This window comes from Serratia sp. root2, from assembly GCF_031931805.1.
GTDB classification, from domain to species: Bacteria; Pseudomonadota; Gammaproteobacteria; order Enterobacterales; family Enterobacteriaceae; genus Serratia; species Serratia inhibens.
Window position 1 is genome coordinate 2,683,947 of sequence record NZ_JAUJXB010000001.1, and the last position, 115,343, is coordinate 2,799,289.

Annotated in this window: 104 protein-coding genes, 1 other RNA gene, 1 pseudogene and 1 other annotated feature (2 of these 107 cut by a window edge); of the genes and pseudogenes, 47 read left to right on the top strand and 59 right to left on the bottom strand. The window is 56.1% G+C overall.

All coding sequences use genetic code 11. The features are described from left to right. The 3 genes from copA to ybaK form a co-directional block, all read left to right on the top strand. On the top strand, positions 1–227 hold the 3' end of the coding sequence (gene copA, locus QZQ97_RS12450) for a copper-exporting P-type ATPase CopA (RefSeq protein WP_311993660.1). It extends 2,494 nt beyond the left edge of the window; the window shows 227 of its 2,721 coding nt (coding positions 2,495–2,721); the start codon falls outside the window, past its left edge; it ends in the stop codon at positions 225–227. Between the two features lie 169 nt (positions 228–396). Further along, positions 397–1,200 (top strand): TraB/GumN family protein, encoded by an 804-nt coding sequence (locus tag QZQ97_RS12455; RefSeq protein WP_311993661.1) that lies wholly within the window; start codon positions 397–399, stop codon positions 1,198–1,200. A gap of 226 nt (positions 1,201–1,426) precedes the next feature. Beyond that, positions 1,427–1,906 carry a Cys-tRNA(Pro)/Cys-tRNA(Cys) deacylase YbaK gene (ybaK, locus tag QZQ97_RS12460; RefSeq protein ID WP_126480785.1) on the top strand — a complete coding sequence of 160 codons (480 nt, stop codon included), beginning with the start codon at positions 1,427–1,429 and terminating at the stop codon, positions 1,904–1,906. A gap of 35 nt (positions 1,907–1,941) precedes the next feature. Here ybaK and ushA read toward each other — a convergent pair whose 3' ends face one another. Further along, positions 1,942–3,594: a bifunctional UDP-sugar hydrolase/5'-nucleotidase UshA gene (ushA, locus tag QZQ97_RS12465; protein ID WP_311993662.1), complete on the bottom strand. Its 1,653-nt coding sequence runs from the start codon at positions 3,592–3,594 to the stop codon at positions 1,942–1,944. A 182-nt stretch (positions 3,595–3,776) separates the two neighbouring features. Here ushA and QZQ97_RS12470 point away from each other — a divergent pair, with 182 nt between their 5' ends. Both QZQ97_RS12470 and ybaL read left to right on the top strand, forming a co-directional pair. Next, complete coding sequence (locus tag QZQ97_RS12470) at positions 3,777–4,997, top strand: MFS transporter (protein ID WP_311993663.1); 1,221 nt, start codon at positions 3,777–3,779, stop codon at positions 4,995–4,997. A 244-nt stretch (positions 4,998–5,241) separates the two neighbouring features. Then, a complete protein-coding gene (ybaL, locus tag QZQ97_RS12475; protein WP_013811796.1) occupies positions 5,242–6,933 on the top strand; it encodes a YbaL family putative K(+) efflux transporter in 1,692 nt (563 codons plus the stop codon). A gap of 51 nt (positions 6,934–6,984) precedes the next feature. Here the strand turns inward: ybaL and QZQ97_RS12480 are convergent, their stop codons facing one another. From QZQ97_RS12480 to QZQ97_RS12535, 12 genes are all read right to left on the bottom strand, one after another. Then, positions 6,985–8,289: an inosine/guanosine kinase gene (locus tag QZQ97_RS12480; RefSeq protein WP_311993664.1), complete on the bottom strand. Its 1,305-nt coding sequence runs from the start codon at positions 8,287–8,289 to the stop codon at positions 6,985–6,987. Positions 8,290–8,365: 76 nt separating this feature from the next. After that, on the bottom strand, positions 8,366–9,328 hold the full coding sequence (gene hemH, locus QZQ97_RS12485; RefSeq protein WP_311993665.1) for a ferrochelatase: 963 nt from the start codon (positions 9,326–9,328) through the stop codon (positions 8,366–8,368). Between the two features lie 134 nt (positions 9,329–9,462). After that, the gene (locus QZQ97_RS12490; protein ID WP_311993666.1) at positions 9,463–10,611 is read right to left on the bottom strand and encodes a glycerate kinase; all 1,149 of its coding nucleotides are present in this window, start codon (positions 10,609–10,611) and stop codon (positions 9,463–9,465) included. A 9-nt stretch (positions 10,612–10,620) separates the two neighbouring features. Next, positions 10,621–11,886: a GntP family permease gene (locus QZQ97_RS12495; RefSeq protein ID WP_311993667.1), complete on the bottom strand. Its 1,266-nt coding sequence runs from the start codon at positions 11,884–11,886 to the stop codon at positions 10,621–10,623. A 118-nt stretch (positions 11,887–12,004) separates the two neighbouring features. Continuing rightward, positions 12,005–13,138 carry a sugar diacid recognition domain-containing protein gene (locus tag QZQ97_RS12500; protein WP_311993668.1) on the bottom strand — a complete coding sequence of 378 codons (1,134 nt, stop codon included), beginning with the start codon at positions 13,136–13,138 and terminating at the stop codon, positions 12,005–12,007. Positions 13,139–13,304: 166 nt separating this feature from the next. Continuing rightward, complete coding sequence (adk, locus tag QZQ97_RS12505) at positions 13,305–13,949, bottom strand: adenylate kinase (RefSeq protein ID WP_311993669.1); 645 nt, start codon at positions 13,947–13,949, stop codon at positions 13,305–13,307. 201 nt (positions 13,950–14,150) lie between these two features. Further along, on the bottom strand, positions 14,151–16,016 hold the full coding sequence (gene htpG, locus QZQ97_RS12510; protein WP_311993670.1) for a molecular chaperone HtpG: 1,866 nt from the start codon (positions 16,014–16,016) through the stop codon (positions 14,151–14,153). 143 nt (positions 16,017–16,159) lie between these two features. Next, positions 16,160–16,765, bottom strand: a complete 606-nt coding sequence (recR, locus tag QZQ97_RS12515; RefSeq protein ID WP_311993671.1) for a recombination mediator RecR — start codon at positions 16,763–16,765, stop codon at positions 16,160–16,162. Beyond that, positions 16,765–17,094, bottom strand: a complete 330-nt coding sequence (locus QZQ97_RS12520) for a YbaB/EbfC family nucleoid-associated protein (RefSeq protein ID WP_004949379.1) — start codon at positions 17,092–17,094, stop codon at positions 16,765–16,767. The genes recR and QZQ97_RS12520 overlap by 1 nt, the downstream gene beginning before the upstream one ends. Positions 17,095–17,135: 41 nt before the next feature. Beyond that, a complete protein-coding gene (gene dnaX, locus QZQ97_RS12525; protein WP_311993672.1) occupies positions 17,136–19,085 on the bottom strand; it encodes a DNA polymerase III subunit gamma/tau in 1,950 nt (649 codons plus the stop codon). Continuing rightward, positions 17,739–17,803 (bottom strand) — a sequence feature (DnaX frameshifting element). It overlaps the preceding gene by 65 nt. A gap of 92 nt (positions 19,086–19,177) precedes the next feature. Then, positions 19,178–19,729, bottom strand: coding sequence for an adenine phosphoribosyltransferase (gene apt, locus QZQ97_RS12530; protein ID WP_311993673.1), 552 nt, complete (start codon positions 19,727–19,729; stop codon positions 19,178–19,180). A 276-nt stretch (positions 19,730–20,005) separates the two neighbouring features. Then, positions 20,006–20,386: a DUF454 family protein gene (locus QZQ97_RS12535; protein WP_311993674.1), complete on the bottom strand. Its 381-nt coding sequence runs from the start codon at positions 20,384–20,386 to the stop codon at positions 20,006–20,008. A 150-nt stretch (positions 20,387–20,536) separates the two neighbouring features. Between QZQ97_RS12535 and priC the strand changes: the two genes are divergently transcribed. Next, positions 20,537–21,073, top strand: coding sequence for a primosomal replication protein (gene priC / locus QZQ97_RS12540; RefSeq protein WP_311993675.1), 537 nt, complete (start codon positions 20,537–20,539; stop codon positions 21,071–21,073). A gap of 109 nt (positions 21,074–21,182) precedes the next feature. After that, complete coding sequence (gene rsmS, locus QZQ97_RS12545; RefSeq protein WP_311993676.1) at positions 21,183–21,362, top strand: pleiotropic regulatory protein RsmS; 180 nt, start codon at positions 21,183–21,185, stop codon at positions 21,360–21,362. Positions 21,363–21,401: 39 nt separating this feature from the next. Here rsmS and mscK read toward each other — a convergent pair whose 3' ends face one another. The 3 genes from mscK to acrR form a co-directional block, all read right to left on the bottom strand. Continuing rightward, positions 21,402–24,788, bottom strand: a complete 3,387-nt coding sequence (gene mscK / locus QZQ97_RS12550) for a mechanosensitive channel MscK (RefSeq protein WP_311993677.1) — start codon at positions 24,786–24,788, stop codon at positions 21,402–21,404. 99 nt (positions 24,789–24,887) lie between these two features. Continuing rightward, complete coding sequence (locus QZQ97_RS12555) at positions 24,888–25,241, bottom strand: DsrE/DsrF/TusD sulfur relay family protein (RefSeq protein ID WP_006322283.1); 354 nt, start codon at positions 25,239–25,241, stop codon at positions 24,888–24,890. A 14-nt stretch (positions 25,242–25,255) separates the two neighbouring features. Continuing rightward, positions 25,256–25,936, bottom strand: a complete 681-nt coding sequence (gene acrR / locus QZQ97_RS12560) for a multidrug efflux transporter transcriptional repressor AcrR (RefSeq protein ID WP_311993678.1) — start codon at positions 25,934–25,936, stop codon at positions 25,256–25,258. Between the two features lie 142 nt (positions 25,937–26,078). Between acrR and sdeX the strand changes: the two genes are divergently transcribed. The 4 genes from sdeX (at position 26,079) to ykgO (ending at position 31,018) form a co-directional block, all read left to right on the top strand. After that, on the top strand, positions 26,079–27,266 hold the full coding sequence (gene sdeX, locus QZQ97_RS12565) for a multidrug efflux RND transporter periplasmic adaptor subunit SdeX (RefSeq protein ID WP_311993679.1): 1,188 nt from the start codon (positions 26,079–26,081) through the stop codon (positions 27,264–27,266). Between the two features lie 17 nt (positions 27,267–27,283). Next, a complete protein-coding gene (gene sdeY / locus QZQ97_RS12570; RefSeq protein ID WP_311993680.1) occupies positions 27,284–30,430 on the top strand; it encodes a multidrug efflux RND transporter permease subunit SdeY in 3,147 nt (1,048 codons plus the stop codon). 180 nt (positions 30,431–30,610) lie between these two features. Beyond that, complete coding sequence (locus QZQ97_RS12575) at positions 30,611–30,865, top strand: type B 50S ribosomal protein L31 (RefSeq protein WP_004949355.1); 255 nt, start codon at positions 30,611–30,613, stop codon at positions 30,863–30,865. A gap of 12 nt (positions 30,866–30,877) precedes the next feature. Then, positions 30,878–31,018, top strand: a complete 141-nt coding sequence (gene ykgO / locus QZQ97_RS12580; RefSeq protein WP_006322277.1) for a type B 50S ribosomal protein L36 — start codon at positions 30,878–30,880, stop codon at positions 31,016–31,018. A gap of 115 nt (positions 31,019–31,133) precedes the next feature. Here the strand turns inward: ykgO and QZQ97_RS12585 are convergent, their stop codons facing one another. The 3 genes from QZQ97_RS12585 to QZQ97_RS12595 are packed head-to-tail and all read right to left on the bottom strand — an operon-like array spanning position 31,134 to position 33,605. After that, positions 31,134–32,012, bottom strand: a complete 879-nt coding sequence (locus QZQ97_RS12585) for a metal ABC transporter substrate-binding protein (RefSeq protein ID WP_311993681.1) — start codon at positions 32,010–32,012, stop codon at positions 31,134–31,136. Between the two features lie 25 nt (positions 32,013–32,037). Further along, the gene (locus QZQ97_RS12590; protein WP_311993682.1) at positions 32,038–32,895 is read right to left on the bottom strand and encodes a metal ABC transporter permease; all 858 of its coding nucleotides are present in this window, start codon (positions 32,893–32,895) and stop codon (positions 32,038–32,040) included. Then, on the bottom strand, positions 32,892–33,605 hold the full coding sequence (locus QZQ97_RS12595) for a metal ABC transporter ATP-binding protein (protein ID WP_311993929.1): 714 nt from the start codon (positions 33,603–33,605) through the stop codon (positions 32,892–32,894). Before QZQ97_RS12595 ends, QZQ97_RS12590 begins: the two co-directional genes overlap by 4 nt. Before the next feature lie 477 nt (positions 33,606–34,082). On the opposite strand from QZQ97_RS12595, the gene QZQ97_RS12600 reads away from it, so the two are divergent. The 4 genes from QZQ97_RS12600 (at position 34,083) to QZQ97_RS12615 (ending at position 37,868) form a co-directional block, all read left to right on the top strand. Continuing rightward, positions 34,083–34,409, top strand: a complete 327-nt coding sequence (locus tag QZQ97_RS12600) for a hypothetical protein (RefSeq protein ID WP_311993683.1) — start codon at positions 34,083–34,085, stop codon at positions 34,407–34,409. Positions 34,410–34,568: 159 nt separating this feature from the next. Continuing rightward, positions 34,569–34,937 (top strand): Hha toxicity modulator TomB, encoded by a 369-nt coding sequence (gene tomB, locus QZQ97_RS12605; RefSeq protein WP_004949348.1) that lies wholly within the window; start codon positions 34,569–34,571, stop codon positions 34,935–34,937. A 50-nt stretch (positions 34,938–34,987) separates the two neighbouring features. Continuing rightward, positions 34,988–35,191, top strand: a complete 204-nt coding sequence (locus tag QZQ97_RS12610; RefSeq protein WP_006322256.1) for an HHA domain-containing protein — start codon at positions 34,988–34,990, stop codon at positions 35,189–35,191. Between the two features lie 667 nt (positions 35,192–35,858). Beyond that, positions 35,859–37,868 carry a right-handed parallel beta-helix repeat-containing protein gene (locus QZQ97_RS12615; protein ID WP_311993684.1) on the top strand — a complete coding sequence of 670 codons (2,010 nt, stop codon included), beginning with the start codon at positions 35,859–35,861 and terminating at the stop codon, positions 37,866–37,868. A 79-nt stretch (positions 37,869–37,947) separates the two neighbouring features. Here the strand turns inward: QZQ97_RS12615 and ffs are convergent. Then, positions 37,948–38,044: signal recognition particle sRNA small type (gene ffs, locus QZQ97_RS12620), an RNA gene on the bottom strand. 158 nt (positions 38,045–38,202) lie between these two features. Between ffs and QZQ97_RS12625 the strand changes: the two genes are divergently transcribed. Further along, complete coding sequence (locus QZQ97_RS12625; RefSeq protein ID WP_119804832.1) at positions 38,203–38,517, top strand: MGMT family protein; 315 nt, start codon at positions 38,203–38,205, stop codon at positions 38,515–38,517. Positions 38,518–38,582: 65 nt separating this feature from the next. Here QZQ97_RS12625 and QZQ97_RS12630 read toward each other — a convergent pair whose 3' ends face one another. Continuing rightward, entirely contained in the window at positions 38,583–39,074 is a 492-nt protein-coding gene (locus tag QZQ97_RS12630) for a YbaY family lipoprotein (protein WP_311993930.1), read from the bottom strand. A gap of 230 nt (positions 39,075–39,304) precedes the next feature. On the opposite strand from QZQ97_RS12630, the gene tesB reads away from it, so the two are divergent. After that, a complete protein-coding gene (tesB, locus tag QZQ97_RS12635; protein ID WP_311993685.1) occupies positions 39,305–40,168 on the top strand; it encodes an acyl-CoA thioesterase II in 864 nt (287 codons plus the stop codon). Positions 40,169–40,254: 86 nt separating this feature from the next. On the opposite strand, the gene amtB is transcribed toward tesB, so the two are convergent. The 5 genes from amtB to QZQ97_RS12660 all read right to left on the bottom strand — a co-directional run bounded on the left by amtB (position 40,255) and on the right by QZQ97_RS12660 (position 46,322). Further along, complete coding sequence (amtB, locus tag QZQ97_RS12640) at positions 40,255–41,541, bottom strand: ammonium transporter AmtB (protein WP_013811753.1); 1,287 nt, start codon at positions 41,539–41,541, stop codon at positions 40,255–40,257. 36 nt (positions 41,542–41,577) lie between these two features. Continuing rightward, positions 41,578–41,916 (bottom strand): P-II family nitrogen regulator, encoded by a 339-nt coding sequence (gene glnK / locus QZQ97_RS12645; RefSeq protein WP_004949337.1) that lies wholly within the window; start codon positions 41,914–41,916, stop codon positions 41,578–41,580. 303 nt (positions 41,917–42,219) lie between these two features. After that, entirely contained in the window at positions 42,220–43,998 is a 1,779-nt protein-coding gene (locus QZQ97_RS12650; RefSeq protein WP_311993686.1) for a SmdB family multidrug efflux ABC transporter permease/ATP-binding protein, read from the bottom strand. Continuing rightward, a complete protein-coding gene (locus QZQ97_RS12655) occupies positions 43,991–45,766 on the bottom strand; it encodes a SmdA family multidrug ABC transporter permease/ATP-binding protein (protein WP_311993687.1) in 1,776 nt (591 codons plus the stop codon). The genes QZQ97_RS12650 and QZQ97_RS12655 overlap by 8 nt, the downstream gene beginning before the upstream one ends. A 94-nt stretch (positions 45,767–45,860) precedes the next feature. After that, on the bottom strand, positions 45,861–46,322 hold the full coding sequence (locus tag QZQ97_RS12660; RefSeq protein ID WP_004949329.1) for an Lrp/AsnC family transcriptional regulator: 462 nt from the start codon (positions 46,320–46,322) through the stop codon (positions 45,861–45,863). 122 nt (positions 46,323–46,444) lie between these two features. Here QZQ97_RS12660 and QZQ97_RS12665 point away from each other — a divergent pair, with 122 nt between their 5' ends. After that, positions 46,445–47,485 (top strand): PLP-dependent cysteine synthase family protein, encoded by a 1,041-nt coding sequence (locus QZQ97_RS12665; RefSeq protein WP_311993931.1) that lies wholly within the window; start codon positions 46,445–46,447, stop codon positions 47,483–47,485. Positions 47,486–47,666: 181 nt separating this feature from the next. Here QZQ97_RS12665 and cof read toward each other — a convergent pair whose 3' ends face one another. Further along, positions 47,667–48,491, bottom strand: a complete 825-nt coding sequence (gene cof, locus QZQ97_RS12670) for an HMP-PP phosphatase (RefSeq protein ID WP_311993688.1) — start codon at positions 48,489–48,491, stop codon at positions 47,667–47,669. 103 nt (positions 48,492–48,594) lie between these two features. On the opposite strand from cof, the gene QZQ97_RS12675 reads away from it, so the two are divergent. Both QZQ97_RS12675 and queC read left to right on the top strand, forming a co-directional pair. Beyond that, complete coding sequence (locus QZQ97_RS12675; protein ID WP_311993689.1) at positions 48,595–50,316, top strand: SgrR family transcriptional regulator; 1,722 nt, start codon at positions 48,595–48,597, stop codon at positions 50,314–50,316. A gap of 124 nt (positions 50,317–50,440) precedes the next feature. After that, positions 50,441–51,139 carry a 7-cyano-7-deazaguanine synthase QueC gene (gene queC, locus QZQ97_RS12680; protein WP_311993690.1) on the top strand — a complete coding sequence of 233 codons (699 nt, stop codon included), beginning with the start codon at positions 50,441–50,443 and terminating at the stop codon, positions 51,137–51,139. 159 nt (positions 51,140–51,298) lie between these two features. On the opposite strand, the gene QZQ97_RS12685 is transcribed toward queC, so the two are convergent. The 9 genes from QZQ97_RS12685 to bolA all read right to left on the bottom strand — a co-directional run bounded on the left by QZQ97_RS12685 (position 51,299) and on the right by bolA (position 61,978). Beyond that, positions 51,299–51,712, bottom strand: coding sequence for an acyl-CoA thioesterase (locus QZQ97_RS12685; protein ID WP_311993691.1), 414 nt, complete (start codon positions 51,710–51,712; stop codon positions 51,299–51,301). 157 nt (positions 51,713–51,869) lie between these two features. Then, the gene (locus QZQ97_RS12690; RefSeq protein WP_311993692.1) at positions 51,870–52,253 is read right to left on the bottom strand and encodes a ComEA family DNA-binding protein; all 384 of its coding nucleotides are present in this window, start codon (positions 52,251–52,253) and stop codon (positions 51,870–51,872) included. A gap of 138 nt (positions 52,254–52,391) precedes the next feature. Next, the gene (gene ppiD / locus QZQ97_RS12695; protein WP_311993693.1) at positions 52,392–54,275 is read right to left on the bottom strand and encodes a peptidylprolyl isomerase; all 1,884 of its coding nucleotides are present in this window, start codon (positions 54,273–54,275) and stop codon (positions 52,392–52,394) included. A gap of 182 nt (positions 54,276–54,457) precedes the next feature. Beyond that, entirely contained in the window at positions 54,458–54,730 is a 273-nt protein-coding gene (hupB, locus tag QZQ97_RS12700) for a nucleoid-associated protein HU-beta (protein ID WP_006319790.1), read from the bottom strand. 216 nt (positions 54,731–54,946) lie between these two features. Continuing rightward, entirely contained in the window at positions 54,947–57,301 is a 2,355-nt protein-coding gene (lon, locus tag QZQ97_RS12705; RefSeq protein WP_311993694.1) for an endopeptidase La, read from the bottom strand. Between the two features lie 193 nt (positions 57,302–57,494). Then, positions 57,495–58,766, bottom strand: coding sequence for an ATP-dependent protease ATP-binding subunit ClpX (clpX, locus tag QZQ97_RS12710; protein WP_006319788.1), 1,272 nt, complete (start codon positions 58,764–58,766; stop codon positions 57,495–57,497). A gap of 162 nt (positions 58,767–58,928) precedes the next feature. Beyond that, positions 58,929–59,552, bottom strand: coding sequence for an ATP-dependent Clp endopeptidase proteolytic subunit ClpP (gene clpP / locus QZQ97_RS12715; RefSeq protein ID WP_006319787.1), 624 nt, complete (start codon positions 59,550–59,552; stop codon positions 58,929–58,931). 440 nt (positions 59,553–59,992) lie between these two features. Beyond that, positions 59,993–61,297 (bottom strand): trigger factor, encoded by a 1,305-nt coding sequence (gene tig / locus QZQ97_RS12720; RefSeq protein WP_311993695.1) that lies wholly within the window; start codon positions 61,295–61,297, stop codon positions 59,993–59,995. 366 nt (positions 61,298–61,663) lie between these two features. Further along, positions 61,664–61,978: a transcriptional regulator BolA gene (gene bolA / locus QZQ97_RS12725; RefSeq protein ID WP_004949296.1), complete on the bottom strand. Its 315-nt coding sequence runs from the start codon at positions 61,976–61,978 to the stop codon at positions 61,664–61,666. A gap of 378 nt (positions 61,979–62,356) precedes the next feature. Between bolA and QZQ97_RS12730 the strand changes: the two genes are divergently transcribed. From QZQ97_RS12730 to QZQ97_RS12765, 8 genes are all read left to right on the top strand, one after another. Continuing rightward, the gene (locus tag QZQ97_RS12730; RefSeq protein WP_006319785.1) at positions 62,357–62,935 is read left to right on the top strand and encodes a lipoprotein; all 579 of its coding nucleotides are present in this window, start codon (positions 62,357–62,359) and stop codon (positions 62,933–62,935) included. Between the two features lie 53 nt (positions 62,936–62,988). After that, positions 62,989–64,467 carry a muropeptide MFS transporter AmpG gene (gene ampG, locus QZQ97_RS12735; RefSeq protein WP_311993696.1) on the top strand — a complete coding sequence of 493 codons (1,479 nt, stop codon included), beginning with the start codon at positions 62,989–62,991 and terminating at the stop codon, positions 64,465–64,467. Between the two features lie 442 nt (positions 64,468–64,909). After that, positions 64,910–65,857, top strand: coding sequence for a cytochrome o ubiquinol oxidase subunit II (cyoA, locus tag QZQ97_RS12740; RefSeq protein ID WP_006319783.1), 948 nt, complete (start codon positions 64,910–64,912; stop codon positions 65,855–65,857). 4 nt (positions 65,858–65,861) lie between these two features. Continuing rightward, entirely contained in the window at positions 65,862–67,853 is a 1,992-nt protein-coding gene (gene cyoB, locus QZQ97_RS12745) for a cytochrome o ubiquinol oxidase subunit I (protein WP_013811740.1), read from the top strand. Continuing rightward, positions 67,843–68,460, top strand: coding sequence for a cytochrome o ubiquinol oxidase subunit III (locus QZQ97_RS12750; protein WP_006319781.1), 618 nt, complete (start codon positions 67,843–67,845; stop codon positions 68,458–68,460). Before cyoB ends, QZQ97_RS12750 begins: the two co-directional genes overlap by 11 nt. Next, positions 68,457–68,795, top strand: coding sequence for a cytochrome o ubiquinol oxidase subunit IV (locus tag QZQ97_RS12755; RefSeq protein ID WP_004949284.1), 339 nt, complete (start codon positions 68,457–68,459; stop codon positions 68,793–68,795). The genes QZQ97_RS12750 and QZQ97_RS12755 overlap by 4 nt, the downstream gene beginning before the upstream one ends. Before the next feature lie 17 nt (positions 68,796–68,812). Beyond that, entirely contained in the window at positions 68,813–69,703 is an 891-nt protein-coding gene (gene cyoE / locus QZQ97_RS12760; protein WP_004949283.1) for a heme o synthase, read from the top strand. A 198-nt stretch (positions 69,704–69,901) separates the two neighbouring features. Further along, a complete protein-coding gene (locus QZQ97_RS12765) occupies positions 69,902–71,266 on the top strand; it encodes an MFS transporter (RefSeq protein WP_311993697.1) in 1,365 nt (454 codons plus the stop codon). 47 nt (positions 71,267–71,313) lie between these two features. Here the strand turns inward: QZQ97_RS12765 and QZQ97_RS12770 are convergent, their stop codons facing one another. Then, positions 71,314–71,805, bottom strand: coding sequence for a YajQ family cyclic di-GMP-binding protein (locus tag QZQ97_RS12770; protein WP_311993698.1), 492 nt, complete (start codon positions 71,803–71,805; stop codon positions 71,314–71,316). Positions 71,806–71,987: 182 nt separating this feature from the next. Between QZQ97_RS12770 and panE the strand changes: the two genes are divergently transcribed. After that, positions 71,988–72,899: a 2-dehydropantoate 2-reductase gene (gene panE, locus QZQ97_RS12775; RefSeq protein WP_311993699.1), complete on the top strand. Its 912-nt coding sequence runs from the start codon at positions 71,988–71,990 to the stop codon at positions 72,897–72,899. Then, a complete protein-coding gene (yajL, locus tag QZQ97_RS12780) occupies positions 72,862–73,452 on the top strand; it encodes a protein deglycase YajL (RefSeq protein ID WP_126480670.1) in 591 nt (196 codons plus the stop codon). The genes panE and yajL overlap by 38 nt, the downstream gene beginning before the upstream one ends. A 143-nt stretch (positions 73,453–73,595) precedes the next feature. Here yajL and thiI read toward each other — a convergent pair whose 3' ends face one another. Then, positions 73,596–75,044, bottom strand: coding sequence for a tRNA uracil 4-sulfurtransferase ThiI (gene thiI / locus QZQ97_RS12785; RefSeq protein ID WP_311993700.1), 1,449 nt, complete (start codon positions 75,042–75,044; stop codon positions 73,596–73,598). A 232-nt stretch (positions 75,045–75,276) separates the two neighbouring features. Between thiI and xseB the strand changes: the two genes are divergently transcribed. From xseB to QZQ97_RS12805, 4 genes are all read left to right on the top strand, one after another. Beyond that, positions 75,277–75,540, top strand: a complete 264-nt coding sequence (gene xseB, locus QZQ97_RS12790) for an exodeoxyribonuclease VII small subunit (protein ID WP_004949276.1) — start codon at positions 75,277–75,279, stop codon at positions 75,538–75,540. 5 nt (positions 75,541–75,545) lie between these two features. After that, positions 75,546–76,466, top strand: coding sequence for a (2E,6E)-farnesyl diphosphate synthase (gene ispA / locus QZQ97_RS12795; protein WP_311993701.1), 921 nt, complete (start codon positions 75,546–75,548; stop codon positions 76,464–76,466). Positions 76,467–76,500: 34 nt separating this feature from the next. Continuing rightward, positions 76,501–78,366 carry a 1-deoxy-D-xylulose-5-phosphate synthase gene (gene dxs, locus QZQ97_RS12800; protein WP_311993702.1) on the top strand — a complete coding sequence of 622 codons (1,866 nt, stop codon included), beginning with the start codon at positions 76,501–76,503 and terminating at the stop codon, positions 78,364–78,366. A gap of 108 nt (positions 78,367–78,474) precedes the next feature. Beyond that, complete coding sequence (locus tag QZQ97_RS12805; RefSeq protein ID WP_311993703.1) at positions 78,475–79,449, top strand: aldo/keto reductase; 975 nt, start codon at positions 78,475–78,477, stop codon at positions 79,447–79,449. A gap of 46 nt (positions 79,450–79,495) precedes the next feature. Here QZQ97_RS12805 and pgpA read toward each other — a convergent pair whose 3' ends face one another. The 6 genes from pgpA to nrdR all read right to left on the bottom strand — a co-directional run bounded on the left by pgpA (position 79,496) and on the right by nrdR (position 83,621). Beyond that, a complete protein-coding gene (pgpA, locus tag QZQ97_RS12810; RefSeq protein WP_311993704.1) occupies positions 79,496–80,050 on the bottom strand; it encodes a phosphatidylglycerophosphatase A in 555 nt (184 codons plus the stop codon). Then, positions 79,992–80,975: a thiamine-phosphate kinase gene (gene thiL / locus QZQ97_RS12815; RefSeq protein WP_311993705.1), complete on the bottom strand. Its 984-nt coding sequence runs from the start codon at positions 80,973–80,975 to the stop codon at positions 79,992–79,994. Before thiL ends, pgpA begins: the two co-directional genes overlap by 59 nt. Before the next feature lie 52 nt (positions 80,976–81,027). Further along, positions 81,028–81,444, bottom strand: a complete 417-nt coding sequence (gene nusB, locus QZQ97_RS12820; protein ID WP_006319758.1) for a transcription antitermination factor NusB — start codon at positions 81,442–81,444, stop codon at positions 81,028–81,030. Positions 81,445–81,464: 20 nt separating this feature from the next. Beyond that, positions 81,465–81,935, bottom strand: a complete 471-nt coding sequence (gene ribH / locus QZQ97_RS12825; RefSeq protein WP_311993706.1) for a 6,7-dimethyl-8-ribityllumazine synthase — start codon at positions 81,933–81,935, stop codon at positions 81,465–81,467. 118 nt (positions 81,936–82,053) lie between these two features. Beyond that, complete coding sequence (gene ribD, locus QZQ97_RS12830) at positions 82,054–83,163, bottom strand: bifunctional diaminohydroxyphosphoribosylaminopyrimidine deaminase/5-amino-6-(5-phosphoribosylamino)uracil reductase RibD (RefSeq protein ID WP_311993707.1); 1,110 nt, start codon at positions 83,161–83,163, stop codon at positions 82,054–82,056. An 8-nt stretch (positions 83,164–83,171) separates the two neighbouring features. Further along, positions 83,172–83,621, bottom strand: a complete 450-nt coding sequence (nrdR, locus tag QZQ97_RS12835) for a transcriptional regulator NrdR (protein ID WP_004949256.1) — start codon at positions 83,619–83,621, stop codon at positions 83,172–83,174. Positions 83,622–83,806: 185 nt separating this feature from the next. Between nrdR and QZQ97_RS12840 the strand changes: the two genes are divergently transcribed. Next, complete coding sequence (locus QZQ97_RS12840; protein ID WP_311993708.1) at positions 83,807–84,367, top strand: DUF3251 domain-containing protein; 561 nt, start codon at positions 83,807–83,809, stop codon at positions 84,365–84,367. Between the two features lie 78 nt (positions 84,368–84,445). Here the strand turns inward: QZQ97_RS12840 and secF are convergent, their stop codons facing one another. The 5 genes from secF to queA form a co-directional block, all read right to left on the bottom strand. Beyond that, positions 84,446–85,414: a protein translocase subunit SecF gene (gene secF, locus QZQ97_RS12845; RefSeq protein ID WP_037432251.1), complete on the bottom strand. Its 969-nt coding sequence runs from the start codon at positions 85,412–85,414 to the stop codon at positions 84,446–84,448. Positions 85,415–85,424: 10 nt separating this feature from the next. After that, positions 85,425–87,272, bottom strand: coding sequence for a protein translocase subunit SecD (gene secD / locus QZQ97_RS12850; RefSeq protein WP_006319753.1), 1,848 nt, complete (start codon positions 87,270–87,272; stop codon positions 85,425–85,427). A 25-nt stretch (positions 87,273–87,297) separates the two neighbouring features. Beyond that, complete coding sequence (yajC, locus tag QZQ97_RS12855; protein ID WP_004949246.1) at positions 87,298–87,630, bottom strand: preprotein translocase subunit YajC; 333 nt, start codon at positions 87,628–87,630, stop codon at positions 87,298–87,300. Positions 87,631–87,663: 33 nt separating this feature from the next. After that, complete coding sequence (gene tgt / locus QZQ97_RS12860; RefSeq protein WP_311993709.1) at positions 87,664–88,788, bottom strand: tRNA guanosine(34) transglycosylase Tgt; 1,125 nt, start codon at positions 88,786–88,788, stop codon at positions 87,664–87,666. 72 nt (positions 88,789–88,860) lie between these two features. Further along, positions 88,861–89,931, bottom strand: a complete 1,071-nt coding sequence (gene queA / locus QZQ97_RS12865; RefSeq protein ID WP_004949242.1) for a tRNA preQ1(34) S-adenosylmethionine ribosyltransferase-isomerase QueA — start codon at positions 89,929–89,931, stop codon at positions 88,861–88,863. 120 nt (positions 89,932–90,051) lie between these two features. Here queA and QZQ97_RS12870 point away from each other — a divergent pair, with 120 nt between their 5' ends. The 3 genes from QZQ97_RS12870 to ggt all read left to right on the top strand — a co-directional run bounded on the left by QZQ97_RS12870 (position 90,052) and on the right by ggt (position 93,457). Then, positions 90,052–90,633: an ACP phosphodiesterase gene (locus tag QZQ97_RS12870; protein WP_311993710.1), complete on the top strand. Its 582-nt coding sequence runs from the start codon at positions 90,052–90,054 to the stop codon at positions 90,631–90,633. A 228-nt stretch (positions 90,634–90,861) separates the two neighbouring features. Next, positions 90,862–91,464, top strand: a complete 603-nt coding sequence (locus tag QZQ97_RS12875) for a peroxiredoxin C (protein ID WP_004949238.1) — start codon at positions 90,862–90,864, stop codon at positions 91,462–91,464. A gap of 229 nt (positions 91,465–91,693) precedes the next feature. Next, complete coding sequence (gene ggt, locus QZQ97_RS12880; RefSeq protein WP_311993711.1) at positions 91,694–93,457, top strand: gamma-glutamyltransferase; 1,764 nt, start codon at positions 91,694–91,696, stop codon at positions 93,455–93,457. A 65-nt stretch (positions 93,458–93,522) separates the two neighbouring features. Here ggt and malZ read toward each other — a convergent pair whose 3' ends face one another. Continuing rightward, entirely contained in the window at positions 93,523–95,346 is a 1,824-nt protein-coding gene (malZ, locus tag QZQ97_RS12885) for a maltodextrin glucosidase (protein ID WP_311993712.1), read from the bottom strand. A gap of 248 nt (positions 95,347–95,594) precedes the next feature. On the opposite strand from malZ, the gene QZQ97_RS12890 reads away from it, so the two are divergent. The 4 genes and pseudogenes from QZQ97_RS12890 to QZQ97_RS12905 all read left to right on the top strand — a co-directional run bounded on the left by QZQ97_RS12890 (position 95,595) and on the right by QZQ97_RS12905 (position 97,909). Further along, positions 95,595–96,860: a mechanosensitive ion channel family protein gene (locus QZQ97_RS12890; protein ID WP_311993713.1), complete on the top strand. Its 1,266-nt coding sequence runs from the start codon at positions 95,595–95,597 to the stop codon at positions 96,858–96,860. 136 nt (positions 96,861–96,996) lie between these two features. Continuing rightward, positions 96,997–97,257, top strand: coding sequence for a hypothetical protein (locus QZQ97_RS12895; protein WP_311993714.1), 261 nt, complete (start codon positions 96,997–96,999; stop codon positions 97,255–97,257). Positions 97,258–97,344: 87 nt separating this feature from the next. Beyond that, positions 97,345–97,622, top strand: a pseudogene (locus tag QZQ97_RS12900) (type II toxin-antitoxin system RelE/ParE family toxin). Next, positions 97,622–97,909: a HigA family addiction module antitoxin gene (locus tag QZQ97_RS12905; RefSeq protein ID WP_311993715.1), complete on the top strand. Its 288-nt coding sequence runs from the start codon at positions 97,622–97,624 to the stop codon at positions 97,907–97,909. The pseudogene QZQ97_RS12900 and the gene QZQ97_RS12905 overlap by 1 nt, the downstream one beginning before the upstream one ends. 54 nt (positions 97,910–97,963) lie before the next feature. Here the strand turns inward: QZQ97_RS12905 and proY are convergent, their stop codons facing one another. The 6 genes from proY to phoB all read right to left on the bottom strand — a co-directional run bounded on the left by proY (position 97,964) and on the right by phoB (position 105,636). Then, positions 97,964–99,370 (bottom strand): proline-specific permease ProY, encoded by a 1,407-nt coding sequence (proY, locus tag QZQ97_RS12910; RefSeq protein ID WP_311993716.1) that lies wholly within the window; start codon positions 99,368–99,370, stop codon positions 97,964–97,966. A 70-nt stretch (positions 99,371–99,440) separates the two neighbouring features. Beyond that, positions 99,441–100,760 (bottom strand): branched-chain amino acid transport system II carrier protein, encoded by a 1,320-nt coding sequence (gene brnQ, locus QZQ97_RS12915; RefSeq protein ID WP_311993717.1) that lies wholly within the window; start codon positions 100,758–100,760, stop codon positions 99,441–99,443. Positions 100,761–101,332: 572 nt separating this feature from the next. Beyond that, positions 101,333–102,439, bottom strand: coding sequence for a cobalamin-independent methionine synthase II family protein (locus QZQ97_RS12920; protein ID WP_311993718.1), 1,107 nt, complete (start codon positions 102,437–102,439; stop codon positions 101,333–101,335). 211 nt (positions 102,440–102,650) lie between these two features. Further along, a complete protein-coding gene (locus QZQ97_RS12925) occupies positions 102,651–103,589 on the bottom strand; it encodes a PstS family phosphate ABC transporter substrate-binding protein (protein WP_311993719.1) in 939 nt (312 codons plus the stop codon). Between the two features lie 16 nt (positions 103,590–103,605). After that, complete coding sequence (phoR, locus tag QZQ97_RS12930; protein ID WP_311993720.1) at positions 103,606–104,922, bottom strand: phosphate regulon sensor histidine kinase PhoR; 1,317 nt, start codon at positions 104,920–104,922, stop codon at positions 103,606–103,608. A gap of 24 nt (positions 104,923–104,946) precedes the next feature. Next, a complete protein-coding gene (gene phoB / locus QZQ97_RS12935; protein ID WP_004949222.1) occupies positions 104,947–105,636 on the bottom strand; it encodes a phosphate response regulator transcription factor PhoB in 690 nt (229 codons plus the stop codon). Positions 105,637–105,860: 224 nt separating this feature from the next. Between phoB and sbcD the strand changes: the two genes are divergently transcribed. The 4 genes from sbcD to licT all read left to right on the top strand — a co-directional run bounded on the left by sbcD (position 105,861) and on the right by licT (position 113,094). Then, positions 105,861–107,093, top strand: a complete 1,233-nt coding sequence (gene sbcD / locus QZQ97_RS12940) for an exonuclease subunit SbcD (protein WP_311993721.1) — start codon at positions 105,861–105,863, stop codon at positions 107,091–107,093. Continuing rightward, positions 107,090–110,344, top strand: coding sequence for an exonuclease subunit SbcC (sbcC, locus tag QZQ97_RS12945; protein WP_311993722.1), 3,255 nt, complete (start codon positions 107,090–107,092; stop codon positions 110,342–110,344). Before sbcD ends, sbcC begins: the two co-directional genes overlap by 4 nt. Positions 110,345–110,609: 265 nt before the next feature. Then, entirely contained in the window at positions 110,610–111,977 is a 1,368-nt protein-coding gene (eat, locus tag QZQ97_RS12950) for an ethanolamine permease (RefSeq protein WP_311993723.1), read from the top strand. A 274-nt stretch (positions 111,978–112,251) separates the two neighbouring features. Next, positions 112,252–113,094: a BglG family transcription antiterminator LicT gene (gene licT, locus QZQ97_RS12955; protein ID WP_311993724.1), complete on the top strand. Its 843-nt coding sequence runs from the start codon at positions 112,252–112,254 to the stop codon at positions 113,092–113,094. Between the two features lie 2 nt (positions 113,095–113,096). Here licT and QZQ97_RS12960 read toward each other — a convergent pair whose 3' ends face one another. The 3 genes from QZQ97_RS12960 to mak form a co-directional block, all read right to left on the bottom strand. Beyond that, a complete protein-coding gene (locus tag QZQ97_RS12960; RefSeq protein WP_063198104.1) occupies positions 113,097–113,483 on the bottom strand; it encodes a type II toxin-antitoxin system VapC family toxin in 387 nt (128 codons plus the stop codon). Next, positions 113,480–113,713 (bottom strand): type II toxin-antitoxin system Phd/YefM family antitoxin, encoded by a 234-nt coding sequence (locus QZQ97_RS12965; protein ID WP_013811708.1) that lies wholly within the window; start codon positions 113,711–113,713, stop codon positions 113,480–113,482. The genes QZQ97_RS12960 and QZQ97_RS12965 overlap by 4 nt, the downstream gene beginning before the upstream one ends. A 101-nt stretch (positions 113,714–113,814) precedes the next feature. Next, positions 113,815–114,723 carry a fructokinase gene (mak, locus tag QZQ97_RS12970; protein WP_311993725.1) on the bottom strand — a complete coding sequence of 303 codons (909 nt, stop codon included), beginning with the start codon at positions 114,721–114,723 and terminating at the stop codon, positions 113,815–113,817. 192 nt (positions 114,724–114,915) lie between these two features. Here mak and QZQ97_RS12975 point away from each other — a divergent pair, with 192 nt between their 5' ends. Beyond that, a protein-coding gene (locus tag QZQ97_RS12975) for a response regulator (protein ID WP_212558707.1) crosses the window boundary here: on the top strand, positions 114,916–115,343 show its 5' portion. 313 nt of this gene lie beyond the right edge of the window; the window shows 428 of its 741 coding nt (coding positions 1–428); it begins with the start codon at positions 114,916–114,918; its stop codon lies off the right edge, out of view.

A 115,343-nucleotide genomic window follows, 5' to 3' on the forward strand; every position in this document is an offset into this window, starting at 1 on the left:
TTGCCGACGCGCTGGAACTGTCGAAGGCCACGCTGCGCAACATGAAGCAGAACCTGCTCGGGGCATTCATTTACAACACGCTCGGCATTCCCATCGCCGCCGGGGTGCTGTATCCATTGACCGGCACGCTGCTCAGCCCGGTAGTGGCGGGCGCAGCGATGGCGCTGTCTTCCATTACCGTAGTCAGTAACGCCAACCGGCTGCTGCGTTTTAAACCGAAACGCTGAATGCCACGGCGGGGCGTAAATCCTTGCGCCCCGCTTCCTTTGGGATAATTCCTTCACTCTTCAGGCTTTCTTGTGCGCCGGATAGCGTTTAGCATGGCATAAACGCGCTACCCGCCAGAGGCCAGGCCGTCGTCTGCACACTCGCGGGGAAAATAAGGAACCACGCTGTATGGGTAAGCTATTACGCCGCCTGGCCGCCTTTCTCGGCATTATTTCTCCGATGACCTACGCCTACCCGGCGCTGGATATCCGGCTGCCCGGCGATCGTCAATTCCATCTGGTGGGCAGCATTCATATGGGTACGGTGGATATGTCACCGCTGCCGGCCACGTTGGCTACCCGCCTGAAACAGGCTGATGCGCTGATTGTCGAAGCCGATATCACCGGCTCCGCTTCGCCATTTGACCACATCGACCCACAGCCCGAGCTGGTGGAGCGCCTTTCCGATAGCGAGTTTCAGCAGCTGTTGACCCTGTGCCAGGAACTGGGCACAGACGCCGAGGCGTTCTCTACCCTCCCCGGCTGGCAGGTGGCGCTGACGATGCAGGCGCGTCAGGCTCAACGACTGGGGCTGCGCGCCGAATACGGCGTGGACTACCAGCTTTTGCAGGCCGCCCGGCAACAACACAAAAAGGTGATTGAGCTTGAAGGCGCGGAACAGCAGATGGCGATGCTGGAACAATTGCCGGAAGGCGGCATGGCGCTGTTGCGCGATACGCTGGAGCACTGGCACACCAACGCACGGCTGCTGCAAACCATGGTGAGCTGGTGGCTTGATGCGAAGCCCAACGGCGCCCTGGAAACCCTGCCCGCCACCTTCAGCGCCGATCTGTACGATGTGCTGATGCATCGGCGCAACCGTGACTGGCGGCAGAAACTGGAGGCGTTGCCGGCCGGCAACTACGTGGTGGCGGTGGGCGCGCTGCATCTGTACGGCGAGGACAATCTACCGGCGATGCTTCAGGCGCAATAAAAAAGTGGCCAATATCGCTACTGGCCAGTCAAAGAGGAATTTCTTGTATTTTAGTTATACGCATAGCAACCGTGTTAACGGTTACAATAGACAGGGTAGCAACCCAGTGAACACCTTGGCAACCCGCTTTATGTAACAGCGGCTCAGGTTGCTGTCGCCGTTGTATTTTTGTAATTTTGTTGCTTCGCGTTGCAACGTCCCCGACAGGGGAAAATAGGAAAACAGTATGACGCCCGCAGTGATCCTGCTTGAGAAACAAAAAATCGCGTTTACCCTTCACCCCTACCATCACGACAGTGCAGAAACCCACTTCGGTGATGAAGCGGTACAGAAACTTGGGCTTGATGCCGATCGCGTCTATAAAACGCTGTTGGTGGCGCTGAACGGCGATGCCAAACAGCTGGCGGTGGCGGTAACGCCGGTCGCGACCCAGTTGGATCTGAAAAAGGTCGCCCGCGCCCTGGGCGCAAAGAAAGCGGAAATGGCCGATCCGCAACTGGCGCAGCGCGTGACGGGTTATCTGGTCGGCGGCATTAGCCCGCTGGGGCAGAAAAAGCGGCTGCCGACGGTGATCGACAGCCCGGCGCAGCAGTTCGCCACCATTTACGTCTCCGGCGGCAAACGCGGGCTGGACATCGAACTGGCCGCCGGCGATTTATGCCGCCTGCTGGCCGGCAGCTTCGCCGATATCGCCAAGCGCGATTAAGCTGACGGGGAGCCTACCGGCTCCCCGATTAACATTTACTGATAAACAATCTCGCCCTTCGGTTCATAAGCCGCCGCATCCAGCGGTGAGTGCTTCTCGATATACTGTTTCAGCACTTCGGCATCGATAAAGCCGGTATTGACGTAGCTTGGCAGGGTATCCAGCTTCGGATAACCGTCGCCGCCCAACGCATTGAAGTTCAGCGTCGCCATACGGTAGGTTTTGTCCGCCTGCAATGGTTCGCCCTTGATCTTCACGTTGCTGACGCCCTTGCCGTCCGCCGTCAGGCTGACGTTGGCAAACTGCGCGTAAGCGCCGGAATCCACTTTCATGTTGGCCACCACCGCCAGGTATTTTTCCACCTCGCTGCCTTTCATCTCGGCGTACACCAGCGTGTTGCCAAACGGCTGCACCTTGAGCACGTTTTTATAGGTAATGTCGCCGGATTCGATCGAATCACGCACCCCGCCGCCGCTCATCACCGCAAAATCGGCTTCGGCGCGCTCCATTTGCGCCGCCAGCAGCACGCGCGACAGGTTGGTCTGAACGAAGCGCACCTTGCTGCGATCGCCCTCCAGCTTGCCGTTCACGCTGCCGATTTTAACCTCAAGCTGTGCCTTACCCTTGTCCTGGAACGGCGTCAGCAGTTTCATCATGGAAGGATCTTCCTGAATTTGCTGGGTGTAATACACCCGCTCGCTGGTGCCGTCGGCTTTTTCTACCTTCTTCTTCAGGTTGACCGGGATCAGTTGATAATGCACCAGCTTCAGTTCGCCGTTGCGGAACTGGAAGTCGGCGCGGCCGACGTATTTGCCCCACTCGTGCGCCTGGACGATCCAGGTGCCGTTTTGACGATCCGGCGAGCACGGAGTACCCGGTACGTAATCCACCTGTTTGTGGTTTTCGCCGGCCATACAGACCGGATCCTGCGAATGGCCGCCGACGATCATATCCAGGTAACCTGCCGGCAGGCTGCGCGCCATCTCGACGTCGCCCGGCGCGTTGGAGCCGTGGTTGCCGTCATCGTAATGGCCCATGTGAGTGGCGGCGATGATGACGTCCGGTTTTTCATCCTTGCGCAGTTGCTCAACCACTTGTTTCGCCTCCTGCGCCGGCACGCGGAACTCGATATCGGTGAAATATTCCGGGTTGCCGATCTTGGAGGTGTCATCGGTAGTCAGGCCGATAACCGCAATCTTGATGCCCTGCTTGTCGAATAAGGCGTAAGGTTTGAACAGGCGCTGTTGAGTGCTTTTCTGATAGATATTGGCCGACAGCAGCGGGAAGGTCGCCCATTTCTCCTGCTGACGCAACACGCTGAGCGGATTGTCGAACTCATGGTTGCCGATCGCCATCGCATCGTAACCCACCAGGTTCATGCCGCGAAAATCCGGTTCGGCATCCTGCAGATCGGACTCCGGCACGCCGGTATTGATATCACCGCCGGACAGCAGCAGCAGGCTGCCCCCCTTGGCCGCCACTTCCTGACGAATGCCGTCCACCAGGGTTTTCTGCGCGCCCAAACCGTACTCACCGTGATCGTTCTGCCAGAAATGGCCGTGGTGATCGTTGGTATGCAGGATGGTGATGTCGTAGGTCTTATCCTTTTCCCAGGCGCTGGCGGCTCCCGACAGGAAAGTCAGGGACACGGCCAAGGCGCATGCGGTGGTTTTTAACGAAAAACGCATGGCGGCTCTCCATGATGAAAATGAACTGTTTTTTGAGGTGGCCGAAATTGTAGCGCGAAACAAAGGCGAGGGATTTCAAATTTTTGCGATGTGCGTCAAATTATGTCGGATATGGTAAAAATTGAACAACTTGCCTAAGATAATCTGCTCTGAACTCTAAAACTTACCAGGCTAATAATAAAATGACCGACCGTAGCGAAACCGCCATATCGCCGGCCAAGGGCGGCGCGGTTAAAGGCACCGCTTTCTCGATCCTCGGTGCCATCAGCGTATCCCACTTGCTGAACGACATGATTCAGTCGCTGATCCTGGCGATTTACCCGATCCTGCAGGCCGATTTCAACCTCAGCTTTGTGCAGATAGGCATGATTACCCTAACCTACCAATTAACCGCTTCATTGTTGCAACCGCTGATCGGCCACTTCACCGATAAACACCCGCAGCCTTATTCGCTGCCGATCGGCATGGGCTTTACCCTGTGCGGCCTGTTGTTGCTGTCGGTAGCCAATACCTTCCCGCTGGTGTTGCTGGCCGCGGCGCTGGTCGGTACCGGCTCTTCGGTTTTCCACCCGGAATCGTCCCGCGTGGCGCGCATGGCTTCCGGCGGCCGACATGGTCTGGCGCAGTCGTTGTTCCAGGTCGGCGGCAACTTTGGCAGTTCGCTCGGCCCCCTGTTGGCGGCATTGATTATCGCGCCTTACGGTAAAGGCAACGTCGCCTGGTTCTCACTGGCGGCACTGTTGGCTATTGTGGTGCTGTTGCAGGTCAGCAAGTGGTATCAGCAACAGCATCAGGCAACAAAAGGCTTGCCTAAAACTGCCGCTGCGCGACAACCGCTGCCAAAACGTACCGTCACCTACGCACTCGGCATCCTGCTGGTACTGATATTCTCAAAATATTTCTATTTGGCCAGCATCAGCAGTTATTACACCTTTTATCTGATACATAAGTTCGGCGTTTCGGTACAGAATGCTCAAATACACCTGTTTGCTTTCCTGTTCGCCGTAGCCGCCGGCACCATTATCGGCGGGCCACTGGGAGACAAGATAGGCCGGAAATACGTCATTTGGGGCTCTATACTCGGTGCTGCGCCTTTCACGCTTGTTTTACCCTATGCATCTTTATACTGGACCGGCATTTTGACGGTGATCATAGGTGTAATTCTCGCTTCGGCGTTTTCGGCCATTCTGGTCTACGCCCAGGAGCTGATCCCGGGAAAAGTTGGCATGGTTTCCGGTTTATTCTTCGGTTTTGCTTTTGGTATGGGGGGATTAGGTGCGGCAGTTCTTGGTTATGTCGCAGATTTGACCAGTATCGAATTGGTCTACCAAATCTGTGCTTTCTTACCCTTGATCGGCATTATCACCGCACTCCTGCCTAATATGGATCATAACTCGCAATAACCCTGCTACAGCCCGGTTGATAAATATCATTCAGCCGGGTTATCTCCCACATAAATCAATGTTATTTGACTTATTCATTGATAAATCCCCTCACTGACCCGCCCAAAGCGGAATCCTCTGCTTTTTCTAAAAAAAGCCAAATTTAGCCAAGCAAGGCACACACAAATGCAATAAACTAAATGTATCTTTTCGTAACTTCGTTGCGCTTTCCCTCTGCCGTCATGCATAGCTAGAAGGAGTCTGGATGCATAATTCAACACCGTTAATCACCACTATTGTCGGAGGGTTAGTACTCGCCTTCCTCCTCGGTATGCTGGCGAACCGCCTGCGCATCTCCCCACTGGTAGGTTACCTTGCAGCAGGCGTGCTCGCCGGCCCCTTTACCCCCGGATTTGTTGCCGACACTTCACTGGCTCCAGAACTGGCGGAAATTGGCGTGATTTTGTTGATGTTCGGTGTTGGCCTCCATTTCTCTCTTAAAGACCTCCTCGCAGTAAAACATATCGCCATTCCCGGTGCCGTGGCGCAGATTGCCGTCGCCACCTTGTTGGGTATGGGGCTGTCGAAGCTGCTCGGCTGGGATTTGATTTCCGGGTTGGTGTTCGGGCTGTGTCTGTCCACCGCCAGTACCGTGGTACTGCTGCGTGCGCTCGAAGAACGCCAGCTGATTGATAGCCAGCGAGGGCAAATCGCCATCGGCTGGCTGATCGTGGAAGACCTGGCGATGGTGCTGACGTTGGTGTTGCTGCCGGCCTTCGGCAACATGATGGGCAACGACAACGCCAGCAGCAGCCAGTTGCTGATTGATCTGGCGCTCACCATCGGCAAGGTCATCGCCTTCATCGCACTGATGATTGTGGTTGGTCGCCGCCTGGTGCCGTGGATCCTGGCGAAAACCGCCAGCACCGGTTCCCGCGAGCTGTTTACCCTGGCGGTGCTGGCGCTGGCGCTCGGCATTGCCTATGGCGCAGTGAAGCTGTTCGACGTTTCCTTTGCTCTGGGGGCATTCTTCGCCGGCATGGTGCTGAACGAGTCGGAGCTGAGCCACCGTGCAGCCCATGACACGCTGCCGCTGCGCGATGCTTTTGCGGTGCTGTTCTTTGTCTCGGTCGGCATGCTGTTTGATCCGATGATCCTGATCAACGAGCCGCTGGCGGTGCTGGCGACGCTGGCGATTATCGTGTTCGGCAAATCGGCGGCGGCATTCCTGCTGGTGAAAATGTTCGGCCATTCCAAGCGTACCGCGCTGACCATCTCCGCCAGCCTGGCGCAGATCGGCGAGTTCGCCTTCATTTTGGCCGGCCTTGGCATCTCGCTCGGCATGATGTCGGAACACGGCCGCAATCTGGTACTGGCCGGCGCCATTCTGTCGATCATGCTTAATCCGCTGCTGTTCACCCTGCTTGAACGTTATCTGGCCAAAACCGAAACCATGGAAGACCAAATCCTGGAAGAAGCGGTGGAAGAAGAGAAGCAGATCCCGTTCGATATGTGCAATCACGCCCTGCTGGTCGGTTATGGCCGCGTCGGCAGCCTGCTGGGTGCCAAACTGGCCGAGGCCGGTATTCCGCTGGTGGTGATCGAGAACTCTCGCCCTCGGGTCGAAGCGCTGCGTGAACAGGGCATCAAGACGGTGCTGGGCAACGCCGCCAATCCGGAGGTGATGGATCTGGCACGGCTAGACTGCGCGCGCTGGTTGCTGCTGACCATTCCAAATGGCTACGAAGCCGGGGAGATCGTCGCCTCTGCGCGCAACAAACGGCCAAATATAGAGATTATTGCCCGCGCGCATTACGATGACGAAGTGTCATATATCTCCGATCGCGGTGCCGATCAGGTCGTGATGGGCGAGCGTGAAATCGCCAACAGCATGTTGAATATCCTCAAGCTGGATACGCTGAGCGAAGAAGAGAAAATGGGCGCCTGCCCGATTTGACGTGAAAACCGTCGATCAAAAAAGGTCCGGCTTGCCGGACCTTTTGCTTTTTTATCGTTCCCAGTAAGACTCTTCCAGACTGTCTTCCCGTTCCGGCAGGCCACGCGTCAGGCGCGGTGAATGCTGGTTAAGCACCTGATAACTGACGCGGTTGGCGTATTTGCACACCTGCGCCAACGAGGAATATGTCAGGTAGCTGCGCACGTGCTTGCTGGAGTTCGGCACGTTATTACGGTGAAAACCGTTGGCGGCGATATCATGCAACAACGCCGACAGCGCGCCGTCGCCGGCACCGTTGGTGTTCATGATTTTCTCCGGCCCGCCCATGTACGGCGCGATATGCGAATAGATGCGGAACGGGTTCTCGCAGCTTTCACGACGCATGGCACGGCTGAACTCATAACGGTTGAATTCGGCGATATGGCCCGGCAGCAGCGGATGCTGGGTTTCCCGCTTGTTGGCCTCTTCAGTGTAGCCCGCCATATACAGGCCGTTTGGCCCGGCGGTACACAGCACCAGATCCACCCATTCCAGCGCCATGTCCGAGGCGGTGAGCGGATCGCTCAACCCGGTCAGCTCCAGCGCTTCGTCTTCGTTCATCGCCAGAATCGACACATGTTGCTTCAGGAAATCGCGCCACCACTGCGGATTATCGGCAATCACATACTTGGTACCCAACGTCAGCACCACCGGCACATCGTGTTTCTTGGCGAATTCGATCGCCTGCATGGTAGCAGCCGGCATCGGCTCCCCCTCCTTACAGCGCACCAGATACGACGTCAGTACCAGCGCCGAAGCGCCTGCGATCACCTCTTCCGGCACGCTCTCCGGACGCAGCTGATTCATCTGCCCTGGGCTGATGGCGAAAGTGCGTTCGCCGCTTTCGGTGATCAAGGTGAAGCAGCGGCCAATGGCGCCGTCAACCGCCTGCAGGTGGTTAAGATCGGTGCGGCTGGAGGTATTGCACAGATAACGATAAGCGTAGCTACCGATTTTGATGTTGCTGCACATCACGCCGAGCAGGACCGAACGGTCATCCGCCAGCACCGAATAGTTGTGCAGGGTATTGCCGATGGTACCGCCGGCGAACTGATGGTCGATCTGATTGTTTTCGCTTAGCTCCTGATACAGCGCTTCGGCGACGTCATCCTCAATCACCAGAGAATGCCCCAGGCTCAGGGCGTAGCGCTGGACAAACGCGTCATCCACTTTCGCTTCGATATCCACCAGCGTCTGGTCAATGCCGACGATATAAGAGGTGCTGACTTCATTTTCAGGCTGAACCTGCTGCAAGAGCGGATCGCGGGCGTTCACCGGAAAATAGTGTTTGGACTTACGTTTACCAGGAAATTTCATGTGATTGGCGGCAGTGGCTATTATCAGGCAGAAAATGTTAGCACATTTCTGCCTGATTGAGGGGGTTGTATGACAATCAGAAGCGCTGCGCCACCAGTTGCTGCATCATATCAATATGCGCCGGCTCGTCGTTCAGCGCGGAAATATACTCGAACTTCTCACCGCCGGCTTTGAGGAAGATCTCGCGGTTCTGCTCTTTGATTTCTTCCAGCGTTTCCAGGCAATCCGCCGAGAAGCCGGGGCAAATCAGCTGAATGTGCTTGATGCCCTGCGCCGGCAGGCTTTTCAGGGTTTCATCGGTATAAGGTGTCAGCCAGGGTTCGCGGCCAAAGCGCGACTGGTAGGTCATCATGACCCTGTCCGGTGCCAGCGGCAGCGTGGCGGCCAGGGCGCGCAACGTATCTTCACAGCGCTGCGGATAATCGTCGCCGAGGCGAGCATAGCGCTTGGGAATGCCATGGAAAGACAACACCAGACGATCCGGCTGGCCATGCTCGGCGAACGAACGCTCGACGCTCTGCCGCAGCGCGGCAATGTAGGCCGGGTGCTCGGCGTAGTCACGGATAAAACCTATCGACGGCAGGCGGCGGTAGCCTTTCAGTACGCGAGCCACGCCGTCCCACACCGCCGCACTGGTCGAACAGGAGTATTGCGGATACAGCGGCAACACCACCAGATTGGTTACGCCTTGCGCCAACAGCTTGTCTATCGCCTCCGCCAGGCTCGGCGAGCCGTAGCTCATCCCCAGTTCCACCGGGGTATTCGGCATGCGTGCGGCCAGCGCGCGCTGCTGGCGGCGGCTGTAGACCAACAGCGGCGAACCTTCGTCCATCCAGACCGACTGATACAGCTTGGCGACGCGCGGCGATCGGATCGGCAGGATCACGCCATTAAGGATTGGCCACCAGATCAGCGGTGAAGTATCGACTACGCGGTCGTCACTGAGGAACTCCTTCAGATAGCGTTTTACCGCCGACGAGCTCGGAGCGTCCGGCGTGCCCAGGTTCACCAGCAATACCCCGTGTTTCTCTTGCTTCATCTCAGCTCCCCTTGATGCCTTGCAGGCTAACCCCCCGTTCTGGATCAGGGCGTTAACGTCAATTAATGGCGTCTATTGTAGCGGAAAAGCGTTTCACCGGAACCGATATCAGCAACAGGTAAAGGATATGAACGTCAGGATTGCGCCAGCTTCCAGAGCGCCGCTACATTGCGGGCCGTGACCTCAAGATTATCGGCCGCGTCCGTCAGGGCTTCTTCCAGCGTGACGACACGGTCAAGCACCGAAAAAGCAGCGTCAATGCCATGCTGGTGCACCACCTGATAATCTTTCGACAGGCTGCCGGCGATGCCGATCACCGGTAAGCCATGGCGTTTGGCTACCCTTGCCACGCCAATCGGCGTTTTGCCGTGGATCGACTGGCTGTCCAGTCGCCCTTCTCCGGTGATCACCAGATCGGCGTCACGAAGCGCCTCTTCCAGCCGCAAAGTTTCAATCACGATCTCAATTCCCGGCCGTAAGCGAGCGTTGAGCATGCCGAGCAAGGCCGCCCCCATTCCGCCCGCTGCACCAGCGCCCGGTGCGTTGAGCACCTCACGGCCGGTGGCCTGCTGCAGCAAACTGCCGAAATGGTTTAGTGCCGCATCCAACTGCGTCACCATCTCCGACGTGGCTCCCTTCTGCGGGCCAAACACCGCCGAAGCCCCCTGAGGGCCACATAAAGGGTTATCCACGTCACAGGCAGCCGTCACGCTCACCTGCTGCAGGCGTGGGTCTACCGCTGAAAGATCAATTTGCGCTAACCGGGTCAGTGCCGCGCCACCTGGCGGCAACGGTTGCTGTTGGTCATCCAGCAACCTGGCACCCAGCGCCTGCATCATACCGGCACCACCGTCGTTGGTGGCGCTACCGCCGATGCCCAGAATAATCGCCTTCACGCCGCGTTCCAGGGCCGCCAGGATCAGTTCACCGGTACCGTAACTGGTAGTAATACGCGGATCACGCTGTCCCTTGGGCGCCAAATGCAGACCGGAAGCGGCCGCCATCTCGATAACGGCAGTTTCCCCCTCCCCCAGCAAGCCGTAAAAGGCAGATACTGGCTGGCCCAACGGGCCGGTGACCTCAACCCTGACAATTTCTCCGCCGGTGGCCGCCACCATCGAATCCACCGTACCTTCGCCGCCGTCCGCCATCGGCAATTTCACATACTGCACCTGCGGGTAAATCTGGCGGAATCCGCGCTCGATGGCCTCAGCCACCGCCATCGCGCTCAGGCTCTCTTTAAACGAGTCTGGGGCAATTACCACTTTTTTCAGCGTTTTCATCAGTATTCCTTATCCTGCCAAATTAAATACGCCAAACATCAACGCCGAGACGGCGGCAATGGTAAAGCCGATCAGGGTTTCATACGGCAGTAACTTCAGCCGTTGATGAATAACCATATTGACGCTGCCACTGGTGGCGTGGAAAAAACTGCCGTGTGGCAGGTGATCCAGCACCGTGGCACCGGCATGGATCATCGCTGCTCCTGCCAGCCCACTGACGCCCAGTTCCAGCAGGGTGCTGCTGAATACGCCGGATGCCACGGCGGTACCGGCGGTGGTGGAAGCGGTAGCCATCGACATCAATACCCCGGAGAGCGGGGCCAGCAGCCAGGCCGGCATACCGGTGTGGGTCAATCCGTTAATCAACGCGTCTTTCAGCGCCGAGTTGGCGATAATGCCCGCCAGCGTCCCCGTGCCGAGCAGCATAATGGCCACCGGCGCCATGCGGCTCAGGCCAGAAACCATAAACTGATTACACTGGCGAATACGTCCCATCAATAACGCTCCCACCAATCCGCCGGCCGGTAACGCAATCAGCGGATCGACGGCGATGCCGGCGATCGGCCGCAGCGACAACAGCACAATGGCAACCAACGGTGCGCTGATCGCCGCCGCAAAACCTGGGTGAGAACCCTCAGCATGCTGCGTCAATTCCTCTGCCAGCACCTTGTCACCCTTGTTGCTCAAGCGCCGGGCCAGCAGATAGGCCACCACCAGCCCACACAGGCCAGGCACGATGCCGGCCATCATCACCGAGGTCAGCGGTACGTGGAAGTTATCGGCGGCCGCAATGGTGTTCGGGTTGGGTGACATCACGTTACCGGCCTTGCCGCCACCGATCATTGCCAACAGGATGGCACCGCGCGAGATCCCGGCCTTCTGGGCAATGGAGAGAGCGATCGGCGCTACGGTGATCACCGCCACGTCGATAAATACCCCAACCGCCGTAAGGATCAGTGTAGCTATCGCCAGCGCCAGCAGCGCACGGGTTTCCCCGACCTTGCGGACAATGGTTTCAGCAATGGTGTGCGCCGCACCGGACTCAATCAGCACCCCGGCCAATACCCCCGCGGCCAGAATGCGCATCACGGCGTTGGTGATACCCTGAGCGCCGGTGATCATCAGCGTCACGGTCTGTACCAGATCGGCGCCGCCGCACAACCCACCGGCCAGCGCGCCTGCAATCATGCCGTAGGCTGGCGGAACCTTGCGTAAAATCAGAACGATAGCGACGACCAATGCCACCAGCGCCCCAAGTGTGGATACCGTTGTCATTATTGTTTTCCCCGTTGTTGGTGTGGGGAAAACATATCCTGAGCGTCGAACATTAGCGTGAGAGGAAGCCACAAAAACTCACCGCATGGCGCGCTGGAAAGTTGTGGTTTTACACAACTCAGTCGTACATCAGCATGCCAATATACAACTGCAAGGCATCAGTTAACTGATTGATTTTCAATCCGGTAATCACCTCAATGCGCTGCAGACGATAGCGCAGAGTATTGACGTGGATATGCAGCTCAGTGGCGGTCTGCGTCTGATCACAATTCCGCGAAAAATAGTGCCGCAGGGTACTGCGCAGTACGCCTTTTTCATCACTGGCCCCCAGGATCTGCCAGGGGCGTGAAAGCTCTTGCGCACGCCAGTCTTCCCCCAAATCGCACAGCAATGACGGCAGCGGATAATCTGGGTAGAACAGCGTCTTGTGGCGCAGCTTCAACCGCTGCGCCATCGCCTGCGTGGCGCGGGCGGTCAGGTTAGAACGATGCAACCCCGCCTCACCGCTAAAAAAGCCACCGATAATCAAACGCAGGTTGAAACGCGACTGGAGCTGGCTTTGCAACTGCTGTGCCTGCTTGCGCTCCTGCTTCAAGTTCCATTCCCCCTGCACCAGGCTGGCGGGCCGCAGCAGGACCATTTCGTTGAGGCCGGTAATGGCGAGCAGCGCTTCACGCTGGGTGTGTTCCAGTTCCGCCAGCAATTCACGCAACAAATTCGGCTGGGGATCCTGTAACTCCAGGATCCAGACGATACGTGGCAGTTGCAGATCCAGGCCCAGATAGGCAGCCATCGCCTCCAGCGAGGCCGATGCCGGCTGCGACTGCAGCAACTGATTCGCCAGTTCCTCGCGATAACGCTTTTCCCACTGGTTTTGGCTCAACAATGCCGCCTGCTCCACCATCAGCTCAGCCGCCATTTTTACCAGTTCGGCATAGGCACGCACCTGAGTGGGCTCGCCGGAAATGCCGATCACCCCCACCTGTTGACTACGAAAGCTAAATGGCAGGTTAATGCCTGGCCGTACACCTTTAAGATGCGCTGCGGTCACCGTATCGATTTCCACCACCCGGTTCTCGGTTAGCGCCAATACCGCACCCTCATGGCGCTGGAACAGGCGTGAGGGATTACCTGAGGCGATGATGACACCGTTGCTGTCCATAACGTTGACAGAATGGTTGATGATGCCCATGGCCCGCTGCACTATCTGGCGCGCGGTGGATTCTGCCAGCAAATTGGTGGATCTGAGCATCAGGAAAGTCTCCATAGGTTATTATGGAGGCAGTTATACGTTATTTATCGTGGGTGATTAAAGCGCACTGGCTCAACAAGCCACGGCGATCACAGTTCGGCTGGAAAGTGGCAAAAAAAACGCCAGACCGATAAGGCCTGGCGCTATGCACAGCAATAAAAATCGATCAGCCGAGGATGTTCGCCAGTTCAGCGCTCACTTCGGTCACTTTACGGGTGCCGTCGATTTTACGGTATTGGGTGTTGCCTGCTTCAGCTTCTTTGCTGTAGTAGGAAATCAGCGGTGCGGTCATCTGATGATATTCCACCAGACGCTTGCGCACGGTTTCTTCCTGATCGTCTTTACGGGTAGTCAGCTCTTCGCCGGTCACGTCGTCTTTACCTTCCACCTGCGGCGGATTGAATTTAACGTGATACACGCGACCAGACGGCGCATGTACGCGACGGCCCACGATGCGATCGACGATCAGTTCGTCCGGCACGGCGAATTCCAACACGTAATCCACGTTGATGCCGGCTTCTTTCATTGCGTCGGCCTGTGGAATAGTGCGCGGAAAACCGTCCAGCAGGAAGCCGTTACGGCAATCTTCCTGAGTGATGCGTTCTTTAACCAGTGCAATTACCAGCTCATCGGTCACCAGCTTGCCGGCGTCCATGATTTCCTTCGCCTGCTTGCCCAGTTCACTGCCGGCCTTCACGGCTGCGCGCAACATATCACCGGTGGAGATTTGCGGAATACCGTATTTCTCCATGATGAATTGAGCCTGAGTACCTTTACCAGCGCCCGGAGCGCCCAGCAGAATGATACGCATTGCGTAAATCCCCTTGCTATGTAGTTTTTATAAAATTGCGAAAACGCTCAACCATACCATTTCCGGGGGGGCTGGCTCAAGGTACGCAAGGAAATCGATTGCGGGACGACAGGGACAACAAGGCAGGTAAAACAGGAAAATCAGGGAGTAAAGCAAAGAATGCGCCCTTAACCCTGCGGTTAAGGGCGCATAAGCCGGGAATTATGCCGACAACAACTTATTCATGCGGCGGATAAACTGGTTTGGATCTTCCAGCGTGCCGCGTTCAGCCAGCAGCGCCTGATCCATTAGCAGATCGATCCATTCGGCGAATTGTTCGTTATCACCCACATCGGATGCGCGTTTGACCAACGCATGCTCCGGATTTAACTCGAAAATGTATTTCACTTCCGGCGCTTCCTGGCCCGCAGCGGCAAACAGTTTTGCCATCTGGGTACTCATTTCATCGGCGCCGGTGGTGACAATGGCCGGCGTATCGGTCAGGCGGTGCGTCAGACGCACGTCCTTCACGCGATCGCCCAACAGCGTTTTCACGCGGTCGATAAACGGCTCCAGCTGCTTCTCGGCGGCCTTCTGCTCTTCGGTTTCATCCGCCAGTTTGTCAAGCGCTTCGTCCGCCTTGCTGACCGACTGGAATGGCTTGCCGTCGAACTCGGTCAGGTAGCTCATCATCCATTCGTCGATGCGATCGGAAAGCAGCAGCACTTCGATGCCTTTCTTGCGGAACAGCTCCAGGTGCGGGCTGCTCTTGGCGGCGGCATAGCTGTCGGCAGTGATGTAATAAATTTTATCCTGCCCTTCCGCCATGCGCCCGACATACTCTTCCAGCGAGACGGTTTGCGCAGAGCTGTCGCTCTGGGTCGAAGCGAAACGCAACAGTTTGGCGATGGCCTCTTTGTTGCCGCCGTCTTCTGCCGGGCCTTCTTTCAGCACCAGGCCGAACTGCTGCCAGAACTTCTGGTAGCCTTCAGCATCGTCTTTAGCCAGTTTTTCCAGCATCTGCAATACGCGTTTGGTCAGCGCGCCGCGCAGGTTTTGCGTCACGCGGCTGTCTTGCAGGATTTCACGCGAGACGTTCAGCGGCAGGTCGTTGGAATCTATCAGGCCACGCACGAAGCGCAGGTAGTTCGGCATGAACTGCTCGGCGTCGTCCATGATAAACACGCGCTGCACGTACAGCTTCAGGCCGTGTTTATGATCGCGGTTCCACATGTCCCACGGTGCCTGCGCCGGGATATACAGCAAGCTGGTATATTCCTGCTTGCCTTCCACCCGGTTATGGCTCCAGCTCAGCGGATCGGTAAAGTCGTGAGCTATGTGCTTGTAGAACTCTTTGTACTCTTCGTCGGTGACGTCAGCCTTGCTGCGGGTCCACAGGGCTTGCGCCTTGTTGATCTTTTCCCAGGTGACGGTGCCGTCTTCTTCGTTTTTGCTTTCAATCTCAACCGGCAGCGCGATGTGATCGGAGTATTTGCCGATCACCGAACGTAGACGCCAGGCGTCGAGGTATTCATCTTCGCCTTCGCGCAGATGCAAGGTGATCTCGGTGCCGCGATCTTCTTTGGTGTCATCGGCAATGGTGTAATCGCCTTCACCGGCGGACTCCCAGAACACGCCCTGATCGGCCGCCGCGCCGGCGGCACGGGTACGCACGGTGACTTTATCCGCCACGATGAACGCCGAATAGAAACCGACGCCGAACTGGCCGATCAGTTGGCTGTCTTTGGCCTGGTCGGAACCGATAGACTCCAGGAATGATTTAGTGCCTGATTTAGCGATGGTGCCGAGGTTTTCGATCACTTCGTCGCGGCTCATGCCGATGCCGTTATCGGCAATGGTCAGCGTGCGCTGGTCTTTATCGAACGAAATGCGTACGCGCAGATCGCCGTCGCCTTCATACAACTCAGGCGCAGACAGCGCGCGGAAACGCAGTTTGTCGGCGGCGTCCGAGGCGTTGGAGATCAGCTCGCGCAGGAAGATTTCTTTATTGGAGTACAGCGAATGAATCATCAAATGAAGCAGTTGTTTTACTTCAGACTGGAAACCGCGGGTTTCTTGACCTTTCATACTCATTGATTACCTCAAAGACAGTTGCTACCAAAACCGGACAATGAGGAATAAGTGGGGACAAGCGCGTTGTTTTTCAAGCGACTGGCGGGATTTTTTTGCGGAAAAATAACGGGGCCACACCGGCCCCGTCGGGAAAAACATTAAAATTTGATGACGTTGCGACCGGCCAGCGAATGCGACAGCGTGGTGCCGTCGACCATCTCCAGCTCGCCGCCCACCGGCACGCCGTGGGCAATGCGACTGGCAACCACGCCATACTGGCCGCACATCTCGGCGATGTAGTTCGCGGTTGCGTCACCTTCCACCGTCGGATTCGTGGCCAGGATCACTTCAGCAATGTTTTCCTTCTCCAGCCGTTGCTCCAACCGATCCAGACCGATATCGCCAGGCCCAATGCCGTCCATCGGCGACAGATGGCCCATCAGCACAAAGTAGCGCCCGGCGAACTGGCCGGTCTGCTCGATGGCGTGAATATCAGCCGGGCTTTCCACCACGCAGATCTGGCCGTTTTGCAGACGGCGCGGATTGGCGCAAATGGTGCAGATATCCTGCTCGGTGAAAGTGCGGCAATCGGCACAGTGGCCAATTTCCGACATGGCGCGGGTCAGCGCCTGCGCCAAGCGCATTCCGCCGCTGCGATCGCGCTGCAGCAACTGAAACGCCATACGCTGAGCTGACTTCGGGCCAACGCCCGGCAGGCAACGCAACGCCTCCATTAATGTTTCAAGGAGCGGGCTGGTTTGCATCAGAACGGCATCTTAAAGCCAGGTGGCAATTGCATGCCGCTGGAAACAGACGCCATCTTTTCTTTCTGGGTTTCGTCGATGCGGCGCGCGGCGTCGTTAAACGCAGCGGCGATCAGGTCTTCCAGCATCTCTTTGTCGTCTTCCATCAGGCTTTGATCGATCTCCACACGACGGCAGTTGTGCGCGCCGTTGATGGTGACTTTCACCAGGCCGGCACCGGATTCGCCCGTCACTTCCAATTTGGCGACTTCTTCCTGCATCTGTTGCATCTTTTCTTGCATTTGCTGGGCTTGCTTCATCAGGTTGCCCAGACCGCCTTTACCAAACATAGTCGTCTCTCGTCGCTAGGGCCGCGCACTTTGCGCAGCGTTTAAAGGGGGCGGATACTCTCTTCGTCCAGATCCGCGTCGAAAAATCGGCGCAGCGTCTGGATATTGGTATCCGCAACGATGGACTGACGCGCCTGCGCCAGTTTTTCTTCATAAATGGCTTGCCGCCACTCCAGCGGAGTCCGCTCCGCCGGATTATCGTCTTCCACCACAGTCAACTCAACCGGGCTGCCATACAGCTCGCCGAGTGCGTCAGTCAACACCTTCTGCGCCGAAGGCGAGTTCAGATGGCGCTGCGAAGACCGCAGGCGGAGACAAATTTTGCCTGGTTCCAGCTGTTGTTTCACGGCGTTCAACGCCAGTTGCTGCACCAGTTTCGGGATTTTCAGCTTATCGATCTCTGCCGCCCAGGGGTCACGCTCAAGCGACTCGACCACCAGTTTGGCCGACAGCTCGGGCGTTTTCTCATGCTCCAGTGCGGTACGCAACGCTTTCGGCGTCGCCAGCGGTTCCGGCTCCGGTTCCGGCTCGGTCAGCGCCCGCCAACGGTAGGCTTCCGGCTTGGCCGGTTTTTCCTGCACCTGTTTTTCCGCCAGGCGCTGCTGGCTGCGCTCAGTCACTGAAGCCAAACGCTCCAGCGCTGAGTTTGCCGGCCGCGCTTTTCCAGGCGCCGCCGGCTCATTCTTTTTTGGTGTGGATGCTCCCTGCCGCAGCAGTTGGGTGCGCGCTTTTAATAGCTGCGCGGTGGCATCCGGCAAATTCGCGGGTTGAGTGTTTTGCAGCGCGGCCTGCCCTAATGGCGGCGGCGCGTCCTGAAACTGCGGCGGTTGAGCAGAGGGAGCCTGCGGCTGCGCTATCTGCGCAGGGGCAACTTGCACCGGTGCCACCGGCTCCGGGATCACCGCTTTCGGGTGAAACGCCAACGCACGCAGCAGGGTCATCTCAACCCCCATGCGGCGATCCGGCGCAAAAGCCAGCTCTTTGCGCCCCACCAGCAGCGTTTGGTAATAAAGCTGTACGTCAGTCGGCGGCAAGGTGCGCGCCAGCTCACGCAGCCGCTGTTCAATGGCGGCGTAATGATTGTCCAGTACCGACGGCAACAATTGCACCATCGCAATGCGGTGCAACAACGCCAGCGTCTCGACCAGCAAATTTTCCCAGTCTACGCCGCGAGAAGCCGCCTGCGCGACCTGCGCCATGACCTTTTCGCCGTCGGCGCTCACCAGCGCTTCCAGGATGGCCAGCGGCTGTTCGTCGTCCAGCGTGCCCAGCATTTGGCTTACGGTGGCGGTCGTCACCTGACCTTGCCCCATGGCAATCGCCTGGTCGGTCAGGCTGAGCGCGTCACGCATGCTGCCGTCGGCGGCGCGCGCCAACAGTTGCAATGCGCGCTGATCGCTGGTGATTTGCTCCGCCTGCAGCACCGTTTCCAGTTGATTGCGGATCTGATCGACATCCAGCGCTTTGAGATGGAATTGCAGGCAGCGTGACAGAATGGTCACCGGCAGCTTTTGCGGATCGGTGGTCGCCAGCAGGAACTTCACGTGCGAAGGCGGCTCTTCCAGCGTTTTCAACAGCGCATTGAAGCTGTGACGCGAGAGCATGTGCACTTCGTCAATCAGGTAAACTTTGAAACGGCCGCGGGCGGGCGCGTACTGGACGTTATCCAGCAGATCGCGGGTATCTTCCACCTTGGTTCTGGACGCGGCGTCGATCTCGATCAGATCGACAAAACGCCCTTGCTCAATCTCGCGGCAGTTATCGCATTGGCCGCACGGGGTGGCGGTGATGCCGGTTTCACAGTTCAGGCCTTTGGCCAGCAAGCGCGCAATGGTGGTTTTACCCACGCCGCGCGTGCCTGAAAACAGATAGGCGTGATGAATCCGCCCCAGCGAGAGGCCGTTAGCCAGCGCCGTCAGGACGTGTTCTTGTCCGACAACATCTGCAAACGTTTGAGGGCGCCACTTACGGGCAAGAACCTGATAGCTCATTAATACCGGAGAAGTCGAGGAATCTAGAGGGTCATGCTAACACAGCCCCGCGGCGATCCGCGAGGCCGTTGTGGCATTGGGACAATGCAGGATCAGTGACCTGCGAAGTTGACCAGGCTGTAGCATTCGATGCCCTGCTGATTTAAACGGGCTTCACCGCCCAGCTCCGGCAGATTGATGATGAAAGCGGCATCTTTGACTTCCCCGCCCAGGCGGCGGATCAGTTTCGCGGTGGCCTCGATGGTGCCCCCGGTCGCCAGCAGATCGTCAACCACCAGCACTTTATCGCCGGTAACGATGGCGTCGGTGTGGATTTCCAACTGATCGGTGCCGTATTCCAGCTCATAGCTCTCGCTGAGGGTCGCGCGCGGCAGCTTGCCCGGCTTGCGCACCGGCACAAAACCTACGCCCAACGCCAACGCCACCGGGGCGCCAAACAGAAAACCACGCGCTTCGGTGCCCACCACTTTGGTCACGCCCGCATCGCGATAGCGCTCAACCAGCAATTCAATGCTGGCCGCGTAAGCCAGCGGGTTTTCCAGCAGGCTGGTGACGTCACGGAACAGTATGCCCGGCTTTGGATAATCCGGAATGGTTTTGATACTGTCTTTAATAAACTGAAGCTGCTGCGCAGTAGCGGTCATAATTATTGCCTGATAAAACTACCTGATGACTTGCGCGCAAACCTCTTCTTCCAATCCATTATAAAGAGGGAATGGAAAGCGGGCCGCGCACGAAAACGCCCAAATCTATGCAAACTGACGGACAAATGCAACTATCCCTGCCATCTTTCAAGTTACAGCGCTGTTGGCGGATTACCCCAGAGCCGCCCCATGCAGGCGCGGCATGCGGCGCCCCCACAACGCACGAGCGGATCGCCTGGCTGTGACTTGAAAGCTATTGGGTATGATAAGACAGGATCAGCGCCGTTTTTGTTGCGACAGATCAACAACCGGCAGACGCAACATAAAGGTCAACAGGATGACCAGCATCAGCAGCAGCACTCCACGCACCCACCAGAGTTTAACCAGCCACAGCGAAACCGCAAACGTCAGCGTAATCACCGCTACCGCCTTCCATTTGGCCCCCGGCGGCAACGCACGGTGCTGTTGCCAATGACGCAGATAAGGACCGAACCAGGAGCGATACAGCAGCCAATGGTGAAAGCGCGGCGACGAGCGGGCAAAACACCAGGCGGCCAGCAGCAGAAACGGCGTGGTCGGCAGCAGCGGCAGCACCACGCCCAGCGTGGCCAGTACCACCGCCAACCAACCGAGGATAATCAATAACCAACGCGTCATGCGAGCCCTTGTCCGCTAATCTGTCTGGCGTTACTTTATCACCCTCATCCCCTGCGTCACCAGCCGCAACGGCCGGAATATGCGCGCCGCGCTTGTTTAACGGCGGGATCGCGGGCAAGCTGAGCCCTGTGAAATTTTAATGGAGCCAACGTGAGCACTCACCGTCTATTACAGGTGTTAGAACAGCAGATCGCGGCATTGGCCGCCGAGGTGACGCCGCGTGGCGACGCCCCCATCCCTCAGGCGCGCTTTGACACCGCGCTGTTTTCCAATCGCGGCACCCGGTTGCGTGATTATCTGGCAGAAGTGCAAAGGAACTTCGTCCAGTTGCAGACGGCGGCCAACGACAACCGCACCAGCCAGGTCGCCTTTCTGGCAGAGAAACTGGTGGCCCAAATCACCGCTCTGCAGCGCGAGCTGGCGACACAGGCGTTGCGCCGTAAAAATCAGCCGAAAGAAGTGGTGGCGGTCGATCTGTATCACAAGCTGGCCGAACATCAGGATTATGAACGCCGGTTAATGTCGATGATTCAGGATCGGGAAAGCCTGTTGGGAAAACAGACCACCTTTGCCGCACAGCAAAAACTGCAGCACGAGCTGGCGGCGCTGGAAGGCAGATTGGTACGTTGCCGTCAGGCGCTGGCACGCATTGAGCGCAGCATCGAGCGTAAAGAAAACGGTTTTTGAAGATTTATCACAATACTTTAATGATTATTCCCCGCCGCGCGCCTTGTTCACTATACTCAGCCGAAGCGACATCCTATTCATTCACCTACTAAACAAAAACGTTGGTTTTATGTCTCTAGATAATGCCTCACCAGAATTGCAGCTGGCGGTAGACCTGATTTACCTGCTGGAATGTAACGAGATCGATCCAGCCACCGCGCTGGCGGCGCTGGATATTGTCAAACGGGACTATCAGGAAAAGCTGCAACGCAACGGCATCACCACTCCCTACCTGCCCGCCGGGCAGTAAAAAGGGTTCAGCCTGCGCTGAACCCTCATTTTCATCCCATTATCCTGCCGACGGGCTGCCTTCATCCGGCGACAGCGTCCGTTTCACTTCCTGTACCTCGTTACCCTGCTGATTGTGCAAATACACTTCAAGTTGGTTAAAGGCGATATTAATGTCGTTCTCCCGGCACAGGCGCTCGATCGCGCGGTTCAGCTCATCGACGGTATAGCTGCGGTCACGCAATTCACGGACATAAAGGCGCAATTCGTGATCCAGCGTACTGGCGCCAAAGTTAAGGAAGAAAACCTGCGGTTCCGGATCGGTCATCACCCGCGGGTTATCATGCGCAGCCTGCAACAACACCGCTTTCACCTTGTCCAGATCGGAACCGTACGCCACCCCAACCTTGATCAACACCCGGGTAATGGTGTCTGACAGCGACCAGTTGATCAGCCGCTCGGTAACAAATGCCTTGTTCGGGATGATCACCTCTTTACGGTCGAAATCGGTAATGGTGGTGGCGCGAATGCGGATTTTGCTGACCGAGCCGGAAAAAGTGCCGATAGTAATGGTGTCGCCGATGCGGATCGGCCGCTCGAACAGGATGATCAGGCCGGAAACAAAGTTGGCGAAAATCTCCTGCAGGCCGAATCCCAGCCCGACGGTCAACCCGGCGGCCAACCATTGCAGCTTATCCCAGGACACACCCAGCGATCCGAGCGCGGTAACGGCGCCCACGGTGGTGATCAGGTAGGTCAGTATGGTGGTAATGGCGTAAGACGCCCCTTGCCGCAGTTGCAGCCGCGACAGCACCACCACCTCCAGCAGGCCTGGCAGGTTGCGCGTCATGACATAGGCGACGATCACCGCCGCGATGGCCACCATCATGTTGCCCAGCGTCACCGCTTGCGGCACGCTGCCGCCGGCAACGGTGGTGGTGTAATGCCACAGCGTGATGCTGTCCAGATACGAAATCACCGTCACCAGATCTGACCAAATACCGTAGAAGGCGCAGGCAAAGATGATGAACAGCGCCATGGTGGTCAGACGCAGCGATTGCTGGTTGATCTGATCCAGCGCCAAAGGCGCCTCCTCGACCGGCTCCCCACCTTCTGCCCCCTCCTTCGCCAGGCTCTGGCGACGCGCCAGCGCGCGGCGGTAAGCCAAGCGACGTGCCGCAACGCTCAGGCCGCGAATGGCGGTCAGATAAACGATGTTCCACAGGAAGAACAGATACAGGCTGTCGATCCAGCGGCCGGCCAGACGCAAGGTGGTGTAGAAATAACCGGCGAACATCAGGCCGAGCAGGATTAGCGGCGTGGCGGCAATGGCGGTGATGACCACCAGTTGTACCGCGTGCGAGCCTTTCTCACGCCAGCCGTCGCGGCACAGCGGAAACACCAACACGGCGAGCAGCGCCAGCGTCAACATCACCACCACCTGGCCGATAACATCCTCCACCAACCGCAGCGGCGCTTTCTCGCCCAGTACCGACCAGAAGATCAGCGGCAGCAGCGCCAGCCCCAGGCGCAGGGTCTGCCGGCGGTAGTGCGCGCACAGGCCGGGGGAAAAGTTGAAGTGGCGCTCGGTAAGGCCGCCCGGTGCCAGCGTACGGTAGGTAAAGCCGAAAATCAGCCAGAACAGCGCCAACTGTTGCGACAATGCCCACAGAAAATCGCTGAGGCCGATTTCCGCTCGGTAACACCAGAAACCGGCCCCCAGCAGCAGCGCCGAGCCGGGCAGCACTTTCAACAAGGTCAGAATAATGGCCTTCGGCGTGTGCAGTTGGCTGTCGCGTTTTAGCTGCCCGACATCATTAGCCAGCGTTTGCAGGTGCGTATCGATCAGCTTGTAGCGCCAGCGCAGCAGGGCTATCAGAATCAGCATCGGGATGAGGAACACCAGCGCATTCAACCCGCCCTGCAGTATTTTGCCGGTGTCCAGTTTGAAATCGAGTGCGCCAATCTGATCTTTGACCGCGCCCGGCAAGGCTTTCAACCACGCCAGATCGATAGGTTTGTTGCTGTTAACCCAGAATATTTGCTGGGTCAGCGTGTCTTGCAGCGAGCTGTAAACGCTGGTCAGTTGCTGCTGGTTAATCTGCAAGCTAATGGACTGCGCAAGCTGGTTGCTGAGCTGCTTATTCAACTGATCCAACAGCTCACGGCGCATATCGACGATTTCGTTCAGCGCATCGAGCACATCCGCACTGGCTTTTTCTTTGCTGTCGACAAGCAGCTTATTGATGTAGTCATCGCCCTTGAACAGATCGTCGCGCTGCTGGTTGATATCAAACTGCTCCAGACGTAAATCGGCGATTCGCGTGCCCATATCCGCCACCAGCGTGCCCTGCGGCAGGTTTTGCTGCTGTTGGTACAGAATGCGCGACAGCACCAGGCTGCCTTTGAGCACCTGGATCTGTTCCTTCAGATTACGCTCCGACTGCAGGCCGCGATCGAGCCAGTTCTTTACCCGGATATTCTGTTGAAACAGTATGTTGCTCTCTTCCGTGGCGGCAATCAGCCGCTGGCTGAGTTGGCGGTTGACGTCCAGCTCTTTACTGACCAGCTTATTCTGTTGGATGTCTGTGGCGTCTTCCGGATTCTGCGCCTCTTTGGCGGTTTTTTCAGACAGCGTCAGGCGTTTGCTGTTGACCACGTCTTGCAGCAACTGCACCGAGCGGTCCAGCGCGTCGATATGTCCGGTGGTGTAATCGCGCTGTTTCTGCAGCAGATCCTGCAGGGTGGTGTTGGCCTCCAGGCTCCTGCGTTGCAGATCAATCTGCGCATTGAGCAACACCTGCTCCGTTGCCAGCATCACCTGCTGGCTGTCGCGCAGCGAGTTTTGTCCCGGCGTCTGATCGTTAAGCTGGTTGCGGATCTCCTGCAGACGCTGCGACGCGGTATACATGCTGCTTTGCACTCGTTCCGGTTGGGTCTGCAGCGAAACCAGTTGGCTGTTATAGGTGGAGAGGTTTTCCTGCGCGGTTTGCAGTTCGTCCAGCGTCTGATAAAGACGGGTTTCCAGCTGGCGCAGGGAGAGCGGCAGCAGATCGGCTCTGGCGGCCGCGCTATCCACGGGAACCTTGAGCGCCTCCAGATCTTCAGTCACCTGGCGCAGTTTGCCCGGCGCCAACTGCAACTGCTGTTTAAGCTCAGCGCCATCCTGTTTGACGCGTTCAATGGCGTCCAGCAGTTCGAGCGTGCGGGTCAGATCCTGCTGGGCGAGCTTATTGACCGGCGTCAGCGTCTTCTGCTTGTTCAACGCATCAAGCTGATTTTGAATGTCACTGCGCGACGGCACATCGCCGTTCAACGCCGCATGGGCAACAGGCTGGCAGACCGCACAAACGGCGATCAATAAAAACAGAGTCAGGGCGCGGGAAATATCCACACAGAAGAACGAGGATAACGCCAGAAAAGGACGCTTAGCTAACCTGCGATGCATGATTTGACTTCGAATCAATAAAGAAGCCAAAAGATTATCACGATCGCAGATAGCCAACGAACAAGAAAACGTTGCTGGTGATGTACAGATGTAGCGGGATCAGAACGTCAGCACTTTCCCGGCGGCCAGCGTCCATTGCGCGAGCTCCACCAGCGTACCGATTTCCACCCCGTCTGCCAGCGGTAACCGGCTGACGCCGCGCGCATCTGCGCAGGTTTTGCACAGTTTTACCGGCACTTGCTGCGCGGTGAGGATCTCCAGCATCTGCTGCAGATGGTAGCCTTCGTGCGGTTGCTGCCCGGCAAGACCGGCTACTACTGCGTCTGACATCAAAAACAGTTTCAGATTGAGATCGGCCTGCTGCTCTTTCAGCGCAATGCCCAGACGCAAGGCGTTAAACAGTGACTCCTGGCCATAGGCCGCGCCACTGGCGATCAACACAACGGATGACATGGTGCATCTCCTGGTTAAGGATGACAGTCGGCACTGTGCGGCTCGGCCGCCTGCTCTGCCGGTTTCGCCCGCAAGGTCGGGCAGAATTGGGCCATTTCGAGGAATGAATCGACCAAGGCTGCCGCTTCGGCTTTCAGATCAAAACTTTCCGGCATAAACAGCCAGTTTTCCATCAGGCCGGTAATATAAGCGCGCAGGATGATCGCCGCCCGGCGGGTATTGAGATCGGCGGGAAGCTGACCGTGACGCATACTGTTGCGCAGCACCGACTCTATACGTTCGTAACCTTCCAAACTAAGCACTTTACGCGCTTCCTGCAGCGGCATCATTTCACCGACAAATTCGCACTTGTGGAATACGATCTCCATCAGCGCTCGCCGGCGGCTGTCATCGACCGTCGACGTCAGTATATAAATTAGTATTTCACGTAAAATACGCAGTGGATTCTCAGGGTACTTTGCCTGATACTCTAATTCGAGATCGCCTATTTTGGACTCTGACAATTCCCAAACTTCATTAAACAGGTCTACCTTATTCTTGAAGTGCCAATAAATAGCACCACGAGTAACACCGGCGGCGGTGGCAATATCTGTCAGTGACGTTGCAGAAACGCCACGTTCAGAAAATTCCTGCACCGCAGCATCAAGAATGTGCTGTCGAGTTTCTAGCGCCTGCTGTTTGGTTTTTCGTGCCATGGCGTTGTTTTTTCGGGGGAGTGTGATTTACATACATTCGCGTATGTATGTACCATAGCACGCACATATAATTAACGCAGCAATGGGTTTTAAAGCTTGTGATCCATTGATCATTTTGAAATCGGACACTTGAGGTTTTTCTATGAACAAAAACAGAGGGTTAACGCCTCTGGCGGCAGTTCTGATGCTTTCAGGCAGCTTAGTACTTACAGGATGTAACGATAAAGAAACCCAACAACAAGGCGCCCAACCACCGGCTCCCGAAGTGGGCGTAGTGACATTGAAGGCCGAGCCTCTCAACATTACTACCGATCTTCCTGGCCGTACTGCTGCGTATCGTATCGCCGAAGTTCGCCCTCAGGTCAGCGGCATCATCCTGAAGCGCAATTTTGTTGAAGGCAGTGACATCAAGGCAGGGTCTTCCCTGTATCAGATCGATCCCGCCACCTATCAAGCTACCTATGACAGCGCCAAAGGCGATCTGGCCAAATCTCAAGCCAGCGCTTCGATCGCGCGCGTAACGGTGAACCGCTACAAACCCTTGCTGGGTACCAACTACATCAGTAAGCAGGATTACGATACCGCAGTTTCCACGCTGCAGCAGGCGGAAGCCGCCGTGGTGGCCTCGAAAGCCGCAGTGGAAACCGCACGCATCAACCTGGCTTACACCAAAGTGACCTCACCGATCTCCGGCCGCATCGGCAAATCCGCCGTGACCGAAGGCGCACTGGTTACCAATGGCCAGACCACGGCGTTGTCTACCGTGCAACAGCTGGATCCGATGTACGTGGACGTCACCCAATCGAGCAACGATTTCCTGCGCCTGAAACAAGAACTGGCCAGCGGTGCGCTGAAACAGGAAAACGGTAAGGCCAAGGTGACCCTGCTGCTGGAAAACGGCGCGGAATACGCCCAGGCAGGCACGCTGGAGTTCTCTGACGTCACCGTTGATGAAACCACCGGTTCCATCACCATTCGCGCAGTGTTCCCGAACCCGAACGATACGCTGTTGCCGGGGATGTTCGTTCGCGCCCGTCTGGACGAAGGTGTACGCAGCGATGCATTGCTGGTGCCGCAACAGGGTGTGACGCGTAACCCACGCGGTGAAGCTACCGCTCTGGTGGTTGGCGCCGACGATAAAGTCGAGTTGCGTACAGTGAAAGCGGATCAGGCTATCGGCGACAAATGGCTGGTTACCGACGGTTTGAAAGCCGGCGATCGCGTGATTGTCACCGGCCTGATGAAAGTCCGCCCGGGCGCTCAGGTGAAAGTGCAGGAAGTTGACACTCAGGCGCAGAAACAGCCGCAGTCTGAAGCGCAGAAGTCATAAAAAGGAGCCGGTAAGACATGGCTAAGTTCTTTATAGATCGCCCGATTTTCGCCTGGGTAATCGCCATCATCGTCATGTTGGCGGGGGTGCTTGCAATAATGAAACTGCCGATCGCGCAGTATCCCACTATTGCACCACCGGCGGTGAGTATTTCCGCCAACTATCCAGGCGCGGATGCAAAAACGGTGCAGGATACCGTAACCCAGATTATCGAACAGAACATGAACGGTATCGATAATCTGATGTACATGTCCTCCACCAGTGACTCCTCTGGTAGCGTCACCATTACGCTGACGTTTAACTCCGGCACTGACCCTGACATCGCGCAGGTTCAGGTCCAGAACAAACTGTCGCTGGCTACGCCGCTGTTACCGCAAGAAGTGCAGCAGCAAGGCCTGAAAGTAGAAAAATCCAGCAGCAGCTTCCTGATGGTAGCCGGCTTCATTTCCGACGATCCAAGCATGACTCAGGACGACATCGCGGACTATGTAGCTTCAAACATCAAGGATCCTATCAGCCGTTCACAGGGCGTGGGTGAAGTGCAGCTGTTTGGTGCCCAGTACGCCATGCGCATCTGGCTGGATCCGGGCAAGCTGAACAATTTCCAACTGACCACAACGGATGTGACATCCGCCATCACCGAGCAGAACAACCAGATCGCCGCAGGGCAACTGGGTGGCATGCCACCGGTACCGGGCCAGCAGCTTAACGCCTCAATCATCGCGCAGACCCGTCTGACCTCCCCTGAAGAGTTCGGCAAAATTCTGCTCAAGGTGAATGCGGACGGCTCTCAGGTTCGCCTGAAAGATGTGGCTCGTATTGAGCGCGGCGGCGAAAGCTATGCCGTAACCGCACGTTACAACGGCAAACCGGCAGCAGGCCTGGGTATCAAACTGGCTACCGGCGCCAACGCCCTGAACACCGCCAAAGCGGTAAAAGACGCGTTAACCAAGATGCAGCCCTTCTTCCCTCAGGGGATGAAAGTGGTTTATCCGTATGACACCACCCCGTTCGTCAAGATTTCAATCAACGAAGTGGTGAAAACGCTGTTCGAAGCGATCGTGCTGGTATTCCTGGTTATGTATCTGTTCCTGCAGAACTTCCGCGCGACGCTGATCCCAACCATCGCAGTGCCGGTCGTCTTGCTGGGTACCTTTGCGATACTCGCTGCCTTTGGCTTCTCGATAAACACCCTGACGATGTTTGGCATGGTGCTGGCGATAGGCTTGTTGGTGGATGATGCCATCGTGGTGGTGGAAAACGTCGAGCGCGTAATGTCCGAAGAGGGGCTACCGCCGAAAGAAGCGACCAAGAAATCGATGGAGCAGATCCAGGGTGCGCTGGTCGGTATCGCTATGGTGCTGTCAGCGGTATTCGTACCTATGGCGTTCTTCGGCGGTTCAACCGGCGCAATCTACCGTCAGTTCTCCATCACCATCGTTTCCGCGATGGCGCTGTCGGTGTTGGTGGCGTTGATTCTGACGCCGGCGCTGTGCGCCACCCTGCTGAAACCGGTGCAGAAAGGCGACCACGGGGCTAAAACCGGCTTCTTCGGCTGGTTTAACCGCATGTTCGAAAAGAGCACCCACCACTATACCGACAGCGTAGCCAGCATCCTGCGCAGCACCGGTCGCTATCTGGTGATCTACCTGTTGATCGTCGTCGGCATGGGCCTGCTGTTCCTGCGCTTGCCGTCCTCGTTCCTGCCGGAAGAAGACCAGGGCATCCTGCTGACCATGGTGCAGTTGCCTGCGGGTGCCACCGAGGCTCGAACCTCGAAGGTGCTGGAAGAAGTCACCGACTACTTCATGACCAAAGAAAAAGACAACGTGGTTTCGGTGTTTACCGTTGCGGGCTTCGGCTTTAACGGTAACGGCCAGAACAACGGTCTGTCGTTCGTCAGCCTGAAAGACTGGTCCGAGCGTAGCGGCGAGCAGAATAAAGTGCCGGCGATTGCAGGCCGCGCCATGGGCGCGTTCTCGCAAATCAAAGACGGCCTGGTATTCCCGTTCAACCTGCCTGCGATTATCGAACTGGGTACCGCTACCGGTTTTGACTTCCAGCTGATTGATCAGGGTGGCCTGGGGCATGAAAAACTGACCGAAGCGCGTAACCAGCTGTTGGGCATGGCGGCCAAGCATCCGGACCTGCTGGTCGGCATGCGTCCTAACGGCCTGGAAGATACGCCGCAGTTCAAACTGATTATCGATCAGGAAAAAGCCAAGGCGCTGGGTGTTAGCATCACCACCATCAACAGCACGCTGACCACCGCGTTGGGTGGCTCGTACGTGAACGACTTCATCGACCGCGGTCGTGTGAAGAAGGTATACGTACAGGCTGAAGCACCGTTCCGTATGTTGCCTGAGGACATCAACAAGTGGTTTGTCCGCGGCACCAGTGGCCAGATGGTTCCGTTCTCCGCATTCTCTTCAGCGAAATGGGAGTACGGTTCACCGCGTCTGGAACGTTATAACGGCCTGCCTTCCATGGAAATTCTGGGTCAGGCAGCACCGGGCAAGAGTACCGGTGAAGCAATGAACATGATGGAAGAGCTGTCCTCCAAGCTGCCGAGCGGCATCGGTTACGACTGGACCGGCATGTCCTATCAGGAACGTCTGTCCGGTAACCAGGCCCCTGCCCTGTACGCCATCTCGATTCTGGTGGTGTTCTTGTGCCTGGCAGCGCTGTATGAAAGCTGGTCGATTCCGTTCTCGGTCATGCTGGTTCTGCCTCTGGGGGTTATCGGCGCGTTGCTGGCGGCCACCATGCGCGGCCTGAACAATGACGTTTACTTCCAGGTGGGGCTGTTGACCACCATAGGCCTGTCGGCGAAGAACGCCATCTTGATCGTCGAATTCGCCAAGGATCTGATGGATAAAGAAGGCAAAGGCCTGGTAGAAGCCACGCTGGAAGCGGTGCGCATGCGTCTGCGCCCGATTCTGATGACGTCACTGGCATTCATCCTCGGGGTACTGCCGCTGGTTATCAGCAGCGGTGCAGGCTCCGGCGCTCAGAACGCGGTAGGTACCGGCGTTATGGGCGGGATGATTACCGCTACCGTGCTGGCCATCTTCTTCGTTCCGGTCTTCTTCGTGGTGGTTCGTCGCCGCTTCAGCAAGAAGTCTGACGATGTGGAACACAGCCATCCGGTTGAGCATCACTGATAACCCAGTGAGCGCTTACCACTGAATACAAAGGCCGCTTATGCGGCCTTTTTCTTTAGCTTCATTCGCTTAATGTAAACCACTCTCATTAATTCACCTGTCGCCGCATTTTGTACTTGATCCGCCCCGCCGTGCGGCGCATAATTATTGTTATAGTATAACATTACATGAGAGTGCATCATGAAAGCAGGCATCCATCCAAACTACCGTACCGTGGTGTTCCACGATCTGAGCGCCAATACCTACTTTAAAGTGGGTTCGACCATTAACACCGATCGCACCATTGAACTCGATGGCGAAAACTGGCCGTACGTCACTATCGACGTCTCTTCCGCTTCGCATCCGTATTACACGGGCAAGCAGAAAGAGTTCTCCAAAGAAGGCAGCACGGCGCGCTTCCAGCAGCGTTTTGGCCGCTTTCTTGGCAGCAAGTAAAAGGGAATCAATATGCAGGTTTTAAGTTCATTGCGTTCGGCGAAGAATCGCCATCCGGATTGCAAAGTCGTACGCCGTAATGGCCGTATCTATGTGATTTGTAAAACCAACCCGCGATTCAAAGCGGTACAGGGACGTAAGAAAAAGCGTTAACGTTCGAAGCTTCATCTGTCGCAAAGCCCCGTTGCTGCTCAACGGGGCTTTTTTATGGAGAAAGAAAACTGAAACGCAACCAGTAGCCCCGCCTTACCGGCAGGGCCGCTGCGGTTTATTTCATGCTGCCTAACAGCGTATCGACGTTGTGCTGGAATGCCTGTACATAGCTCGCCGCCGGCCCTTGCGGTTTGGATAGCGCCTCCGGATACAGCTCACCGCCGGCTTTCGCTCCGGTGGCGGCGGCAATCTGTTTCACCAGCCTCGGGTCAGTCTGATTTTCAATAAAGTAGGCATTCACCTTCTCCTGTTTGATCTGTTTTATCAAACCGGCCACGTCGCTGGCGCTGGCTTCAGCCTCGGTAGAGAAACCGACCGGGGCAAGGAAGGTGACGCCATATTCTTGCCCAAAGTAACCAAAAGCATCATGGCTGGTCAGCACCTTGCGTTTTTGCTGCGGTACTGCGGCAAACTGGGTTTTGGCCCAGAGATCCAATTTCTTCAACTGCTGGATATATTCAGAACCGCGCTGGCGAAAATAATTGGCGTCTTGCGGATCGGCGGCAATCAACGCATTCATCACGTTGGTTGCATACTGCACCCCGTTCTTCATGCTGTTCCAGGCATGGGGATCGGTGACCTCCTTGCCGTCCTCGCTCATCTGGCGGGTGTCGATCCCCTGCGAAGCAGTAACCACCTGCCCTTTATACCCCGAGGCACCGACCAGGCGATCAATCCAGCCCTCCAGCCCCAGGCCGCTGACGAACACCACGTCGGCCTGCGACAGCACCTTGCTGTCTTTCGGCGAAGGCTCAAAGCTGTGCGGATCACCGTCCGGCCCCACTAACGTGGTGACCCTGACATGTTCTCCCCCTACCTGCTTCACAATATCGCCGAGGATCGAAAAGCTGGCGACGGCATCAACGGTTTTCGCCATCGCCAATGGGCTGGACAGCAGAGCAGCGACTGCCAGCGAAATAGGTAAACGTTTCATACTTTCTCCTTGAACTTGGCACTTATCAACGGCGCGCGAGAGAATAAATCCCCCCACGCGTCCCAAACAGAATCGAACCAAAAAAGATCACGCTGGCGCTGAGCACAATCGCCGGGCCGGCTGGCAAGGACGCGTAATAAGACCATTCGAGGCCAATCAGGCTCGAGAGCATGCCTATCCCCATCGCGACCGCCAACGTATGCGGCAGGTTACGCGCCCAAAAACGCGCGCTGGCGGCGGGCAGCATCATCAGTCCCACCGACATTAGCGTGCCGAGGATCTGGAACCCCGCCACCAGGTTTATCACCACCAGCGCCAGAAACAGCCCGTGTATCAGCGCCAGCCAGCGCGGTGCACTGACTCGCAAAAAGGTGGCGTCGAAAGACTCAATCACCAGAGCGCGATACAGCACCGCCAGTGCCAACAGCGAAAAACTGGCTATTGTGCCCACCATCAAAATGGCATTCGTATCTACCGCCAGAATCGAGCCGAACAGTACGTGCAGAAGATCGACACTGGAGCCACGCAGCGAAACCAGCGTCACCCCCAGAGCCAGTGAACCCAGGTAGAAACCGGCGAAACTGGCGTCCTCTTTCAGCGGCGTCCGGCGGCTGACCAGCCCCGATAGCATTGCCACCGCCAGCCCGGCGATAAATCCCCCGACGCCCATCGCCACCAGCGACATGCCTGAAATCAGGTAGCCTATCGCCGCCCCGGGCAGCACCGCATGGGACAACGCATCGCCAACCAGGCTCATGCGCCGCAGTAGCAGAAACACCCCCAGCGGCGCGGCGCTGAGCGACAGCGCAAAACAAGCCACCAGCGCACGACGCATAAAGCCGAATGAGGCAAAGGGATCGATGAGAGGATCAAGTAGCATCATGGCGCTACCGCCATGCGGCACAGCGGCGGGCTGGCGAGATTCAACGCGGGAATGTGCTTCAGCACCCGATCGGCGGTACCCCAGTGGCAACACTGCGGCGTCAGCAACAACGCTTGGGGGAAATGGTTCGCCACCGTCGACATATCGTGCAACACGGCAATCACCGTTCGCCCCTGTCGGTGCAGTTGAGCGATCACCTGCAGCAATAACTGGGTGGTGGCGCTGTCGATGCCGGTAAAGGGTTCATCCAATAAAATCAGCGGTGCCTGCTGGACCAGCAGGCGAGCAAACAACACACGTTGCAGTTGGCCACCTGAAAGTTCGCCTACCGGGCTTCTCGCCATCGGCGCCATGCCTACGGCATCCAGCGCCTCGACAATCTGCAACCCGGCGCGCTTGCCCAGCCCACCGAACATGCCGCACTGCGGCCAGCTTCCCATTGCCACCAGATCCCCCACTACGATCGGAAACTGACGATCCAGCTCAGCCTGCTGCGGCAGATACGCCATGCGCGGTAGCTTGTTGCCGCTGAAAAGCAGGCTGCCGCTCTGCAAGGGTAAAAGCCCGGCCAACGTTTTCAGTAACGTAGACTTTCCCGCGCCGTTAATTCCCACCACCGCCGTCAGAGAACCGGCAGCGAAATGTCCGCTAAGCGGGGGAAACAGCGGCGTGCCACCATAGCCAATCACGGCCTGTTGCAGCGTAATCATGGCAGCAATACCGCCCAGTAGATGCCCAGCCATAGCAGGGCCAACAGTCCTGCCGCAATACCGCAGCGTAATCCCGCCGATGCGGTGAACAGGGAATGCAGTGACGATACAGCGTCATTTTGATGTGGTGCAGATGTCAGTTTCATAGCCAGAGAGAAGGAATTTAATTGTTATAATATAACATCACAAATACATCCGCGACTCAAGCGCTCGCACGGTGATTTATGTAACGGAACTTAACAACGAAAGTTATGCTTGCACCGATAATTAGCAGATTAACGAATAACAGAGGTACTCCTTTTGGGATATACCGAATAACATCAGGGTTATTAAGCAGTAAACAACGTTGGAAAACCGTAAAAAATTCTACGGTTAACGAAAAGTTTACCGACGAGGTGGTGAAAAAGGAGTAAGATAAATAGATTGGATAGCTGCACGGCCAGGCATTAAATGCATGTAACTCTTCGTTGCGACACAATGACGGAAGCACTTTCCGTTAAAAAACTAAAGAAAATGATTAACGATAAAATTTCAGAGTTGGTGCCGGCATTGACCAGCGGCCTGAGTTTTTATTCGGAAAGCGCGCGTTACGCCGAGAGTTCATTAGAAATACTTGATATTCAAAATGTGAGCGGCAGCCAGTATTCAATGAGTTATCGCTATAAATGGACAATTTTCAACGCCTGTCTGGATATCAGCGCCGAGGAATACATCAGCGACAGCGTGGCCTTTAGCGTTGTTGAAACGGGATTAACCTTTGACGTCATTGATTACTCCCGCCCCTCTACCGCAGATGAATTGTAAGTTTACGTAATAACAGCAGGCCAAATGCGAAAAAATGATTTATATTCATTATACGGAAAGTTTATTTTTTCACCATTAAGCTACCTCCGTCCATGATGTAAATCAGCTTACTCACAGAGTGTTATCAACACCGAAATTAAGACTTACGGAGGGGATGATATGGATGAGTATTCGCCTAAAAGGCACGATATTGCTCAGCTCAAATTCTTGTGCGAAAATTTGTATGATGAAGGTATCGCAACGCTGGGCGACAGCCACCACGGCTGGGTGAACGATCCAACGTCTTCCGTCAACCTCCAGCTTAACGAGTTGATTGAACATATTGCTTCGTTTGTGATGAGTTATAAAATTAAATACATGGACGAAAGTGATTTATCGGAGTTAGTCGAAGAGTATCTCGACGATACCTACACACTGTTTAGCAGTTATGGTATTAACGATTCCGATTTGCGCCGCTGGCAAAAAACCAAAGCGCGATTATTCAGAATGTTCTCAGGAGAGGGCATCTGTACGACAATGAAAACTTAGGGGATAATTATCCCCAAACTACTCTACGGTTTATAAAACTAAAGGTTATCATGACTAAAATTGACTATCTGATGCGTTTACGTAAATGCACCACGATTGACACCCTGGAACGCGTTATTGAAAAAAATAAGTATGAGCTTTCGGACGACGAGCTAGAGCTGTTTTACTCCGCAGCAGACCACCGCCTTGCCGAGCTCACCATGAATAAGCTGTACGATAAAATCCCTGTCGCCGTTTGGAAATTCGTACGGTAATCCAGGTGATAAATGCGTTGAGCCGATACCTTTATCGGCTTCAATGTTTACAGCAAGCACGCATCTATCTTATTGACTTACAGTGATTTTCATTCACTGCCCCTATCCTGTAATAACAGTCGGTAGCCCCTTCAATTAACGCTGGGCGGGCCGGAAAGTAGCACCAGGATGCGGCTAAGCATCAGCAGCCGCTGATGATGTCACAGCCAGCTCAATTTCGTGGTGTAAAGCGACGGTAAAATAGCTACCGAAAATTTCGAGCATGCCCCTGCGCAAAGAGCCTCCCCCACTAAAGTAAATACCATTGATATCGTCGAAAGAAACTTACGCCGCACTCAATCGCCGTCGAGACTTACAATAAAATCGCTCCTCCCTCGCTGACAGCAACGCAAGTACTTTTACCGTTTCTACTGTTCATATCGCTGCGCCGATGATCCCGCAGTATCGATGCCGAACCTGACGGTCCTGAACATGTACAGTGACATCTCTGATATAGCTCCACTATAGCGCGGAGATATCCCCCCTGCGCAATGTTACCCGCATGTCTGCTGAGAGATGACCAAACATCAGACTCTTGCCGTTAATATAAATTATCCATAACTTTAACATTATAAAGAGCCTCTTAAATCAGTGAAATCAATCACACTATGTCAGAAGGACATTAGGTATGGATAACAGCAGCAATATTATTAACGTTAAAGATTACCTCGAAAATAAAAACGCCATCGGTGATGGTATAACTGATGACACAGCAGCGATAAGGAGAGCGATTAAAATAGCTGAAAGCAGTGGTAAAGCGGTTTATTTTCCAACGGGCATCTATCGATATTTTCCTCAAGCAGGTCCAATTGAACCAATCGATGATCCGGAAAACCCGCAACAATACAGTAAAGAAGGCCCAGCCTTACCCATTTCTGGACATGTCACATTACTGGGTGACGGTATGTTGAAGTCAGTGCTTTACTTTGAAGATGAATATGGCACCGGTAGTGCCGGAATTGGCGGTATTGATGTCTGCAATCTCACTATAAACGCGTTAGGTTTTAATGGTTCATGGGGAAAAAATGGCAACTGGAGCGGCGGCCGAGATAAAGCCAGGCATTTACTGGGAGTAACCATGCTGGATGGTGAGCTAAGAATAACCGATTGCCGATTCTCTAACTCCAAATATATGATGGCCAGCATCTGGCGAGGGAAAACGGCGATCGTGACCGGTTGCCAGTTTGATCGTAGCGTTGCGGATGGTATCAGGCTAATTAACTTCAAACGAGTCATTGTCGCCAATAATAACTTTGAATTTATTAATGATGATTGCATTGCCGTTCACGTTACCGATGATTTCAATCCTGCCGTTGCCGATCATTCTATCTGTATCAGCAACAACACGATCACGGACAGTCAGGGCATCTGTGCGCTTGGTGCTAAAAACACCGTGATAGAGGGCAATACCTTGGTCAGGCCTCATGCCCGGGCTATCGCTGTCGGCATGGATACGCCGGCGATCAGCGGTGCGGCACAGGAAGGTTCTCAGGTTCCAATGAACATAATTATAAAAGGGAATACAGTCAGTGACGTTTTCCGCGGGAAAGTGTTTTCACCTGACACTGGAAATATACAGCAGTACATTTATATTGGTGGTGTTAACCTTCATACAGGTTCAACAATAATTCCGGGCAAGCCGATCAATGGGGAAATCACACCTATTGAACCTTACCTCTACAAGTCAAATCTGGATGTCAATAGAAGTATCTATCCAGGCGCATTTTCAATAACCATTACTGATAATATCTTAAGCCGAACATTGCCAGCCAGCTCTACTTTAGACAATAATAATGGCGATGTTTTTTATGCCGACTATGGTTATAAAGACCGTTATGCCAGAAATGGACCCGTATCACCAAAAATACTTAATTCCGATCTAAATTGCACTGGGATAAACGTCATAGGTACACTGACCAACCTATTAATCAGTGGTAATCAATTAACTAATATGAGCACAAGCATAAGCGTCGCAGTTACCGGTTCATTGAGTTTAAACTCTGATTCATGGAACATTAAAATCTCAAACAATACTCTCCACGGTTTCTCTGAAAAAGGAGTTTATCTCAACTCAAAAATGGCAGTGGAGATACAAAACTGTATATTCAATGGAGATCCCTACTTCAAAAAGAGCAACAGATTGGCAAATGGCCGCTGGGCAGCAGGCACTGGTGCAGAACACACCTGTATCCACAATAATAATACCGGAAATTCTGTTGTCCATGTAGCGGGTAACCTGTTTAAAAATGCCGCTTCAATCAGTCAGGGGACCGCTTTTATTTGGGGGACAGATAATAAAATGATGTGCCTGCCCGCGTTTTCCGGTGGGGAGGCGATGAATCAGGGCATTATGAACTTCCCATCTGGCTGGTTTTCATCAGTGGGAGTGATTATTCCTACGGACTGCGATCCATCCTCAGGAAATTTTGACGCAATCAAAAGCGTGCCGAGTACCAGCGGGGTATCAATCCCATCATCTGGGATCTATTATCGCGGATTTTATCGCCGAAATCTGGTTCTTTCGCCTATCACCGCCAATGAGCAGAGCTACTACGTGCGCGGATGGCTGAGAGTGACAAATGGTGAAAACCATGTTTTAGGCACTGACTGGATTGAAGATCGGATCTCCATTCAGTAGAACGTGCGACTGACGGAAAGCGGCGCAATATCGCCAAATTAGGTCGTTGGCTTTTACAGGAGGCAGAAATTGGTGGAGGCCCTGCCAGCTACATCCCGGCACACACGTCACCTGCTGCGGCTGCTTCCTTCCGGATCTGACCGAGTTCACAAGTTAGTGTTGCGGGAGAACCAACAGGGCCCCCATTGACGGCTTCTAAGACTGCGAAGCGGTGGGCATTATCGGTGATGGCCAGCCAAATAGCAAGCCAACCGGGGCCAACCGCTGTTTTCTTACCCACCTCGGCTGTGGCACACTTTCATCCTTGGCTTTTTGCCGCAGCAGGAAAACATAAATGGAACCAGAAGACGCCACATTCAGCCAGCGCGTGTTCCACGTGGTAGCCGCCATTCCCTATGGCAAAGTCACGACCTATGGCGAGGTAGCGCGGCTGGCCGGTTCACCGCGAGCCGCACGTCAGGTCGGCGGCGTATTGAGGCGTCTGCCGGAAGGCAGCAGCCTGCCCTGGCACCGGGTGATTAACCGCCATGGCCAGATTTCGCAGCAGGGAGAAGACTTTCAACGTCAGCGCCAGGCACTGCTGGGTGAGGGGATCATCTTTGGGGCGCACAGTACGGTCGATCTACTGATTTACGGCTGGCGCTGGTAGCAACAAAACAGCCTTTGGCCGGAGCGCAAAGGCTGTTGATCTCTTACTGCTTAAGGATGGCCGGTTTACGGCATGGCTGTTGGCGTCGCCTGAACCGGAATGCCCTGCACCGGAACCAACTGCAGGTCGGCACGGGTGCCGTTGCGGTTCACGACTTCCTGGATAGTGTCGGTAATAAAGGTCATCCGACCGTTTACCGTAATGGCCGCGCTCAAAATGATACGCGCGTTGGGCTGAATATCAGCCGGGTTGTAAGGCAGTACAAAGTTAAACGGCGCCTGCTTGCCTTCAGTACGCACCGCGCGCTGGGCAATCACTTTCGACGGCGCATCCGCCAATGAAGCATCAGAGAGCGTAACCGTCAGTACGGCATCCGGTGGCAGCGCAATGCGCTGGCGAATGTTAACCGAACCAGTTACCGCCGGGCCCTGAATCTGCGTTTGCGCAATCGCTGGGTTTCCCGCTGCCGGCACAGGCACACTTGCGCTCTTTTGAGCACAACCCGCCAGTGTGATCGTCAATGCTGCTGCTCCACCTACGATTTGCCAGAGTTTCATGGATCGGTCTCCTTTTTTATTATCAATACCTTGGTGGCTTTCACCACCCCACTCATTAAACTTAGCACAAAATACTGAAAAATCCATTTAGCGCTGCCTATTAATCACTTAGCCTTTTAATAACGCTCAGTATTCAGGCAATTTTACCTGTGCTTTAACGCAACATATTGACGTCTTGCCGTGATATTCCGCACACTGCGCAAAATGATTATTACAAAGGTAGTAACTTTATGAGCCAGGCACTGCAAAACCTCCTCGATCTGCTGGATCTGGAGAAAATCGAAGAAGGGCTATTCCGCGGACAAAGTGAAGATCTGGGTCTGCGTCAGGTATTCGGCGGCCAAGTGGTCGGCCAGGCGCTGTATGCCGCCAAACAAACGGTGCCGCCAGAACGCAGTGTGCACTCGTTCCACAGCTACTTCTTGCGCCCAGGCGACAGCAGCAAGCCAATTATTTATGACGTAGAAATCCTGCGAGATGGCAATAGCTTCAGTGCCCGTCGCGTCAGCGCCATTCAGCACGGCAAACCGATCTTCTACATGACCGCCTCTTTCCAAAGCCCGGAAGCGGGGTTTGAACACCAGAACACCATGCCGGACGTGCCGCCGCCAGAAGGGTTGATGTCCGAATCCGACATTGCCCAGAAGCTGGCGCATATGTTGCCGGAGAAGGTGCGTGAAAAGTTTATCGGCCAGAAGCCGATTGAAATGCGCCCGGTCAAATTCCATAACCCGCTGAAAGGTACGGTGGAAGAACCGCATCGCTACGTGTGGTTCCGTGCCAACGGCACCATGCCGGACGATCAGCGTATCCACCAATATCTGCTGGGCTACGCATCAGATTTCAACTTCCTGCCGACGGCACTGCAACCGCACGGCGTCGGTTTCCTTGAGCCGGGCATGCAGGTGGCGACCATCGATCATTCAATGTGGTTCCACCGGCCGTTCCGCATGGATGACTGGTTGCTGTACGTAGTGGAAAGCTCCTCCGCCTCTGGCGCGCGCGGCTTTGTGCGCGGTCAGTTCTACACCCGGGACGGCGTGCTGGTCGCCACTACGGTGCAAGAAGGCGTAATTCGCCAGCGCGAAGCCTAAAGCAAAAAAGAGGGCGATGTCACCATCGCCCTCTTCGCATCATCATTATTTTTCGAGTTATTTAGCGCACTGCCCTTCTTCAAGGCTTATTGGTTATAGGCACTCTCGCCATGGCTGTTGACATCCAGACCTTCGCGTTCCTGCTCTTCCGGTACACGCAGACCGACGATGGCGCCTGCCACTTTAAAGGCGATGAAAGCAGCCACACCGGACCAGACCAGGGTAATCGCCACGCTCATCAGTTGGATCAACACCTGATGGCTCATGGTAACGCCTTCTGCGTACCCGGTACCGCCCAGTGAGGCAGAGGTGAACACGCCGGTCAGCAGACAGCCGACGATGCCGCACACGCCATGCACGCCGAACACGTCACAGGTATCATCCACATTCAGCCACTTCTTCAGCGTGACCACGCCCCACAGACCGGCAACGCCGCCCACCAGGCCGATAATCAATCCCCCGCCAATGCCCACGGTGCCCGCAGCCGGCGTGATAGCAACCAGCCCGGCGATACAACCGGAGCATGCGCCCAGCAGTGAAGGTTTGCCGCGCACAATCCACTCGGCAAAGGTCCAGGAAAGGATCGCGCCAGCGGTAGCAACCACGGTGTTCAGGAACGCCAATGCCGCAATGCCGTTAGCCGCGCTGGCAGAACCGGCGTTGAAGCCAAACCAGCCGACATACAGGATTGAAGCGCCGGTAAACACCATCGGCAGGTTGTGCGGCTTGAAGGCTTCTTTGCCGAAGCCGGCACGTTTACCCAACAGGTAGGCGCCAATCAGCCCGGCGCTTGCCGCGTTGATGTGCACTACGGTGCCGCCGGCAAAGTCCAGCGCGCCGTCGGCGGCCAGGAAACCGCCGCCCCATACCATATGTGCAATCGGCAGGTAGGAAATGGTGAACCAGATGGCTGCAAAAATCACTACCGCAGAGAAGCGGATACGCTCGGCAAAACCGCCCACCACCAGCGCAACGGTAATACAGGCAAAGGAAGCCTGGAATGCCACGTGGATCATCTGGCTAAAGGTGCCGGTGACGCTATCGATGCCAATGCCTTTCAGCATCGCCGTCTGGAATCCGCCGAAGAACGCATTGCCCTCGCTGAAAGCCAGGCTGTAGCCATAAAGCACCCACAGCACGCACACCATTGCGAAGGTAACGGTGACCTGAGTCAACATGGAGAGCACGTTCTTGGAACGCAACAAACCACCGTAAAACAGAGCTACGCCCGGCAAGGTCATGAACAGCACCAAAGCGGTGCAAATCATCATGAACGCGTTGTCAGCCTTGTCTGCGACCGCCGGAGCGGCCAGGGCCAAAGAAGGAACCATGGTTACCGTACTCAGGCCCAACATGGATAAAAGTTTTTTCATTATCAATCCATCCCCATTACTTTACTGAGCCTGTGATTACAGTGCTGCTTCGTCTGTTTCGCCGGTGCGAATGCGAATGACACGTTGCAATTCGGCAACGAAAATTTTGCCGTCACCGATTTTACCGGTGTAGGCCGCTTTACTAATGACATCAACCACTTCGTCCAACTGATCGTCGGCGATAGCAATGTCGATTTTGACTTTAGGTAAGAAGTTGACGCTGTATTCCGCTCCGCGATAGAGCTCAGCATGTCCCTTCTGGCGACCAAACCCTTTCACTTCGGTTACGGTCAGCCCCTGAATACCTACAGAGGATAGGGCTTCACGCACGTCCTCCAGCTTGAATGGTTTAATCACCACGGTAACCAGCTTCATATTGCCCCTCCACGAATTAAGCCCAAATTCCCCCTTGGTACGAGTCTTATAAAGCAAAGGCTATGCCACAAATGGATTTGTACGCGAATTCAGCAAATTAACCGATGGGGCGGCGATGCGATGTGCAGCACTAACCCGGCAACCGGCTCACACGCAGAGAACTGTTTAAATATTGCGCACTATTTTGGTGCGTGACGCGTCGAAAAAGTGCAGAGAAAGGGATTTGAAAAGGGTGGATGCCTGTTTGTGGTGCGTGGCAGGAATGATAAAGAAAGGGCCGGTTTTGATTACCGGCCCCCGGGATTATGCGGTTTGCGTTTCTTCGCGGGTGGCGGCTGCCAGCTCCTCGCCTACCAATTGCAGTTGATACATCTGGTAGTAACGCCCCTGCTGCGCCAGCAGTTGCTGATGATTGCCCTGTTCCACTGCCTGACCGCGGTGCAACACCAGAATCGAGTCGGCATCCACAATGGTCGACAAACGGTGAGCAATCACCACCAACGTGGTGTGTTCACGGATCAAACGCAGAGCGCGCTGGATTGCCTGCTCGGTTCCGGAGTCGATGTTGGCGGTCGCCTCGTCGAGGATCAGGATCTGCGGTGCCTGCACCAATACCCTGGCCATTGCCAACAGCTGTTTCTGGCCCACCGACAGGTTGTTGCCCTGCTCGCCCAGACGGGTATGGATGCCCTGCGGGAAGGCACGTACCAACTCTGCCAACTGCACCGTTTCCAGCGCCTGCCAGACCGTCTCTTCACTGATGTTACGCCCCAGAGTGACGTTGGCCAGCACCGATTCGGCAATCACCACCGGATCCTGCTGCACCATCGCCACGCCCTGGCGCAGCGTGCGGTGCGACAGGGTGGACAAGGGGCGCCCATCAAGACGCACTTCACCTTCGTTGACCGGGTAATAGCCCATCAGCAGGTTAGCCAGCGTGCTCTTGCCGCTGCCGGTATGGCCGACCAGCGCCACAAAACCGCGCGAAGGCACCGACAGCGAAATATGTTGCAGCACCTTTTTATCTTCACGGTAAGCGAAGCTCAGGTTGTCGATGTCGATACGACCACTTTCCAACGGGCGATCGTCTGTGCCGTAGCTCTGCTGACTGCGGTCCATCAGCTCGAAAATACGCTCACCGGCCACCACCGCCTGTTGCAGAATCGACTGCTGCGACGTCAGTTCTATCAATGGCTCATTCAGGCGCCCCAGGTAGTTGATAAAGGCATACAGCACGCCGACGCCTATCGCCCCTTCGCCGCTGAAACCGAACAGCATCAGCAGGCCGCAAAGCACCAGAGCCGAAAACAGGCTAAGCAGCGGCCGCAGCAGAAAACCGTCCAGGCGCAGCGTCTGCATACGTGCGGAATAGTGTGAGCGGCTGGCAGCGCTCATGCGCTCGCCAAAGCGGATCTGCTGACGGAACTGCTGGATCACCCCCATGCCGTTGATCACTTCATTAAAACCGTCGTTGATATCTGCCAAATAGCCGCGCATCCGGCGTACGACCGGCGTGCTGTAGTATTGATAAATGCCCATCACCACCAATACCGCAGGGAAGATGCAAATCGCCACCAGCGCCATGCGCCAGTCGAGGCTAAACATCGCCACCAGCATGGCGCCAATCAACGCGGCGCTTTTCAGCACGGTGGAAACCACCATCACATACAGATCTTTAATCACTTCGGTGTCATTGGTCACCCGGGAGATTAACTGCCCGACCGGTTGCGTATCGAAGGCGCTGAGCGGTTGGCGCAGTGCAGCATCCATCACGTCAGTACGCAGACGCTGAACCACCCCTACCGCAGCCTGATTGAACAGTAACGCCTGAAAATAGTGCAGCGCCGCCGCCAACAGCTCCAGCAGAATGTAGGCCGCCGCCAGCCCGCAGACGATCATTAACGGCAATTGGCCTTTGGCGACGTAATTATCGATAAAGTAACTGACCAGAATCGGCCCGGCGACTTCCGCCGCCGCCGCTACCCACAACATCAACACCGCCAGCCCCAGCGGTTTGCGGTAGGGCGACCCATAAGCCAGCAACCGTTTCAGCGTCGGCCACAGCTTTTGCATTTTATTCATCGGCTACTCTCTCCTCGCCGGCTTGCGGCGCTTCATCCAGCGCCGCCTCCAGTTGCTGATAGCGATACATATCGCGATACCAGCCGGGCTGATCCGCCAGTGCGGCATGCTGGCCGCGTTGCGCCACGCCGCCGTGCTGTATCACCAGGATCTCGCTGGCTTCGGTCAATGCCGAAAGTCGGTGCGCGCTGATAATCACCGTGCGGTTCTGCCCCCAACTGCGTAAATTGTGCAGGATCTGATGTTCAGTACGGCCATCCACCGCCGAGAGCGCGTCGTCGAGGATCAGGATCTCCGCATCCAGCAACAGGGCGCGCGCAATGGAAATACGCTGCTTCTGCCCGCCGGAGAGCATTACGCCACGCTCGCCCACTTCGGTTTCATAGCCCTGCGGCAGCCGCAAGATATCTTCGTGCACGCTGGCCAGACGAGCCGCGCGCTCAATCTGCTCCTGCGTCGCCCCCGGCTTGCCCAGCGCGATATTGTTGGCAACGCTGTCCGAAAACAGGAACGGCGTCTGGCTGACCACGGACAGCCTTGAGCGCCAATCGTCAAGCTTCACCTGGGTCAGCGGCATCCCCCGATAACTAATCTGGCCATCATCAATATCAAACTGACGCTGGATCAACGACAACAGCGTCGACTTCCCGGCACCGGTTGGCCCACACAGGCCGAGCATCTGCCCCGGCTCCAGTTTCAGCGCCACGTTGTGCAGCGCCGCGTGTGAATTTCCCGGGTAATGGAATGCCCGGATGTCGACCTCCAGGCTGCCACGCCCGGCCGGCAACATGTTCTCGCCGTCGGTCACCGCCGGCGCTTCCTCCAGCAGGCTGCGAATACGGCCATAGGCTGCGCTGCCGCGTTCCACGATGTTGAACATCCAGGCCAGCGCCAGCATCGGCCAAATCATCAGGCCGAGATACATCACAAAGCTGGTCAATTGGCCGAGCGTCAACGAGCCGTTTACCACCATCCAGCTGCCGCCGCCGATCGCCAGCAGATTGGAAGCACCGATGGCGATATAAATCGTCGGATCAAAACGGGCGTCTATCCGCGCCACATGCATGTTTTTGGCACCGGTTTGGGCGGCGACTTCCGCAAACTGGTTGGACTGGTGATCTTCAAGGCCGAATGCCTTGATCATGCGAATGCTGGTCATGCTTTCCTGAGCCTGATCGTTCAGACTGGAGAACGCCGCCTGCGCCGATTTAAAGCGCTGATGCAACTGATCGCCGTAGTACTTAATCACGATCGCCATGATCGGCATCGGGATCAGCGACAGCAGGGTCAGTTGCCAGCTGATTTGGGTGCTCATCACCACCAGCACCGCCAACCCCATCACCAGTGAATCCACCAGCGTCAGCACCCCTTCACCGGCGGCGAAAACCACCCGATCCACATCATTGGTGGCGCGTGCCATCAGATCACCGGTGCGGTGACGCAAATAAAAAGCCGGGTTCTGCCGGCTGAGCTGGCGATAGAAGTTCTCGCGCAGTTCAACGGCGAGTTGATAAGAAGCACCAAACAGCAGCACCCGCCACACGTAGCGCAGCAGGTAAACAATCACGGCAGTGCCGAGCATCAACCCCAGCCAGGCCATCAGCACGCCGGCAGACATCTGTTTTTCGGTGACGCCGTCGACAATGATGCCCACCAGCTTGGGCGGCAACAGTTGCAGTATGGCAATGACGATCAGCAGCACCACCGCCCCCAAGTAGCGGCGCCACTCGCGGCGGAAATACCAGCCGATTTGAGCAAATAATCTCACGCAGTTTTATTCCAGGATAATGTAGTCGATTTTACTCTCGCTCTGACTCAGCAGAGTAGAATACCACCGTTACTTTGCCAGTTTGGTGAACATTTCACTCAGGAACCGGCAGCGCGGTGGTGTATTTGATTTTTTCCATCGCGAAGCTGGAGGTGACGTCGATCAGCCCCGGCACGCCGTTCACCAGGCGCTTGTAAAAGCTGTCGTAACTCTTCATGTCCGCCACTTCCACCTGCATCAGGTAATCGTACTCTCCCGCCATGCGATAAAACGCCAGCACCTCTGGCATTTGTTGGGTCAGTTGCACGAACTTCTGATACCACTCGCTGCTGTGCTGCTGGGTTTTGATCAGCACAAACGCCGTCAGCCCCAGGCCCAGCTTTTCGTTATCCAGCAACGCGACACGCCCACGGATGTAGCCTTCATCTTCCAGCCGCTTCAGCCTTTTCCAGCAGGGCGTCGACGTCAGATTGACCGCGTCGGCCAGCGCCTGCAGCGACTGCGTGCAGTCCTGTTGCAACATGCACAGTAATTTACGGTCTGTTTTATCTAACATATCGCCAACCAGGAGAAAATTTTTCTCCCATTAGGCGATTAAACAGGAAAAATGGCAATCTTTTTTTCCCTGCGACAGGCTATGCTACGCGGTAAACAAGCCCCCTATTCTGAGGCCAGATGATGACAACTTCTTGGGTAAAATATGCGATCGGCGAAATAGAAGCGGATTTCCAACGCTCCGCCGACACGCACCTGATCCGCCTGAACCTGCCTGAATTTCCCGGTATCTGCCTGTACCTGAAAGACGAAAGCACTCACCCGACCGGCAGCCTGAAACACCGGTTGGCCCGCTCGCTGTTCCTGTACGGGTTATGCAACGGCTGGATCACCGAAAACACCACGATTATCGAGGCGTCTTCCGGCAGTACGGCGGTATCCGAAGCCTACTTTGCCCGACTGATTGGTCTGCCGTTTATTGCCGTGATGCCGTCCTGCACCGCACGCCGCAAGGTTGAGCAAATCGCCTTCTACGGCGGCCGCTGCCACTTTGTCGACCATGCTGCGCAAATTTACGCCGCCTCCGAACAGTTGGCGAAAGAGCTTAACGGCCACTATATGGATCAGTTCACCTACGCCGAGCGTGCAACCGACTGGCGCGGGAACAACAACATCGCCGACAGTATCTTCCGCCAGATGGCGCGCGAGCCCTTCCCGATTCCCAAACATATTGTGATGAGCGCCGGCACCGGCGGCACCTCAGCAACCCTGGGCCGCTATATTCGCTATCAAGGGCACGACACGCGCCTGACGGTGGTCGATCCGGAAAACTCGGTGTTCTACGATTGTTTCCACCAGCGTGACCGCACCATTATCGGCAGTTGCGGTAGCCGGATCGAAGGCATTGGCCGCCCGCGCGCCGAGCCTTCATTTATTCCGTCGGTGGTCGACGCTATGCTGCGCGTACCGGATGCGGCCAGCGTCGCCACCATCCACTGGCTGGAAAAGGTCCTGGGGCGCAAAGTAGGCGCATCCACCGGCACCAATGTGTGGGGCGCGCTGCAATTGGCGAAGCAAATGCGCGAAAGGGGTGAGCAGGGGTCGATCGTCACCTTGCTGTGCGACAGTGGCGAACGCTATCTGGATACCTATTACAACCCCGAGTGGGTAAGCAACAATATCGGTGACCTGACGCTCTGGCTGGCGCAACTGGAAGATTTGTAATCAGCGACAATCCCCAATGGATTTCAAGTTGCAGCCAGGCGGCAAAGGCGAGAATACCCAAGAGCTTACTCAAGTAAGTGACTGGGTTGAACGCATGCAGCCAACAACGCTACGGCTTGAAAGATGCAGGGGATAAAAAAAGCCGGGTAAGTCATACCCGGCCGGCTGTAAAAATAAAACCTCATAATTCGGGGGAATAGGTGAGGTAAGGTGAACGCAGCCAATGTTGCAAATAGTGAGCCACCGCCTGCTGTTCGCAGTGGCCGATAACCTGTAGCTGGGGCAACAGCGACTTCAACTGCGGCAAGGCGTTGCCCATCACCACGCCGTGCCCCACCGTCGCCAGCATCTCCTTATCGTTCATCGCATCGCCAAACGCCATGCAGTCCGCCATCGTTATACCCAGGTGGCGGCTCAGCGTATCTAACGCCGTACCCTTGTTGCAGCCTAGCGGCAGCACTTCCAGGCACTCGTAGGCGGAAAAACAGAGATCGGCCGTTCCGCCCAGATGCGCCTGGAGTTGCAGCTGCAACTCAAGTAACTCCTCATGCGGTGCGATAAAACACACTTTGCTGTTGCCGAATGCCGGCAACCTGCGCAGTTCCGCCAGCTGGAACCGAAAACCACTCAGGTGATGCGCCCGCAGCATCTCGTCCGGCACCGCGAATTCCGTCATCCAGCCTTCATCACGAAAAACATGCATGCTGGCCTCGGTGCGCCAGTGGGTATGCAGCACCTCTTCGGCAATATCGGCAGGCAAATCGGTAGCGTGCAATTGCCGCCCCTGATTATCATAAACCCGGGTGCCGTTACCGGTAATCAGATAGCCCTGCAGGCCAAGTTGCGCCATGATCGGCTGCGCATCAAGGTAGTGCCGCCCGGTGGCAAAGGTCACGATCATGTCCCGTTCAACCAATTGCTTCAGTACCGTCAGGGTTTCCGATCCGACCCGGTGATCCGGCGTCAGCAAAGTGCCATCCATATCAAAAGCCGCCAGACGATACATAAAGACCTCGTGAATGTGAACGCGATTACAATCATTGCAGTATGGAATGGTATTTGCGGAAGTAATAGTGAACAATTCCGCAAAACTGTTCCGGATTTCTATCATGCGCCTGACTCACCGCCTCAGCCAATATCAACGCCTGTATCAGCAACTCGGCAGTGCGCCGGTGGCGATCACCATCGGCGAGCTGGCGGCGCTGTTCTATTGCAGTGAACGCCATGCCCGCACGCTGGTGCAGCAGTTGCAGGATCAGGGCTGGCTAAGCTGGCATTCACAGGCCGGACGCGGCAAACGTGCCCGCCTTCATTGCCTGAAAACTCCTGATGAACTGCGTGCCGCTCTTTTGCAACGGCTGTTGCATAATGGCGATCATCGGGGCGCGCTGGAAATGGCGCAGTTGGACCCACAGCATCTGCAAGAATTACTCAGCCCGCACCTCGGTGGCCAATGGCAAGCGGGCAGCCCGACGCTACGTATCCCCTACTATCGTACGCTGGAAACCCTGGATCCGCTGACCCTCACCGGCCGCGCCGAGCAGCATCTGGTCGCCACTCTGCATGCCGGATTGACGCGCTTTATGACCGGCAATCCTGTGCCTCAACCGGATCTGGCTCATCACTGGCAAATCAGCGAGGACGGCCTGCGCTGGCAGTTTTTCCTGCGCAGCCAGTTACGTTGGCATAACGGCGAACCGCTGACCGGGCAGCAACTGTTGCAAACGCTGGGGAAATTGCTCCAGCATCCCCGCAGCCAGCCAAGCCTGGCCAGCGTTGCCGCCATCAGCCTGCCGCATGCGCTGTGCATCCAGTTTGATCTGCTGCGCCCGGACTACTGGCTGGCGCACCGGCTGGCAGAGCTGCCTTGCCTGCTGACCCACCCAGACTCTCCAGGCATTGGCGCCGGCCCCTTTAAGTTGACGTTAAACGAGCCTCATCTGGTGCGCCTGGAACAGCATTCGTTTTACCATTTGCAGCATCCTTATCTGGAAAGTATTGAGTATTGGATCACCCCGGAACTGCATGCCGGTAGCGCTTACACCAGTTGCCAACATCCGGTGCGTATTACCATCGGCCCGCAGGAAGAGCTGGCGCTGGCCCGGCCGGTACAACGCAGTATGAGCCTGGGCTGGTGCTATCTGGCGGTTAATCTGAAGCGTGGCGTGCTCAGTGAAGCGCAGGGGCAAAAACTGCTGATGCTAATCCAGCAATCCGGCCTGCTGGCCACCCTGCCGGTGCCCAACAGCGTCATCACTCCCAGCCATGAGATGCTGCCCGGCTGGTCAATCCCGCTGCATCAGACCACCGAGGATATTGCCCTGCCCGCCAGGCTGACGCTGCTGTACCGGCCGCCGGTAGAGCTGGAGACAGTCACGGTGGCGCTGCAACAGTTGCTGGCGCGCCATGGCTGTGAGCTGGAAGTGCGTTACTACGCGGGCAAACGCTGGCAAAGCGCAGAACAAATCGAGCAAGCCGATCTCCTGCTGGCGGATAACCTGATTGGCGAATCGCCAGAGGCCACGCTGGAAAGCTGGTTGCGGCAAGATACGCTGTGGCGTGGCATTTTGCCTGACTCACGCTGGCGAGATCAGCAACAAAGGTTGCAACGGATCCAGCAACTTCCCGCGCAGCAACCGCGTTTTGAGCAATTGAAAGCCTACTACCAGCAGTTGATGGCCGCGGCAATCATCACTCCCTTGTTTCACTATCAGTATCAAATCAGCGCGCCGCCGCGCATTCATGGCGTCACCCTGACCGCCTACGGCTGGTTTGATTTCTGCCAGGCCTGGCTGCCACCGCCGGTGGAAAACCAGCAGCCACCTTCTTAACGATGAGCATGCGCAACCGCTACGATATGCGGCCATTTCTGCTACCCTAGTTGCCGCACGCATTTTTATTCGGCCGCCCGAGCATGTATCGGGTCTGGCTTCAGCCATAAAATAAGGTGATTTTATGAAACGCGCGGTTGTCGTTTTCAGCGGTGGACAAGACTCCACGACCTGCTTGATTCAGGCATTGCAGCAGTACGATGAAGTGCATTGCATCACGTTCGATTACGGCCAGCGTCACCGCGCCGAAATCGAAGTCGCTCAGGCGCTGTCGGTGGCGCTTGGCGCCAAAGCGCATAAGGTACTGGACGTAGGCTTGCTCAACGAGCTGGCTATCAGCAGCCTGACCCGTGACAACATTCCGGTGCCTGTTTACGACAGCGAGCAGGAAGGCGGGCTGCCAAGCACTTTCGTACCGGGCCGTAATATTCTGTTCCTGACGCTGGCCGCAATCTATGCCTACCAGGTGGAAGCCGAAGCCGTGATCACCGGCGTTTGTGAAACGGACTTTTCCGGTTACCCGGATTGCCGCGACGAATTTGTCAAAGCGCTGAATCACGCCGTGGTACTCGGCATCGCCCGCGATATTCGCTTCGAAACGCCGCTGATGTGGCTGAACAAAGCAGAGACCTGGGCGCTGGCGGATTACTATCAGCAGTTGGAGCGGGTGCGCCAGGATACCCTGACCTGCTACAACGGTATCCAGGGCGATGGCTGCGGTGAATGCGCTGCCTGCCATTTGCGCGCCAACGGTCTGAAGCAATATCAAATCAACAAAGCCGAAGTGATGGCGAGCCTGAAACAGAAAACCGGCCTGGCCTGAGTGTACATACCCTACATAATTCGAGTGGCATCGTGGCGGCAAGCAAATGCATCCTGACGATGCTTACTCAAGTAAATGATTCGGGTAAGCATGCGCAGCCAACAAGGATGCCGCATGAAGTATGAGGTATGACGGCGGCAAAGATTGCCGCTCGACGCTTTACTGATTATCCGGTTGCGTGAGCACCTGCAGGTGTTCGCGCAGTTGCCCCTCAATCGGCAACGCCCGTTGGGTTTTCAGATCGACACAGACGAAGGTCAGTAGCGCATCCGCAACCAGCGTGCCCGTTGCATCCTGCGTCACCTTCTGGCTTAGCACACCGCTTTTGCCGTTAAGCTGCACCATCTGGCTGTCGATGCGCAGCTTGTCCCCCAGTACCGCCGGAGTGCGGTAATTGATATTGATGTTCACCACGATAAAGGCGATGTTGTTTTCCGTCATCCAACGGAAGCCTTCATGGTTCTCCAGCCAATCCCAGCGCGCCTCCTCCAGAAACTCCAGATAGCGGGCATTATTAACATGTTGGTAAACATCAAGATGATAACCACGAACTTTGATAAAGGTATGATGCATAGGGAACGGCCGCTCCAGCCTGGTGATTACAGAATAAAGCGGGGGCGGCATACTGCCCCCGCACCCGTTTGGTCAACATGCCAAACTGGTAAGACCTGTAAAATGTAGCAGAGGGAAAAGGCTGCCATGGCACTTTGCCACGCAGCCGTGAACAGCATCACATTTTGAGTCGTGCGCGATTCCTTTCAAACAGCGCAGACCCAATGCCCGGCACTTCCTGAAGCTGTTCTATCTGCGTAAACGGACCATTCTGCTCACGATAGCGCACAATGCTCTCCGCTTTCTTCAGCCCTACTCCCTTCAACACACTGGCCAGTTGCTCGGCATCGGCCTGATTGATGCTGACTGACGCTTCATCATCGACGACAACCTCACTTCCTTGCCCTGTATTCACCGCCGGCGCAGATAATACCGGCGGCGTAGCCCCCGCTTTTTCCACGGCGGCCATAGACGGCCCCGCCAGGCAAATCAGGGCAGCCGTCAACAGCGCTTTGAGACTGAAACCATAACCATTAACCGCTTTTATTTCTGTAAGTTGCATGCTGTATCCTCCTTGTGTTTAACAGCATGGCTACCTTGCCGCAGCGGGTGACGATCGGCAATTGGCGGATTTCAGATATGGAAAAGGCCGCGAAAGCGGCCTTTGGTTATTACATTGCGTTGCACAAAAATGCGGTGCTTACTGAGGCTGTTGCTGCTCAGCAGCCCCCATCTTGATCTTGGCTTCTTTACGCAGGCTGGCCAGCAGAGAGTCGAAGGATACGCCGGTCGCCCCCTCTTCCATCTTGCCGACGAAAGTTTTCATTTCTTCAGCCGGCAAGGTGCCTGGGTTAACGGCATCAAGCGCAATCAGCACCACGTTGTCCTGGCGATCTTGCGACATGCCGTAAACCGGTTTGCCTTCCTGCGGATGCGGCAGCGCAAACACGCTCTGCACCAGTTGGCTGTCTTCCGGCGCACGCGCCATCTTCTGCACGCTGCCAAAGCTCAGGCCGGCCGCTTTCATCGCTTCGTCGCCCTTGCCTTGTTTCAGCTCAACCAGCAGCTTCTCACCCTGCAGCTTCGCTTCCTGTTCAGCCTTATTGCGCTTAACCAGCTCGGCGACGCGATCTTTAACCTGGTCGAAAGGTTCAATACCTTCCGGCTTGTGGCCAGAGACGCGGATCACGAAGGCGCGATCGCCATCAACGGTGATCACATCGGAGTTGCTGCCTGGTGAACCCCCCTCGCCAATCAGTGAACCGTCGAAAATCGACTGGATGACCGGTTTAAAGTTCAGCGCTGCCGGAACGTTGTCGCGGGTGAACCATTCGGTTTGTGCCGCTTTCACGCCGGCGGCCTCTTCAGCTGACGCCAGAGACTCGTTGTCGCTGGTAGCGGCTTCGCTCACCTTCTGCTGCAGCGCGTAATAAGCGTCTACCGCTTTCTCTTGCTTAACCTGTTTGGCGATGGCGTCGCGCACTTCGCTCAACGGCTTCACTTTCTCCGGTGCGATGTCGTTCAGACGCACCACCAGATAACCTACGGAGGATTTCACTACGCCGGAAAGCTGGCCTTTTTCGGTCAGGTTAGCCTGCTTTAGCTCATCTGCGGTAGTTTCCGGCTCCAGCCAACCCAGCTCACCGCCGGTGCGGCGCGAGATGATGTCCGTGGATTTTTCTTTCGCCAGGGTGGCGAAATCGCCGCCTTTTTTCAGCTCATCCAACACCGCATTGGCTTCCGCCTCGGTTTTCAGCTGGATTACGCTGTAATTTTTGCGCTCAGGCTGGCCGTAGCTGCTTTTGTGCTGGTCGTAGTAGGCGCTGATATCCGCATCTGCCACCGTCACCTTGTCTTGCATCGAGGCGGCGTCCATCGGGATGTAGCTCACTTTGACCTGTTCCGGCGCAATAAAGCTGTTCTTGTTTTGGCTGTAATAGTCTTTCAGCTCGTCGTCGGTCACGGTCTGTTTAGCCTGCAGCGCTTTCAGATCCAGGGTCGCCAGACGGACATTGCGCTCCTGCAGCACCAGAGCAGCCATGCCCTGTGATTCGGATGGCAACACGAAGCCTGATTGGCCGAAGGCCTGGATCACCTGCTGGTTAACCAGCTGCTGGCGCATTGACTGCGCGAAGTTGTCGGCGGTGTATCCCATGCGGCTAATCAAATCGAGATATTTGGCGTTATCGAACTGGCCGTTAGTCTGGAAATAAGGCGCCTTGCGGATAGCTTCTTTCACCTGATCGTCGCTGACGCTCAGGCCTAATTTTTTGGCGTATTGGTCCAGCAGCATATTGTCGATCAACTGTGACAGTGCCTGATGGCGCATCTGCTGCATATAACCTTCGTTGCCCGCCAGTGCGGAGAACTGGTCACCCAACTGTTGCTGCATACGGCTGCGTTCGCTTTGGAAAGCCTGTTCCAGCTGAGCGCGCTCGATCACCTGGCCATTGACCTTCGCTGCATAATCACCGGCACTCCCCTGATAGCTGACCACCCCAGTCAAAAGAAATGACAAAATGATTAGGCCCAGGATGATTTTGAGCACGACGTGATTAGCTGCCGCGCGTAAATTGTCCATCATAGTGTGACAACACTCCGCTGTGATGTGGATTAAAAACACCCTTGTGCAGGCGCGTTCCCTGCGACAAAAATAAAAAAAGCGCATCATTCTGATGCGCCTTATATCTTACCTTACCAGCACCGTTGCGTCAGGTGATTGTTTATTACAAAACCCTGCGACGCTAATCGGTTAGACGCAAACAATCAATTTACTGCGTCTTTCAGCGCTTTCCCTGCACGGAAGGCCGGAACTTTGGCTGCCGCGATTTTGATCTCTTTACCTGTTTGCGGGTTACGGCCAGTACGGGCCGAACGCTCACGCACTGTAAAAGAACCGAAACCAACCAGGGCCACGTCATCCCCTTCCTTCAAGGATTCGGTAACAGAAGCAATTACTGCATCTAAAGCACGTCCAGCTGCCGCTTTGGAAATATCAGCACCTGCGGCAATTTTGTCGATCAGTTGTGACTTATTCACTCTATCATCCCCTCTAGAATTCAATCGTCGCACCGAAAAATCCCTACGGTGGCGACAGCGCAGCTGTTATATCAATCCCATCGAGCCTTGGCAAGCCACCGCAAGCGTGGCAAAACACGGGCCGACAGCTTTCTAACTTAGCGGTACAAAAAAAGACTGGCAAGTCCGAAATGACTTGCCAGCATAAGTTTTATCAATGGTTTTTGCTATTCGTCACTATTTTGCCGCTACCGGCAGTGCGCCGAAGGCCGGGTTTTGCAACGCAAGGTTCAAAACTTCATCAATTCGCTGCACCGGATGAATATCCAGATCTGCGATGACATTATCTGGGATCTCTTCCAGATCGCGCTTGTTCTCATAGGGGATCAGCACGGTTTTGATGCCGCCGCGATGCGCCGCCAACAGTTTTTCTTTCAGACCACCGATAGGTAACACCTGACCGCGCAGCGTGATCTCACCGGTCATCGCTACGTCGGCGCGAACCGGGTTGCCCGTCAGGCAGGAAACCAACGCTGTGCACATTGCAATACCGGCGCTTGGGCCATCTTTCGGCGTCGCGCCTTCCGGCACGTGCACATGGATGTCACGTTTCTCGTAAAAATCAGCGTTGATGCCCAGTTTATCCGCACGCGCGCGCACCACAGTCAGCGCCGCCTGAATCGATTCCTGCATCACTTCGCCCAGAGAACCGGTGTAGGTCAGCTTGCCTTTGCCCGGCACGCAGGCGGTTTCGATGGTCAGCAGGTCACCGCCCACTTCCGTCCACGCCAGACCGGTAACCTGGCCTACGCGGTTTTCGGTGTCCGCACGACCGTAGTCAACGCGCTGCACGCCCAAATAGTCTTTCAGGTTGTCGCCGTTGATCTCGATATGCTTGATCTTCTTGTCCATCAGCAGCGCTTTTACCGCTTTACGGCACAGTTTGGAGATTTCACGCTCCAGGCTACGTACCCCGGCTTCACGGGTGTAGTAGCGGATAATGCCGGTGATGGCGCTGTCGTCGACCGTCAGCTCACCTTTCTTCAGGGCGTTACGCTCAAGTTGCTTCGGCAACAGGTGCTGCTTGGCGATATTGAGTTTCTCGTCCTCGGTATAACCGGACAAACGAATCACTTCCATACGGTCCAACAGCGGCGCAGGAATGTTCATCGAGTTGGAGGTGGCGACGAACATCACGTCGGACAGATCGTAATCCACTTCCAGGTAATGATCGTTAAACGCCACGTTCTGTTCCGGATCCAGCACTTCAAGCAATGCAGAAGCCGGATCGCCGCGCATGTCGGAAGACATCTTGTCGATCTCGTCCAGCAGGAACAGCGGGTTTTTCACCCCAACCTTGGCCATTTTCTGGATCAGCTTGCCCGGCATCGAACCGATATAGGTACGACGGTGACCGCGAATTTCCGCTTCGTCACGCACGCCGCCCAGCGCCATACGCACATACTGGCGGCCGGTCGCTTTGGCGATCGACTGCCCAAGCGAGGTTTTACCCACGCCAGGAGGCCCTACCAGACACAGGATAGGCCCTTTGATTTTGCTTACGCGGCTCTGTACTGCGAGATACTCAAGAATGCGGTCTTTGACGCGTTCCAGGCCGTAGTGATCGATATCGAGCACTTCCTGCGCCTTGATCAGGTCCTTTTTCACCTTGCTGCGTGCATTCCAGGGTACCTGCAACATCCAATCGATGTAACCGCGCACCACCGTCGCTTCCGCAGACATCGGTGACATCATTTTCAACTTTTGCAGTTCCGCTTCGGTTTTTTCACGCGCGTCTTTCGGCATTTTCGCCGCTTCGATCTTGCGTTTCAGCGCTTCGTGTTCGTCCGGCGCGTCGTCCATCTCGCCCAATTCTTTCTGAATCGCTTTCATTTGCTCATTCAGATAGTACTCGCGCTGGCTTTTTTCCATCTGTTTCTTGACGCGGTTACGGATACGCTTCTCGACCTGCAACAGGTCGATTTCCGATTCCATCATCGCCATCAGGTATTCCAGACGCTCGGTGATGTCGAACATCTCGAGTACCGACTGCTTGTCGCTGAGTTTCAGCGGCATGTGCGCGGCGATGGTATCCGCCAGGCGTGCAGCATCGTCGATGCTGTTCAATGACGTCAGCACCTCCGGTGGAATTTTCTTGTTCAGTTTGATGTAACCTTCAAACTGATTGATTGCCGTGCGCACCAGGACTTCTTGTTCACGCTCGTCGATCGCCGGTGACTCAAGGTATTCCGCCTGGGCGGCAAAATGCTCTCCGCTATCTGAAAGCGTAGTAATACGTGCCCGCTGCAGGCCTTCCACCAGCACTTTTACCGTGCCATCTGGCAGTTTCAGCATCTGCAAGATAGACGCGACTGTGCCGACAGAGAACAAATCGTTAATGCCAGGTTCATCCGTTGAGGCCTCTTTCTGTGCCACCAGCATGATCTTTTTATCATGATCCATTGCTGCTTCGAGGCACCGAATTGATTTTTCCCGGCCAACAAATAACGGGATCACCATGTGCGGATAAACCACCACGTCGCGCAACGGCAACACGGGGATTTCAATGCGTTCGGAACGCTCAGGGTTCATAGAGCTCTCTCTTAGTTTAGTTTCCGCCAGGTTGAGGGGAATCTCATGAGACGCAAGCATCAAACGTTTCATAAAATCTGGTTAATGAGTATATGGGGATGAATCTCTGACATTCAACGGCCAGAACGCAGGAAAAAGAAATGGGGGATAAAATCCCCCATTTTGATATTAACTTTCTGGTTTGATTGGCTAATTATTCGCCTGAAGCCTGCGCTTCCGGTTTGCCGTAAATCAACAGAGGTTTGGACTGGCCCGCGATGACCGATTCGTCAATCACCACTTTGTCGACGCTGTCCATTGACGGCAGATCGTACATGGTGTCCAACAGCGCGCCTTCAACGATAGAACGCAGACCGCGTGCACCGGTTTTGCGCGCCATGGCCTTCTTGGCGATGGCGTTCAGCGCTTCATCACGGAACTCCAGCTCCACGCCTTCCAGGTTGAACAATGCCTGATACTGTTTGGTCAGGGCATTTTTCGGCTCTTTCAGGATCTGAATCAATGCATCTTCGCTCAGTTCGCTCAGCGTCGCGACCACAGGCAGACGACCGATGAACTCAGGGATCAGGCCAAACTTGATCAGATCTTCCGGCTCGGCCTGCAGCAGCAGTTCACCTTCGGTCGCTTTCTCGGACTCGCCCTTCACGGTCGCACCGAAGCCGATACCGGAACCGGTATTGACTCGCTGACCGATCACTTTATCCAGACCGGCAAAGGCGCCGCCACAGATAAACAGGATTTTCGAGGTATCGACCTGCAAGAATTCCTGCTGCGGATGCTTGCGGCCACCCTGCGGTGGAACGGCGGCAATGGTGCCTTCGATCAGTTTCAACAGCGCCTGCTGCACGCCCTCGCCCGACACGTCACGGGTAATCGACGGGTTGTCTGACTTACGGGAAATCTTATCGATTTCATCGATGTAGACGATGCCGCGCTGCGCTTTTTGCACGTCGTAGTCACACTTCTGCAACAGCTTCTGGATAATATTCTCTACGTCTTCCCCCACATACCCGGCTTCGGTCAACGTGGTGGCATCGGCCATGGTGAAAGGCACATCCAGGAAACGCGCCAGCGTTTCCGCCAACAAGGTTTTACCGCTACCGGTCGGGCCAATCAGCAGAATGTTGCTTTTCCCCAACTCGATGCCGTTGCTGCTATCGCCATTGCGCAGGCGCTTGTAGTGGTTGTATACCGCTACTGCCAGCACTTTCTTCGCCTGCTCCTGACCGATGACATAGTCATCCAGGTGGTGACGGATCTCATGTGGCGTCGGCAGCGCGCTACGCTCACGATGCGGGGAAACTTCTTTAATCTCTTCGCGAATAATGTCGTTACACAGGTCAACACATTCATCGCAGATATACACTGACGGACCGGCAATCAGCTTACGCACTTCATGCTGGCTTTTGCCGCAGAAAGAGCAATACAGCAGCTTTCCTGAACCGTCTTTGCGCTTATCTGTCATCAGTAAACCTCTTCTTTAGTCTTTGTCCCGCAGGAAAATCACGGCGGAAGTGCGCCCAAAACTCATACCGGGAACGCCGATAATGCTCACCAGAGCGAGCCGCGCCCACTCTGATTACTATAGTCTATCGGCTCGCACATATACCTCGCCAGCCGCGTGGTTCTAGCTGCGGTGCGTCAGAATTCCGTCAACCAGACCGTATTCTACCGCTTCTTCCGCGGTCATAAAGCGATCGCGCTCGGTATCGCGTTCGATCTGCTCCAGCGTCTGGCCGGTATGTTCCGCCATCAACTCGTTCATGCGCGCCTTCACCTTCAGGATTTCACGCGCATGGATTTCGATGTCCGTCGCCTGGCCCTGATAACCGCCCAGCGGCTGGTGAATCATCACGCGCGAGTTTGGCAGGCAGAAACGTTTACCCTTGGCACCCGCAGTCAGCAGGAAAGAGCCCATCGAGCACGCCTGGCCCATACAAATGGTGCTGACGTCCGGCTTGATGAACTTCATGGTGTCATAGATTGACATGCCTGCGGTGATCACGCCACCCGGAGAGTTGATGTAGAGGAAAATGTCTTTTTCCGGGCTTTCCGCTTCCAGGAACAGCATCTGCGCCACAATCAGGTTGGCCATGTGGTCTTCTACCTGGCCGGTCAGGAAAATAATGCGCTCTTTCAGCAGGCGGGAGTAGATGTCGTAAGAACGCTCCCCGCGTGAAGTCTGCTCTACCACCATAGGCACCAGGGCCATGTTAGGTGCAAATTGATCTCGTTCGCCACTGTATGACATTACCGTCTCCTAATAGAAATTGCCTTGGCGGCCAGGGTTACACCCTATTACACCGATTCTACTTGAGAACGGTCATGATGACTATGCTCAAGCATTCGACCGCGCCACACGTACCCGACGGTTATAATCATCCCGCGCACTCTGGCAAACAGCACATATATATACATTTTACAGATTGGGGCCACTGACGGAATTTCAAGCCCGGCGCAGTATTTTTACCGGCCCGGCTTGTGCGCCAAAACAGCAGTGACGACCATCATGCCAGACGGTCCCAAGCGCAACAGGGTAAATATAGTGCATATTGGCACGCTTAACCTGAGATTAATCAGCAACGTGGCAAAAAGAAAAGCCCGCAACCGAAGGTTACGGGCTTTTTATTACGCAAGGGGCCGGCATGCCTGCCCCGAAGGCGCAACGAGTTGCGCCTCTGCGTACAGACATTACGCCTGTTGAGTCTGGTTCATCAGCTCGCTGAAGGTAGTGGCTTTCTCAGTCACTTTCGCTTTCGCCAGCAGGGCTTCAACCGCTTGTTCTTCCAGAGCAACGTTGCGCATATTGTTCATCAGCTCTTTATTTTTGCTGTAGAACTCAACAACTTCACTTGGATCTTCGTAAGCGGAGGCCATTTCTTCGATCAGGGTCTTAACGCGATCTTCGTCAGCTTTCAGGTCGTGAGTGCTGATAACTTCACCCAGCAGCAGGCCAACAACAACGCGACGTTTCGCCTGCTCTTCGAACAGTTCACGTGGCAGTTCCAGCGCTTGCTTCTCGTTGCCGCCGAAACGTTGTGCAGCCTGACGGCGCAGAACGTCAACTTCGCCGTCGATCAGCGCAGCAGGAACGTCGATGTCGTTAGCGCTGACCAGGCCGTCGATTGCCTGAGTCTTGATACGGTTACGCACTGCGCCTTTCAGCTCGCGCTCCATGTTTTTACGCACTTCGGCACGCAGGCCTTCGATAGAACCATCAGCCACGCCGAAACGCTTGATGAATTCTTCAGTCAGCTCTGGCAGCTCACGCTCTTCCACTTTCTTCAGAACGATAGCGAATTTAGCCGCTTTGCCCTTCAGGTTTTCAGCGTGGTAATCGTCCGGGAAGTTAACGTCGATGACGAATTCTTCACCGGCTTTATGACCAACCAGACCTTCTTCGAAACCTGGGATCATGCGGCCCTGGCCCATGGCCAGTACGAAGTCAGAAGCTTTGCCGCCTTCGAACACTTCGCCGTCGATAGAACCGGTGAAGTCAACGGTCACGCGGTCTTCAGCCTGCGCTGCGCGATCGCTGTCTTTCCAGGTCGCCTGCTGCTTACGCAGAGTGTCCAGCATGGTGTCAACGTCAGCGTCGTTGACTTCAACCACCGGCTTCTCAACTTCGATGGCATCCAGGCCTTTCAGCTCAACTTCCGGATACACTTCGAATTCAACCGCGAAAGTGAAGTCTTCACCTTCTTTATACTCGCCCGGCACGTAGTTTGGTGCGCCAGCCGGGTTGATCTTTTCTTTGATGATCGCGTCAACAAAGCTGCGCTGCATCGCGTCGCCCAGCACGTCCTGACGAACGGAGGCGCCATAACGCTGCTCAACGATGTTCATCGGCACTTTGCCTTTACGGAAGCCATCGATACGAACGCTTTTTGCCGCGTTGATCAGCTCTTTTTTAACAGCCTGATTAATAGTATCAGCGGGTACAGTAATAGAGAGACGGCGCCCAAGGCCTTGAGTGGTTTCTACAGAAACTTGCATCTTGTTACCTCAAAAAAATCACAGTGCTCGGTCAACTCCGTTCCAAGAACCAGGACGGCTACATTACAGAACCGAATTCCCTGATGACTGAAGCGTCCCGAAACCATTCCGGAAAAATAAGACGCGACATTATAGCGGCGCAAGCGGAGCGAGTCGAGGAAAGCAAGGCGGCAGCGGCGCGCTAAAACTCACACTTTTGCCGATTTGATCGCCAAAAGACCGCCGAAGCCGACCTGGCCTTAGCTGCATTGCGCATCGGCTATGTCGTCGTCAAAAACAGAAACGGCCCGCAGGCCGTTCCAAAATTCGTCAGTAGTAATACCCTAAATCGTGGTTAAAGTTCCACTGATACCGCAAATTTAGCCGTCAGGCCAACGTGCCGGCCCCGCGACAGGGTGGAGAAGCAGGTACAGTATCCTGCAGCCCTTCCCACTCTTTCAGGGTATAAGTATGTAACGCCAGAGCGTGTACGCCATCGGCCAACTCATCCGACAACACGCCGTAAATCGAGCGATGACGCGTCAGGAAACGTTCTCCGACAAAGCGATCGCTGACCAACACCACCTTGAAATGGCTTTCTGAACCCGCCGGAACGTTATGACGATAGCTTTCATCAACGACTTCCAGATACGCGGGCTCAAATGCCGCCCTTAACTTTGCTTCTATTTGCTCGCGAATCATAGGATCTCCTTACTACACCGGCAGAGGACCGTGCCCATCTATTTCAATATTAGCCGGTTTCGCCCCTTTTAGACTATTCATCACGTAAATTTCTCTTCGCCACGCGCAAAAAATGGCCAACATCCGCTATCGCTTGAGCTTTATCTGATTGAGACGACCAAAAAAGCATGTTTTTATCAACGGCAGGTAAAAATTTGTCACTCCGGTGCGTTCTGCGCTTCCCCCGGCCGGCGGCGATGCTATGATGTCGACAATTCGTTGTTGGCTATCCCGCTCTGATTATTCGCTCTGATTATTACAGAAAGTTTACTCAAACCGGCCTCTCTATCATCAGCAGTTTGAGTCGGCTTAAAATCCATCGAGAATGAGACAGTAACTATGTTAAAAAAACTTTGCCTTCCCTTGTTGGCTGCTCTGATGCTGGCCGGCTGCGCTACCAGCAGCAACACCCTGAACGTAACGCCAAAGATCGTACTGCCGCAGCAGGATCCGACCCTGCAGGGCGTAACTATCAGCATTAACGGTGCCGATCAGCGCCAGGACCAGGCGCTGGCGAAAGTGAATCGCGACGGCCAGCTGGTTACGCTTACGCCATCACGCGACCTGCGCTTCCTGCTGCAAGAAGTGCTGGAGAAACAAATGGGCGCGCGCGGTTACATGATCGGCGCCGATGGCGCGGTTGATCTGCAAATCGTGGTGAACAACCTGTATGCGGACGTATCCGAAGGCAACCTGCGTTATAACATCACCACCAAGGCCGATATTTCGATCACCGCTCAGGCGAAGAACGGCAACAAGCAGGTGAAAAACTACCGCTCAACCTATAACGTGCAAGGCGCATTCACAGCGACCAACGAGAAAATCACCAACGCGGTTAACACCGTATTGGGCGACGTTATTGCCGATATGGCGCAAGACACCAGCGTCAACGACTTTATCAAGCAGAACGCGCGTTAATCCGCGAATACCTTGTGCCGTCTGAGCAATCGGGCGGCACAGACAGGGAACTCATGTCGAAACAGTATCTGAATATTTTCACCCAGCGTAACTCCGCCATTCTCCTGCTGCTGGGCTTTGCCTCGGGTTTGCCGCTGGCGCTGACCTCCGGCACGCTGCAAGCCTGGATGACCGTCGAAAACATCGATCTGAAAACCATCGGTATTTTTTCCTTGGTCGGTCAGGCTTACGTGTTCAAATTCCTGTGGTCTCCCTTTATGGACCGCTACACCCCGCCATTCCTGGGGCGACGTCGTGGCTGGTTACTGATCAGTCAGTTGCTGCTGGTCGTGTCGATTGTGGCCATGGGTTTTATGCAGCCGGCAGAGCATCTGTGGTGGCTGGCAGCGTTGGCGGTGCTGGTAGCCTTCTGTTCTGCCTCGCAGGATATTGTTTTTGATGCGTATAAAACCGACCTGCTGAGCGCCGAAGAACGCGGTGCAGGGGCGGCGATATCCGTTCTCGGCTACCGCCTGGCGATGCTGGTTTCCGGCGGATTGGCGCTGTGGCTGGCGGATCGTTACTTCGGTTGGCAATCAACCTATTGGCTGATGGCAGGGCTGATGCTGATTGGCATCGTCGCCACCCTGCTGGCGCCAGAACCGGACGATGGCATTCCGGCACCGCGCTCCATGGAACAGGCGGTAGTCGCCCCGCTGCGTGATTTCTTTGCGCGTAACAATGCCTGGCTGATTTTGCTGCTGATAGTCCTGTACAAAATGGGCGACGCCTTTGCCGGCAGCCTGAGCACCACATTCCTGATCCGCGGCGTAGGCTTCGACGCCGGAGAAGTCGGGCTGGTAAACAAGACTCTCGGTCTGTTCGCCACCATCGTCGGTGCGCTGTTTGGCGGCGTGCTGATGCAACGTCTGAGCCTGTTCCGCGCCCTGATGCTGTTCGGCATCCTCCAGGCGGTTTCCAATCTCGGTTACTGGATCCTGGCGGTCACCGACAAGAACATCATGACCATGGGCAGCGCCATTTTTCTGGAAAATCTGTGCGGCGGTATGGGCACTGCGGCTTTCGTCGCGTTGCTGATGACATTGTGCAACAAGTCGTTTTCCGCCACCCAGTTCGCCCTGCTGTCGGCGCTGTCCGCCGTCGGCCGCGTCTACGTTGGCCCGATTGCCGGTTGGTTCGTTGAAGCCCACGGCTGGCCGCTGTTCTATTTATTCTCGATAGCAGCCGCCCTGCCAGGCCTGCTGCTGCTGCGCGTGTGTCGTCAAACGCTGGAATATACTCAGCGCACGGACAATTTCATGCCGCGTACAGAGTTCCGTCAACTTTACCGCTGGGCGCTGCGTCTGCTGACCCTCGGCTGCTCACTGTTGGCGGTCTGGCTGATTTTGCTGATTACCAACGCGCTCGGCTGGAGTGCCTCGCCGAACCTGGCCGATCTCTTGCTGCAAACTGGCGCCGCACTGAGCCTGGTGGGCATCGCAATGGGCAGCCTGCTTGACTACCTTGCGCTGCGTCGCACCCGGCTGGCCTGATATCGCCGGCCGGTCATAGCACCGGTCGGCAAAAAAGCATCAACGTGATGAGTTTATTTTTCTAAAAAAAACATAATTGCGGTTAAAATTATTTTTTTATCCGAGCAAGACACTCGGAAATAAAATTACCGTCACTTTAAATACACAATTATTTTACATTATATAAACCTTTCCTTCGTATTTAAAATACGTCAGGTTAATCGGCCAAAATCAGCATACCGTTAGTTTTCCTTAACATAGAGTCTGCCCGGCACGATTCAGCGCGCCAACGCGTTGTTGCCATTGGTAAATTGTCACGCTAGGTTACATCTGTGACCCCCTTAACAGAAAGTGTCAACAAGGCGCTGACACTCCCTTAAGCATGTTTACAGTACTGCAACCTTCCCGTAAAATGCCCGCACACATGAAACGACAATAGAGCCTTTGTAATTGAGGTCGTTAGATGAGACTTAAGAAATACAATAAAAGTATTGGGATGTTGTCATTAATTGCCTCCACTGTAATGCTCAGTGGTTGCAATATGGTATTGATGAACCCCAAAGGAGCAATTGGTGTTGAGCAACGGACACTGATTATCACTGCAATCGCGCTGATGCTGATCGTGGTGATACCGGTTATCTTTATGGCGTTCGCCTTTGCCTGGAAGTACCGTGCTTCCAACAAAGACGCCAAATACAGTCCGAACTGGTCACATTCCAACAAGATCGAAGCGGTCGTCTGGACCATTCCTATCATTATCATCGCCATCCTTGGCACCATTACCTGGAAGACTACCCACGAACTTGATCCGTTCAAGCCGATTGTCACTGACAAGAAGCCGATGACGATCGAAGTGGTGTCGCTCGACTGGAAATGGCTGTTTATCTACCCGGAACAAGGCATCGCGACGGTTAATGAGCTGGCTTTCCCGAAAGATGTTCCAGTCGAATTCAAGATCACCTCTAACTCGGTAATGAACTCGTTCTTTATTCCTCAGTTAGGTGGGCAGATTTATGCGATGGCCGGGATGCAGACCAAACTGCACCTGATCGGCAATGAAGCGGGCAAATACGACGGTATTTCCAGTAGCTTCAGCGGTCGCGGGTTCTCCGGCATGAAATTCACCGCTATTGTCACCCCAACCGAAGGCGACTTCGATCAGTGGGTTGCCAAGGTGAAAGAATCGTCTAATAACCTTAACGCCACCAGCGACTTTAACAAACTGGCAGAGCCGAGTGAAAACAACCCGGTCGAGTACTTCTCCAGTGTCAAACCGAATTTGTTCAAAGAAACTATTGGCAAATTCATGGGCGACATGAACATGCACAAAGGCGCAACTGCGCATGAAGGCATGGACATGAGCCAGGGTATGGACATGAGTGAGCATGCTCACGCCGGAGCCGAGGAATAATCTGATGTTGGGAAAATTAACACTTGATGCGGTTCCGTACCACGAACCGATCATCATGATCACCGTTGCTGCGATTGTTATTGGGGGCCTGGCTCTGCTGGCTCTGATAACTTATTTCGGCAAATGGAAATGGCTGTGGAGCGATTGGCTGACTTCGGTCGATCATAAAAAAATTGGTATCATGTACATCATCGTGGCAATGGTTATGCTGCTGCGTGGTTTCGCCGATGCCATCATGATGCGTAGCCAGCAGGCGCTTGCGTCCGCCGGCGAGGCCGGATTCCTGCCACCGCACCACTACGACCAAATCTTTACCGCTCACGGCGTAATCATGATCTTCTTCATGGCGATGCCTTTCGTGGTAGGTCTGATGAACGTCGTGGTTCCGTTGCAAATCGGCGCGCGTGACGTTGCCTTCCCGTTCCTGAACTCCCTGAGCTTCTGGTTCTTCGTGGTGGGCGTAGTGCTGATCAACATCTCTCTGGGGGTTGGTGAGTTCGCGCAGACCGGCTGGCTGGCTTATCCGCCGCTGTCGGGCAAGGAATACAGTCCTGGCGTAGGGGTCGATTACTGGATCTGGAGTCTACAGATTTCCGGTCTGGGTACCCTGTTGACCGGTGTGAACTTCTTCGCCACCATCATGAAGATGCGTGCCCCTGGCATGCCTCTGATGAAGATGCCGGTGTTCACCTGGGCAGCGCTGTGTACTAACGTCCTGATCATCGTTTCTTTCCCAATTCTGACCGTCACCATCGCGTTGCTGACCCTGGATCGCTATCTGGGCACCCATTTCTTTACCAATGATATGGGCGGCAACATGATGATGTACATCAACCTGATTTGGGCCTGGGGTCACCCAGAGGTGTATATTCTGGTGCTGCCGGTGTTCGGTGTGTTCTCCGAGGTTACCGCGACCTTCTCCAGAAAACGCCTGTTCGGCTATACCTCACTGGTATGGGCAACCATCGCGATTACCGTTCTGTCGTTCATCGTATGGCTGCACCACTTCTTTACCATGGGGTCAGGCGCGAACGTTAACGCCTTCTTCGGTATCGCCACCATGATCATTTCCATCCCTACCGGGGTGAAAATCTTCAACTGGCTGTTCACCATGTACCAGGGCCGCATTCAGCTCAACTCGGCAATGCTGTGGACCATCGGCTTCATCATCACCTTCTCTGTGGGTGGGATGACCGGCGTGCTGCTGGCCGTTCCGGGCGCGAACTTCGTGCTGCACAACAGCCTGTTCCTGATCGCTCACTTCCATAACGTTATCATCGGCGGTGTAGTGTTCGGTTGCTTCGCCGGCCTGACTTACTGGTTCCCTAAATCCTTCGGCTTCACGCTGAACGAGAAATGGGGCATCCGTGCGTTCTGGTTCTGGATCATCGGTTTCTTCGTTGCCTTTATGCCGCTGTATGCTCTGGGCTTTATGGGTATGACTCGTCGTATCAGCCAGAACATCAACCCTGAGTTCCACCCACTGCTGCTGGTAGCGGCTAGCGGTGCAGCTCTGATTGCCTGCGGTATTCTGTGCCAACTGATTCAGATCTTCGTCAGCGTGCGTGACCGCGAGCAGAACCGCGATCTGACCGGTGACCCATGGGGCGCGCGTACGCTGGAGTGGTCTACTTCGTCTCCACCGCCGTTCTATAACTTTGCCGTAGTGCCGCAGATTCATGACCGTGATGAATTCTGGGACATGAAAGAAAAAGGCGAAGCTTATAAGAAACCGGCTAAGTACGAGCCGATTCATATGCCGAAAAATACCGGCGCCGGTGTGATTATTGCTGGCTTCAGCCTGGTATTTGGTTTCGCGATGATCTGGGACATCTGGTGGATGGCGATCGCTGCCTTCGTAGGTATGATCGTGACCTGGATTGCCAAGAGCTTCGATGAAGATGTTGATTACTATGTGCAGGTTGATGAAATCGAGCGCATTGAGAACCAACACTATGAACAAATCAGCAAAGCAGGCGTGAAACATGTCAACTGATACTCTGACTAACCATAACGCAGCCCATGCAGAGCATGGGCACCATGACGCAGGAGAGACCAAAGTCTTCGGATTCTGGATCTACCTGATGAGCGACTGTATTTTGTTTGCGAGCTTGTTCGCGACTTATGCGGTACTGGTGAACGGGACCGCTGGCGGTCCCTCTGGCAAAGACATCTTCGATCTGAAGTTTGTCCTGGTTGAAACCTTCCTGCTGTTGTTCAGCTCCATCACCTACGGTATGGCGATGATCGGCATGAACAAAGGCAAGGTTGGCAGCGTTAATACCTGGCTGTTCCTGACCTTCCTGTTCGGTCTGGGCTTCGTAGCGATGGAAATCTATGAATTCCATCATTTGATCGCCGAAGGCTTCGGTCCGGACCGCAGCGCGTTCCTGTCCGGCTTCTTCGCACTGGTTGCTACTCACGGTCTGCACGTGTCTACCGGTCTGGTTTGGATCATCATCATGATGATTCAGGTGAGCAAGCGCGGCCTGACTTCAACCAACAAAACCCGTCTGATGTGCCTGAGCCTGTTCTGGCACTTCCTGGACGTGGTCTGGATCTGCGTATTTACCGTTGTTTACCTGCTGGGGGTTATGTCATGAGCCATTCATCCCATGAAACTTCTCACGGCGGCGCAAGCCACGGTAGCGTTAAGTCATATCTGATCGGCTTTATCCTGTCGATCATCCTGACGGTGATTCCATTTGCGATGGTGATGAGCGGCACAGCCTCTCACTCAACCATCCTGGCGGTTGTAGTCGGCATGGCGGTCATTCAGGTAATTGTTCACCTGATTTACTTCCTGCACATGAATACCTCATCGGAAGAGCGCTGGAACCTGGTGGCATTGCTGTTCACCGCTATGATCATCGGTATCGTTGTTGTGGGTTCACTCTGGATTATGTACAACCTCAACATCAATATGATGGTCAGTTAAGAGTCGAGCTGCACGTGATGATTAAGCAATACCTGCAAGTAACTAAACCAGGAATTATTTTCGGCAATTTAATTTCTGTCGTAGGGGGATTCCTGCTCGCTTCCAAAGGAAGCATCGACTATCCCCTGTTTCTCGCCACCCTGGTGGGTGTCTCGTTGGTTGTCGCTTCGGGCTGTGTGTTTAACAACTACATTGACCGCGACATCGACAAGAAAATGGAGAGAACGAAGAACCGGGTGCTGGTGAAAGGCCTGATCGCGCCGAGTGTGACCCTGGTTTATGCTACCGTTCTGGGTATTGCGGGCTTTGTGTTGCTGTATATCGGCGCCAACCCGCTGGCCATGTGGCTGGCGGTGATGGGCTTCGTGGTTTATGTCGGCGTTTACAGCCTGTACATGAAACGCCACTCGGTATACGGCACGCTGATCGGCAGCCTGTCGGGCGCTGCGCCACCGGTTATCGGTTACTGCGCGGTGACCAACGAGTTTGATGCCGGTGCGTTGATCCTGCTGGCTATCTTTAGCCTGTGGCAGATGCCGCATTCCTATGCGATTGCCATCTTCCGCTTTAAAGATTACCAGGCGGCCAACATTCCGGTTCTGCCGGTGGTCAAAGGCATTTCCGTGGCGAAGAACCACATCACGGTCTACATTCTGGCGTTTATGATTGCTACGCTGATGCTGACCCTGAGCGGCTACGCCGGCTACAAATACCTGATCGTCGCTGCGGCGGTAAGCGTATGGTGGCTGGGTATGGCGTTGCGTGGTTACAAAACCGAAAATGACAGCATCTGGGCACGCAAGCTGTTTGTGTTCTCCATTGTTGCCATCACTTCGCTGAGCGTGATGATGTCTATCGACTTCAGCGCCACGGCATCGCCAGAGACGCTGATGACCTACGTCTGGTAAGCCAAATCGTCTGTAAATGGGCCGCTTAGCGGCCCATTTTATTTGTCTCGCCGAAAAGCCGCCGAACTGTAATATCTGTTAAACAACATTCGATTTACCCCCCCTGCCCTTCACACTAAAATGACGCAGCTTTTCAGAAGCTATCCCACCAGGCGTTATCGCCGATAACCTGCTGGAATGGCTTTTAATGAGGTTTTAATGAACGACAATGCAATGACCCCGCAGGAACGACGGGCGACCTGGGGATTAGGGACGGTATTTTCACTGCGCATGCTTGGCATGTTTATGGTGCTGCCGGTTCTGACCACCTACGGTATGGCGTTAAACGGCGCCAGCGAAACGCTGATCGGTATCGCCATCGGCATCTACGGCCTGGCTCAAGCGGTGTTTCAGATCCCCTTCGGCCTGATTTCCGACCGCATCGGCCGCAAGCCGCTGATCGTCGGCGGGCTATTGATCTTTGCACTGGGTAGCGTTATCGCCGCAGTCACCGACTCCATTTGGGGCGTTATCCTGGGCCGGGCATTGCAGGGCTCCGGTGCTATCGCAGCGGCGGTGATGGCATTGCTGTCGGACCTGACCCGCGAGCAGAACCGCACCAAAGCGATGGCGTTTATCGGCGTCAGTTTCGGCATCACCTTTGCCATTGCCATGGTCGTCGGCCCGATCGTCACCCATGCTTTCGGCCTGCATGCGCTATTTTGGATGATTGCCGCGCTGGCCTTGGCCGGTATCGTGATTACTCTCGCAGTCGTGCCTTCCGCCGACAGCCACGTACTGAACCGTGAATCGAGCATCGTGCGCGGCAGCTTCAGCAAGGTGCTGAGCAACTCCCGTCTGCTGAAACTGAATTTCGGCATCATGTGTTTGCATATCCTGCTGATGTCCAGCTTCGTAGCCCTGCCGCTGGCGATGGAAAAAGCCGGCCTGGCGGCAAGCCAGCATTGGATCGTCTATTTGGTCACCATGCTGGTCTCTTTCGCCGCCGTGGTGCCTTTTATCATTTATGCCGAAATGAAACGCCGCATGAAGCAGGTGTTTATGGGGTGTGTGGCGGTTCTGTTCTGCGCCGAAGTGCTGTTGTGGTTATCCGGCGCCCACCTGTGGGGCATCATTGCCGGCGTGCAGTTGTTCTTCATGGCCTTTAACGTGATGGAAGCGATTCTGCCTTCGTTGATCAGCAAAGAATCTCCGGCCGGCTACAAAGGTACCGCTATGGGGGTTTACTCCACCAGTCAGTTTATCGGTGTGGCGATTGGCGGCAGTTTGGGTGGCTTGTTGTACGGCCTGCAAGGCGCAGGGTTGGTCTTTATCGCCGGTGCGGTTATCGCCGCAGTGTGGTTCCTGGTCAGCAGCACCATGCAAGAACCCCCGTACGTCAGCAGCCTGCGCATTACGTTGTCGGAACTGGCGGTGAAGGACTCTGCGCTGGAAAGTCGTCTGAAGGCCCAGCCTGGCGTGGCGGAAGCGATTGTAGTGCCCGAAGAGCGCAGCGCCTACGTGAAGGTCGATACCAAACAGACCAACCGTGGCCAGCTGGAAGCGCTGGTAAATTCGCTGTAACAGAAAGGGCCAGCAAGCTGGCCCTCGGTAATATCTTCGCGGAAAAGTTAATCGCGGAAGTTCTTGAACTGGAACGGTTGCCCCAGATCGGCGCCGCGCACCAGCGCCATCACCCCTTGCAGATCGTCGCGTGACTTGCCGGTAACGCGGACCTCATCGCCCTGAATTTGTGCCTGCACCTTCAGCTTGCTGTCTTTGATCAGCTTGACGATTTTCTTCGCCTGCGAGCTTTCAATACCCTGCTTCAGCTTGGCTTCCACGCTGTAGGTTTTGCCGCTGTGGGTCATTTCGTCCGGGATCTCCAGCGCGCCGCCATCGATACTGCGCTTGCTCAGTTTCTCACGCAGAATATCGAGCAGTTGCTGCACCTGGAAATCAGATTCGCTGGCGACTTTGATGCTTTCATCTTTTTCGTTCAGCTCAAAACTGGCCGGTACGTTGCGGAAATCCCAGCGAGTGCCGAGATCGCGCGTGGCGTTCTCAACGGCGTTACGCACTTCCTGCATATCAATTTCGGAAACAATGTCGAAAGATGGCATACTTCTTCCTCCTGAATTAGAGCCTAATGCGATAGGCGATTTCGATGCCGAGCATGATAACCGCTTTAGCGCTCCAGGCAAAATCTGCTGAACCTACCGGCATATAACTCGCCGGATAGCAGAAAAGTCTATAATTATACGGCAGTAAGTGAGCGGTATTCCCGTTACCCCAAGGAGACTGGATGAAAATAACTATTCTTGGTTGCGGCGCGCTCGGACAACTGTGGCTTTCCAGGCTTTATCAGCAGGGCCACGATGTACAGGGATGGCTGCGGGTGCCGCAACCCTTCTGCGCAGTGAACGTGATTGAGCCTGAGGGCATCTCGTTCAACCGTAATTTGCCCACCAACGATCCCGAACATCTGGCCCAAAGCGAACTGTTGCTGGTCACGCTGAAAGCCTGGCAGGTTTCCGGCGCCGTCAGTGCGCTGCTGCCCAGGTTGAACCCGCGTTGCGCCATTCTACTGCTGCATAATGGCATGGGCACTCAGGATGAGCTGCCGCCGAACCATCAACCGATCCTGCAGGGCACCACAACCCACGCGGCACGACACGAAGGCAGCACTATTATCCATGTTGCCGGCGGCACCACGCATATCGGCCCGACATCGCCGGCGGCGATACACCTCAGCCATCTGGCGGAAGTGTTGCATCAGGCATTGCCCGATGTGGCTTGGCACAACAACATTGCTTCAGCAAACTGGCGCAAGCTGGCAGTCAACTGCGTGATTAACCCACTGACGGCGCTGTATAACTGCCGTAATGGCGAGCTCCAACGCTACCCGGAGCAAATCGAAGCCCTGTGCCGCGAAGTCTCCAGCGTGATGGAAATGGAAGGCTACCACACCTCATGCGAAGGGCTGCGGCAGTATGTGATGGAGGTGATTCAGAGCACGGCGGATAACATCTCTTCGATGCTGCAGGATGTCCGCACCCAGCGGCATACCGAGATCGACTACATTACCGGCTACCTGCTGCGCCGCGCGCGCAGCCACGGCATGATTCTGCCGGAGAACGCCCGGCTGTTTGAATTGATTAAGCGAAAGGAAAATGAATATGAGCGTATCGGCGCTGGTCTGCCTGGCACCTGGTAGCGAAGAAACCGAAGCCGTCACCACCATCGATCTTCTGGTGCGAGCGGGCGTCAACGTCACTACCGCCAGCGTGGCCGGTGACGGTGACCTGACTATCGTCTGTTCACGCGGCGTGAAGCTGCTGGCGGATGCGCCGCTGGTGTCGATTGTGGACGATCCCTTCGATGCCATCGTGCTGCCTGGCGGCCTGAAGGGCGCCGAGTGTTTCCGCGACAGCCCGCTATTGGTAGAGAAAGTGCGTCAGATGCATCTGCAGGGCAACATCGTCGCCGCCATCTGTGCGGCGCCGGCCCTGGTATTGCAACACCACGATCTGTTCCCCATCGGCAATATGACCGGTTTCCCCGGCTTGAAAGATCAGATCCCGGCAGACAAATGGATGGAGCGGCGCGTGGTATACGATGCGCGCGTCAACCTGCTCACCAGCCAGGGGCCGGGAACATCGATGGAGTTTGCACTGAAATTGATTGATTTGTTGCTGGGTAAAGCGAAAGCGGCGGAAATCGCGGCGCAACTGGTGCTGATACCGGGCATGTACGACTTCCGCGACTAATCCCTTCATCTTTCGAACTGTAGCGTTGTTGGCTGTCCTCACCGATCCCAGTCACTTACTCAAGTAAGCTCCTGGGAATGTGTTCGGTTGCCGCCTAGCTACAGCTCGAAATCTATTGGGATTCCCCGCACAGAAACGGGGATTTAAGGGCGATAGACTTTGACGTTGGTAAACCCCTGCTCCAGCAGGTACAGCGCCTGCAGACGGCTCATCACGCCACGATCGCAGTACAGCAGATAGGTTTTGCTCTGATCCAGGTCGCCAAACTGCGTACTGAGTTTGTAGAACGGCAGCGGTTTCACCTCAACCTGCTCCAGCTTCAGCGGCTTCTCTTCCTGCTCATCGTTAGAACGGATATCCAGGATCACTTCGTCAGCGCCAAAGGCCGCCACGGTTTCTACTTCAGCAACCTGTTCCTGCGCCTGTTCGGCGATGGTACGGATATCGACATTCTTCGCTTCACTCACCACGCGATCGAGAATGGAAAAATCGAAGTGACTTTCCTCTTCTTCAATTTTTGCTTTGATCGCTTTTACCGTCGGGCTTTTCGAGATAACACCACAGTATTCCGGCATGGTCTTGGCAAAGTCTTCGGTGCCAATCTCGCGCGCCACTTTGATAATGTGCTCTTTGTCGTGTGAAATCAGCGGACGCAGGATCAGAGTATCGGACGCATTGTCGATCAAACGCAGGTTAGTCAGCGTCTGGCTGGACACCTGGCCCAGCGCCTCGCCGGTCACCAATGCTTGTACGCCATAACGTTCTGCGACTTGCGAGGCGGCGCGCACCATCATGCGTTTGAGCACCACGCCCATCTGGCCATCGTCGACCTTTTCCAGGATTTCGCCGACCACGGGTTCGAAATCGATGGCGACAAAGCGCACCTTGTGCGAACTGGCGAAACGGTTCCACAGATAATACGCCACCTGCTTGACGCCAATTTCATGTGCCGCACCACCCAGATTGAAGAAGCAGTAATGTACGCGGCAACCGCGACGCATCAACATATAGCTGGAAACGCCAGAATCGAAACCGCCGGAAATCAGCGACAACACGTCTTCCTGAGTACCCACCGGGTAACCGCCGATGCCTTCGCGGCGCGCTTTTACCAGCATCAGCTTGTCGTCTTCGATTTCCAGATTGACCGTCACCTGCGGGTGCGACAGCTTAACGCGCGCACTTTCGATGTGCTGGTTCAAACCGCCGCCGACGTAACGTTCCACGTCCTGCGAGTTGAAGTCCTGCTTGCCGCGGCGCTTGACGCGCACGCAGAAGGTTTTCCCCTCAAGCTGCTCGCGGTAAGCTTCCAGCGTTTGCTCGAAAATGTGGTGAATATCAGTGTAGCCGCGGTCTTCCACTTCCAGAATATGGTGGATACCGGGAATGCGCGTCAGCGCGTCCGCTATCACCGGCCGCTGGTTTTCATCTTTGGCGCGAACTTCGATATGATCCCAATGACGGACAACCGCCAGCGTTTCATCATACTGCTTCAGGACGTTGCGGATATTGGTCGAGAGAATCTTGATGAAGCGCAAACGCACAGATTGACTCTTGATGGTGATTTCCGGGAACAATTTAATGATAAACTTCATGGCGGTCTTTATTGTCAGAATTACGAGGGAAAAGGATTTACAATGTATATGCGATTGATAAAACCAACGGCACTGCCGAATGTTTTATCAATCGCATTTGCGGCGCGGAGTATATCACTATCTGGTGAGGCTCGGTGCACAAAACCACACATGCGCGCCATGATTTGCTAATCAAGATCCGCTAGGATAGGCTCTGGCGCCACTGTTCACATGATGATGTAAAAAGAAAATTATGCCGAAAAAACCTGCACAATCAGACAGTACAGAGCAAAGCATCAGCTTTGAAAGTTCCCTCAGCGAACTGGAAAACATCGTGACGCGTCTGGAATCGGGTGAGTTACCGTTGGAAGATGCGCTGAATGAATTCGAACGCGGCGTGCAACTGGCGCGTCAGGGCCAACAAAAACTGCAACAGGCCGAGCAGCGCGTGCAAATTTTACTTAACGACAGCGCCGATGACGCCGCGCTGGCGCCTTTCACCCCGGATGCAGAGTAATCGTCATGTCTGAGATCGTCCAACAGACCGCTTTTTCTGAGCAGTTACAGGCTTTTCGCCAACGGGCCGACCGCACGCTGCTGGATTTTATCGCACCGCTGCCGTTCAACGACGGCAACATGGTGGCCGCAATGCGTCATGGCGCGCTGCTGGGCGGTAAACGTCTTCGCCCGTTCCTGGTGTATACCACCGGGCAAATGTTTGGCGTTTCACTGAATAATTTGGATGTACCGGCCGCTGCGGTAGAATGCATCCATGCCTATTCGTTGATCCATGACGATCTGCCGGCAATGGACGATGATGACCTGCGTCGCGGTCAGCCGACCTGCCATATCAAATTTGGTGAAGCCAGCGCGATCCTGGCGGGTGATGCGCTGCAGACACTGGCATTTTCCATTCTGGCCGATGCCGACATGCCCGACGTGGCGCTGCGCGATCGGCTGGCGATGGTGTCCGAACTGGCGACCGCCAGCGGCGTGGCCGGCATGTGCGGCGGCCAGTCGTTGGATCTCGAAGCTGAAGGGCGGCAAATCGATCTGCCTGCGCTGGAGCAAATCCACCGCCACAAAACCGGCGCGTTAATCCGCGCGGCGGTTCGCCTCGGGGCTCTGGCTGCCGGTGAGCCTGGCCGTGCAGCGCTGCCGCAGCTTGACCGTTACGCCGCAGCGATCGGCCTGGCGTTTCAGGTGCAGGATGACATTTTGGACGTTGTCGGCGAAACCGAGAAAATCGGTAAACGTCAGGGAGCGGACCAGCAACACGGAAAGAGCACCTATCCAGCTTTGCTCGGGCTTGACAGCGCGAAAGCAAAAGCGTGGGATCTCTATCAGGAAGCTTTAGCTGCATTAGACACTTTGGCAGCGCAATCTTATAACACAGCGCCATTGCGAGCGTTAGCCAGCTTCATTATTGAACGCGACAATTAACGTGTGACGTTAACTCCTCTGATATGAGTATCGAATGAGTCTTGATATAGCCAAATACCCGACCTTGGCGCTAGCGGAAAATCCTGATGAACTCCGTTTGCTGCCAAAAGAGAGCCTGCCGAAGCTGTGTGACGAACTGCGGCAATACCTGCTGGACAGCGTCAGCCGCTCCAGCGGCCACTTTGCGTCCGGGCTGGGTACCGTCGAACTGACGGTAGCATTGCACTATGTTTACAATACACCGTTCGATCATCTGGTATGGGACGTTGGTCACCAGGCCTACCCGCATAAAATTCTGACCGGCCGTCGCGACAAGATTTCCACCATCCGTCAAAAAAATGGCCTGCACCCTTTTCCCTGGCGCGCTGAGAGTGAATATGACGTGCTGTCGGTTGGCCACTCGTCTACCTCGATCAGTGCCGGCCTCGGCATGGCGGTCGCGGCGGAACGTGAAGGAAAAAATCGCCGCACGGTCTGCGTGATTGGCGATGGCGCGATCACCGCCGGCATGGCGTTTGAAGCCATGAACCACGCTGGGGACATCAACCCGGATATGCTGGTGGTATTGAACGATAACGAAATGTCGATCTCCGAAAACGTCGGTGCCCTGAACAATCATCTGGCGCAGCTGCTTTCCGGCAAGCTCTATTCCACCCTGCGCGAAGGCAGCAAAAAAGTGCTGTCCGGCCTGCCACCGATCAAAGAGCTGGTCAAACGCACCGAAGAACACCTGAAAGGCATGGTGGTACCGGGTACGTTGTTCGAAGAACTGGGCTTTAACTACATCGGCCCGGTTGATGGCCACGATGTCCAGGGGCTGGTCGCCACGCTGAAAAACATGCGTGACTTGAAAGGCCCGCAGTTGCTGCACATCATGACCAAAAAAGGCCGCGGTTACGCACCGGCGGAAAAAGATCCGATCAGCTTCCACGCAGTGCCGAAGTTCGATCCCGCCAGCGGCACGCTGCCGAAGAGCGCCGGCGGTCTGCCGAGCTATTCGAAAATCTTTGGCGACTGGCTGTGTGAAACCGCCGCCAAAGACAGCTCGTTGATGGCCATTACCCCGGCTATGCGCGAAGGCTCCGGTATGGTGCAATTCTCCCGCGACTATCCGCAGCAATATTTCGACGTGGCGATCGCCGAGCAACACGCGGTCACCTTTGCCGCCGGTCTGGCGATTGGCGGCTACAAGCCGGTGGTGGCGATTTACTCCACCTTCCTGCAGCGGGCTTACGATCAACTGATCCACGACGTGGCAATCCAAAAACTGCCGGTGATGTTTGCCATCGATCGCGGCGGCATCGTCGGTGCCGACGGCCAGACTCACCAGGGAGCGTTCGATCTGTCGTTCATGCGCTGTATCCCGACCATGGTGATCATGACGCCGAGTGACGAAAACGAGTGCCGCCAGATGCTGTACACCGGCTATCACTATAACGAAGGCCCAAGCGCCGTCCGTTATCCGCGGGGTAACGGCACCGGTGCGCCGCTGGAACCGCTTGGCGCGTTGCCGATCGGCAAAGGTGTGGTGCGCCGGGAAGGTGAAAAGGTCGCGATTCTGAACTTCGGCACCCTGCTGCCGGAAGCGGCTCAGGTGGCTGAAGCCCTCAATGCCACGCTGGTGGATATGCGTTTCGTGAAACCGCTGGACGAACAACTGGTGCTGGAACTGGCTGCCAGCCACGAGGTGCTGGTCACGCTGGAAGAGAATGCCATTATGGGCGGCGCCGGCAGTGGCGTGAACGAACTGCTGATGGCCAAACGCCGGGCAGTGCCGGTACTGAATATCGGCCTGCCGGACAGCTTTGTATCACAAGGCAGCCAGGAAGAGGTCCGCGTCGATCTGGGCCTGGATGCCGCCGGCATACGGCGACAGATCGACGCCTGGTTGGCACAATAATCCCCGCGCCTGATTGACCGACGCCTCCGCTTTGCGGGGGCGTTTTCGTCTCGGCCATTCCGATAATCCACTACAGTTATAGATCTGTGCTGACATCTGGAGGCAAGCATGAAGTATCTGAAACTGGGCAACACCGATCTGAACGTCTCGCGCATCTGCCTGGGTTGTATGACCTACGGTGAACCCGACCGCGGCAACCACGCCTGGACGTTGCCGGAAGAAAGCAGCCGCCCGCTACTGAAACAGGCACTGGACGCCGGCATCAATTTCTTTGACACCGCCAACAGCTACTCAGACGGCAGCAGCGAGGAGATCGTCGGCCGGGCACTGCGGGATTACGCGCGCCGTGATGAAGTGGTGATCGCCACCAAAGTCTATTTCCCCCTGAGTAATCTGGAACGCGGGCTGTCGCGCGCCAAAATCATGCAGTCTATCGACGACAGTCTGAAACGATTGGGCACCGACTATGTCGATCTGCTGCAAATCCACCGTTGGGATTATGAAACGCCCATTGAAGAAACGCTGGAAGCGCTGCATGACGTGGTCAGGGCCGGTAAAGCGCGCTATATAGGCGCGTCGTCGATGTATGCCTGGCAGTTCGCCAAAGCGTTGTACACCGCCGATCTGCATGGCTGGACGCGGTTTGTCAGCATGCAGGATCAGTACAACCTGATTCAACGTGAGGAAGAGCGCGAAATGCATCCGCTGTGCGCCGCCGAAGGCATCGCGGTGCTGCCGTGGAGCCCGCTGGCACGCGGTCGTCTGACTCGCCCCTGGGGTGAAACCACCGCACGGCTGGTGTCCGATCAGGTCGGCAAAAATCTGTATGACGAAACCGAAGGTATCGATGGCATTATCGCCGAACGCGTCGCCACCCTTGCACAAGAACACGGTGTATCGCGCGCGCAGGTTGCGCTGGCCTGGCTGTTGAGCAAACCGGTGGTCAGTGCTCCTATTATCGGCGCATCGCGCCACGAACACCTGGAAGACGCCGTGGCCGCCGTCGATCTGACGTTAACGCCGGAAGAGATTGCCGAGCTGGAAACGGCCTATGTGCCGCATCACGTGACGGGGTTTGAATAACGCGGAGGTTTCAAGGGCGCAGCAGTGTTGCACTGCGCCCCCGCAATCAAAACAGCCCAAGCGGCCAGTGGTGGCCAATCAGATAGATGATGCCGGCCGAAAGCACCCCGGCGACGATATCGTCGACCATGATGCCCATACCGCCATGCACGTTACGATCGAACCAGCGGATCGGCCAGGGTTTCCACATGTCGAGAACGCGGAAAATCACAAAGCCCAGAGCTACCCACTGCCAATCGTTGACCGGCAACGCCATCAGCGTGATCCACATGCCGACAAACTCGTCCCAGACGATGCTGCCGTGATCGTGTACCCGCATGTCTTTGGCCGTCTGATGGCACAAATAAACGCCGATACAGATGCTGAACATCACCAGCAGCGAATAGAGCTGCCACGGCAGTTGGATCAGCAACAACCAGAACGGAATAGCCGCCAGCGACCCCATGGTGCCCGGTATCACCGGTGACAGGCCACTGCCGAAACCGGTGGCCAGCAGGTGCCACGGATTGCTCATCCGCAGACGGCGTTTAGCTTCATCCATGTTACGCCTGCTCCGCGCTGAAATGATCGAAGCCCTTCCAGGACAGCTCCACCGCTTCATCGTTGCGGTAGAATTTAATGCCTTCGGAAAGCGGGCCAATCTGGCCAATACAGGTGTAATCCGCGCCCAGATGGCTCAGTGCCACTTCCAGCGCGCCACGGTTGATTTCCGGCACCGTAAAGCACAGTTCGTAATCTTCACCGCCGGTCAGCGCCCAGCGCAGCGCCTGTTCAGCATCCGCGTGGCTGCTCAATACCTGCGACAGCGGCAGCTCATCCAGATCGATGCGCGCCCCGCACTCGGAGGCTTTCAGCACGTGCTTCAGATCGGAGATCAACCCGTCGGAAATATCAATCGCCGAGCTGGCTAAATCACGCAGCGCCTGCCCCTGCAACACTCGCGGCTGCGGCCGCAGATGGCGGCCTATCAGGTAATCGCGTGCGTCGGCATCCGCTACCTGCAGGCGATTTTGCAAGATCGCAAGGCCGGCGGCGCTGTCGCCCAACGTACCGGTAGCGTAAATCCAATCGCCGATGCGCGCACCGCTGCGGGTCAACGCCCGGCCGGCCGGGATCAAGCCATGAATGGTTAACGTCATGCTCAACGGGCCGCGCGTGGTGTCGCCGCCGATCAACTGCATGCCATAATAATTAAGCTGTTCGAACAGGCTGTCGCTGAACGCCTTCAGCCAGGGCTCATTCACATCAGGCAAGGTTAACGCCAGTGAAAGCCAGGCCGGATCGGCGCCCATTGCCGCCAGATCGCTCAGGTTGACCGCCAGTGCTTTGTAGCCGAGATCGGCCGGATCGATATCCGGCAGGAAGTGAACGCCCGAAACCAGGGTGTCGGTACTGACGGCCAAAAGCTGTTTTTCTGCCACTGTCAGGAGTGCGCAGTCATCTCCAATGCCCAACTGTACGTCCCGGCGCAGACTCTTAAACCGGTCAAAATAGCGGGCAATGAGGTCAAATTCGCCGCATGCCATGGTTGATATTCCAATAGAAGAAATTAAGGCCGGAGATGCCGGCCTTAATTTTTTATTTTTTCTTGCGGATGCTTGGTGCTGCTTTATCCAGCACGCCATTCACAAACTTGTGGCTGTCTTCGGCGCCGAAGGTTTTCGCCAGTTCGATCGCTTCGTTGATAGCCACTTTGTAAGGCACATCCTCACGCATTTTCAGCTCAAACAGAGCAATACGCAGGACGGCTCTTTCTACCTGGCCCAGCTCTTCGAGCTGACGCGACAGGAAAGGTGCCATCAGGCCATCCAGCAGACCCGCATTCACCGCCACGCCGGACAGCAGCTCCCGAAAATAGGCGATGTCCACATCTTTGACATCTTGCTCCGTCAGGAACTGGTGTTCAACATCGGCAATGTCATTTTTAGACAACTGCCAAGAGTAAAGCGCTTGAACAGCGCACTCACGAGCGCGGCGACGAGCAGCAGGTTTCACGGAATTCCCCTTAACTAAATTCAGGCTTTAATAGCTTTGATAACATTAATCATTTCAAGTGCGGTCAGAGCAGCTTCAGCACCCTTGTTGCCCGCTTTGGTGCCGGCACGCTCGATAGCCTGTTCAATGCTTTCGGTGGTCAGCACGCCAAAGGCAACCGGGATTTCAGCGTTCAGCGAAACATTGCCGATGCCGGAACTGGCTTCGCCCGCTACATATTCGAAGTGCGCGGTGCCCCCACGGATAACGGTGCCCAACGCGATAATCGCATCGTATTTGCCGCTGTTGGCCAGCACGCGAGCAGTCAGCGGCAGCTCGTAAGCGCCCGGGACCCAGACAACGGTGATGTTGTCGTCAGCAACCTGACCAATGCGCTTCAGTGCGTCGATGGCACCTTGCAGCAGGCTGTCGTTGATGAAATTGTTAAAACGTGCAATTGCGATCGCCACACGGGCATTTGGAGTAGCAACAACACCTTCGATAACTTTCATGGGCTTTCCTTAAAAATGGGTTCAATACCCCGCAGGGGGGCGGATTCTATCACATTCTTTATCTACCTGCGCGGCGGTTTTGTAAAACGCCAATCAGACCGGCAAGCGGACGTTATATTCAGTATTTCGGCTTCAGCCGCAAGCGCAGATCGGGGCCGATCTGCCGCACTTCGCTGAAGACAAATTCCGGCGCATCAGCCAGGCGTTCAAGACCCGGCAACTGGCACAGGCCGCGCCCATTATCACCCATGAGTTTTGGCGCGATGTACAAAATGAGCTCATCAACCAGCCCTGCCTGCAACAACGCGCCGGAAAGTGCAGCGCCGGCTTCTACCCAGATAGAATTCACCTGGCGTTTCGCCAGTTGCATCATCATCACGACCAGATCGATCCCGCCGCCGTGCGCCGGAAATGTCAGTTGTTCAACATCCTGCGGCCAGCTCCGATCGTCCGATTGCAACCGAGCCAGCCAGGTCGCCCCCGGCTGCTGCACCACGCGGTGCTGCGGCGTTACGCGGTTCCGGCTGTCGAGGATAATGCGCAACGGCTGGCGCAGATGTTCACGCGGATAGAGGCTCTGCGTGGCGGCATCCAGCTCATCCCAACGCACCGTCAGTGACGGATCGTCGGCCAACACGGTGGCGCTGGTGCTCAGGATGGCGGCGCTTTGCGCTCGCAGACGCTGCACGTCCTGCCGCGCCTGCGGTGAGGTGATCCACTGGCTCTCGCCGGAAGCCATTGCCGTGCGACCATCGAGCGAGGCGCCCAGCTTCAGTTGCACATAAGGAAAACCGGTGCGCATGCGTTTGAGAAAACCCGGATTCACCGCTTCAGCTTCGGCCAGCATCAGGCCGTGACGCACGTCTATACCCGCCTGTTGCAGCTTGTACAGGCCACGACCGGCAACCTCTGGGTTGGGATCCTGCATCGCCGCAACCACGCGGGCAACGCCGGCGGCGACCAACGCATCAGCACAAGGCGGCGTGCGCCCGTGATGGCTGCATGGCTCCAGCGTGACATAAGCGGTGGCACCACGCGCCCGCTCGCCCGCCATGCGCAAAGCATGCACTTCCGCATGAGGTTCGCCGGCGCGCAGGTGATAACCCTCGCCGACGATTTCGCCGTCACGCACGATAACGCAGCCGACGTTCGGGTTGGGTGCGGTAGTAAAACGCCCCAGTCGCGCCAACTCAAAGGCGCGCGCCATATAAAACTCGTCGTTATACATGTAACCCCTTAGTCCTGCAGCCGGGCGATTTCTTCGCCGAATTCGCGAATATCTTCAAAGCTGCGGTAAACCGAGGCAAAACGAATATAGGCCACTTTATCCAGCTTTTTCAGCGCGTCCATCACCAGGTTGCCGACCAGCTTGGTAGGCACTTCGCGTTCACCGGTGGCGCGCAACTGGGATTTGATGTGGTTAATCGCATTTTCCACGTCGTCGGAGCTGACCGGGCGTTTTTCCAACGCTTTCAACATACCGCGACGCAGTTTGTCTTCGTTGAACGGCTCACGCACTTCGTCGCTTTTTATTACCCGTGGCATCACCAGCTCAGCCACTTCAAAAGTGGTGAAACGTTCATTACAAACCAAACACTGACGGCGACGGCGCACCTGAGAACCATCACCCACCAGGCGGGAATCAATGACTTTGGTATCAACGGCGGCGCAGAAAGGGCAATGCATAACACGTCCTGATAAACGTTTTCATAGTTAAGAACAGTTTAACCCGAAGTGCGGTCACAACAAAGGCCGTCGACCATTTGTTGCGAGCCGCGATACCGAATGGCGCTAAAACAGCGGCGCGCATGACTTTCCTCGCCGGGCGGGCTAAGCTGATAACAGGAGATATTGAATAGGAAATCGCCGCCATGCCAACCCCTTATCCGAAAGTTTTCCTGCTCAGCGCGCTTGTTCTGCTGGCGGGCTGCGCACAAACTCACGAGGTGCCGAAGCTCCGCCATCAGGTGGTTGAACTGAATCAGAAATTAAGCACCCTGACCAATCAGGCCACGGCGCTGGAACAGCAGAACCAGCTGAATCAGAACTCCACCAGCGGCGTCTACCTGCTGCCTGCGGCCAATAACGCCGCGCGCCTGCAAAGCAGCATCGGCGAACTGAGCGTGTCGCTCAGCCACGTAAAAACCGAAGCCAATGGCACCCAGGCATTGCTGCACGTTCGTACCGTCTCACAGGCTTCGCTGCCGGCATTTAAAGCGGTGGTGGAATGGGGGCAACTGGATGCCGCCACCGGCAAACCGCTAACCGCCGACTCGCTGTCACAACCGGTCGCCAGTGCAGACTCGCTGTTGCCGAAGCCTGAGCAGAACTTTGAACTGCGCTTTAGCGGCCTGACGCCCGAGCAACTGGGCTTTGTACGGCTGCACAGCATCGTTCCGACCGCCCAGCCGGCGGTGGTTCAGCAACACTGATCCGCGATCCCTCGCCGCAGGCAAAAAAAAGGAGCGCCAAACGGCACTCCTTTTTTATTTCACTGAAAACGCAGCGTATTAAGGCAGAATCGAAGGCTGATCTGCGCCCTCTTTTTCCACTTTCTGTTGCAGCATGTGCTCGCGTTTCATACCCAGTTTCAACGCCAGCGCGGACGCCACGTAGATAGAGGATACGGTACCGATAGACACGCCGATCAGCATCGCCAACGAGAAGCCCTGCAGCATGGCGCCACCGAAGATGTACAGCATCAGCACCACCATCAAGGTGGTACCGGAGGTCATCAATGTACGGCTCAGCGTTTGGGTCAACGACACGTTCATGATTTCGTAAGGCGTTCCGCGGCGGATCTTGCGGAAATTCTCACGAATACGGTCGGAAACCACGATACTGTCGTTCAGCGAGTAACCGATAACCGACATCAATGATGCGACAATGGTCAGGTCAATCTCGATATGGAACAGCGACAGCACGCCCATAGTGATGATCACGTCGTGCGCCAGCGCAATAACCGCCCCCAGCGCGAGGCGCCATTCGAAGCGGAAACCGACGTAGATCAGGATACAGATCAACGCCACCAGCAACGCCATGCCGCCGGTCTGCGCCAGTTCGCTGCCCACGCTCGGGCCGACGAACTCGATACGCTTCACGGTGGCGTTTTTATCCACCGCGTCGTTGATCACGCCGATCACTTTATTGCCCAGTTCCTGGCCTGCAGTGCCGGTCGCCGGTGGCATACGCACCATCACGTCACGGCTGCTGCCAAAGTTCTGAATAATCGGGTCCTGGAACCCGGCTTTTTCCAGCGTATCGCGCATCAGATCGAGGTTAGCCGGCTTTTCCAGGCTGATTTCAATTACCGTACCGCCGGTAAAATCCAGACCCCAGTTAAACCCGCGTACCGACATGGTGGCGATTGACGCGACCAACAGCAGCAATGAGATGCCGAAGGCCACGTAATCCCAGCGCATAAAGTCATAGACTTTACGGCCGTAGTTGAGTTGTTCAACAGTATAATCCTGTGCCACAACGCACTCCTCAGATAGACAGCTTGTTAATGCGTTTGCCGCCGTAAAGCAGGTTGACGATGGCACGGGTACCGACAATCGCGGTGAACATGGACGTCGCCACACCGATTGCGGTAGTAATCGCAAAGCCCTTGATCGAACCGGTGCCCACTGCGTACAGAATGATCGCGGTGATCAGGGTCGTGATATTGGCGTCGACGATACTGGAGAACGCGCCTTTATAGCCCTCATGGATCGCCTGCTGAACGGAACGCCCGTTCTTCAGCTCTTCCTTGATACGTTCGTTTATCAGTACGTTGGCGTCGACCGCCACCGCCAGCGTCAGCACGATACCGGCAATGCCCGGCATGGTCAGCGTCGCCCCCGGCAACAGGGACATCACGCCGACAATCAGCACCAGGTTGGCAACCAGCGCCGTCGTGGCGATCATGCCGAACTTACGGTACCAGACCACCATGAACACGATGGAAGCCACCAGGCCCCACAGACAGGCTTCCAGACCTTGGGTAATGTTCTGTTGCCCCAGAGTTGGACCGATGGTGCGTTCTTCCACGATCTGAATAGGCGCGATCAGCGCACCGGCACGCAGCAGCAACGAGAGCTGGCGCGCTTCGTTCGGATTGCCGATACCGGTGATACGGAAGCTGTTGCCCAAACGCGACTGAATGTTCGCCACGTTGATCACTTCTTCCTGTTTCACCAGAACCGCACGGCCGTTGGCGTCTTTCTTGCCGCTGTCCTTATACTCCACGAACAGGGTCGCCATCGGTTTGCCGATGTTGTCCTTGGTGAAGTTGGACATTGACGTGCCACCGGCGCTGTCGAGCGAGATATTTACCTGCGGCTGGTTGTATTCGTCGGTACTGGAGGTGGAGTCGGTGATGTGGTCACCGGTCAGAATCACACGCTTATACAGCACTACCGGCTGGCCTTCGCGCGTGTTTTTCACCTCGGAATCACCCGGTACACGGCCGTTGGCCGCGGCTGTCGCATCCGCGTTGGTGTTGACCAGACGGAATTCCAGCGTAGCGGTAGCGCCCAGAATCTCTTTGGCGCGTGCGGTGTCCTGAATACCCGGCAATTCAACCACGATACGGTCAGAGCCCTGGCGCTGCACCAGCGGTTCGGCAACGCCGAGCTGGTTAACGCGGTTACGCAGGATGGTGATGTTCTGCTGCACCGCATATTCGCGCGCTTCGCTCAGACGGGCATCCGTCAGGCTGGCTTTCAGGGTGTTGGTGCCATTGGCTGAAAGCACCAGATCGCGCTGACGCGGGGTAATGTAGCTGATGGCCTGATCGCGGGCGGCATCGTCACGGAAGCGAACTTCCACGCCGTTGTTGTCCAGCTTGCGGATAGACGCATAAGGAATCCCCTTTTCACGCAGCTCGCTGCGCAGGGTATCCATGGTTTGTTCCTGCAGCTTGCCCAGCGCGGTGTCCATGTCCACTTCCATCAGGAAGTGCACGCCACCTCGCAGGTCCAGGCCCAGTTTCATCGGTTCGGCGCCCAGCATGGCCAACCAGGCCGGGGTGGCCGGGGCCAGGTTCAGCGCGACGACGAACTTGTCGCCCAGTTCCGCCATCAAGGCTTCACGGGCACGCAACTGAACGTCAGGATCTTTAAAGCGAGCCAGGATGGCGCCATTTTCCAGCGCAATCGACTTGCTCGCGATATTGTCTTTTTCTAATACGGTACGGACTTGGTCCAGCGTAGTTTCACTGGCGGCGACACCGCGCGCGCCAGTGATTTGTACAGCCGGATCCTCACCATAGAGGTTGGGAAGCGCATAAAGCAGACCGACGATGATCACGACGATCAGCATCAGATACTTCCACAAAGGATAACGGTTTAGCACGGCAATTCCCTTCGGGAAAACAAAATTACAGGGCCTTCATGGTACCTTTCGGCAGAACGGCCGCCACGAAGTCACGCTTGATCATCACTTCCGTGGTGTCGTTCAGCGCAATGGCGATGATGCCGGTGTCAGCCACTTTGGTCACGCGGCCAATCAGGCCACCGGTGGTCAGCACTTCATCACCCTTGCCAATCGAGTCCATCAGCTTCTTGTGCTCTTTGGCGCGTTTTTGCTGCGGGCGCAGGATCATGAAATAGAAAATCAGACCAAACACGACCAGCATAATGATCAGAGAGTACGGGCTTCCCTGAGCCGGGGCCCCTGCGGATGCGACGGCGTCAGAAATGAAAAAGCTCATTGAAATTCCCTCATTAAGTTATCAATTATTAATTCAAGCGTTTAAAGGTGGAATCGGTTTGCCGATCCGACCGTAGAAATCCGTAACAAACAGCTCTAATTTACCCTGTTCAATAGCCTGGCGTAAACCCGCCATCAGGCGTTGGTAGTGGCGCAGGTTATGAATGGTATTCAATCGGGCACCCAGTATTTCGTTGCAACGATCGAGATGATGCAAGTAGGCACGGCTGTAATTGCGACACGTGTAGCAATCACAGTCTTTATCCAGCGGAGAAGTATCATCCTTGTGCTTGGCATTACGGATTTTTACCACACCGTCAGTCACGAACAAGTGGCCGTTGCGGGCATTACGCGTTGGCATCACGCAGTCGAACATATCGATACCGCGACGCACGCCTTCAACCAGATCTTCCGGCTTGCCTACGCCCATCAGGTAGCGTGGCTTATCTTCCGGAATTTGCGGGCAAACATGTTCGAGAATGCGATGCATATCCTCTTTTGGCTCGCCTACAGCCAAGCCGCCAACAGCGTAACCATCAAAGCCGATATCCACCAGCCCTTTTACTGAAACATCTCGTAAATCTTCGTAAACACCGCCCTGAATAATGCCGAATAAGGCGTTTTTATTCTTCAGTTCGTCAAAACGTTGACGGCTGCGCTGCGCCCAGCGCAGTGACATCTCCATCGAGCTCTTGGCGTAATCCCAGTCGGCCGGATACGGCGTACACTCGTCGAAGATCATGACGATGTCGGAACCCAGGTCATACTGGATTTCCATCGATTTTTCCGGGCTGAGGAACACTTTATCGCCGTTAATCGGATTACGGAAATAAACGCCTTCCTCTTTAATTTTGCGCATCGCCCCCAGGCTGAACACCTGGAAACCGCCGGAATCGGTCAGGATCGGGCCGTGCCACTGCATGAAATCATGCAGATCGCCATGCAGTTTCATGATTTCCTGCCCTGGGCGCAGCCACAGGTGGAAAGTGTTGCCCAGCAGGATCTGCGCGCCGGTCTCTTTCACTTCTTCCGGCGTCATGCCTTTTACCGTGCCGTAGGTACCGACAGGCATAAAGGCCGGGGTTTCCACCACGCCGCGTTCAAAAATAAGGCGGCCGCGGCGGGCGCGGCCATCAGTTGCTTGTAATTCGTACTTCACAAAACCTCCAGCATCAGAGAAACAGTCTGATGTCGTTAAAACAGGGCCGCGCCAAATGCGCAGCCCGGGGAATCAGGCGCCGACGGACTCGTGCTCCGCCTGCGGGTTACGGCTGATGAACATCGCATCGCCATAGCTGAAGAAACGGTACTGCTCGGCCACCGCCTGCTGATAAGCATGCATGGTGTTTTTATAACCGGCGAAGGCGGATACCAACATGATCAGCGTCGACTCCGGCAGATGGAAATTGGTCACCAATGCGTCGATCACCTGATAATGGTAACCCGGGAAAATAAAGATGCTGGTATCGCCGAAGAACGGCGCAATCAGCGCGTCCTTGCTGGCGTTGGCCGCGCTTTCCAGCGAGCGTACCGAGGTCGTTCCCACCGCCACTACGCGCTTGCCACGTGCTTTGCAGGCCAACACCGCGTCAACCACCTCTTGCGGAACTTCCGCGTATTCCGCATGCATCACGTGCTCTTCAATGGTTTCCACCCGCACCGGCTGGAAGGTGCCCGCGCCAACGTGCAGGGTGACAAAAGCCATCTCAATGCCCTTCGCGCGCAACGCAGCCAGCAGCGGCTCATCGAAGTGCAGCCCGGCGGTCGGTGCCGCAACGGCGCCCGGTTTCTCGCTGTAAACCGTCTGATAAAGCTCGCGGTCGGCGTCTTCATCCGGCCGATCGATATACGGCGGCAGCGGCATATGGCCAACGGCATTGAGGATAGTGAACACATCGCGTTCATCGTTGAAGCGCAATTCGAACAGCGTATCGTGGCGCGCCACCATGGTAGCGGCAACGCTTTCGTCATCACCCAGCAGCAGTTCAGCGCCCGGCTTTGGCGCTTTTGAAGCGCGTACGTGCGCCAACACCCGATGATCGTCCAGCACACGCTCGACCAGCACTTCAATCTTGCCGCCGCTGACCTTGCGGCCAAACATGCGCGCCGGGATCACCCGGGTATTGTTGAATACCAGCAGATCGCCGGCTTCCAGGTTATCCAGCAGATCGGTGAATACGCCGTGCGTCAGCGCCCCGCTCGGCCCGTCCAGCTGCAGCAAACGGCAACCGCTGCGCTCAGGCTGAGGATAATGGGCAATCAGGGACTCGGGAAGTTCAAAGGAAAAATCGGCGACGCGCATGGGTATTCACTTCTTCAATATAAGACTGGTTGGTAAAAAACAAGCGGCCTAGTCTAAAGCCGCGGGCGGTCAGCAGCAAGAAATAAGGAGGATTTGCACGACTTCGGATACAATGCCCGGATGAACTTCCTTGCACATCTCCATTTGGCTCAGTTGGCGGAAAGCTCGCTGCTGGGCAACCTGTTGGCCGACTTCGTGCGCGGCAACCCCGCAGGCGAGTACAATCCCGAGGTAGTGGCCGGCATAATGATGCACCGCCGCGTCGACGTACTGACCGACAGCCTGCCGCAGGTAAAGCTCTGTCGTGACTTCTTCAGCGACGAACACCGCCGCGTGGCGCCCATCACGCTCGACGTGGTGTGGGATCATTTCCTGGCGCGCCACTGGCAACAGTTGGAGCCGTCCCTCAGCCTGCACAATTTTACCCAAGAGGCCCGCAGCCAGATCGTTCCGCATTTGCCGCTGACGCCGCCGCGCTTTCAAAACTTGAACGGGTATTTATGGCAGGAACGTTGGCTGGAACGTTACGCCGAACTGCCGTTTATCGGCACCGTATTGGCCGGCATGGCCAGCCGTCGTCCCCGTCTGTCGGCTCTGGCCGGCTCTTTCGCCGACGTGGAGCGCCACTATCATCAGCTTGAAACACAGTTCTGGCACTTTTATCCGCAGATGATGCAGCAGGCAAAAGATAAAAAGCTTTAAGCACAAACCAAACCCGTTGAAAATGCGACGCTTTACAAGAAACCGGGTTTTAAGCCTTGCCCTTTTGCGGGAAAAGGTTATTTTAAAGCCTGCCAAATTTAATCACCGAATTTGATAGGTAAAAGCTATCTCATCGATTGGTCTTTTACCCTTTATTCACCGAGTCTTGGTCCCTATACTGGCCCTTGCTTTTACATCAACCCCTTAATACCTATTACAGGAGTAATTATGGTCCTGGTAACTCGTCAAGCCCCTGACTTCACTGCAGCTGCCGTACTGGGCAGCGGCGAAATCGTTGAAAACTTCAACTTTAAGAAGCACCTGAACGGCAAACCAGCCGTACTGTTCTTCTGGCCGATGGACTTCACCTTCGTATGTCCTTCTGAGCTGATCGCTTTCGATCACCGCTATGAAGAGTTCCAGAAGCGTGGCGTTGAAGTGGTTGGCGTTTCATTCGACTCAGAATTCGTTCACAACGCATGGCGTAAAACCCCTGTCGAAAATGGCGGCATCGGTGAAGTGAAATACGCTATGGTTGCCGACATCAAGCGTGAAATTCAGAAAGCTTACGGTATCGAGCACCCGGAAGCCGGCGTTGCACTGCGCGGTTCTTTCCTGATCGACAAAGACGGTGTGGTTCGCGCTCAGGTTGTTAACGACCTGCCAATCGGCCGTAACATCGACGAAATGATCCGTACCGTTGACGCGCTGCAATTCCACGAAGAGCACGGCGAAGTGTGCCCGGCTCAGTGGGAAAAAGGCAAAGCAGGTATGGGCGCATCTCCAGACGGCGTAGCTAAATACCTGTCCGAGAACGCTTCCAAGCTGTAATTTCAGCCTGCAAGTGAATCAACCGGCCCTCGCGGCCGGTTTTTTTTGCTCTTTTTTAGGGCAACCTGCCCATGATTCGGGCTTTATTTCCCTGTTTCCGCTCACATTTCCTGCCCTGAACACCGCGCAATACCTTACCTGTAGCTACTATAAATAACGCTGGCCCGCTCTTTGCAGGGCAAAACGGCAAGCCAATCACAATAAGAACACTGACAGGGTAGGAATAACTATGTTTTTACAGAAATGGAGCAAGCCACTGACCATGGCGGCGCTGCTGGTCAGCAGCAGCCTGTACGCCGCCTCCAACCCGGCGGTCGAAGCCAAAAATGGCATGGTGGTGACATCGCAACATCTCGCCTCGCAGGTGGGCGTCGATATCCTCAAGCTGGGCGGCAACGCCATCGATGCCGCAGTGGCGGTCGGCTATGCGCAGGCTGTGGTTAACCCCTGCTGCGGCAATATCGGCGGCGGCGGTTTTATGACGGTACACCTGGCCGAGGGTACCGACACCTTTATCAACTTCCGTGAAACCGCTCCGGCGGCGGCCAGCGCCAACATGTACCTGGACGCCGAAGGCAACGTGAAAAAAGGCGCCAGCCTGTATGGCTATCTGGCGGCGGGCGTGCCGGGTACCGTGCTGGGCATGGAAACCGCACGCCAAAAATACGGCAAGCTGAGCCGTGAGCAGGTGATGGGGCCGGCGATCAAACTGGCGCGCGAAGGTTTTGTTCTGACCCGTGCCGATACCGATATCCTCGATACCACCGTCGCCCGTTTCAAACAGGATCCGGAATCCGCCAAAATCTTCCTGCGCCCGGACGGCACCGCACTGCAACCGGGCGACCGTCTGGTGCAGAGCGATCTGGCCAACACCCTCGAAGCCATCGCCAAAGACGGCCCGGACGCCTTCTATCAGGGTAAAATCCCGCAGGCCGTGGAGGCCGCAGCCAAACAAGGCGGCGGGATCCTGACGGCCGCCGATTTCGCCAACTATAAAGTCACCGAAACGCCGCCCATTACCTGCAGCTACCGTGGCTATAAATTTGTTTCTGCACCGCCACCCAGCTCCGGCGGCGTCACGCTGTGCGAAATCCTCAACGTGGTCGAAGGTTATGATCTGAAAAGTATGGGCTTTAACTCGGCGGCGGCCATTCACACCCTGACCGAAGCGATGCGCCACGCCTATATGGACCGTAATACCTACCTTGGCGACCCGGAGTTCATCAAGAACCCGATCGATCGCTTGGTCAGCAAGAGCTACGCCGAAGAGATCCGCAAAAAAATTGTTGCAGACAAGGCCACGCCGTCGGAAAACGTGCAGCCGGGCATGGAGCCCCACGAAAAACCGGAAACCACCCACTATTCGATTGTCGATCATGACGGCAACGCCGTCTCCACCACCTATACCGTCAACGGCCGCTTTGGCGCGGTCGTGATAGCACCGGGTACAGGTTTCTTCCTCAACGATGAAATGGACGATTTCACCGTTAAAGTCGGGGAGAAAAACCTGTACGGACTGGTGCAGGGCACCGCCAACAGCATTGCCCCCGGTAAGCGCCCACTATCGTCGATGAGCCCGACGCTAGTGACCAAAGACAACAAAATATTTATGGTGCTCGGCTCGCCAGGCGGATCGCGCATCATTACCATCACCCTGCAAACCGCACTGAACGTGATCGACCACGGTATGGCGCCGCAGGAAGCGGTGGATGCACCGCGTATCCACCATCAGTGGCTTCCGGATGAGGTTTATTACGAACAACGCGGCGTTTCCGCCGATACGCTGAAACTCCTCAGCGGCATGGGTTACAAGATGGTTGAGCAAACGCCGTGGGGCGCGGCCGAATTGATTCTGGTGGGTTTGCCGGGTGCCGCGGGCGTCAGCCCGGCCAACTCAGGTAACGACTCGGCGGTTTCCGGCAGGGTACGCGAAGGTTATCTGTACGGTGCCAATGACGTGCGCCGCCCAGCGGGTTCAGCGGTAGGCTATTGATCTTATAGAAAGTGTGAATGCACACTAACTTTATCAGGGGCCGGTCCGCCGGCCCCGTCACCGCTTTACCCTATCCGACGCCACAAGGTGACCGACTCTTCGCTCAGTTGCAGCGTCATGCCGTTTTGCTCTTCTCTCAGCTCACCGTGCCCTTCCAGCCGCTGCCATTGGCCTGCGCTCAGCAGAGGGCTATACGGCAACGCCACCTCACCGCCGCCGCCACGCTGTAACGCCACCAACACCTGCTCCCGTTGGTAAATGCGCACGAACGCCAGCGTTTCACCGACGGCATGCAGCACCTGGCAACCACCGCGACGCAGCGCCTGGCTCTGTTTGCGCAGCGCCGCCATTCGCCGGCACAACGCCAGCAGGCTCTGATCCCACTGGCTCTCGTCCCACGGGAACGGCTTGCGACAGAAAGGATCGTTGGCACCATCCAGACCAATCTCGTCGCCATAATATAGGCAGGGAACGCCAATCCAGCTCATCAGCCACACCGCCGCCATCTGCATGCGCGCCTGATTGCCCTGCAACAGGGTCAGGAAGCGCGCAGTATCATGGCTGTCGAGCTGGTTAAACTGAATCAGTTGACTGCCGTGCGGCAGCCCGGCACGGTAGCCGTCCATCCACTGCGCACAGTCCGCAGCATCGATCTGCACCGGATGATGCGCCACGTCCAGCCCGGCAAGGAACCCCCGCACCGGCAGGGCAAAGCCCATATAGTTCATCGCCGCGTCCTCCACACCGGCATGCAACCAGCGGCGCGCATCGCCAAAGTGTTCGCCCAGCACGTAGGCTTGCGGGTTTTCCTGCTTAACCGCCTGATAAATGCCGGCCAGATGCCGCAGGTTACCGGTGGCGCCACCGTTTTCACCCAGCATATGCACCACGTCCAGCCGCCAACCGTCGATGCTGTACGGTGGGCGCAACCAATGGCGCACCACGCTACCGTCGCCGTGATAAATCGCCTCGGCCACCTGAGGTTCGGCGAAATTGAGCTTCGGCAGGCTGGCATTGCCTTTCCAGTCCAGCGCCCGGCCGTCAGGGTAGAAATTAAACCAACCACGGTATGGTGAATCCGGGTGATGACAGGCGCCGTTGTCGCCCTGCTGATGACGATCAAACCAGGGATGGGAATCACCGGTGTGGTTAAACACCCCGTCCAGCACCAGTTTCATCCCCACCTTGTGAGTACTCACTCGCAAACGCTGCAAGGCGGCGTTGCCACCAAAATAGGGATCGACCTGGTAATAGTCTTCGGTATCGTATTTATGCACGCTCGGCGCGGTGAAAATCGGGTTCAGGTACAGCGCCGTGACACCCAGTTTCTGCAGGTAAGGCAGCTTTTGACTGATGCCATCCAAATCGCCGCCATAGAAAGTGGAAGCGGCGTCCCGGTCTTCCAGCGGATGCTGCCAGTCGCGGCGCACCACGTCGCAACCGGCCGCATGATGGCGATAGCTGCCGTTCTGAATGCCGTGCGCGCCGCCGCTGCCGGCGAAACGATCGGGGAAAATTTGATAAAATATCTGATCCGCCACCCAGGTCGGGCTGCGGTCAGGTTCGTCGATCGCAAACTGCGCCAGTTGGCCCGGCGGGTTCAGTGCCCAGCCCTGCGGCCCGAACCATTGCTGACGATCGGCCCACACCAGCTTGAAGCAGTAGCGCCGCGTGGCCTCTCCTTCATTCAGCGTCAGGCTGGCCTGATAGCGCCACCGGCCCTCAACGCCCTGCGCTTTCATGATCAGCAACCATTCTTCGTTATCCGGCTCGGCGCGTAAAAACACCCTTTCAGGCAAATCATCACCCTGTAACCACAGCGTGATATCCAGGCGTTGCCCTTTCTTCACCACAAAAGGCGGGACCGGTTGATGCCAGGCGTTAAGCATACTGTTCTCCTGCTGTACAAAACGAAATCGACGACGTTATTCAATGCCACGAACAATGCCACGTTGAGTGCAAGTCCCCCTCCTCTTTGGCCGGTAAACTCGGGGAGGAGCCGGGGGGTGGAGATAGGCAGCCGGCGGCAACCCTATGTAAAAAAGGGTAAACAGCCGCACATTATGGCCCGTAGCCATTAGGCTAACGTCTTTTGAGTATATTGGATATTTTTTGCGCATTTTTTAAAGGAGCGATAATGCAACAACAGATAACACTGTGGCTGGAGAAGTTCGGGCTGGAATTCAGCGGGGTGATGTCTCTGCTGATGGTGTTGGGGCTGATCGTCCTGATTTCGGTGGTTATCCACCTGGTACTGCACCGCGTGGTGCTGGCGGCAATCCAGCGCCGTGGCCAGCAGTCGCAGCGCGTATGGCAACAAGCACTCACTCAGTACAAGCTGTTTCAGCGCATGGCGCTGTTACTGCAAGGGGTAATCATCAATCTGCAGGCAGTGCTGTGGTTGCGCGCCGGCGGCGAGACACAGGCATTCATCGTCACCGCCGCCCAGGTCTGGATCATGGCCTTTGCCCTGCTGTCGTTGTTTTCGCTGCTGGATACGTTACTGGCGGTGCTGCGCCAAAGCCCGCTGTCGAATCAACTGCCGCTACGCGGCATTTTTCAGGGACTGAAACTGGTAGCCGCCATTCTGATCGGCATCATGATCGTTTCATTGCTGATGGGCAAATCCCCCTTGCTGCTGCTCAGCGGCCTGGGTGCGATGACCGCGGTGCTGATGCTGGTGTTCAAGGACCCTATCCTCGGGCTGGTCGCCGGCATACAGCTTTCCGCCAACGATATGCTGAAAATCGGCGACTGGCTGGAGATGCCGAAATACGGCGCAGACGGCGCGGTCACCGACATCGGCCTGACCACGGTAAAAGTACGCAACTGGGATAACACCGTCACCACCATTCCCACCTATGCGCTGATCTCCGATTCCTTCAAGAATTGGCGCTCAATGTCGGAATCCGGCGGGCGGCGTATCAAGCGCAGCATCAATATCGACACCACCAGCGTGCATTTTCTGTCCCCGGAAGAACAACAGCGCCTGAATCGCAATCCGCTGTTGCAGCGTTATCTGAACGATAAAACGCAAGAACTGAGCCATTATAATCAGCAGAGTGCCGTGGATCTCAGCTCACCGCTCAACGGCCGCCGCCTGACCAACCTCGGCACGCTGCGCGCCTATTTGGTGGCCTACCTGCGCGCTCACCCCAATATTCATCAGAGCATGACGCTGATGGTGCGCCAAATGGCACCGACGCCGGAAGGGTTGCCGCTGGAAATTTACGCCTTCACCAACACCACGATATGGGCGGAATACGAGAGCATTCAGGCCGATATCTTTGATCATATTCTGGCGGTGATTAACGAGTTCGATCTGCGCGTGCATCAAACGCCCACCGGCAACGACATGCGTAGCATGCTGAGCCAAATGCGAGCGGCGACGGACGTTTCCTGACGCAGGTTGACGTAATTATGTCTGCTGGTAATTATTCCCTGCCGATTGCCAGCAGATGTCTCCAGACGCTTTTCTTCTGCGATCAAAACGGCATTAATGTGCCTTTCCTCCTGATGCACAGAAAGAAGAGACCCCTTTGCTGAAATCGTTAAAACACCGGTTGTTTACCCTGCTGGCCACCCTGATGTTTATCGGCTGCCTGCATAGCGCCTCGCTGGATGAAGACCGTATGAGTCGCACGCTGCAACCCTCGCTAAGCGCCCTCAGCAGCAGCATGCAGGATATCCGCGAAGTCTTGGCGCGCTGCGCCGGCGAGGGCAAAGAGGAACGACTGTGCGACAGCAGTTTGCGCGTTGAAGCACGCGCCTTGGGTGACGATGAACCCGAGGATAGATGATAGTCTGCACGGGTCAAAACAAACCGTTGCGTCATGCGCAACACCCGACGATGATGCGTATAACGCAACACCGATGGAGCCATCAGGATGATAAAAAGCTTCAGGCATAAAGGACTCAAGAAATTCTTTGAAACGGGTTCAACGGCTGGCATCGATGCCAAACAGGTGAAAAAATCAGCCTCCGTCTGAGCGTGTTGGATCTGGCTAAGGAAATCAATGATGTAGATCTCCCCGGGTTCTTTCTTCATTCGCTGACGGGCGATCGAACAGGACTTTGGTCAATCACCGTCACTGGCAACTGGCGAATTACGTTTGAATTGTCCGAGGGGGATATCTATATCGTCAATTATGAGGATTATCACTGATGAACCGCATGCATAACCCGCCACATCCCGGAGAACTGATCAAGGAAACGATGGAGACATTGCAGCTTAGCGCGCGCGGCCTGGCCAGAGCGCTTGATGTAGCGCCATCAACGGTTCAACGTCTGATTACCGGCAAGTCCGATATCTCACCGGAAATGGCTATACGTTTATCGATTGTTATCGGCAGTTCCGAACATGTCTGGATGGGAATGCAGAATGCCTACGATCTCTGGCACGCCAGACAATCCATTGACCTATCGAAACTGCGCAAACTGGATTTTGCCTGACAGATCAGAACAATGAGCTTAAAAAAACACCGGCGCTGGCCGGTGTTTTCATTTTCAATCCTGCTGTGGCGCCAGCACCGCCCGCTTCTTCTGGCGGTTGACCTTAAAGTAATAACCCGCCAGCAGTACCGCCACCCACACCAGACCGGCGTACAACGAAACGCGGGTGGTTGGGAAATAGCCAATCAGGCCAATGATAAACGCCAGGAAAATAATCGCGACCACGGAGGTGAACACGCCACCGCGCAGCGGAAACGCCAGCTTTTTCACCTGTTCTTTGCTCAGACTGCGGCGGAAGGCAATTTGCGAGCACAGGATCATGATCCACACCCACACGGTGGCAAAGGTAGCCAGCGAAGCAATCACCAGGAACACGTTTTCCGGCATGATGTAGTTGAGATACACCGCCAACAGCAGCGCCAGCATCATCACCAACACCGTGACCCACGGAATGCCGCGCTTCGACACCTTGCTGAACATCTTCGGCGCATGGCCCTGCTCGGCCATCCCGTGCAACATACGGCCCACGCCGAACACATCGCTGTTAATCGCCGACAGCGACGCGGTGATCACCACAAAGTTGAGGATACCGGCGGCCACGGTAATGCCCATGTGCTGGAAGGTCAGAACAAACGGGCTGCCGTTGGTGCCCACCTGGTTCCACGGATAAATCGACATGATGACAAACAGCGTACCGACGTAGAACACCAGGATACGCCACGGCACCGAATTGATGGCCTTGGGAATCGACGTTTTCGGGTCCTTGGCTTCACCGGCGGTAATACCGATGATTTCGATGCCGCCGTAGGCAAACATCACCAGTTGCAGCGACAGGATCATGCCGATAAAGCCGTTGCTGAAGAAACCGCCGTTGGACCACAGGTTATGAATGCCGGTCGGCTGCCCGCCGTTGCCAATCCCCCAAATGATGATGCCGATACCGGCCGCAATCATGATGATGATGGTAGCGACCTTGAAGAACGAGAACCAGAATTCCAGTTCACCGAACACCTTCACGCTCATCAGGTTGATTGCGCCTATCACCAGCACCACGCTCAGCACCCATATCCAGTGCGGCACCTCGGGGAACCAGACGCCCATATAAATGCCGAACGCAGTCACGTCGGCGATGGCGACGATCAGGATTTCAAAACAGTAAGTCCAGCCGGTGATATACCCGGCCATCGGACCAAGATAGTCCTGCGCGTAGCGGGAGAATGAGCTGGCCTGCGGGTTGTTGACCGACATCTCGCCCAAAGCACGCATGATGATAAAGGCGACGATACCGCCAATCAGGTATGCCAGCAAAACGCTCGGGCCGGCCATTTTAATGGCATCCGCCGAACCGTAGAACAGGCCGGTGCCGATGGCCGAGCCGAGAGCCATAAAGCGGATATGACGCGTGCTGAGACCGCGCTTCAGCTTATTGGCCACAGGGGCGGAGGGTGACTGTTGTTGCATGAAAATAACCCGTGTTTTTAAACGTAAAAAAGCCACGGACAAGTCCGTGGCCCTAGACCAAGCCGGGGGATTATTGGTGCGCGGTCACTTCAGAACGCGTACAAACCCGGTCATAAATCGCGACCAACACCAGCATCAGCAGAGAAGGCGACAGCCATGCCAACCCCTGCGCAGCCAATGGCAGGTGATTGGTCCACTCCGGCAACAGGTGCTGGAAGGTGGACGCTTTCACCGCGTCAAGGATACCAAACAACAGGCTGACCAGCATCACCGGTGCCACGATGCGCGTCGCGCTGTTCCACCAACGCAGGGTGAAGCTCAATACCACCAGCACGATACACGGCGGGTAAATCGCGGTCAGCACCGGGATAGAGATCTGGATCAGATGGCTCAGGCCCAGGTTGGAAACCACCATCGAGAACAGGCCCAGAATAAACACCAGCGTCTTATAAGAGAACGGCAGGTACTGAGCAAAGAACTCGGCGCAGGCACAGGTCAGGCCTACCGCAGTCACCATACAGGCGATGAAGATCAGTGCCGCCAGGAAGAAACTGCCCAATCCACCGAAGGTGTTTTGCACATAAGCGTGCAGGATCACCGCGCCGTTGGTCGCGTCCGGCACCAGCACGCCGCTGCCGGAACCCAGCTTGAACAGGCTCAGATAAACCAGCGTCAGGCCCACGCCGGCGATCAGGCCGGCCAAAATGGTGTAACGCGTCAGCAGGCCGGCATCTTTCACGCCGCGGGAACGCGCAGCGTTGACGATGACGATGCCGAACACCAGGGCGCCCAGCGTATCCATGGTCAGATAGCCGTTAACGAAGCCGGAAGAGAAAGGAACGTGCTGATAAATTTCGGTAGCCGGAATAGGCGTGCCCGCCGGCCAAACCAGCGCAGCGATGCCGAGTGCGCCGAGCGCAACGATTTTCAGCGGAGCCAACACGTGGCCCACGGTATCGAGCAGGCGGCCCGGATAGAGAGAAATGCCGATGACCAGCGCGAAATACACCAGGCTGTAGATAAACAGCGGCATGGCGCCGTCACCGGTCAGGGGGGCAATGCCCACTTCAAAGGACACGGTCGCGGTACGCGGGGTGGCGAACAGCGGACCCACCGCCAGATAGCAGACCGTCGCCAGCAGCAAACCGGCGCTGCGGCCAATCGGTGAGCTAAGGGCGTCGATACCGCCGCCGACGCGCGCCAGGGCGATCACGGTTATCACCGGCAAACCGACAGCGGTAATCAGGAAGCCGATTGCTGCGGTCCAGACGTGCTCACCGGACTGTAAGCCGACCATTGGCGGGAAAATAATGTTCCCGGCGCCGACAAATAAGGCAAAGGTCATAAAACCCAGTGCCAGAATATCTTTTGACGTTAAACGATGACTCATACGATGTCGTGTTGCCTGTTCAAATGAAAAAAAGTACCCGATATCGTGGTGACGTAATGCCCCCACCCGGTTGTCGGCTTGCCCTTTCATCGCGAGATCAATAAGAGCAGAAAACGCATAACGTCCGGCGTTTTGCCCTTATTCGAAATTAACCACTCATGATGATGGACAGAGTTTTATAAGTTATATACCCACAATAATCGGCGTTGCATAAAGGCGGCAAGAGAGCTCATCCCGATGAACTTACTGAGGTAAGTGATTCGGGTAAGTGAGTGCAGCCAACACAGAGGCAGCTTCAAGTATGACGGGTAAAATGGAGGTTTAGTCCGACAACGGGGGCTAAGTTAAACGTTTATAGCGTTGAAAGGCAAGTCGTGCGATAAAAACCAGAGCTATCGACCAGATAATCTTTTGTCACCAGTCGATCATATTGGCTATCAATAAATATACACTACATGATTTGTATCATTTTTGAGCGACGCATTCACAAACCGTGAAACATCTGGCTTGAGACCGCGCGAAAACGCCAATAAACGATCGGTTTTCGCGTGGTCTGAACGGGTTCTGCGCGCTTACCAAACCTCTCGGGCAATATTCACCACGCTTTGCAGTTTATTCCACTGCTGCTGTTCGCTCAGGCTATTGCCCTCTTCGGTCGAGGCAAACCCGCACTGGGTGCTGAGGCACAACTGCCGACGATCGACAAACTGCGCAGCCTCCTCGAGGCGCTGTTTCACCTGTTCCGGGTTCTCCAGTTCACCGTTTTTGGTGGTGATCAGGCCCAGCACCACCTGCTGTTTACCGGGTTTGATAAAGCGCAGCGGCTCGAAACCCCCGGAGCGCTCGTTGTCGTACTCCAGGAAGAAAGCGTCGATATTCACCTGGCCGAACAGGATTTCCGCCACCGGCTCGTAACCGCCTTCGGAGATCCAGGTAGAACGGAAATTACCGCGACACACGTGCAAGCCGATAGTCAGATCGTCCGGCTTGCCGGCGATCGCCGCGTTCAGCACATCGGCATAGATCTTCGCCAGACGATCCGGATCCTCACCACGCTCGCGGATCTGCCGCCGTTGATCGTCCGAGCACAGATAAGCCCAGACGGTGTCATCCAGTTGCAGATAGCGGCAGCCTGCGTCATAAAACGCCTTGATCGCATCACGGTAGGTCTGCGCCAGATCGTCAAAATAGGCGTTCAGATCCGGGTAAACCTGGCTGTCTATCGCCTTGCGCCCGCCGCGGAAGTGCAGCACGCTCGGGCTCGGAATGGTCATTTTCGGCACCGTATCGCCGGCCGTCGCCTTCAGAAAGCGAAAATCCGCCAGCATCGGGTGCTGGGGGTTAAAACCCAATTTGCCGACCACCTTGATGCTGCGCGCCCGGGTTTGCACGCCGTTGAACTGGATCCCCTGCTCCGCATCATAACCTTCCACGCCGTCCAGCCCTTCCAGGAAGTCGAAGTGCCACCACGCGCGGCGGAATTCGCCGTCCGTCACCACCGCCAAACCGAGATCTTTCTGTTTTGCCACCGCCAGACGAATCTGCTCGTCCTCAACCGCGCGCAGGCTGGCGGCATCGATTTCACCCTGCTGGAACTGCTGGCGAGCTGTTTTCAGCGCCGCAGGGCGCAACAGGCTGCCGACAACGTCAGCGTGAAAGGCATGGTTGCAATCGCACATATTTTTACTCCCGGTGACAGGCAAAGGATCGGGTCTCTTTGCTTCAATGATTGACAGTGTGAACTATTACGCCGGGTTATTATGGACATCCAGACGTCTAAATACTTATTGAGAAGCATCCTGTCACGCCGCTTGTCGGGCGGCAATGGAAGAATTTTCATTGGTATTGAGAGAAATTCATGTTGGGCGCCACGCGGCGCCCGTTGGAGGGTTATTTCAGGCCCAGCGCCAGACGGGTTTTGCGCAGTATATCGGGTGGCAGCGGCAGGTAACCGTCATGATTAACCAGCTTTTGCCCGGCATCGGACAGCACGCGATCGAGAAAAGCGGCGGTCAGCGGCTCCAGAGGTTGGTTAGGGGCCTTGTTGATGTAAATGTACAGATAGCGCGACAGCGGATAGCTGCCGTTGCGCACGTTGGTATCATTGGGGATAACATAGTCTTCACCCGACTCCGCCAGCGGCAGCAGACGCACGCCACTGGCGCGAAAACCGATGCTGGCGTAGCCAATGCTGTTCAACGAACCGGCAACCGCCTGCACTACCGAGGCCGAACCGGGCAGCTCATTGACCCGCGGCATAAAGTCGCCGCCGCACAGCGCGCGCAGTTTGAAGTAGCCGTAGGTGCCGGAGGCGGAGTTTCGCCCGAAACGCTGCAGATCACGCTGTTGCCAACTGCCGGTCAACCCCAACTCTCCCCAACGCATCAGCGGCCTGCTTTCGCCACAGCGCCGGGTGGCGGAGAAAATGCGATCGAGCTGTTGCAGGTTCAGGCCACGTAACGGGTTGTCCTGATGTACCAGCACCACCAGCGCATCTACCGCTACCGGCACGGCCAGCGGCGCATAGCCATAACGGTGTTCGAACGCCGACACTTCCGCCGCCTTCATCGGCCTGCTCATTGGCCCAAGCTGCGCCGCCCCCGCCGCCAACGCGGTGGGGGCGGTTGAAGAACCGGCGGCCTGGATCTGCAGATTGACGTTAGGGTAATGCTGACTGAAGTCCTGCGCCCACAGCGCCATAAGATTCGCCAGCGTATCTGAGCCGACGCTCGACAGGTTGCCGGACAACATGCCGTCCGGCTGCGCCAGCGCGCCGCGGCTCGCCAGCAGCGCCAGGCACAGCAACAGCCATCGGGTAATTCGGATCATGCCAGCCTCTCGCGCGTTAATTTTTCACCGCATTCTCTGACAAAGCTGCGGGAACAATCAACCGGTTAGGCAAGGTAAAAATGAAACGGGTACCGATCCCCTGTTCGCTGAGGATCTCCAGCCGCGCATCGTGGTGGCTTAGCGCATGCTTGACGATCGCCAGCCCCAGCCCGCTGCCGCCGGTCTGGCGTGAACGGGCTTTATCGACGCGGTAGAAACGCTCGGTCAGACGCGGAATATGTTCGGCGGCGATACCCGGCCCGTTGTCGCTGACCTGGAACTGCGCGCCGTTTGGCGTTTGTTGCCAGCTCACCTCAATATTAGTGCCCTTCGGCGTGTGATTGACGGCGTTATACACCAGATTCGACACCGCGCTGCGCAGTTGGTCATCGTTGCCGAACACCTTGAGCTGCTCGTTCACCCGGAAGGTAATCTCATGGTTGCCGCCGCTCAGCGACTGCGCCTCACGCTGCAACACCCGCAACATCAGCGGAATATCGACCCGTTCGTTCATCTCGACGTTAGGCGCCGCCTCAATGCGCGACAGCGTCAGCAGCTGTTTGACCAGCCCGTCCATGCGCCGGGTCTGCTCCTGCATGGTGCCCAGCGCCTTGCCGCGCAGCGAGCCGTCCAGCTCCTCGTCGCTCATCATCTCCAGGTAGCCCTGCAATACCGTCAGCGGGGTACGCAACTCATGGCTGACGTTGGCGAAGAAGTTGCGGCGCGCGCCTTCCAACTGGCGCATTTGGGTGACGTCGCGCGCCACCATCAACAGTTGCCCTTCCGAATAAGGCATCACGCGGAACTCGACGTAGTGTTCGTTATTGAGTTGCAGCGTCAGCGGCCGGGCGAACTCCTGCTGTTGCAGATAGTGGCTGAACTCCGGGTAACGCAGCAGGTTAAGGATGTGTTGACCGTTGTCTTCCGGCCAGCGGAACCCCAGCAGATGTTGAGCCAACCCGTTGCACCAGAAGATATTGCCTTCAACGGTGGTCATCACCACCGCATCGGGCAGCGATTCCGCCCCGCTGCGAAAGCGTTTGATCAACAGCGCCAGTTCACGACGACGACGACGGTTGCGCTGCTGCATCTGGTACAGGCCGTAAAACAGCGGCTCCCAGCTCCAGCGCCCAGGCGGCGGCGTCATGCTGCGATCGACCCACAGCCAGTGGGAAAGTTTGAGTTGGTTGTAGAAATTCCATACCAGCGCCGCCAGCACGGCGGCCAGCAGCAGCCAGGGCAAATAGCCGAAAATCAGCCCCAGCAACAAGGCAGGTAAACAGAAAAGAGCCAGCTCCAGGGCCAGCCTCTTCCACGACAGGCGTTCTAGCACAGCATATTCTCCGGCGCGACGCGATCAGTAACGCGTTGAGAATCGGTAGCCGGTGCCCCGAACGGTTTGAACCATTTTGTCATGACCAGTGGTCTCTAACGCCTTACGGAGTCGACGGATATGCACGTCAACGGTGCGGTCTTCCACATAAACGTTAGTGCCCCAGACGTGATTAAGCAACTGTTCGCGGCTATAAACACGTTCCGGATGGGTCATAAAGAAATGCAGCAGTTTGAACTCGGTCGGCCCCATATCCAGCGCCTGCTCATTAGCCATTACGCGGTGCGAGGAAGGGTCCAGGCTCAGCCCCTGCATTTCAATCACTTCTTCCACCGCCATCGGTGAAATACGGCGCATTACCGCCTTGATGCGCGCCACCAACTCCTTCGGCGAGAACGGCTTGGTAATGTAATCGTCCGCTCCCACTTCCAGGCCACGTACCCGGTCTTCTTCTTCACCGCGTGCGGTCAGCATCATCACCGGAATATCGCGGGTCAGCGCTTCGCGCTTCATGTGTTTGATAAACTGGATACCGGAACCGCCGGGTAACATCCAGTCGAGCAACACCAAATCAGGGAACGGCTCAGACAGGCGCGTCACGGCGCTGTCATAATCCTCGGCTTCCAACGGTTGGTAACCATTCTGTTCCAACACAAAGCACACCATCTCACGGATCGGCGCTTCGTCTTCCACCACCAGTATGCGTCTTGCCATCGTCAATCCTGCCAATGTGTTAGCGATCACAGTTGATTGCGGGCGCCATTATGCGTCAGTTTTGTGACACTTTTATGAAAAAACCAGCCTGTTATAGCCAGTAAGCATAGCGATTATTTCTAGCTTCAAAGAAAAATCATTCAGTTGTCATAATGATTGCGTCACGACAGGAGAGTCAGCCCCCTTTATAATCATCGCCATCAGTTTATCGCCCCGGGAGTGTCATGCGCCTGATCCACACCTCTGACTGGCACCTTGGCCAGTACTTTTTCACCAAAAGCCGCGCCGCCGAGCACCAGGCTTTTTTACGCTGGCTGATCGAGCAAATAGAACAGCAACGGGTGGATGCGCTGATCGTCGCGGGGGATCTGTTCGACACCGGCTCGCCGCCAAGCTACGCCCGTGAGCTGTATAACCGCTTTGTGGTCGAGCTGCAGCGCACCGGTTGCCAGTTGGTGGTGTTGGGCGGTAACCACGACTCCGTGGCAACCCTGAATGAATCGCGTGAATTGCTTTCTTGCCTGAATACAACGGTGATCGCCAGCGCCCAAAGCGACATCGGGCAGCAAATCCTGGTGCTTAACCAACGCGATGGTCAGCCGGGTGCAGTGCTGTGCGCCATCCCGTTCCTGCGCCCGCGCGATCTGACAACCAGTCGCGCCGGCGAATCGGGCGGGCAAAAACAGCAGGCGTTGCAAGAGGCGATCGCGGAACACTATCAGCAGCTTTACCGGGCAGCCTGCGCACGCCGCGATGAACTGGGGCTCACCTTGCCGATTGTCGCCACCGGCCACCTGACCACCGTGGGTGTTACCACCTCCGATTCGGTACGCGATATTTACATCGGCACGCTGGATGCCTTTCCGGCGCAGGCATTTCCACCGGCCGATTACATTGCGTTGGGGCATATTCATCGGGCGCAAAACGTCGCCAAATCCGAGCATATCCGCTACAGCGGTTCACCTATCCCGCTCAGTTTTGATGAGTTGGGCAAACCCAAAAGCGTGTTTATGGTGGATTTCGCCGAAGGCGCCCTGCAACAGGTCACCGCACTGGAGATCCCCCGCTTCCAGCCGATGCAACTGATCAAGGGCGATTTGGCGCAGATCGAACAACAATTGCGGCAGTTCGCCGATTATCAGGGGGAACTGCCGGTATGGCTGGACATCGAAGTGGCGACACAGGATTACCTCAGCGATATTCAGCGCCGTATCCAGCTGTTGGCGGATCAACTGCCGGTGGAGGTGGTATTGCTGCGCCGCAGTAAAGAGCAGCGCCGCCAGGCCCTTGAACAGCAGGACAAGGAAACGCTCAACGAACTGAGCGTCAATGAGGTCTTCGAGCGGCGGCTGGCGCAGGAGACGGAAATCACAGAGCCCCGTCAACAGCGGATGCGCCAAATGTTCCATCAGGTGGTCGAGGCCGTACGGCACAACGACGAGGAGCCGACCCAATGAAAATCCTGAGCCTGCGGCTGAAGAACCTCAATTCATTGCAGGGCGAGTGGAAGATCGATTTCACCGCAGAACCTTTTGCCAGCAATGGACTGTTCGCCATCACCGGGCCAACCGGCGCGGGCAAAACCACCCTGCTGGACGCCATCTGTCTGGCGCTGTACCACCAAACGCCGCGCCTCAACGTGACGCCGAGCCAAAACGAACTGATGACGCGCCACACCGCCGAATCGCTGGCGGAGGTCGAATTCGAAGTCAAGGGCGTTGGCTACCGCGCTTTCTGGAGCCAACGCCGCGCCAAAAACGCACCGGACGGTAACCTGCAAGCGCCAAAAGTGGAACTGGCACTGCTTGAAGACGGTAAAATCCTGGCGGATAAAGTCCGCGACAAGCTGGATCTGACCGCCGCGATCACCGGGCTGGATTTTGGCCGCTTCACCAAATCGATGATGCTGTCCCAGGGGCAGTTCGCCGCCTTCCTCAATGCCGATGCCAATGACCGGGCCGAACTGCTGGAAGAGCTGACCGGCACCGAGATCTACGGCCAGCTTTCCGAGCGGGTTTTCGAGCAGCACAAACAGGCCAAAGCCGATCTGGACGCCTTGCATCAACGCGCCAGCGGCATTGAGCTGCTGAATGACGAACAACGCCAGCAGTTGGAGAGCCAATTGATAGCGCTGAGTGCGCAGGAAACAGCCCTCAGCGGTCAGGCCAGGCAACAGCAACAGGCGCTGAACTGGCTGCAACAGTGGCGGCAAACGCAGCTCCAGCAGCAGGAATACCAACGCCAGTTGAGCGTCGTGCAACAGGAGCAGGCCGCGGCCGAACCGCAGTTGCAACAGTTGGCGCGCAGCGAACCGGCGGAGAAATTGCGACCGCTGCATAACGATCGTAATCGCTGCCGCAGCGACCAACAGGCGCTGCAACAGCAGATCGCCCAAATGGCGCAGCAGCAGGAGCATCAGCTTGCGCAGATGGCGCCATTGCAGCAGGCAGTGGAAAAAGCGCGCACCGAGCAACAGACGCAGGCCGAACGCCAGCAGATCCAGCAGCGGCTGATCGACGAGCAGATCGTTCCGCTCGACCACCAGATTGCTCAGTTGCAAAAAACGCAGGCGGAATTGCAGCAGGCGTGCGACAGCACCGCCCGGCAGTGCCATCAACAGAAAGCGGATCTGGAGCAACTCAACGTTCAACGCAGCCAACTGACCGCACAGGCCGGGCAACATCAGGAGAAGCTTAGCGGACTTAACGCAGCGCTGATGGCACAGCAACAACAGCAAAATGCGCTGGAAGCGCAGTCACCACTTGCGGCGTTGCGCCAGCGGCAGAGTGCGTTGGCCGAGTTGCGCCCGGTGCGTCAGCAGTTGTTCACCCTCTCCTCGCTGTTCCGCCAGACCAGCGAGCGGCTTGAACAACAGCGCAAAGAGTTTACCGCCCGTCAGGCACAGCTTGGCGAACATGAGCAACGTCTGGAAGAAACTCGGCGGCACTACAAGCAGCAAAAAGCGCATCAGTTGGACGTTGAAAAAGCCCTTGAGCTGGAAAAGCGCATCGTCAGTCTGGAAGCAGAGCGCGCGCTGCTGCAAAGCGGCGAGCCCTGCCCACTGTGCGGCTCCGCCAGCCATCCGGCCATTGAGCAATATCAGGCGGTAAAACCCTCCGAGACGGCATTGCGCCTGACGGAAATGCGCGTCAAAACCGAGGCGTTGTACACCTTGGGCACCGAACTGCGCACCCGTTGCGAAAGCCTGAAAGAACAACAACAGCGCCAACAGCAGCAGATAACCCAGGACGAACAACAACTTGCCGCCCAGCGCCAACAGTGGCAAACCCTCAGCGCACCGCTGGCATTTGATTTCGAGCTGCAAGATGCCGAGCGCCTGAGCCAGTGGCTGAACGCCTGCGACAGCGAAGAACGCCAGGGCCAGCAATGGCTGGCGCAGCATGAACAGGCAGCACAGGCGGTACAGCAGGCGAAAGATGCCCTGGCCGAACTGCAGGCACAGCAACAACAGGCGCAACAGCAACAAGCGATGCTGGACGAGCGCTTCATCCTGCTGGAAAAAAACCACGCCGACGCGCAGTTGCAACAGCAGCGTCTGCAGCAACAGTGGCAAGAGGGCGAGAAAACCCTGGGCGAGCAACGCGCGCAGCGGCTGGCGCTGTTTGGCGAACAACAGATTCCGCAGGTACGCGAACAACTGCGCGCCCAACAGGCCGCCTGCGAGCAGGCCAGCCATCAGGCGGCGGAACAATGGCAAAAAGCTCAGGAACAGCGCGACCGCCTCGCCGGGCAACTTGCCGGCTTGCAGCAACAGCAACAACGGCAGAGCGAACGGTTGCAACAGGCGGAACAAACCTGGCTGGAAGCATTGGCCGCCAGCGAATTCAACGACGAAGCCACTTTCAGCGCCGCACTGTTGGACGACGCACAGCGCCGGCAATTGCAGCAGCATAAAGAACAGCTGCACCAGCGGCAGGTGGAGGCCAGCGCCCTGCTGGCACAGGCTGCCCAGACGCTGGAGCAACAGCGGCAGCAGCGCCCGGAGGGGTTGGATGAAGCTCTGGCCGATGCGCAATCCCTGAGCCAGAACCTGGAGGCGCTTGCGCAGCAGTTGAAAACCTTGCAACTGCGCCAGGGCGAAGTGCGTAACCAATTGGAAAGCGACGCCGCACGCCGTCTCAATCAGCAATCGCTGTTTGAGCAAATCGGCCAGAGCCAGCAGCAGTACGATGACTGGAGCTACCTCAATCAGCTGATCGGCTCCAAAGAAGGCGATAAATTCCGCAAGTTCGCCCAGGGGCTGACGCTGGATCACCTGGTATACCTGGCCAATAATCAGTTGGGGCGGCTCCACGGGCGCTACCTGTTGCAACGCAAAACCAGCGACGCGCTGGAACTGCAGGTGGTGGATACCTGGCAGGCGGACGCGCTGCGTGATACCCGCACCCTGTCCGGCGGCGAAAGTTTCCTGGTCAGCCTGGCATTGGCGCTGGCGTTGTCTGATCTGGTCAGCCACAAAACCAGCATCGACTCGCTGTTCCTCGACGAAGGCTTCGGCACGCTGGATGCGGAAACCCTGGATACCGCGCTGGACGCGCTCGACAGCCTGAATGCTTCCGGTAAAACCATCGGCGTGATCAGCCATGTCGAAGCGATGAAAGAACGCATTCCGGTGCAGATTAAAGTGAAAAAGGTCAACGGACTGGGTATCAGCCGGCTGGAGCCGCAGTTTCGGCAGGAAAGTTAGGTTGGCAACGGGTGCCACTGACGCGGACCGATGCCAAACCATCGCCGCCCCTTCACGGTCAATACATCACCAGAAAAGCGCATTCTCGCCGCCTGGCCGCTCACTTTTGGTGCGCGGCCAGGCGGTGAACCTCTCGGTTTGATTAGCGGCCGTTAGCGGCTCACCCACGCCGGCGGACAGGCATCGTCATGGCATAAAACCTGCAACGTTGTGGCTGGATACCTTCTTTATCAGCGCTGGCGGTTTTTTCGATCGGGAGAGCGACATGACAATGCAACTTAAACCTACCCTGGGTACCCTGCATCTTTGGGGCATTGCCGTCGGGCTGGTGATTTCCGGGGAATATTTTGGCTGGAGCTACGGTTGGGGTGTGGCGGGGACGCTCGGTTTCCTGATCACCACCCTGATGGTGGCGACCATGTACGGCTGTTTTATCTTCAGCTTTACCGAGCTGACCACCGCAATCCCTCACGCAGGCGGGCCTTTCGCCTATAGCCGCCGGGCCTTTGGCGAAACCGGCGGCCTGATCGCCGGGCTGGCAACGCTGGTGGAATTTGTGTTCGCCCCCCCGGCGATTGCCATGGCGATTGGGGCTTACCTCAACGTGCAATACCCGGCGCTCAATCCCAAGTGGGCGGCAGTGGGCGCCTACGCCATTTTTATGACGCTCAATATCCTCGGCGTTAAGCTGGCGGCGCTGTTCGAACTTTGCGTCACCGTGCTGGCGGTCTTTGAGCTGCTGGTGTTTATGGGCGTAGTGGCGCCCGGCTTTAGCTTCAGCAATTTCGTGCTCAACGGCTGGGCGGGCAGCGATCATTTCGGCAGCGCGGCGCTGTCCGGTATCTTCGCCGCCATTCCGTTCGCCATCTGGTTTTTCCTGGCCATCGAGGGCGCGGCAATGGCGGCGGAAGAAGCCAAGGATCCGAAACGCACCATTCCGCGCGCCTACATCTCCGGCATTCTGACGCTGGTGGTATTGGCGCTGGGTGTGATGCTATTGGCCGGCGGCGCGGGCGACTGGAGCAAACTGTCGAACATCAACGATCCATTGCCGCAGGCGATGAAAATGGTGGTAGGCGAAAACTCCGGCTGGATGCACATGCTGGTGTGGATTGGCCTGTTTGGATTGGTGGCCAGCTTCCACGGCATTATTCTCGGCTATTCGCGCCAGTTCTTCGCGCTGGCGCGCGCCGGTTACCTGCCGACCTCGCTGGCCAAGCTGTCGCGCTTCCAGACGCCGCACCGGGCAATCCTGGCCGGCGGCGTGATCGGCATCGCCGCGATCTTCAGCGACAGCTTGATCAACCTGCAGGGCATGAGCCTCACCGCCGCCATGATCACCATGGCCGTCTTCGGCGCCATCGTGATGTACCTGATGAGCATGCTCAGTCTGTTCAAACTGCGCCGCATTGCGCCGGAACTGGAGCGTAGCTTCATGGCACCGGGCTATCCGCTGGTACCGGCCATCGCGCTGGTGTTGGCGCTGGTGTGCCTGATCGCCATGCTGTGGTTTAACCCGGTGATCGGCGGGGTGTTTATCGCCCTGATGGCCTGCGGTTATCTCTATTTCCTGCTGACCAAAACTCAGCGCCGCAACGCACCGCAGGACCTGATGCTGTCCGGCAGCGACTGAGAAGTGTGATCGCGGCGGCACTCCCCGGCGAAAAGCGTTGAGGCGCCGCCGACAAGGGTTATGATGCTGCTGATAACAGGATTGCTACTGTATACCTAAGAATTTCAAGCTGCAGCCTTGCCCAATGACTCAAGCTCATGCAGGCACAACATGCAGCCCCCGGCCAGTTCAGGGGAAGAGAAATATTCGAATGCAGGCAAAACCTGACGCAGGGGATCGCTCCCGTGCGTCAGGTTTTTTCGTTTTCAGCACGCTGAAACATCCGGGAATAACCATGAAAATCGCAAAAATACTTAATAATAACGCGGTGATTACCTTGGACGACCGTCAGGAAGAAACGGTGGTGATGGGGCGCGGCATCGGTTTTAAAAAGAAGGCCGGCGATCTGCTGGACGAAAGCCTGATCGAGAAGATCTTCACGCCGAATGGCGGTGAGATGGGCGAGCGCTACAAAGAGCTGCTGGCGGAGATCCCACTGGCCTGCGTGACCACCGCCGACAAAATCATCACCCTTGCCCGCCAGCGCCTGCCGGGCAAGTTGCACAACATCGTCTATATCACGCTGACCGACCATATCCACTTTGCGCTGCAGCGCCACGCTCAGGGGCTGGACATCAAGAACGTGCTGCTGTGGGAAATCAAAAAGCTCTATCCGGCCGAGTTTGCCGTCGGGCTGGAAGCGCTGGATCTTATCGCCCAGCGGCTGGGCACCGCCCTGCCGGAGGACGAAGCCGGTTTCATCGCCCTGCATCTGGTCAACGCCCAGTTGAATGACGAGATGCACAACACACTGCACATCACCCGCGTGATGCAGGAAATCCTTAACATCGTCAAATACCATTTCCGCTTTGATTACAACGAAGAAGCGCTGAGTTACCACCGCTTTGTCACTCACCTGAAATTCTTCGCCCAGCGCCTGCTGGGGAAAAACTACGTCGACAGCGACGATGATTCGCTCTACCAGGTCGTGAAAGAGAAATACCGCGAGTCATTCGCCTGTGCCGGCAAGATCAATCAGCACATCGAAAAACATTACCAACACCAGCTAACCAGCGAAGAGATGATGTTTTTGACCATCCATATCGAGCGGGTGCGCAGTGAGAGCGAGGTGAAATAGGATCAGCGCCGGGCGTCGAACACCCGAATGCCATACTGCGGGAAAACGCCGTCGGCGGTGATCAGCGTCAGACCTTCGGCCTGCGACTGGGCGATCAGCATGCGATCGAAAGGATCGCCGTGGTGTTGCGGTAACTGCCCCGCCTGCTGGCTATGAAAAGCGGCTATCGGCAACGACAGAAAATCCTCAGCCTCAATGATGTCAAAAATGTCCTCTGGCACCGGCAGCTTGCCCAACGCCTGCTTGATCGAGATTTCCCATACGCTCGCCGCGCTGACGTAAACCAGATTATTGGGATCGGCGATCAGATTGCGGGTCAGCGGCCCCAGGCTGGCATTGTCCACCAGCCACCACAGCAGCGCGTGGGTATCCAGCAGCAAGCGCCTCATTTTTCTCCCTCAAACAATGCGGTGATGTCCGCATCGCCGGCATTAATATCCTCCGGTACGGTAAATTTACCTTTGGCCGCGCCGGGTTTGCGCGCTTCACCTTTAATCGCCATCAACTGAACGTAAGGCTTCCCTGCTTTCGCTATGATCACGGTCTCTCCCTCTGCGGCTTTATCCGCCAACTGGCTCAGGTTCGATTTTGCTTCGTGCATATTGGCCTGAATAGGCATGAGCGTCCCCTTAGCTAAGTTAGCTAAAGCATAGAGGGGCGTCCAGTTTTTGTACAGCGGATTGATTAAAGCGCGAACAGGCTCGCGCTTTTTTGCAACAGTTACCTCTGCGGCCACAACCAGGCGGCGCCGCGCACACCGCTGGAATCGCCGTGGATCGCTTTGCGTATTGGCGTTTCGCACTCGCCGCCGAATACCCAGGATTTCACCAATTGCGGCACATGCCGATACAAGCGGTCTACATTGCTCATGCCGCCGCCCAGCACCACCACGTCCGGATCGAATATATTGATCACATGCGCCAGCGATTTCGCCAGCCGCAGTTCATAGCGGCTGATGGCCCGCTCCGCCAGGGCATCGCCTTGCGCCGCCAGCGTCATGATCTCATGGCCTTTTAGCGGGTTGCCGCTCAGGCGCGCATAGTCGGTTGCGAAACCGGTGCCGGAAATGAAGGTCTCGATGCAACCTTGTTTACCGCAGTAACAAGGCACCTCGGTGCGAAAACGCAGCTCGTCGTCATCCATCCAGGGTAAAGGGTTATGCCCCCATTCGCCGGAAATGCCGTTGCCGCCGGAGTGCGCCTGCCCGTTAATCGCCACGCCCGCGCCGCAGCCGGTGCCGATAATCACCGCAAACACGGTTTTCTGACCGGCTGCCGCGCCATCGGTGGCTTCCGACACCGCCAAACAGTTGGCGTCGTTGGCGATGCGCACTTCACGCGCCAGCATCGCCGACAGATCCTTATCCATGGGTTGGCCGTTTAGCCAGACCGAGTTGGCGTTTTTCACCAGCCCGGTATAGGGCGACAGCGTGCCCGGAATGCCGACGCCGACAGAGCCTTGCTGCCCGGTATTTTCTTCCGCCAGCTTCACCAGGCCGCTGATTGCATCCAGCGTTTGCTGATAGTCATGACGCGGCGTCGCGATACGATGGCGGAACAGCTCATGCCCATCGTTGGCCAGCGCGATCACTTCAATTTTGGTGCCACCCAGATCGATACCAATGCGCACGATTTTTTCTCCTCAATGCACAACAACATTGCTACAGACTACTGTAACCGGCATGCAGGATCATCCTCTTGCCGCCGAATGTGACGGCGACGGCAATTTCCGCATCAGACCTCATACCGGCTGCCGCTTATTAATTAGCCATCAGGTACACTGTTTTTAAACAGTTCCACATAATAAATCCGGAGAGCAGCGATGAAACCTGCCGTGCTGATCGTCGATGACGACCCCGCTATCTGTGACGTGCTCTGCGACGTGCTCAATGAACACGTATTTACCGTTCATGCCTGCCACCGGGGCAGCGAAGCACTGGCCTTACTCAACCAACAGCCGGACATTGCGCTGGTGCTGCTCGATCTGATCCTGCCGGATACCAACGGCCTGTTGGTGCTGCAGCAGATCCACCGCCTGCGCCCGGATTTGCCGGTGGTGATGCTGACCGGCCTCGGCTCCGAGTCCGACGTGGTGGTCGGCCTGGAAATGGGCGCCGACGATTACATCGCCAAACCCTTCAACCCACGCGTAGTCGTGGCCCGCGCCAAAGCGGTGCTGCGGCGTACCGGCGCACTGGCGCTGGAGCCGGTTGCCGCCGGCCAGAGCAAGCCTGAAGGCTGGCAATTCAA

Coding starts and splice junctions, on each gene's coding strand:
- QZQ97_RS12455 (WP_311993661.1), top strand. CDS start 397: ATGGGTAAGCTATTACGCCGCCTGGCCGCCTTTCTCGGCATTATTTCT.
- ybaK (WP_126480785.1), top strand. CDS start 1,427: ATGACGCCCGCAGTGATCCTGCTTGAGAAACAAAAAATCGCGTTTACC.
- ushA (WP_311993662.1), bottom strand. CDS start 3,594: ATGCGTTTTTCGTTAAAAACCACCGCATGCGCCTTGGCCGTGTCCCTG.
- QZQ97_RS12470 (WP_311993663.1), top strand. CDS start 3,777: ATGACCGACCGTAGCGAAACCGCCATATCGCCGGCCAAGGGCGGCGCG.
- ybaL (WP_013811796.1), top strand. CDS start 5,242: ATGCATAATTCAACACCGTTAATCACCACTATTGTCGGAGGGTTAGTA.
- QZQ97_RS12480 (WP_311993664.1), bottom strand. CDS start 8,289: ATGAAATTTCCTGGTAAACGTAAGTCCAAACACTATTTTCCGGTGAAC.
- hemH (WP_311993665.1), bottom strand. CDS start 9,328: ATGAAGCAAGAGAAACACGGGGTATTGCTGGTGAACCTGGGCACGCCG.
- QZQ97_RS12490 (WP_311993666.1), bottom strand. CDS start 10,611: ATGAAAACGCTGAAAAAAGTGGTAATTGCCCCAGACTCGTTTAAAGAG.
- QZQ97_RS12495 (WP_311993667.1), bottom strand. CDS start 11,886: ATGACAACGGTATCCACACTTGGGGCGCTGGTGGCATTGGTCGTCGCT.
- QZQ97_RS12500 (WP_311993668.1), bottom strand. CDS start 13,138: ATGCTCAGATCCACCAATTTGCTGGCAGAATCCACCGCGCGCCAGATA.
- adk (WP_311993669.1), bottom strand. CDS start 13,949: ATGCGTATCATTCTGCTGGGCGCTCCGGGCGCTGGTAAAGGTACTCAG.
- htpG (WP_311993670.1), bottom strand. CDS start 16,016: ATGAAAGGTCAAGAAACCCGCGGTTTCCAGTCTGAAGTAAAACAACTG.
- recR (WP_311993671.1), bottom strand. CDS start 16,765: ATGCAAACCAGCCCGCTCCTTGAAACATTAATGGAGGCGTTGCGTTGC.
- QZQ97_RS12520 (WP_004949379.1), bottom strand. CDS start 17,094: ATGTTTGGTAAAGGCGGTCTGGGCAACCTGATGAAGCAAGCCCAGCAA.
- dnaX (WP_311993672.1), bottom strand. CDS start 19,085: ATGAGCTATCAGGTTCTTGCCCGTAAGTGGCGCCCTCAAACGTTTGCA.
- apt (WP_311993673.1), bottom strand. CDS start 19,729: ATGACCGCTACTGCGCAGCAGCTTCAGTTTATTAAAGACAGTATCAAA.
- QZQ97_RS12535 (WP_311993674.1), bottom strand. CDS start 20,386: ATGACGCGTTGGTTATTGATTATCCTCGGTTGGTTGGCGGTGGTACTG.
- rsmS (WP_311993676.1), top strand. CDS start 21,183: ATGTCTCTAGATAATGCCTCACCAGAATTGCAGCTGGCGGTAGACCTG.
- mscK (WP_311993677.1), bottom strand. CDS start 24,788: ATGCATCGCAGGTTAGCTAAGCGTCCTTTTCTGGCGTTATCCTCGTTC.
- QZQ97_RS12555 (WP_006322283.1), bottom strand. CDS start 25,241: ATGTCATCCGTTGTGTTGATCGCCAGTGGCGCGGCCTATGGCCAGGAG.
- acrR (WP_311993678.1), bottom strand. CDS start 25,936: ATGGCACGAAAAACCAAACAGCAGGCGCTAGAAACTCGACAGCACATT.
- sdeX (WP_311993679.1), top strand. CDS start 26,079: ATGAACAAAAACAGAGGGTTAACGCCTCTGGCGGCAGTTCTGATGCTT.
- sdeY (WP_311993680.1), top strand. CDS start 27,284: ATGGCTAAGTTCTTTATAGATCGCCCGATTTTCGCCTGGGTAATCGCC.
- QZQ97_RS12575 (WP_004949355.1), top strand. CDS start 30,611: ATGAAAGCAGGCATCCATCCAAACTACCGTACCGTGGTGTTCCACGAT.
- ykgO (WP_006322277.1), top strand. CDS start 30,878: ATGCAGGTTTTAAGTTCATTGCGTTCGGCGAAGAATCGCCATCCGGAT.
- QZQ97_RS12585 (WP_311993681.1), bottom strand. CDS start 32,012: ATGAAACGTTTACCTATTTCGCTGGCAGTCGCTGCTCTGCTGTCCAGC.
- QZQ97_RS12590 (WP_311993682.1), bottom strand. CDS start 32,895: ATGATGCTACTTGATCCTCTCATCGATCCCTTTGCCTCATTCGGCTTT.
- QZQ97_RS12595 (WP_311993929.1), bottom strand. CDS start 33,605: ATGATTACGCTGCAACAGGCCGTGATTGGCTATGGTGGCACGCCGCTG.
- QZQ97_RS12600 (WP_311993683.1), top strand. CDS start 34,083: ATGACGGAAGCACTTTCCGTTAAAAAACTAAAGAAAATGATTAACGAT.
- tomB (WP_004949348.1), top strand. CDS start 34,569: ATGGATGAGTATTCGCCTAAAAGGCACGATATTGCTCAGCTCAAATTC.
- QZQ97_RS12610 (WP_006322256.1), top strand. CDS start 34,988: ATGACTAAAATTGACTATCTGATGCGTTTACGTAAATGCACCACGATT.
- QZQ97_RS12615 (WP_311993684.1), top strand. CDS start 35,859: ATGGATAACAGCAGCAATATTATTAACGTTAAAGATTACCTCGAAAAT.
- QZQ97_RS12625 (WP_119804832.1), top strand. CDS start 38,203: ATGGAACCAGAAGACGCCACATTCAGCCAGCGCGTGTTCCACGTGGTA.
- QZQ97_RS12630 (WP_311993930.1), bottom strand. CDS start 39,074: ATGAAACTCTGGCAAATCGTAGGTGGAGCAGCAGCATTGACGATCACA.
- tesB (WP_311993685.1), top strand. CDS start 39,305: ATGAGCCAGGCACTGCAAAACCTCCTCGATCTGCTGGATCTGGAGAAA.
- amtB (WP_013811753.1), bottom strand. CDS start 41,541: ATGAAAAAACTTTTATCCATGTTGGGCCTGAGTACGGTAACCATGGTT.
- glnK (WP_004949337.1), bottom strand. CDS start 41,916: ATGAAGCTGGTTACCGTGGTGATTAAACCATTCAAGCTGGAGGACGTG.
- QZQ97_RS12650 (WP_311993686.1), bottom strand. CDS start 43,998: ATGAATAAAATGCAAAAGCTGTGGCCGACGCTGAAACGGTTGCTGGCT.
- QZQ97_RS12660 (WP_004949329.1), bottom strand. CDS start 46,322: ATGTTAGATAAAACAGACCGTAAATTACTGTGCATGTTGCAACAGGAC.
- QZQ97_RS12665 (WP_311993931.1), top strand. CDS start 46,445: ATGACAACTTCTTGGGTAAAATATGCGATCGGCGAAATAGAAGCGGAT.
- cof (WP_311993688.1), bottom strand. CDS start 48,491: ATGTATCGTCTGGCGGCTTTTGATATGGATGGCACTTTGCTGACGCCG.
- QZQ97_RS12675 (WP_311993689.1), top strand. CDS start 48,595: ATGCGCCTGACTCACCGCCTCAGCCAATATCAACGCCTGTATCAGCAA.
- queC (WP_311993690.1), top strand. CDS start 50,441: ATGAAACGCGCGGTTGTCGTTTTCAGCGGTGGACAAGACTCCACGACC.
- QZQ97_RS12685 (WP_311993691.1), bottom strand. CDS start 51,712: ATGCATCATACCTTTATCAAAGTTCGTGGTTATCATCTTGATGTTTAC.
- QZQ97_RS12690 (WP_311993692.1), bottom strand. CDS start 52,253: ATGCAACTTACAGAAATAAAAGCGGTTAATGGTTATGGTTTCAGTCTC.
- ppiD (WP_311993693.1), bottom strand. CDS start 54,275: ATGATGGACAATTTACGCGCGGCAGCTAATCACGTCGTGCTCAAAATC.
- lon (WP_311993694.1), bottom strand. CDS start 57,301: ATGAACCCTGAGCGTTCCGAACGCATTGAAATCCCCGTGTTGCCGTTG.
- clpX (WP_006319788.1), bottom strand. CDS start 58,766: ATGACAGATAAGCGCAAAGACGGTTCAGGAAAGCTGCTGTATTGCTCT.
- clpP (WP_006319787.1), bottom strand. CDS start 59,552: ATGTCATACAGTGGCGAACGAGATCAATTTGCACCTAACATGGCCCTG.
- tig (WP_311993695.1), bottom strand. CDS start 61,297: ATGCAAGTTTCTGTAGAAACCACTCAAGGCCTTGGGCGCCGTCTCTCT.
- bolA (WP_004949296.1), bottom strand. CDS start 61,978: ATGATTCGCGAGCAAATAGAAGCAAAGTTAAGGGCGGCATTTGAGCCC.
- QZQ97_RS12730 (WP_006319785.1), top strand. CDS start 62,357: ATGTTAAAAAAACTTTGCCTTCCCTTGTTGGCTGCTCTGATGCTGGCC.
- ampG (WP_311993696.1), top strand. CDS start 62,989: ATGTCGAAACAGTATCTGAATATTTTCACCCAGCGTAACTCCGCCATT.
- cyoA (WP_006319783.1), top strand. CDS start 64,910: ATGAGACTTAAGAAATACAATAAAAGTATTGGGATGTTGTCATTAATT.
- cyoB (WP_013811740.1), top strand. CDS start 65,862: ATGTTGGGAAAATTAACACTTGATGCGGTTCCGTACCACGAACCGATC.
- QZQ97_RS12750 (WP_006319781.1), top strand. CDS start 67,843: ATGTCAACTGATACTCTGACTAACCATAACGCAGCCCATGCAGAGCAT.
- QZQ97_RS12755 (WP_004949284.1), top strand. CDS start 68,457: ATGAGCCATTCATCCCATGAAACTTCTCACGGCGGCGCAAGCCACGGT.
- cyoE (WP_004949283.1), top strand. CDS start 68,813: ATGATTAAGCAATACCTGCAAGTAACTAAACCAGGAATTATTTTCGGC.
- QZQ97_RS12765 (WP_311993697.1), top strand. CDS start 69,902: ATGAACGACAATGCAATGACCCCGCAGGAACGACGGGCGACCTGGGGA.
- QZQ97_RS12770 (WP_311993698.1), bottom strand. CDS start 71,805: ATGCCATCTTTCGACATTGTTTCCGAAATTGATATGCAGGAAGTGCGT.
- panE (WP_311993699.1), top strand. CDS start 71,988: ATGAAAATAACTATTCTTGGTTGCGGCGCGCTCGGACAACTGTGGCTT.
- yajL (WP_126480670.1), top strand. CDS start 72,862: ATGAGCGTATCGGCGCTGGTCTGCCTGGCACCTGGTAGCGAAGAAACC.
- thiI (WP_311993700.1), bottom strand. CDS start 75,044: ATGAAGTTTATCATTAAATTGTTCCCGGAAATCACCATCAAGAGTCAA.
- xseB (WP_004949276.1), top strand. CDS start 75,277: ATGCCGAAAAAACCTGCACAATCAGACAGTACAGAGCAAAGCATCAGC.
- ispA (WP_311993701.1), top strand. CDS start 75,546: ATGTCTGAGATCGTCCAACAGACCGCTTTTTCTGAGCAGTTACAGGCT.
- dxs (WP_311993702.1), top strand. CDS start 76,501: ATGAGTCTTGATATAGCCAAATACCCGACCTTGGCGCTAGCGGAAAAT.
- QZQ97_RS12805 (WP_311993703.1), top strand. CDS start 78,475: ATGAAGTATCTGAAACTGGGCAACACCGATCTGAACGTCTCGCGCATC.
- pgpA (WP_311993704.1), bottom strand. CDS start 80,050: ATGAAGCGGTGGAGCTGTCCTGGAAGGGCTTCGATCATTTCAGCGCGG.
- thiL (WP_311993705.1), bottom strand. CDS start 80,975: ATGGCATGCGGCGAATTTGACCTCATTGCCCGCTATTTTGACCGGTTT.
- ribH (WP_311993706.1), bottom strand. CDS start 81,935: ATGAAAGTTATCGAAGGTGTTGTTGCTACTCCAAATGCCCGTGTGGCG.
- ribD (WP_311993707.1), bottom strand. CDS start 83,163: ATGTATAACGACGAGTTTTATATGGCGCGCGCCTTTGAGTTGGCGCGA.
- nrdR (WP_004949256.1), bottom strand. CDS start 83,621: ATGCATTGCCCTTTCTGCGCCGCCGTTGATACCAAAGTCATTGATTCC.
- QZQ97_RS12840 (WP_311993708.1), top strand. CDS start 83,807: ATGCCAACCCCTTATCCGAAAGTTTTCCTGCTCAGCGCGCTTGTTCTG.
- yajC (WP_004949246.1), bottom strand. CDS start 87,630: ATGAGCTTTTTCATTTCTGACGCCGTCGCATCCGCAGGGGCCCCGGCT.
- queA (WP_004949242.1), bottom strand. CDS start 89,931: ATGCGCGTCGCCGATTTTTCCTTTGAACTTCCCGAGTCCCTGATTGCC.
- QZQ97_RS12870 (WP_311993710.1), top strand. CDS start 90,052: ATGAACTTCCTTGCACATCTCCATTTGGCTCAGTTGGCGGAAAGCTCG.
- QZQ97_RS12875 (WP_004949238.1), top strand. CDS start 90,862: ATGGTCCTGGTAACTCGTCAAGCCCCTGACTTCACTGCAGCTGCCGTA.
- ggt (WP_311993711.1), top strand. CDS start 91,694: ATGTTTTTACAGAAATGGAGCAAGCCACTGACCATGGCGGCGCTGCTG.
- malZ (WP_311993712.1), bottom strand. CDS start 95,346: ATGCTTAACGCCTGGCATCAACCGGTCCCGCCTTTTGTGGTGAAGAAA.
- QZQ97_RS12890 (WP_311993713.1), top strand. CDS start 95,595: ATGCAACAACAGATAACACTGTGGCTGGAGAAGTTCGGGCTGGAATTC.
- QZQ97_RS12905 (WP_311993715.1), top strand. CDS start 97,622: ATGAACCGCATGCATAACCCGCCACATCCCGGAGAACTGATCAAGGAA.
- proY (WP_311993716.1), bottom strand. CDS start 99,370: ATGCAACAACAGTCACCCTCCGCCCCTGTGGCCAATAAGCTGAAGCGC.
- brnQ (WP_311993717.1), bottom strand. CDS start 100,760: ATGAGTCATCGTTTAACGTCAAAAGATATTCTGGCACTGGGTTTTATG.
- QZQ97_RS12920 (WP_311993718.1), bottom strand. CDS start 102,439: ATGTGCGATTGCAACCATGCCTTTCACGCTGACGTTGTCGGCAGCCTG.
- QZQ97_RS12925 (WP_311993719.1), bottom strand. CDS start 103,589: ATGATCCGAATTACCCGATGGCTGTTGCTGTGCCTGGCGCTGCTGGCG.
- phoB (WP_004949222.1), bottom strand. CDS start 105,636: ATGGCAAGACGCATACTGGTGGTGGAAGACGAAGCGCCGATCCGTGAG.
- sbcD (WP_311993721.1), top strand. CDS start 105,861: ATGCGCCTGATCCACACCTCTGACTGGCACCTTGGCCAGTACTTTTTC.
- sbcC (WP_311993722.1), top strand. CDS start 107,090: ATGAAAATCCTGAGCCTGCGGCTGAAGAACCTCAATTCATTGCAGGGC.
- eat (WP_311993723.1), top strand. CDS start 110,610: ATGACAATGCAACTTAAACCTACCCTGGGTACCCTGCATCTTTGGGGC.
- licT (WP_311993724.1), top strand. CDS start 112,252: ATGAAAATCGCAAAAATACTTAATAATAACGCGGTGATTACCTTGGAC.
- QZQ97_RS12960 (WP_063198104.1), bottom strand. CDS start 113,483: ATGAGGCGCTTGCTGCTGGATACCCACGCGCTGCTGTGGTGGCTGGTG.
- QZQ97_RS12965 (WP_013811708.1), bottom strand. CDS start 113,713: ATGCCTATTCAGGCCAATATGCACGAAGCAAAATCGAACCTGAGCCAG.